Origin of the sequence: Yersinia frederiksenii ATCC 33641, assembly GCF_000754805.1 — a bacterium.
In the GTDB taxonomy this organism is placed as follows: Bacteria; Pseudomonadota; Gammaproteobacteria; order Enterobacterales; family Enterobacteriaceae; genus Yersinia; species Yersinia frederiksenii.
On record NZ_KN150731.1, the window covers coordinates 1,574,220 to 1,687,507 of the forward strand.

The following is a 113,288-nucleotide window of genomic DNA, read 5'->3' on the forward strand; positions in this document are numbered from 1 at the left end:
ACCAACTAAGGTATAAAAATCAATATTAGGTGAGAAAGCAAAATGGTAGCCCAGCCCAAGTACGGCTTCTGCTAAGCCACGGTCACTATTGGCAATACTATTTATACGGCCATCAATAAACAGGTCATTATCAAAACCATAACCACCGTTAAGATAAATTCCACCCATATCTCGTTTACCGACATGGCTGTAATTATTTTGGTCAAATTGCTTATCGAAACGAGCATTATTGCTGATGGAACCGTATTGTAAACCACCAGCAACATAGGTGTAATCAGCCGCCATGGTGGCATTACAAGTCCCAAGCAAGGCGAAGGTGAGTAGTGTTTGCTTTAACATAATGATAATAGCTCCTGCGGTTAGAAAGTCCTTTTGACATCAAGCGTATTATCAATGACAACGGCTAAACCGGGGCTAAACAGGGGGCGAGCACAAAGGAATAAGAAAAGAGAGAGGATATACAGGTGGCATTAATCCACCACCTGTATTGATGGTCATAACATTACTTCAATTCATCGACCATGGTGGTGGCGCGACCAATATAATTGGCTGGGGTCATGGCTTTCAACCGAATTTTTTCTGCTTCTGGCAACTCTAGGCTATCGATAAATGCCTGCATGCCCGCTGCATCAACACGTTTACCGCGCGTCAATTCTTTCAGTTTTTCATACGGTTTTTCAATGCCATAACGGCGCATCACCGTTTGGATAGGTTCCGCCAGAACTTCCCAGTTATGGTCAAGTTCTTCCAACAGGTGCGCTTCGTTGACTTCCAGTTTGCTAATGCCTTTCATGGTTGCCTGATAGGCAATCACGGCATAACCCAGACCGACGCCCAAGTTACGTAGCACCGTGGAGTCCGTTAGATCACGCTGCCAGCGTGAAACCGGTAATTTACTCGCCAGATGGCCGAGGACGGCGTTAGATAGCCCGAGGTTACCTTCGGAGTTTTCGAAGTCGATAGGATTGACTTTGTGTGGCATGGTGCTTGAACCAATTTCACCGGCAATGGTTTTTTGCTTGAAGTGATTCAGTGCAATATAACCCCAGATATCACGATCGAAATCGATCAAGATGGTATTGAAACGGGCCACACAGTCAAACAATTCGGCAATGTAATCGTGAGGCTCTATTTGTGTAGTGTATGGGTTCCAGTTGATCCCAAGCGATGTCACAAAACTTTCACTGAATTGGTGCCAGTCAACTTCAGGATAAGCAACGATGTGGGCATTATAGTTACCGACAGCGCCGTTGATTTTCCCTAAAATTTCCACTTGTGACAGTTGGCGGAACTGACGCTCCATGCGGTAAGCCACGTTCGCCAATTCTTTACCAATAGTGGATGGGGTTGCGGGCTGACCGTGGGTACGAGAAAGCAGCGGCAAGTCGCGATACTGGTGCGCCAATGCTTTAATCGAATCAATAATCTGACGCCACATCGGCAATACCACGTCCTGACGAGCAGTTTGTAGCATTAAGGCGTGGGACAAGTTATTGATATCTTCTGAGGTGCAGGCAAAGTGGATGAATTCAGATACCGCATGCAGCGCCGGAATACTTTCCACTTTCTCTTTCAGGAAGTATTCAACCGCTTTCACATCATGGTTAGTGGTGCGTTCAATGGTTTTGATGCGTTGTGCATCTTGCTCATTGAATTCTTGCACGATCTTATCAAGGTAAGCGTTTGCGTTAGTATCAAAAGCGGGAACTTCGTTGATTTCTGCACAGGCGGCCAGTTTTTGCAGCCAACGTACTTCGACCTGCACGCGGAATTTCAGCAAACCGAATTCGCTAAAGATTGGGCGCAGTGCGCTGACTTTGTCGCCGTAGCGTCCATCAATAGGGGAAACGGCGGTCAGTGAGGATAATTCCATTGGTGGCAACTCCTGAGGAAGGATTTCAATTATGAGAAAGAATACTCTGCGCCTGCTTAAACAGACGATTTCGCGAGAACATTAACTGCAAGCGGCTTCCGCCGACTTGTTGCCAAAGCACAGCTGAGCGGATTCCCGCCAGCAGGGCGGCACGAACTTTTGCCTGCACCAATGTGCTTTGTAAAATAGCAGGTGAGCCCGTCACTTGAATACGCGGGCCAAGCGGACTGATTACATCCGTATAAATCGCGGCCAGCGAACTCATCATGGTTTCGGATTCAAGATCGAAATGTGCCAGTTGACGATCAAGCTGGCTAATACGCGTGCCTAGGGTGTTCATGGCTGATTTATTGGCATTAAGTTTTCTTTCTAACACCATCAGGCTCAGGGTATAGCGGGTTAATTCAGCCGCAGGCCCCTGACGGTTGGCATTTAAGACACTTTGCAACGTTTCCAACCCCATTTTCAGTGACTGTTCGTTGCCGCCATATACTGCCAGAGTTGAGGGCGGGTTAGTTTGTAACAACCCGCCCAGCACGGTATTCAATGCATCATTATCGCATTGGCCCTCATGAGCCAATTGCTGAACCAAGCGAGCTGACTGGCAGATCCCTGCTAATGCCAACGTAATGTCGTAATAATTTTTCGCCACGGTTACTCCTGTAAGATTGCTGGCTGGGTTGATGACAGATTTAGCTTGCTACCGAACCAGTCAGTGGATAACGCTCTTCAATAATCCCGCCGCCGAGGCAGACTTCACCTTGATAGAAGACCGCAGATTGCCCAGGGGTTACCGCCGCGACTGGCTCATCAAAGCGAACTTCAACACGTTCGTCATCCAGTGGCGTCACGGTGCAAGGAATATCCTGCTGGCGATAACGGGTTTTCACCACACAGCGGAAAGCCTCTGTTACCGGCTCTCTGTCAACCCAGTGCAGCTGTTGAGCAATCAGGCCAACAGACATTAAACGCGGATGTTCATGCCCTTGAGCAACCACCAAGATGTTATTGGCGACATCTTTATCCGCAACATACCATGGGTCATCACCGCCATCTTTGGTGCCGCCGATGCCCAATCCTTTGCGCTGGCCCAGAGTGTGGTACATCAACCCCTGGTGCTCGCCCATAGGCTGACCATCGACCGTCATAATAGGGCCGGGTTGAGCAGGGAGGTAGCGCCCGAGGAAGTCACGGAATTTGCGCTCGCCAATAAAGCAGATCCCGGTAGAGTCTTTTTTCTTCGCAGTAACCAGCTCTAGCTGTTCGGCAATGCGACGAACTTCAGGCTTTTCCAGCTCACCGACCGGGAACAAACTTTGAGCGAGTTGTTCATGACTTAAGGTATAGAGGAAATAGCTTTGGTCTTTATTGCCATCCAAGCCCCGTAATAAGCGGCTTTTACCGTCAACATCCTGACGGCGAACATAATGACCGGTAGCGATGTAGTCCGCCCCCAAATCTTCGGCAGCGAACTCAAGGAAAGCTTTAAATTTGATCTCTTTATTGCACAGAATATCGGGGTTAGGTGTACGCCCGGCTTTATATTCTTCCAGGAACAATTCGAACACGTTATCCCAGTATTCTGCGGCAAAATTGACGGTGTGCAACTCCATGCCCAGCTTGTCACATACTGCTTGAGCATCGGCCAAATCGGTCGCTGCTGAGCAATATTCTTCGTCATCATCCTCTTCCCAGTTCTTCATGAACAAACCGGCAACTTGATAACCCTGTTGCTGGAGCAGGTAAGCGGAAACGGAAGAATCGACACCGCCGGACATACCGACGATTACTTTTTTCTGGCTGTTATCTGACATGGGAGTCTCACTAACGTAAATACCAAACTATTGGATGAAGGTTATGTGGATGCGTTACCCGAATAACTTCCCAACACCGGTTAGGCATTATAAAAACAAGCGCCGGATTTTATCACGTTGACCGCGTTGCTGCATGGTAGATTCGCAATTACCTGCATAAATCCAATCGACTTTTATAACGGCCAATTAAATGAGCCAACCAGATCAAGGGAATAACGTTCCGGTTGCTGATAGCAGCGGATACTTTCCGCCACCAAAGGGGAACGTAAATTAGACGATTGCAGTATCTCATCGGCAGTGAGCCACAGACAGCAATCAATATCACTGTCATGGGGTTCTGTTGGTAATTGTTGTTGTAATTCAATGACAAAAGCGAAGCGTAAGAATGGCGTTTTATCCGGAGCTAGCCATTGATGCATGCGCAGAAAAGTGTGCGGAGTAGCACGAATGCCGGTTTCTTCCCACAATTCTCTTTCTGCTGCTTGCAATAAGGTTTCATCAGCCTCCAAATGACCCGCTGGTTGATTCCATAATTTTTTGCCATTTATTGTCTCTTCGACAACTAAAAATTTGCCTTGCGCGTGAACGATACAAGCGACAGTCACATGGGGCTTAAACATGGTTTATCTCCTTCCATTCGCCTGGTTGTAAATTACCAAGGCTCAAATTTCCCATACTAAAACGAATCAGGCGCAGGGTAGGGAAGCCAACATGGGCTGTCATTCTACGAACTTGCCGGTTACGCCCTTCGAAAAGGGTGATTTTCACCCAACTTGTCGGAATGTTTTTACGTTCTCTGATGGGCGGATTTCGAGGCCATAGCCATTCAGGCTCATCAACCAACTCGGCTCCCGCGGGCAAGGTCGGGCCATCTTTTAAGCTAATACCCCGTCTTAATTGCATGAGTGCGTCATCTCCCGGCACTCCCTCTACTTGCACAAAATAGACTTTACCGGTTTTTTGGGCCGGCTGCGTAAGCTTGGCTTGTAACTTGCCATCATTAGTTAATACCAGCAAACCTTCACTATCACGATCAAGACGTCCTGCGGCATAAACATCATTAAAAGGGATAAATTCCTTCAAAGTGGCGCGTCCGGACTCATCGGTAAATTGAGGTAATACATCAAAAGGCTTGTTGAATAACAGGACTCGCCGTGGGGATAGGGGCTTCCCCAGCTTAGCGGGTGCATTGGTGCTGAATCGGTTAACTTTGTGATTTTTAACAGAGAATTTATTCATGATTATTGCGATTCCGAATGATGAGCGCATTATACCTCAATCCGTTTCGGATTGGCGCGGAGCGAATATTCAAGTAGTATTGACACGAATCTTACAAGGCATTAACAAAATTGCGCTGAAGGAGAGGTTGATGGAAAGCAAAGTCGTTGTTCCGGCAGAAGGTAAGAAAATTACTGTCGATGCTCAGGGTAAACTGGTTGTTCCGCATAATCCGATCATTCCATTTATTGAAGGTGACGGTATTGGTGTTGATGTGACCCCAGCCATGATTAACGTGGTAGATGCTGCGGTTAAGAAAGCCTATAACGGTGAGCGTAAAATCTCCTGGATGGAAATCTACACCGGTGAGAAATCTACCCATGTTTATGGCAAAGATGTTTGGCTGCCAGAAGAAACATTGGATCTGATCCGTGATTACCGTGTAGCAATTAAAGGCCCGTTGACCACGCCAGTGGGCGGCGGTATTCGTTCTCTGAACGTGGCTTTGCGCCAACAACTCGATTTGTATGTGTGCCTGCGCCCTGTGCGTTATTACGAAGGTACTCCAAGCCCGGTAAAACACCCTGAATTGACTAACATGGTAATTTTCCGCGAAAACGCTGAGGATATCTATGCGGGCATCGAATGGAAAGCCGGTTCACCAGAAGCTGAGAAAGTGATCAAGTTCCTGCGTGAAGAGATGGGCGTGAAGAAAATCCGTTTCCCTGAACAATGTGGTATCGGTGTAAAACCTTGTTCAGAAGAAGGGACCAAGCGTTTGGTTCGTGCTGCAATTGAGTATGCGATTACCAATGATCGTGAATCAGTCACTCTGGTTCATAAAGGCAACATTATGAAATTCACCGAAGGCGCATTTAAAGACTGGGGTTACCAGTTAGCGCGTGAGGAATTTGGTGGTGAGCTGATTGACGGCGGTCCTTGGGTTAAAATCAAGAACCCAAACAATGGCAAAGATATCATTGTTAAAGATGTCATTGCCGATGCTTTCTTACAGCAAATTCTGCTGCGCCCTGCTGAATATGATGTGATTGCCTGCATGAACTTGAACGGCGATTACATTTCTGACGCATTGGCTGCACAGGTTGGTGGTATTGGTATTGCCCCTGGTGCCAACATTGGTGATGAATGTGCTCTGTTTGAAGCCACACACGGTACTGCACCAAAATATGCCGGTCAGGACAAAGTCAACCCAGGCTCAATCATTCTGTCCGCAGAAATGATGCTGCGTCACATGGGCTGGTTCGAAGCGGCTGATTTAATTATCAAAGGCACTGAAGGCGCAATCCAGGCCAAGACAGTGACTTACGATTTCGAACGTCTGATGGACGGCGCTAAACTGTTGAAATGCAGTGAATTCGGCGACGCCATTATTAAACATATGTAATTCTGCTCTATCGATAAAACTTCACGGGGCTTAGGCTTCCGTGAGGTTTATCACCGGTCAATCATTCCTGCGCAAAACTCCTGCAAAATAATTTAACAATACTGATATGGGTTCGTTGCTCAACTTTCAGAGAAAAAAGCAAAAATGATCAACCACTTGTTATCCGCGCCCGGTCACCATTGACACAATAATATGAAGAAAATATTTGACTGATTATGGTAACTCTTTATCCTTTACCGCAAAGTTATTCGGCATACTGCTGCCCATTATTTTTACTGAGTTTATTAAATCATCAGTATTCAAGAAATTATAAAAATTTATTTTTATTTTCTCTCTTAAAACAGAGGCTTATATTGTGACTAAGGATGTAGAGATCGTTAAAGCACGGCATCCGTTAGATAAGCAGCACATCAAGTTGTCTTATGTAACTCATTTTTACTGTAATCAGGGAAATATGGATTCCGTTGAATCCTTGTTGAAGGAATATGAATCTTATCCTGACGATATTAAGGATGCCGTAGAATTTGTCATCGTTGATGATTGCTCACCATTAGAGTATGAAGTAAAAGATTATGATTTGAACTTCACGTGGTTAAGAATTACTACTGATATTCAATGGAATCAGGCAGGCTCCCGCAACCTTGGGGTGACTTATGCCAAATCGGACAAGATAATCATTACCGATTTAGATTGTCTGCTGCCTGAAGATACCATGCGTTATCTGGTTAATGCGCGTAATCCGGAGCGTTCACTGTACCGAATCTACCGTACAGATGAAGAAACGGGCAAAGCCTATCGTGGTCACCCTAACTTGTTCTTCATGTCCAGAGCACGATTCTTCAGACTTTATGGTTATGACGAAGAATTTGCCGGCCATTATGGTTCGGAAGATTACCGTTTTGTGAAGTTCCACAAAGACCATGGCACCACACCACGTTATCTGCCTAAACAATACAGATGTATTGAACGTAATGTTGATAGGAAGAAAAGCTACCATTCTCTGGATCGCGACTTGACGTATAACGCGCCGATTGATGACCGGAAGAAAAGTGAAATTGCACGATTTGGTGCGGAATATGGCCATAGCAGAATATTCCTTAACTTTAATTGGGAAATCAAGAAAGTGCATTCACGTCCAGCGACGGTGCCTCAACGTAAGGTCTGGTGGCGGCCATTATGGTGGTTCCGTTACTTGTTCCGATCACTTGCAGTCTAACGGCAGATAGCGTTAAAAAGTTTCATAGCCAACTATTACCCTATGGTTGGCTATGTTGTAAATAGGGCTGTGACACTCGGTGAATGAGTGCTAAACAGTTGTTACTGGTTATTAATTTGAAGTGAGTGACTTATGATTTCTCCTGCCTCTTTGCCCGGTTCACCCACCGCGCATCGGTATGTCGGCCACTTTTCTTGCGCCACAGCATTTCTGTTAGGTATTGGTCTACCCACTTCTAATTTTATAATGAATTTGTCGATGGTGTTGGCGGTTATCTGTTTACTGCTGAGCCGCGATACCCGCTATGTCAAAGTATTGGCCAAGAATCCACTGATTTGGTTGCCCGCATTGATGGTTGTGTTGCTGGCAATATCCTTGCTCTGGCACCACAATCTGTACGGTAAAGTGATGGTCAGTAAGTATTCTAAGTTACTGTATATCTTGCCGTTAGCAATGTTTTTTGTTCTTTCCCGTTCACTGGTAAGCTACTTTGCCAAAGGTTTTTTACTGGCGAATGCCGTTATCTTGGCCGCGAGTCTGTGGGTCGGTGTCTTACATATGCCCTTGGGCCATATTGACCCACTCAATCCGTCAGTCTTCAAATTACAAATTACACATAATTTCTTTATGGCCTTGGCGGCGGTGATATGGCTTTCTCTGGCATTTAGAAATCATGGGCTTAAGCGCTGGGGCTATGCGCTGTTGGTGTGTCTGGCTATCTATAACATCGTGTTTATGGTGCAGGGCAGAACTGGTTATGTGGCATTGGCGGCAACCTTTGGTGTGTGGGGACTATTGTCGTTATCAACTCGCCAACGTTTAGGGATGGTGGTTTGTGCATTGGTCGTCGGGGCTATTGTGGTGATGGTGCCGAATCGGGCGGTTGATCGGTTACATAAAGGCGTGACTGAGATCCAAACTTGCTTGGCAGTGAGTGAGGGAAATGCGGATGTATCTTGCGACTCTTCAATGGGGCTACGCACCGCGTTTGCGCTTGAGTCGATAAAGCTGATAGAAAACGCGCCTATTTTGGGGCATGGAGCTGGAGGCTTTTGGTACAAAAACAATGAAGCTGATTTTTATAGCATCAATCCACATAATGAATATCTGATGCAAACTGTTCAGTCGGGAATTGTTGGTTTGGCTTTATTCCTCGGATGGATGTGGTGCTTCTTCCTTTCGGCCTGGCGTTTACCTACCCCTATTCGAAATGTGCTGGTTGCTTTGCTCGGCGGTTATCTGGCTTGCCATCTGTTCAATTCCTTCTTACTGGACTCTTCGGAAGGGCATTTATTTATCATCCTCACGGCAATTGTTGCCAGTTATTCTGTGGCACCGCCCACCAAAGAGCCGCCAGCAACCGGGCAAACAGAATAAAGGATAACGAATTGGTTAAATCAGCAGGTGCACAAAGTGGCACCTGTTTTTTTATCTATCTAGTTTGCCGCTTCCGGTGATAAACCAAAACCTAAGCTGTTGTAGCCCTCTTTAAAACCAAACAACTCAAGAAACTCATAAGCTGTTGAATACATATGATACGGCGAGAAGAACATCCAGACAAAAAGTGATAATAAAACCATAATGGCGAGCAGTAGGATTTTATCCAGTAGCACCTTTCCCCCTTATAATATTTAGGCCAATCTTTAGTCGGTTGGCTTATGGCATCTACTACCTAATATGCAATGACGATAACGTAAAACCATAAAAATTTCAGGGATAGAGTGAGCAAATATGCATTTTTTGCCCGATGGTAACTCAATGCTATTCAACTCACTATTTGTCCGCCTCTTAATGATCTTGATATACCCAGTGATGCTTATCACATAAATAAATTGTTAACGTTAACATTGGTGATTAACATCACAAGAATCGATTGACTGATCTTCTCAAAGTGAAAAGTTAACGTTAACAATGGGCGTAAATCTCCAATAGGATATCGCCATGAAACATTCTGTCCGTAATCAATATCTGATCTTAAGTGGCTTATTGTTTACGTTTTTCTTTACTTGGTCATCGGCATTCTCTTTATTCTCCATATGGCTCAATCAATATGTAGGATTAAAAGGTACCGAAACAGGGGCGACTTTTTCCGCCATTGCCTTAACGGCACTTTGCGCTCAACCGCTTTATGGCGTGATACAAGATAAGTTGGGGCTAAAAAAACATCTTTTATGGGCCATTGGTATTTTGCTGCTGATCAGTGGCCCTTTTTTTATTTATGTTTATGCCCCTTTATTGCGTGTCAACATGCTGGTTGGTGCCGTTACCGGTGGCTTATATATGGGGATGACGTTCTTTGCCGGTATTGGTGCGCTTGAGTCTTATACCGAACGAGTGAGCCGTATTAGTGGGTTTGAGTTTGGTAAAGCCCGTATGTGGGGATCGCTGGGGTGGGCGGGTGCAACCTTTTTTGCTGGCATGTTGTTTAATATTAATCCCAACATTAATTTCTGGATGGCATCGGCATCGGCCGCGATATTTTTACTGTTGTTGTGGCACTTACATGAAGTTAAAACAGCGGCTATGGGGCAGTTGGAATACGGTAAGAATAGTGCCCTGACACTGAGTGATACATTGTCACTGTTTCGTATGCCGCGTTTCTGGGCGCTGGTGGTATTTGTCACCGGTGTGAGCGTTTATAACGTCTATGACCAGCAATTTCCGGTCTATTTCTCCTCTCTATTTACTGACCGACGCCACGGCAATGAAATGTACGGCTTTCTTAATTCACTACAGGTATTCCTAGAGGCTGGTGGTATGTTCCTCGCGCCTTTTCTGGTTAACCGTATTGGCGCGAAAAAGGGCTTACTGCTGAGCGGATTAATCATGGCAATGCGCATATTGGGTTCAGGGTTGGCACAAGATGCAGTCACCATCTCATTGATGAAGTTATTACATGCAGTGGAGTTGCCTATTTTGCTCATTGCGATGTTTAAGTATATCGCCGCCAATTTCGACCCGCGTTTGTCAGCCACGCTTTATCTGGTGGGATTTCAGTTTATTACCCAAGTCTATGCCAGCGTATTTTCGCCGTTGGCAGGTAAAGGCTATGACCTGATCGGGTTCGCTGATACCTATCTGATCATGGGAGGCATTGTCCTCGGATTAACAGCAATTTCTTGTTTTATGCTGCGCGGCGAGTCGCGTACGGATGATCCTTCCCTACAATTAACCACTAAGTGAGCCACGATGAATTCATTAATTGAGCAGGCAAATGATGCCCTGCAAACCTTGGCATCTCAGATAAACCCGCGTTTCTATCCACACTTTCATTTGGCTCCTCCGGCTGGCTGGATGAATGACCCGAATGGGCTGATTTTTTATCACGGGCTGTATCATGCATTTTATCAGCACCATCCTTATGATGAGAATTGGGGGCCGATGCATTGGGGGCATGCAACTAGCCAGGATATGCTTAGTTGGCAGCATCAACCTATTGCTCTGGCTCCAGGGGATTCATGGGATAAAGACGGCTGCTTTTCCGGCTGTGCGGTGGATGATAATGGTGTCCTAAGTCTGATCTACACCGGGCATGTTTGGCTGAAAGGTGAGGGTGATGACAGTGCAATTCGCGAGGTACAGTGCCTGGCCACCAGCCAGGATGGGATACATTTTACTAAGCAAGGTGTGGTGTTGACTCCTCCTGAGGGCATCATGCATTTTCGTGATCCCAAAGTATGGTTCGAGGATGGCTATTGGTGGATGGTGGTCGGTGCCCGCGACGCTCAGGATCATGGGCAGGTATTGTTATACCGCGCCAGTTCATTACGGCAGTGGCAATTTATACAGGTATTGGCACGGGCAGATGATGGCATGGGATATATGTGGGAGTGTCCCGATTTTTTCCCCATGGGGAATGAACGAATGTTGATGTTTTCGCCGCAGGGTTTGACGGCAAAAGGTTATCGCAATCGTAATCTGTTCCAGAGTGGGGTATTACGCGGCAAGTGGCAACCGGGGGCAGATTTTACGCCATCGCAACCTTTTACTGAGCTCGATCATGGCCATGACTTCTATGCACCACAATCGCTGCTCACTCCTGATGGTCGGCGAGTGATTATTGGCTGGATGGATATGTGGCAATCTCCCATGCCGACGAAAGCCGACAACTGGTGTGGTTGCCTGAGTTTGCCGCGAGAATTGAGTCTTGACCCGCAAGGGTTACTATTGATGCAACCCGTGCGCGAGGTTGAAACATTAAGACAAACCGCGCAGCCAATCGCACCGATGACAAAGGGGCAACCGCGGCAGTTTTTGGCTGAAAACTGTCGCAGCATGGAACTGCAACTGAAATGGGATTGTGCCACCAGTGACGCCGAAAGATATGGTTTTCAATTGGGGGATGGTCAAGGAAACGGCGGGCGAGTTTCTGTTTATGTGGATAATCAGGCCAATCGGCTGATATTGGAGCGACACTATCCGCAGCATGACTTGACGGGGTATCGCAGTGTGTCATTACCCGAGTCAGGATTATTATCATTACGAGTATTCATTGATAGTTCTTCGCTGGAGGTATTTATCAATGATGGGCAAGCTTGCATGAGTAGCCGTATCTATCCCGCGGAACATGAGCGCTGTTTATCTCTGTTTGCTGAGAATGGTCAGGCGCAATTGCTTGAAAGCAAATTCTGGCGTTTAGGGACTCACCTCCATCATGAAATCGCATTTTAAATCAAAGGGATGCCCGTTTCAGCAAGGGGCAAGGTAACCGGTGCGTTAAGCGCGATTCACGCCCTTCAATCAAGTGAAGGGCGGCTTCGCGCCCAATATCATAATGAGGAAGTTGGACAGTAGTGAGCGGAGGCAGAAACAGTTCACCAATGCCAACCATATTGTCATAACCCATTACGCCCACTTGTTGTGGAATGGCAATCCCTTTAGCCAACAACACTTGGTAAGCCAAAAAAGCGATGCGATCATTGCCGCAAATCAGCACATCGAAATCAGGTCGATTTTCCGGGCAGTAGCGGTCTAACAGGGAAATAACGTCCTGATAATGTTCATCTCCCCAGGCTAAATGGCATTGACGTAACTGCGCCATGGGCAACGTGGACTCTTGCCAAGCTTTTTCCGCACCCGCCCGCCGGGCCTTACCCGCCAGAGTACTCTCGGGGAGATATATACACAGTGGCCGCTGGTATCCCTGGCGTAACACGAATTTCATCGCTTGATATTGGCCATCAAAATCGTCAGGAATATAGCTAGGGATTGAGTGATTTTCACTGACACAATTTGCCAGCACAATATTTTTATCCCGTAGACGGTCAGGGATGGTGACTTGTCGTAGCCCCATTGACGTAAAAATAATGCCATCAGGGCGTTGGGCCAGCAGTTGATTAACCGCGCGTTCGCTATCTTCTTGCGAAGTCAAATTAACCAGAAAACTATTCCAGCCAAATTCTCGTGCGGTTAACTCAATGGAAAGTAATATCTCAACGGAAAAAGGGGTGGTGGCGGTATCCCAGGCGAGCACTGCCAGAGTGGAGGTTTTGGTGGTGTTGCCCCGCATTTTTCGCGCAGAGAAATCGGGCACATAATTGAGTGCCTCAATGGCCTGCATCACTCGCTGATAAGTTTCGGGGCGCAGTTGTTCCGGGTTATTGATTGCCCGGGAGACGGTCATTAATGAAACTGACGCCAGATGAGCCACTTCTTTCAGCGAAGCCATTACATTCCTTTATGGGTTATATTGCTGCAACTATTCATTGATTATCGTTTTCTTGCAGGTGTTGATCAACTGCTCAAAATGCTTAGGGGTGATCAGTAAAAAGCCCTCAGTGAAAGAGGGCTGGAGGCTAACGGTTGGCTTTGTCATCAGCCTCATCGAGTAGGCCGCTGGCTATCTTGTGGGCATCAAGATAACGCGAGGAGTTCAAGATCCCATTAAGCGTCTCTCGGACGCTGAACAGAAATTGATCGTTATCTGACTCATTAGCACACTCAACCATTAATGCGACAAGTAAAGCTTCATGGGCGATCAAATGATCTTCACCAGGTAAGTTTGCATCGGTTGCACCTTGCTGAGCGCGAACAGATGCTGGATTAATTGATGACATAAAACTCCTTATTTAATAATTGAATAACCACATACCCACTATAGCGGGGTTTCTGTTTATTGCTATGACAGATGAATACTCTGCCATAGTGGCCATAACAGATATGCGGGTGGTTGTGCTGGTCTCCTTGGTTTATTCAGGTTATCTCAACCCGATTTCATTTAAAAAAGATGTCATTAATGGTCTCATTTGACTGGCCGATAAATTCGAACCGCGGCAGTTAGGCGCAGAGTCCGATGGGCCAACTCTTCCGCCGCTCCGGCATATTGTTCAACCATTGCCGCATTCTGATGGGTCATTTGGTCCAACTGGCTAATTGATTGGCTAATTTGGCCCAGTGCTTGTGTTTGTTCATGGGTTGAGGTGCTAATTTCACTGATCAGAGTGGAGACCTGGCCTGCCTGCTTGACAATATTATCCATGGTCGCCCCAGCATTTTGGACCAAAGTGCTACCATCGCGCACTCGCTCTACACTGGTCTCGATCAAGTGCTTAATCTCTTTCGCCGCCGTGGAAGAACGTTGTGCCAAATGGCGTACTTCGCTGGCAACCACCGCAAAACCTCGGCCTTGTTCACCGGCTCTGGCAGCCTCAACTGCCGCGTTGAGCGCGAGAATATTGGTCTGGAAAGCAATACCCTCAATCACACTGATAATATCGACAATACGATGGCTGGAATCATTAATCGATCCCATAGTTTCAATGACCTGATGCATTAACTCGCTGCCTTGTTCGGCGGCATGACTGCTCATTTCTGCCAGTGAGGTGGTCTCGTTCGCGGTATTGGCACTGTTTTGTACAGTGGCGACCAGTTGTTCAGTCGCACTCACAATATGCTGTAAGTTAGCGGTAGCCTGCTCTGTTCGTGCTTTTAACTCACGATTTCCGGCGGCAATTTCACTGCTGGCGGTATTAATACCATCAACCTGACCACCGACGTCATCGGTCAAAGAGCGGAGATTCAATCCCAGCTGATTGACGCTACGCATCAAATAGCCAATTTCATCAATGCGATTTAGCTGCACATAATTACCGGCCTGCCCGGAAGAGACATCTTGCGCTTGCTGTAAGATAGCCGCTATTGGGCGGGCCACCTGACGCTCCAACCAAAACGAAGTGATTATGCTACTGGCAAGGGTCACGCCACCCATAACCAACAGTGGCATGGCCGTCATCCCCATCACGCCAGCGGCGACAGTTGGCAGCACTGCGGCCCCGAATAATGCACCGCGCAAACGCCAGCGCAGCGGCAGGGTTTGGAATATTGAGAATAAAGAGCGCCAGCCGGTGCGAACAATTAAGCCACGATATAGCGCGATATGGCGCTGTTTTGCCTTGCCAGAGTTAAAATCGGCATACAGTGCCTCGGCTTGTTTAATCTCCTCGCGGGTTGGTGCAATTCGCACCGAAATATACCCGGTTAATCGGCCATCATGGCGTAAGGGGGTCGCATTGGCGCGAACCCAATAATAGTCACCATTTTTACGGCGATTCTTTACCAATGAGGACCAGGAAAGCCCGTCGTGTAAGGTTTGCCACATATCAGCAAACGCGGCGGGTGGCATCTCTGGGTGCCGCACCACATTATGAGGTTGCCCCAGCAAGTCTTGATATTCAAAGCCACTGGCGCGAACAAAGGCGGCATTGGCATAGGCGATATTCCCATGAATATCAGTAGTTGATTGCAGAGTGGTATCGCTTCCAATGGGATACTCCTGCCGACTGACAGGCTTGTTGACTCTCATAATAACCTCAGTAAATGGGGGAGTTCCCTGATGACAGGTAAATATAATAACTATTAACGGTAATCGGCATCATTAGATAAAACTTTATACCTTTATTTATTAAATTATTAATTCACCATAATAGTGCTGATTATTAGTCTTGTTGCACTTTTTTGGGGCGACGGTCTTAATTTATTAATGATTAGATAAACCGAATTTATTATTTATATTTAACTATTGATGGGTGTTTTAAATAAAATGGAACTAATATAATCCTTTAATAACAATGGATTGAGTTTAGTTTCTCTCGGTGGATTAATGATTGATTGGTGAGGGCTGTAAATGGATGTTTATTTGCTGAACTATTTATCTACAACCTTGATGAAACATGTGTAAATTTTACTTAAAGGTTAAATAATATGGTGGTTACTGGAGGGTTAGTTCACTATGATGTTAATTATGAATTTTATAATAATTATTTGTTACAACCCTCTTAGAGAATAATCTAAACAATACTAATTAAGCATAAAGGAATCCCTGCAGTTGCAGGGATAAACAATGCTAATACAAGTCGTGGATACCGAAAAAATTTACGGCTAATCGAAGGTATGGTGACTTTTCTTCATTCCCTCGATTTTCATCAGGAAATTATAGATAGGTGAGAGGCGCTTAAAATCTTTGCTCAAAATATCAACCAATTGTGCAGAAAATAATGTATCCATATTTCTATGATGGCTAATTAATGCCCACGATTTTTTGTTGTACCAGGCCGCCAACTCTGGCGGTTGATCTTTAATCAATGGCCGTTTATAACTTTCGCCTTCAATAGAGAAGTTGGGATGAATACATTCAGCTATCTTGAGGAAGTCAGCTGGCGCGCGCGCCAACTGTTGCCGAAAAAGGTCCATTGTGGTTTTCGAGGCACTGTAATAACCCAGTCCATAGCGCCACCAGTCTGGGCCAAACTCAAAAAAGTAGGTTGGCGCGTCAGTCCAGTTTTTACGCGATCGTTTGAATGTCAGCCACAGATTATTGCGATAGAGAGATTTGTCATGAGAAAAACGAGTATCGCGGTTCATGCGGGAAATGGTCTTACCAATCGCTGGGCGAGTTTCAAACAATTCATCAATCATCAGCATATCAGAGCTTAAATCAGTCACCAGTTCTCGCATGGGTTGCAGCAGGTGCCTATCATAGATATCGCGATGCTCTTCGAACCACTCCTTGTTGTTGTTCTGACTAATCTGTTGTAAAAATGTCAGACCATCCTGAGTAAAACCGGTAAATTCACTCATAATATTCCTTTTCTATGCTCCAGTGAGATCAAGCCTCTGTTTATAGTTTGACGCTTTTCATCCACCAAAGGCTACACCCTGATACAAAGCCCTGTCATCTCATTGCGCTAACAAAAGGACAATGATGGGGATGGTGAGGGGGATTCTGCCCAGAGTTCCAAACTCTGCCGCGATGTTTAGATAAAAAGGCCTGCTACCCTATGGCATTCAGAAATCCGCCACTGCTGTGGTATAGGTGTACGGATTACTATTGATGTTTTCCTGGGCTGATTCACGCGCGCTGTTTAGGTCATCACTGATACGCTTGAGCAGCATGTCGATAATATTTGATTATAATTAATAGCTAAATAATTGTTTTTAGGCTGTAGGTGTCGTTCATTAATTCCACTATTGTTAAACGCGCTATTGAGAATCTATCTGTTACCTTTGTTGTCAGTCAATCTTCTGTCTAACCAGGGAGCCGCAGCAGGGTTTATCACGCCATAACTCTCGGTATTGTCATCTAAATAAAGGATAAAGAATGAAATTAGAAACATTATCTATTCATGCCGGTTATTCGCCAGACCCAACGACCAAAGCGGTTGCGGTGCCTATTTATCAAACCTCTTCTTTTGCCTTTGATGATACCCAACATGGGGCTGATTTATTTGATTTAAAAGTGGCGGGCAATATTTATTCCCGCATCATGAATCCGACCAATGATGTTTTAGAACAACGGGTTGCGGCACTGGAGGGTGGCGTTGCGGCGCTGGCGGTGGCATCAGGAATGGCGGCCATTACCTATGCTATTCAAACCATTGCTGAAGCTGGGGATAACATTGTCTCAGTAGCCAAGTTGTACGGCGGAACTTACAATTTACTGGCTCATACATTACCGCGTTATGGTGTAGAGACTCGTTTTGCCGATCATGATGATATTGAAGCATTGGAAGCTTTAATCGATGACCGGACAAAAGCGGTTTTTTGTGAATCTATTGGTAACCCCGCCGGTAATATTGTTGATTTGAAAAAATTGGCTGATGCTGCTCACCGCCACGGTGTCCCGCTGATTGTGGATAATACTGTCGCGACACCGATTCTTTGCCGACCTTTTGAGCATGGCGCCGATATTGTGGTTCATTCATTAACTAAATACATCGGCGGCCATGGTTCCAGCATTGGTGGTATCGTGGTGGACTCCGGCAAATTCCCTTGGGCACAATATCCTGAACGATTTGCACAGCTTAATACTCCGGATCCGTCATACCATGGCGTAACTTATACCGAGCAATTCGGTGCCGCCGCTTACATTGGTCGTTGCCGGGTTGTGCCACTGCGTAATACTGGCGCGGCGCTATCTCCGTTCAACGCATTCTTGATTTTGCAGGGACTGGAAACCTTGGCGTTGCGTATGGAACGCCATACTGAAAACGCGCTGAAAGTGGCCCATTACTTAAACAATCATCCGCAAGTCAGTTGGGTCAAATACGCCGGTTTACCCGACCATCCAGAACATGAATTGGCTCAGCGTTATTTTGGTGGTAAACCTGCGGCGATACTGTCATTTGGTATCCATGGTGGTCAGGAAGCGGGTGGGCGATTTATTGACGCGCTGAATTTAGTTGTGCGGCTGGTAAATATTGGTGATGCCAAATCACTAGCTTGCCATCCGGCGTCCACCACACATCGCCAACTTAATGATGAAGAACTGGTTAAGGCGGGCGTGCCGCGGGATATGGTGCGGTTATCAATTGGTATTGAGCATATCGACGATATTATCAATGACCTGGCTCAAGCACTGGATGCGGCGAAGCGTTAATATCATGGCTAAGTGTGACCGGTAGCCGATGGTTACCGGTCATCAGGATAGAGACAATATTTAGAGTGCGATCCGAGTGTTAAAGTGCAGCAAGAGTCGCGGCAATCACCTTGGCATAAGGTGTAGTAGGGCGACCAATAAGCTTGCTCAATGTATGGCTGTCATCAAATAACCCGCCTTTAGCCGCGCCAGCATCAGAATTTGCCAACATGCTGGCGAAGCCCTCAGGCAATCCGGCACTGATCAGCGCTTGCTTGAAGTCTGTTTCCGATAAATCTTTGTATACCACCGGCTTACCTGATTGACGGGCAATTTCAGCCGAGAACTCAGCCAATGTGTAGCTATCATCACCCGCTAATTCATACACCTTGCCAGCTTGGTCTTCTTGGGTCAGCACGGCGGCGGCGGCTTGGGCATAATCTTCACGCGCGGCAGAAGCGATACGGCCATTCCCTACCGCCCCAATAAAGGCACCATGAGCTACGGCGGGGGCGATACTGGCGGCGTAGTTCTCGGTGTACCAGCCATTACGCAACAACACCACCGGCAGACCTGATTTATGCAGCAATGCTTCGGTGGCACGGTGCTCTTCGCCTAATCCCAGAACGCTGGTGTCGGCATGTAATAAGCTGGTATAGGCCAGCAGTTTGACCCCAGCGTGCTTGGCGGCATTGATTACCGCAGTATGTTGGGTAACCCGTTGTCCGACTTCACTCGATGAGATTAACAGCAGTTTGTCCACCCCTTGGAAGGCGGCATCCAATGTGGCGGGTTGGCTATAATCGGCTTTACGTACCTGAAGCCCTAACGCGGCCAAATCACTGGCTTTCTCAGGATTACGGACGGCGGCAATGATTTCACTGGCAGGGACTTTTTTAAGTAATGCATCGATAACAAGGCGGCCTAGTTGGCCTGTGGCTCCGGTTACTGCGATCATAGTAAGGCTCCAAATTTTATATTATGGGAAAGGTGGCGCGCTGTTTTTAAGAATAAATACCCTATTATTCGTCAAAAAAGCTGCCCTTAAGATCATCATATGCAATATACTAACTTTAAGTAAGTACGCACCAAAAGGTTAGTGTGAAAATAATGAAGTCGCAAAATGTGGATGGCAATATTTCGTTTCCGGAACAGGTCCGGCGCGGTGAACTGCTTAATGTAGATTGTCCTTCAAGAGAGGTACTTAAGCGTGTCACTAGTCGTTGGGGGGTCTTAATACTGATTGCTTTGAGCAATGAAACCCTGCGCTTTAGTGCGTTAAGGCGCAAAATTGGTGGGGTTAGTGAAAAAATGCTGGCTCAGACGCTACAACACCTTGAAGAAGATGGTTTTATTGACCGTATTGCTTATCCGGTGGTACCACCCCATGTGGAATATAAGCTGACGCCACTTGGGAAAGAAGTTCAAGAGCAGGTTGAAGGGTTGACGCTGTGGCTAGAGGAAAATCTGCATCGTATTATGGAACAGCGGCAACAGCGGGTAGCTTCACCCTCTGTGGAGCGCAAATCTGCTGAGGCCTAATAACAGTAGGCCATGGCATCGACCATGGCCGTTATTATTGCTGGTCGGCACGGTCATTACAGTGTTTTTAATGCTGCAACTGACTCGATTGCCATCGAGGGAATAAACTCGACCACCTCGTAATGGGCCACCGCATTAAACGGATCTTCTGCCAATATTTTATCCAACTCTTCACGGGCAATACTTTTCGCCAAAATAATACCACCGGTACGCGGCACTTTACGGCCTGATGCAATAAAGGCCCCTTGCGCATAATACTTTTTTAGCCACTCTTTATGGCTCTCAGTGAGGGGTTCAACAACTTCGATAGGTTGGTGGTAAGTGAGGGTGACGACGAACATGAATTATTCCTCTAAGGTTTTACCCTTTATCCTTAGCGCCGCGGGTGTATTTTCTACCTACCTGCAACACTACTGACTTTGGGTTTCTATTTGGGTACCGTCAAGATAACGCCTTGAGCCATCACTGGCATCCTAAAAATACTAAATTCCTCGCCTCTATCCCAAGCCAAGATCGAAATAGTTAAATTTCGGGTATAAAAAGCAATAATGCTTATTTTATTTATTGCGCAGTTCGGCGTCTACTCGGCACGGGCCAGTGAGGTTTTAGGGACTTTCGGTACCTGGCAATCCTTAATCTTTTGAATGACGGCGGAGCCGAGGAGAGCGGTTTCTATATTTATCTTTTGAAAAAAAACGTGAAAAAAATAGCCACTGAGTATGATTAACCCAGTGGCTTTATCCCGATACAGTTAAATAATCAGAAGTTGTATTTTACCCCTAACATCACGGCGGTATCACTATAACCTTTACTGCCAACCTGCTGGCCTACATTGGCCCACACATTTACTTTTTTGCTCAACTGACCTTCTACCCCCAGCTTCAGTTCTGCAATATTCGCGGCGCCGTCTTGTTTCACGCTGATGCCATTCATAGTGGTGCCAAAGTCTTTAGTATTGTGGATCCAGTTGGTTTCAACAAAGGGCTGGAACATACGATCCTGGTCTTTATCCTGATCGGCATATCCGTTCATAAAGGCTTTTACCCCCAAACGAGTCTGGATATTGCCATTTCCTTCACCGGATACCTTTGTCCCATTAGCTTCTGTATGGTCGTTTGCTTTGACTCCCATTCTGGTGATCTGAGCTTTTGGTTGAATAAAGTAAGTGGCATTTTTTGCTGCATTTTCGCCGACTTTAAAGGTATAGCCGCTTTCTACAGATGCAGTTATGCCCTTGGATTTGTACTCTTCTGTGACCAGACCTTGGCCATTTACGGTGTTATTAAACCAGCTGTATTGTGCCCAGCTATCCACATACAAGCCGGTTTTGTCTGCATCGTTAGCATACCAAGTGCCATATATCCCGGTGCTATAACCGTCCACCGATGCACGGGCGCTATAACCGGATAACTGCGATTCTGTCCGGCTTTTACTATTACCGTAACCCGCCATCACACCCAAATGGAAACGATCTAATCCATTATTACTCCACTGTGCAATGTCCCCGCCTAACTGTACGACGTAACGATTGCTTTGGGTGCTGAGTTGGTCTTGCGTATCACGAGAGCGATTATGACCACCTTCGTTGCGTAACCATAAGCTGGTAACTTTCTGCTCCCCGGTCAGTGCATCGATATACTGAGTTTCCCCTAAGCGGTCATGTAACCGAGTCACGAACATATTGTTGGCGGCTGCCAGGTTGGCACTATAGCCGCTGGCTTCAGGACGTTCTACCATGGTGCCAGGTGTAGGGGTAGTTACAGTATCATCCGGTAAACCAGGGTCCACAGCGGCTGCAGCATACCCACTATTTAAATACCAATTGCCAGACTGACTTCCTTCTCCCCGGCCCAGATAATAGTCATAGGCTCCAGCGACAATACGCCCATCTTGAATGAACTCCCCACCAGAAGTACCTGCAACAGTAATTAGTTCAATTCCATTGAGGGTCTGTGCTCCACTGCCACCCGCATTATTGACTTTTACAAAAGTATTGCCTGAAGTATCACCCTCAACAATCAGTTTATCCGTCGCTGAGGTGTCATCTCCCAGAACCGTATTGAAAGAGAGATAACCACCGTCGCCATGATAATTACCGGTGACAGTGAGGTTTTTAAACATTGCACTGTTATTCACATAGTTAACAGTGGCCCCATCATATAAATTTAACGAGGTTACTGTGGAATCCCCCGTCATATTCCACAGACTATTTACCCCGGATATATTCAGGTTAGTTGTTCCTGGTGTGGTACCAAGCTCAGAGATTCCAGTAAACGTTGAACTATCGGCCATTGATAAATTCAACACCCCGCCAGAAGCGGATAACAGTGATCCGGTAATATCATATTGGGCGGCATTACCCGTGATGATACTGTCTTGTCCGGTGACATAAAATGCACGGGCATTTAGTGCATTTATCGTGCCGCCAGTGAGGGTTAATTCCCCTTTCTGGGAAGCCAAAATAGCTGAAGAAGTGGCGTTTCCTCCGGTCAGTGTCACGTTGGTAGGGCCTTGAAAATTAACGTTTCCGCCGTTAGCCCATGCTCCATAGAGGGTTGCAGTGCTATCTGCGGTGGTGTTATTTATCGTAACTTCTTTTGAACCTGTGATAGTGGAGCCTGATGCATTAGCCAGAATCCCGGTTGAGCCTGAACCCCCATTGACCAAATTGATCACCGACGTTCCGTTGAGGGCTATCGTTCCCCCTATCGGGGCCGACACAGTTCCACCTTGAGAACGAACACCATAAATTGACGCATTACTTTCAGTATTAACATTTACTGTTAATCCATCTTTAGTATTCACCTCTGTGCCCGCGATATAAGCGTAAATACCCGCTGAGTTTTTTCCGGCATTATTCAACGTGATAGTCGTATCTTCGTTGAGATAAGCTTTCATATCAGGAACGAGCATAGCACTGGTATATGGTCCGCCTTCAAGGTTAACACCATATAGCGTGAGAGCATCATTACCATTAAGTGTAATTGTGGAGCCTGCACCTAACTCTGCGGTAATTGTAGCGGCTAATTCGGGTGTTGCCGCACTGCCATTTTTTAGCCGTAGCCCGGTAACATAGCTGCCCGTCACGCCACTATCTATATTAACGACCACATCAGTTTTGCCAAAGTTTGCAATACTGTTAAAGATACTAATGGCGACTGGGGTAGAAGAAAAAGGTGCCGTAATATTTTGAATTACACTGATATCTCCCATATATGTGAAAGCATCATTGTCTAGTGCTGAAATACCAAATTGATTATTAACGTTAACAGCACCGCCATTAATTGTTAATGTGTTAATATCTTTGACAATTGTAGTGGCTGGCGCGGCACTAACGGTGCCTGCCAGAGCTAAATATATGCTGAGTGTAAGTGTTTTCTTATAAATCATTATCTTGCGATACCTTATTAAACAAATTACAAATGATCATCAACTCATGTGTTAACACATGCCTAAAGGGGGTTATTGAAAATGTTAATTACTTGCCTAACATTAAATTAATGTTTTTAATGAATGCTGAGTAATGTTGTAAATAATGCTTATGGTCGACAATAACAGATGAGGGATAAATGAAAATAAGAATGGAGGGTGTGTTTTGTAGGAATATTCTTTATTTTGATGATTTATTTTGTCTTATATATCAGGGTGTTATTTTTAAATTTTGCTGTTTATAACAAAATAAACCCTTAAGTGATTTTTTGTTCAGGAAAGCATTATCATTATATTAACATTGGTTGGCTGTATTTTTTTCTTTATGCTGTAAATGATGGTTTTTTATTTACAGTAAATCACAAATCCTACGGAAAGTTACATTAGATGATATGACGTAAAATATGAGTCAGTGATAACTGTTCAGCGTTTCATGAGGGTTTCGGTCAGTTGAGTCTTGATGAAAGGTGTTTATTAAAGTCACAAACACCTTCAGATAAAATTAGTCCGCCAACAAAAGGTGACTGACAAGATGAGATATTATCCCAGTGATGGCCGCTTAAACCAAGATTGCACCATGCCTGGTCGAGAGAACATCACCAGGTTGCCCAAGAGAATAAGGATCAAGCCGATAATGGCATTCAGGTGCCAGTGATAGTCTTCATAGAGGGTGGAAATGGTTAGCGCCACCAAAGGGAATAATAATGTGCTGTAAGCTGCACCACTGGCGCCGATGCGGCCAATTAAGCTGAAGTAGGCAGCAAAGGCAATAACTGAACCGAAAATTGCCAGATACAATAATGAACCAAGGTAACTTACGGTGAGTTCGAGAGTAAAAGATTGATGCTGAATCAGACTGAAAAACCCCATCAGTATTGCGCCATAAGTCATCGCATAGGCATTGGTTGAAAGAATATCTAATCCACGCCGTTGATGACGGCTGCTAATCATATTCCCCAGTGAAAAACCGTAGGTACCCAACAGACTTAGGCCAATGCCTTTAAGTAACTCTGGCGCGATGTGTGCTGCGGTTAAATCTTGCCAAAACAAAGCAACAATACCAATCATCCCAAGAATACTGGCTGGTAGAAGGTTAGGACTGAAGCGTTGGCGGAAGAAAATCATGCTATTGACGGCATTAAACAGAACTGCCATTGAGAAAATAACCGATTCCAGACCACTGCTGATAAAGGCCGCTGCATGATAGAAACAGTAAAAATTGAAAGCAAAAACGCAGAATCCCTGTGCTACGCAAAAAAGATGATCACGCATTGCGAGAGGGCGCAAACGGCGAGTGAGTAATAACACCAACATCATGGCACCGGCTGCCAAAGTAAACCGATAGAATATTGATACCGTAATGGCGACATCCCCTTGTTGCTGTAGGGTGATGGCAATCCACGTTGTGCCCCAAATCAATACAACTAAAAAATAAAGCAGCGCATTCATGGTGTTTCTCATGACTTCTGGAAAACCTCAGTATCAGATATCTAGCAGTGGGAGGCTTTCAGTGGCTTGCTCTGAATTGCAAAATCTTGCGCATTTTTGAGATAAATAATGGGAAAATATGGTTTGCCGCACAGCAAGTCATTAAACTGGTTTCATCCGCTTTACTACAGGAACTCAGTGCGATGTTGGAACGGTATCAAGCCTTTGAAACCCTAAGAGAACATAAAGCTCGCTTGCATGATTGTGTGCAACTCGGCTCGGGTATTCAATTGGCTGCCTGGTCAAATCGCGATGATTGCGTTACTCAAGAAAGCCCAGACCACCACACGCTAAGCCTCTATGTTGCGGATGGTTATGAGTGCTACCACAAAACGCCTGCAGGATGGAAAAACGGTGGTGGACCGGATCGTTTTTGTATTATGCCAAAGGGCAGTTTATCCAGTTGGGATGTGCGCGACGATTTATCATTCGTACATTTGTATTGTACCGATGAACATTTGCGCCAATTAGCGGAGCAAATCTGGGAACGGAGCCCTCAATCTATTCAGGTTGACGAACGGACTTTCGCTGAGGATCCACACATAACGTTACTGTATCGCCAGTTTTTGTTGAACTGTAACTGGCAAGAACAGGCAAACCATTTGGCGCTCAGTAGTGCTGCGACTTTGCTGATGACCCATCTACTGAAAAATTATACTCAGTTACAATGGGCGATGCCTGCCATTCGCGGTGGTTTAGCGCCAGTAGTATTAAAACGGGTAAAAGAGTATATCGACGCTCATCTGTCTCAGCCGTTGCTATTATCAGACTTGGCCGGGCAGGCCGGGTTGAGTGAGTTCCATTTTGCCCGGATGTTTAAACAAAGTACTGGGCTGACGCCACACCAGTTTGTGCTGAAGATTCGTTTAGGTCGTGCTGAACAATTATTGAGGCACAGTATGATGTCGCTTATTCATATTGCTTTGGAATGCGGTTTTAGCTCGGCCAGCCACTTCAGTAACTGCTTTAAAGCGGCTTATGGACTAACCCCTTCTCTCATGCGGCAAAGGCAGTTATAGCGAGTCTCTGCTGATGCGAATGTCTGTTGAAGGCTAGAGTGGGCAGCTTAAATCCCCTTCAGGGCAGTTAAGATAGGATTTTAGCTGTGCGATACGTTCTTCGGTTTTGCGGGTTAAACAAGCCGAGATAATCATGGGATGGACCGAACCTCCCTCAGTAGCTGATGCCTGAAAGGTGCAGTCGGCATCACGGAATTTTATCCAGGTCAGTTGGGCACTTTTCAGTAATGCTCGCTGAACCATTGGTGTTTTGGCAAGGACCTCTTTATAAGTTCGATTAAGCTCGGCATCGGCTTTTTTGTAATCTGCATTGGCACATTGATTCATATCCAGTTGAGTCATTGCATTTTTACAGTCAACCGCCAAAGCTTGGCTGACAGGAAATATTAGTAGTGAGACCAACATGATTTTTTTTAACATATCCTATCCCTAAAAATAATAGTTAAGAACACATAATAGCCCCACCTCATGAAGGTGACGCTAGTAATTATATGGCAATGGCTGTTTGGCTGCCGTTACAATCGTTTTTTTATCTCTAATACTTTTTTATCCGGCGATTTCTTACAGATATCAATTATTTTGGGTGTATATACGGTATCTACTTCCTGAAAATCAACACTATCCCCGTTCTTATACTGGGTATCTTGGTTGAGAATCCAGAAAGCAACGGGTGTCATGCTTTTGGGATTAAGATCAAGAAACTCTTTACAACTCATATCGTTCGGGGTTGTAGGAGACGATGCGGCAAATACCGCACTCATGGTGGTAACCAACGTTGCTGAAATAATAATATTAGCTAGTGACTTATAAAACATAATTATATCCTTATTTTTATATTACCTTGAACTTGATAGTCTTGATGTATAAATATTAGACTGTTTCCTTGTTTAGCATGGATTATAAAATCATATCTTGCCAGGTGGAATATTGAGTTAATGAGGTAAAACCAATTAAATTGAGTGCTGTATTTAAGTTTAAAGTGATTATATGTTTGTTTTTTACCATAAAAAATGAAAATGTTTTTTTATGTTTCTTCTAATTTACTTCTATTGGAATGGTTTGCTGTGAATAGTATTTGGTTTTTTATATATTATGCTGTTATTGATTTGATAATAAAAAGCAGATAAATAAAGTTATATTGGGTTGAATCTATCTGCGGTTATAAATCGCCCCCTATATTGATAGATAAATCATTTCACCATTAATATTTTTTCCCCGTGGGAAATGAAAAGAGGTGTTTGCCATCATGAGTGAGTTGCCACCTTTGGTGGATAAACATCTTGATGGTTCAGAGGGAAGTTAGCAGTTCTCACCAGATTGTATCTAAACTTGTTTATTCGCCAGTTGTTTATTAACAGGTTATTTGGCACCGTTGGTAACATTACTTAATAGTAATACTGCGAACATACAAATCAAAAGTGACGCCTTCATTTTTGCCCGGACTGTTAAATAAAAATTATATATTATCATGGCAAATTGCCGTCTCAGTTTTTTTGGTATTAATTTGTAATGACTTTATCAAGAGGGATGTCATTATTTATCAAATAAAATTCATCATTTTTGCAGATCTACACTGACTCATTGGTCTGTGTTATAATTTCAGTATTATCATTTATGAGGATAAGTGATTCTTTTCTATTTTTACTTTATATTTTAAATGATAGGTGATTTATCTGTATGTCTTTATTTTCTTTTTATCATAGCTGCCTGAGTTTTTTTATCAAAAAAGTATTTGGCAGGCACCTTAGAGGTGAGCCAATGAGGAGAGAGAATGAGAAGAATGAATTATCTAATCTACAACTGGATGTGCTACTGAATGCTGAGAAGCAGGTTGCAATCATCACAACTAACTTAGATAACTGCATCACGATATTTAATGTGGGAGCAGAGCGTATGTTTGGCTATTCTAAGGAGGAAGTCCTAGGACGTCCTATATCTGATATATTACATATCCCAGAAGATGGTGACACTCAAACTAAGCTGGACTATTTATTACTTAACCGACGTAATGCCAGTGAATGGTGTTATCAGCGTAAAAATGGTGAACGTTTCTGGGGAGCGCTCAGTGTTCATGAAATAATGTCAGATACTGGCGAAATTGTTGGTTATATCAGTGTCATTTCTGATGTTTCGGAAAGAAAATCCTTACTGATAGAATTGGAAGAAAGTAAGCAAATGATGGACCGGTTAACCAAAAACTTACCGGCGATGATTTATGCTTATTATTTGAATGATGACGGTGAGTCTTATTTTAAATATTGTAGTGAGGGTGTTCGTAAAATATTCGATCTTTCGCCTGCTGATGTTCTACATGTCCCCCGTGAAAAAAATCCCTTATTCAGCCGCGTTCATACTGATGATATGGATATGCTAAGACAGGCTGTTGCTATTTCGCAGCAGAATTTATCGGTTTGGCGCTGCGATTTTCGCGTTGTATTGCCGGGGATAGGGATACATTGGATCCACGGCGAGTCTTTCCCGACGCGGCAGGATGATGGGTCCGTCATCTGGTATGGTTCATTTTTTGATATCACAGAACTTAAACAGTCTGAATCGATCCTAAAAGCCCTGTCACAAACCGATGTATTGACTGGGGTGGCAAATCGCCGCCATTTCGATGAACTCTATCAACGAGCCTGGAAGAAGTATCGAATTGAAGGTGGGCCCATTTCTATTCTAATGATTGATTTTGACAACTTCAAAAGTTTTAACGACCTCTATGGCCATGCCATGGGGGATGTTTGCTTGCAGTCTATTGTCGAGACATTATCAAAATCGATCCGTAGTGGTTCAGATATTCTGGCGCGTTATGGGGGGGAAGAGTTTATTGTCTTGCTGGCACCGAGCACGTTGACAGATGCGAAGGCGATTGCTGAACGTATGCGTCATTCCATTGAGGAGTTGGATATTCCTCATGCGATGTCTCCCCCAGGGCGAGTGACGATAAGTGTGGGGGTGGCATCCGTTTCTGATCCGGGTGAACACCTATCGGCAAAAGATCTGTCAGATGCTGCGGATAAAGCATTATATCGAGCTAAAATAAGCGGGAAAAACCGAGTTGAGGCTGCTGCTTTGACTTGATCGTCCCATGCCGATATATGGAGCATGCTTAATAATCAATGGGGCAGGGAGAGCCCCATAGTGTTCGGCATATAACAAAAAATATAAATTTAAATAGAGTAAGTGAAACAGCAGTATGCCGAATTTCACTTACTCTTTTTATCATGACAAATGGGTATATTGGGCAGACTAATAAGGGTCTTGAGCTTCACGCAGACGTTCTTGCTCTTCCTCTATGACGGCCTGGATCTCTTCCAGCACGCCCTCAACATCAACAATTTTAGTACTTTCCGCAAATTCGCCAGTCAACACCGTTTCGGGATGTAGTTTGCCATCTTCATAAAGTGCCCACATCTCTTTGGCATACTTACGATTAAGCAATTCTGGGGCATATTGACCATAATAGTGCGTCATATTAGCGACATCCCGCTCCAGCATAGCTTTCGCATGGTTATTGGCAGCAGCATTGACGGCTTGTGGTAAGTCAATAATGACCGGGCCGTCTTTATCGATTAAGACATTAAACTCTGACAAATCACCATGGACCAAACCGGCGCACAGCATCCGAACGACATAACGGATCATGATTGCATGGTCAATCAGGGCTTGCTCTTTACTAAACGGGACGTCACTCAGGCGAGGGGCAGCTAGCCCATCCTCATCAGTCACCAGCTCCATAAGCAGAACACCGTCAAGGCAAGCATAAGGTTGTGGCACACGGACACCAGCATTTGCGAGCAGGTACAGCGCGTCTACCTCGGCGGTTTGCCAGGTTTCTTCTTGTTGCTTACGGCCAAATTTAGAGCCTTTCGCCATGGCGCGGGCATCACGACTATTGCGAACTTTACGGCCTTCCTGATATTGAACCGCTTGCTTGAAATTACGGTTCTCAGCTTCTTTGTAAACTTTAGCGCAGCGGATGTCCTGCCCACAACGGACAACATACACATCAGCTTCTTTGCCACTTTTTAAACGACGGATGACTTCGTCAACCAAGCCGTCATCAACCAGCGGTTGGATTCGTTTTGGAATTTTCATGGCGTCCTTGTACCCTATTTAAGCCCGCGATGGAATGGCTTTGGCTGAATTTTCCTCCAGTTTACCATTCGAGCCCATCTGCGGGTGGGTTTTTACCTGGCCTCAGGCGGCACTAAACTGGGCATTATGCAACTTAGCATAAGCCCCTTTACGGGCAAGTAGTTCGTGATGATCACCTTGTTCTACAATGCCTTCTTTATCAACCACAATGATGCGATCGGCATTTTGAATGGTGGCTAAGCGGTGTGCAATAACCAAGGTGGTTCGGCCCTGAGATAATTCAGTCAATGCCAACTGAATGGCCTGTTCTGTGGCGGTATCCAGGGCAGATGTGGCTTCGTCTAGAATCAAAATAGGCGGATTTTTCAGGAAAATACGTGCAATAGATAGCCGCTGTTTCTGACCACCGGATAATTTTACACCTCGCTCACCCACCACAGTATCAAGGCCATCTGGCAAGCTTTCAATCAGCTCATCCAATCGAGCTTGTTGTGCGGCAGCCATGATTTCGTCATCACTGGCATCCAGCTTGCCATAGGCAATATTCTCACGAATAGATCCGCCGAATAAGAAAACATCCTGCTGTACAATACCGATATTGTTGCGCAGTGATTCTTGTGTCATATCACGAATATTAATGCCATCAATTGTAATTATACCATCATCAAGTTCATAGAAACGGGGCAACAATGAGCATAATGTGGTTTTGCCCGCCCCTGATGGCCCAACGAAAGCGACTGTTTCACCGGCACGAATTTGCAAATTCAAATCAGTAAAAATCTTATGCTGCGCTGAATAACCAAAACTGACATTTTGATAGCAAATATCACCGTGCAGATGGCCGACGGGGCGCGCATTTGGCTTATCGACAATATCAGGCAATGTATCAATCAGTTGAGTAAATCGTTTGAAACCGGCGATCCCTTTCGGATAGCTTTCTAGCACCGAGGTTATTTTGGCCACTGGGCGGAAAAAGACCTCGACTAACAGTAGAAAACCGACAAAGCCGCCGTAACTTAATTGATCATTAACCACATACCAGGTTCCGACTACCATCACAATCAACTGCACCAGACGAGTACTCAGGTAGCTCATCGTCATACTGGTGGTCATGATGCGGTAAGCCCGTAGTTTAGTGGTGCGGTAGTCTTCGTTATCTTTGGCAAATAATTTCTTTTCGTGAGATTCGTTAGCGAAAGCTTTCACCACACGAATACCACCGATACTTTCTTCAATGCGGGCATTAAAGTTACCTACCTGACCAAATAGCCTGCGCCACGTTTCGGTCATTTGTGCACCGTAACGGCTGACCAGGTATGTCATAAACGGCACAATGAAGATTGTGAGCATGGCCAGTGGCAAATGGACTGAGGCCATCAGGATAAACGCGCCAATAAATGTCATGACAGCAATGAAAAGATCCTCTGGGCCGTGATGGGCAATTTCCCCAACTTCCTCAAGGTCCTTCGTGACATGAGTAATAATATGGCCGGTCTTCACATTATCGTAATAGCTAAATGATAGCTTTTGCAGATGACTGAATGCCTGACGGCGCATGTCGGTTTCGATACCGACACCGAGTGCATGGCCCCAATAGTTCACGACTGCCATCAATGCAGTATTGAGTAGGTAAATAAGTAGTAGCCCTGTTGCCGCCCAGACAATGAGTGCCCAATCTTGATTGGGCAGCAGTTTATCAATGAACAGTTTTACCGCCATCGGAAAGCTCAGTTCCAACAACCCAGCTAGAATCGCACAACCAAAATCCAGATAGAAAAGCCCTTTGTAGGGAGCGTAATAAGAGAAGAAACGGCGGAGCATTAAGGCATCCTTACAATCACAGAGAAAAAATCGATATTAAAAGTGAGTTTGCAGCATTATAAATGTAAATGGTTCTTAATAGCATTTATTTTGCCTGTTCTTTGTGATTAATAGAATTCCTATCTGCCGTAATAGGCATTGAAGCAAAGATAATATCGGGTATTGTTAATGGAATCATAGCAAGGAGAAATAACCATGAAATTGATGTTGACCGATACCCCGACTACTGAAGATGTTGCAGAAATCATTGCAGGATTAAAAGCCTTTAATCGTAATTTTGTTGGTGACAATGGCCGCAAACCATTAGCCGTATTTATTACTGGTGAGCAGGGTGAAAAGTTGGGTGGGATTACGGGCTATACCTTGGGTAATTGTCTGAGCATTGAATTTTTATGGGTATCGGACGCATTACGTCATTTAGGCTCGGGCAGTAAACTGATGCGTGCGGCCGAACAAGAAGCATTGCAACGAGGCTGTAAGTTTGCTCAAGTCGATACTTTCAGTTTTCAAGCTCGGCCTTTCTATGAAAAACACGGTTATCAATTGAAAATGACCTTAGAAAATGTTGTGGGTGAGTATCATCGTTATTACTTAACTAAAAGTCTGATTAGTTAGACGGCGCTACTATTGGCTCAAAAATGTAGATTTTGAGTGTATTCATTCTTTCCCTAATCGAGAGGTTTTCTGTTTAACTGTCTGGCGACAATGCACCGGATCGTTTCCGCCAGAACGGTGTACATAATTAATCTTGCTATACTCAAACTGTGAATATTCAGCTTTTGACGTAAACTCACATATTTCACTGAATATCACCATAGGACTTGGTCTTCTGTTAGGTTAATCTGTTTTATATGGAATTAACCAATGCAAATGGAAATGAATATGGCGGCCTCATCAAATAAGAAATTGTCACTGTGGTCATTAACTTCACTGGTTGTTGGCTCAATGGTCGGCGCGGGTATTTTCTCTTTACCTGCAACGTTTGGCCGCGCAACTGGCGGCTTTGGTGCTCTTATTGCCTGGATTATTGCCGGGGGTGGGATGTTGACTCTGGCCTTTGTATTTCAGACATTGGCGCAGCGCAAACCTGATCTTGATTCCGGCGTTTATATTTATGCTAAAACCGGGTTTGGTGATTATGCCGGTTTTGCTTCCGCAATCGGTTTTTGGGCTGGAGCTTGTATCGGTAGTGTCTCTTATTTTGTATTGATCAAGTCAACACTAGGGGCATTCTTTCCACTATTTGGTGACGGTAATACGTTATCGGCTGTTTTCATTGCATCACTAATTTTGTGGAGCTTCCATTTTATGGTGTTACGTGGCATCAAAGAAGCCGCAGCAATTAATACCATAGCGACTTTTGCCAAGGTCATACCGATATTTATATTTATCATCGTTTTGGCATTTGCATTTCACACTGATACCTTCGCATTAAACTTCTGGGGTACTCAATCGTTGTCTGCTGTCGGAGACCTCTCCCATTTGGATGATTATGGTTATACTGGCCATGCCGCCTTGGAAATAGCAGCAGGGTCCGACAGTTTATTCTCACAAGTTCGTAGTACGATGCTCGTCACGGTATTTGTTTTTGTTGGTATTGAAGGGGCGAGTGTTTATTCCCGCTACGCCAAAGAAAGAAAACATGTCGGTATCGCAACGGTTTTAGGTTTTATTGGTGTTTTATGTCTGTTGGTATTGGTCACTATGCTCTCTTATGGTGTGCTGCTTCGCCCAGACCTTGCGGCTTTACGCCAGCCATCCATGGCGGGTGTACTCGAACATATTGTGGGTCGCTGGGGAGCTATATTTATCAGCATCGGGCTGATTATTTCTGTTATGGGTGCCTATCTGTCATGGACGTTGTTAGCGGCTGAAGCGCTTTATAGTGCGGCTAGGAGTCACATCATGCCGCAGATATTCACGACCGAGAATAAGCACGGAGTCCCTTCAGCGGCCGTTTGGATGTCGAATATTTTTATCCAATTATTCTTAATTGTTACGCTTTTCACCGATTATGCTTTCCAGTTGGCACTGGAGTTAACCAGCTCACTAGTTTTGATTCCCTATCTTCTCGTCGCAGCCTATGGATTGAAATTGGCCTGGACGCGGGAAACATACCCTGTGGGTTCGATAGACCATAAGAAAGATTTGATTTTTGCTTTAATGGCCACGTTATATGCCATATTGATGGTCTATGCTGGAGGCTTGAAATACATATTATTATCAGCAGTGGTATATGGCCCAGGAACCTTATTGTTTATTATTGCTAAGCGTGAGCAGAAAAAAACGATATTCTCATCCATTGAAAAATGCCTTTTTGCTGTGGCGCTCATTGCTGCTGTTGTGGCGCTCTACAGTCTTGCGACAGGCATAATTACAGTGTGATAAGATTGCTATATTAAGTGAGGATAGTCAGGGGCTCAGAATCTGAATATTGCTTGCAATACATTATCGACATTAATGTGTTCGGGTAATTCCCCCATTTTTACAATGGGTGGGCTTGATCTATAACACAGACTACGACAGGATCGCGTTGGAATAACCAGCTATCAAGTTGGTGTTGGTATGGTGTTCGATAAACAATAGCCAATAAAAACGCGATTTTTCTTATGCAGAGTCATGGCTGGTGTATTTTGACCAGTAGGTATTGCTTTGAAAAAACAACAAAATATTACCCAGAATAGTGATTATTCAACGGGAATTGGCGATGCGCAATTTGCGCTCGTGGTTTTACTGACAACATCATGTTTGCTGATTGCAATAACGTTGATTGTGATCCTATGGTTAATCTGATACGCCATGGAAATTAGGGAGAATGTATGGATAAGGGTTTGTTTGATGACAATAAAATCATTGCACTGATCGGTTTACTATTCGCCGCACTTATTGTGGTTAGTACGATGTTTGTGATGACCTATATGGCGGATCGTCAACGCAATGAAGTACAAACCATCGATGTGCAAAACTGCTACAAAAAGACCTGAAAATTTTATTCGCCAGAGAGCGCTAAACCTGCATTCAGGCGAATAAAAGCATTGCGGAGTGTTAGGCTAATTTCTGATGGATAGCATGCAAGGGTAAGGCGATATTAAGGTCAATATTGGTATTTTGTCTGAAATCATACGGGGTTATGCCGTAACGTTTTCTGAACATATAAGTAAAGTGGGACTGTGAGCCAAAGCCAAAGTCCAAAGCAATGTCAAAAATAGTGCTATCACTGCACCTGAGTTGATAAACAGCACCTGCTAAGCGCCTTTCTCGAATGTACTTACCTAGCGATACACCGGTCACTTCTTTGAATATTTTTTGCATATGCCAAAGCGAATAGCCAGAGTACACGGCTAACTCTTCGAGATAGATGACTCGGCCCAGATGGGTTTCGACCCATTTACTGAGGGCGCAGACTAACGCGAGATGATTTTCTTGTGACATTATTTAGTCTGTTTTTTCTAGTTAGGAGTAGTGCAGTATACACAAGTTGAATCTAACAACACAAAACACCACATTGGCTTCGATCGTGTAACCGGGACTCTAAAGACTTTTCAGTGAATGCTTGCAAAAGAGCTTTCTGATGCCATAGTAAAAGGGTGGTGCTATCTGAATGGGAAATATCTCAAGGGTAAAGGGTTGAGTTTGGAAAAATAGAAATTAAAAATGATGAGGTGATCGCATGTTGATAACAGTGATTATGACTCTGATAGCGGTTGTCGGTGTAACCGTCTTTCTAAAGATGCCAGTAATGGTTCTACATAAAGGTAAAGGCGCAGGAGGTGATGAACTGTGAGGTTAGGAATATTGTGACCGACATATATAAAATGATTTTTTCTTCTAACCAGGTGATTGATAGCTATCATACCTGGTTTTTTTATGCCTGATTTTTACGCTACCTTGCTCGGTTTTTGCAGCAATAAACTTTTTTACCAACTGAAGCCATGCATTCAATGACCTTCCCTAGCTGGCTAATTAACTTGAGATAATTTCAGAAAGGTTTGGCAATAAAGGTGAGGGGATGACACTGTGGGCTAAAGAAATACTTCAGTGAGCGTGATATCCTTACTTGATATTATTGTTAAGGAATTATTCATGTCTGAGATGTTCACTAATGACCAAGAGCTGGTTTCTGATCTGGTTGCCTGCCAATTAGTTATCAAACAAATTCTGGATGTGATCGATATCATTGCACCTACAGAAGTGCGGGATAAGATGTCACATCAGCTTAAAGCCATCGATTTTTCTACCCATCCAGCTGGCGCAGATCCGGTGACGAAACGAGCTATTGAGAAAGCCATTGCGCTAATTGATATGAAGTTTACGCAAAAGTCATGAATTATCGAACGGAACAGTTGAAACAAGCCAACTGTTCCGGTGCATAGCCTTACCAAGAAACCTGTAGGATAAGTGGTGGGTTAATAACTAACTCGCCACTTATCATTCAAATATGTTATTGCCGATCTTTTTCACTAAGGGGCAATTGCTGACGCCAATAATGCCATTTTCACCGTTGATAAATTGAGCTGTGGCAACAGTCCTGGCCGTCAGATATTGACACTGTAAACCTATGCCTGCCGCGTTCTTTTCACTGCCGATAAGTACACCATAGCCAGAAAAGAGCAAGCCAAGGTAGATGATTGCCGCCACCAAGAAAAGTCTGAACAAACTCATATGGTCACTCCCTGTAATTAGTTTTACTTATTTTGTGGTGAGTAGATTTAGTAGTTTAACTTGTTATGATGAGTCAGTTAATAGTAAAAATCCTAAATCATTTTGATTTATAGAATAAACTATTAGTAAAATGCTCTTCCAAGAAGATAACAAATATTAGTAATTACATCTTGGCTATAACTGGTTGATGTTTAATACAGTATAATTTAAAAAAATGTTAAGTAAGGTGCTCGATTTGAACATAAAGAAACTTGTTGCAACGGTGGGGATCATTGCCGTTTGTTGCTTGTTTTATCTATTAGCCCTTGATAGCTACTGTGATCAAGGGGGGACTTTCTCTACCGGTATTTGTACTATTACTTCGATTATTCCTTGGTAAGAATAAGCACTAATTTCATTAATAATAACAGATAAAAACTATTACTATAAGTTATCGTTATTAGCTGCTAATTAACCACAGGGATTTACCGTTGTGGTGGGCAGAGTGTTAAGATAGTGTCTTCGCCACGCAGGTAACATGTAATAGGGTAGTCAATGTTAGATACAACTATGGGCGCACTTGGTGCCATCCCAATCGCTTTGTCACTATTTACTGTCATTTTTTTCTTGATAGTTTGGTTCTTTTTGAGCCGTGCTAGTGTACGAGCCAATGAACAGGTCCGCTTGTTACAGGACATTGTGGAACAGCAGAAACAGCAAACAGAATTGCTCAAAGCATTACTGGAAAATGCCACAGGCGTCAGTGATGGGCAAAGTGATAGTGATATTGTTTCCCCTCTCGATTTTAAAGGTTTTATTCCTGAGAGATAGTATTCATTGCAATTCTGGCGCTGCCAATGGGCAGTGTCAGAGTGATAATAAGCCAGAACCCCTTTTCCTAAAGCCCTTCTGTATGTTTTAGATTTTTCCGTTCGCAAGCCAAAATAAACCCTACTGACTGTCATAAATTTGTCTTAATTTCGCCGTAATGTAGCCAGAACTTTTCAGGAGAACGGTGATTCGGATGATTAAATGGTATGAAGAAAGTGACAGTGAAGTGAACAGAAGCATTGCGCTACTGACTGGTGAAGATCCAGATAAATGGTATCCCTATGGCGGTATCAAAGGTAAAGACTATTGTAAGAACCCTTCAGATGCATGGCCTATCATCTACGCCAATAAAATTGGTCTCTACTCGCCAGAAATTAATGATAATAATCAGTGGAATGCCAGAATTACCAATCTGCAAGGCGAATGGCAGGCCTATAGCCAAAGCCCATTACGCGCGGCAATGATCTGCTATCTACTCAGTCAGGAAGTTTGATCGGTAACCTAATGATTTTCAGCACAATATCCCGTAAATAGACAGTGGCGGGAATGACAAACGGTAAGAAGTTATTGACGACTTTCGTGGAGCTGATGATGAAACGTATCATTAAAGGGGATTCAAATTTATCACATCTGGTTATTGCTCATGCCGCGATTGACCACCATCAAAAATCCTACGGTGATCGGCGTCAGGGCTGGCCTTCAACTTATCTTATCCGCTATAAAAATAATCGTGTGGCGGTTGAGGTTGTCACTCGGCGTCAGTCATATGTGGCCACATTAATGATTGGCGCTCGAAATTTGAGTAAGCTATGTGGCATATCTGCGTTACATCCCTGAGTATTATCTCTAGACTCATCAATTCAATGCCCAGCTTATATAATGTAAGCTGATTGATTGCTGCTCAATTGTGCGTGAACCACCTTTATTCTTGATGCAATCAGCTTTAAGTGTTAAAAAACCGCCGCAGATTCATTTACGAAAGGCACTGTTATCACGCCAATGGGTAACAGATGCGGCAGAGGACAGGATGGAACAGCAGTTGCAGGATTCAACACTAAAACGCGGTTTAAAAAATCGACATATTCAACTGATTGCGCTGGGTGGGGCGATTGGTACCGGATTGTTTCTAGGAATAGCGCAAACCATTAAGATGGCTGGCCCTTCAGTGATACTGGGTTATGCCATCGGCGGCTTTATTGCATTCCTTATTATGCGCCAACTGGGCGAAATGGTTGTTGAGGAGCCTGTTGCTGGTTCATTCAGTCACTTTGCCTATAAATATTGGGGCGATTTTGCTGGATTCTTATCTGGCTGGAATTACTGGGCCATGTTTATTTTGGTCGGAATGGCTGAATTAACCGCCGTCGGTATCTATATTCAATATTGGTGGCCAGAGATCCCGACTTGGGTTTCAGCCGCCGTATTTTTTGTGCTGATCAATGCTATCAATCTAGTCAATGTCCGAATGTATGGTGAGACCGAGTTCTGGTTCGCTATCATCAAAGTTGCAGCGATCATTGGCATGATTGTATTTGGGGCTTATTTGCTGGCGTCGGGTAGCGGTGGCCCAAATGCCTCGGTCACTAACCTTTGGGCACAAGGGGGCTTTATGCCCCATGGCTTGAGTGGCTTGGTGATGGCAATGGCTGTCATTATGTTTTCTTTCGGCGGTCTAGAGATGGTCGGTATTACCGCTGCGGAAGCCGAAGACCCGCATCATAGTATTCCTAAAGCAACCAACCAGGTTGTTTACCGTATCCTTATTTTCTATATCGGCTCATTGGCAGTGCTACTTTCTCTTTACCCATGGGGTAAGGTCGTGGAAGGGGGTAGCCCTTTCGTCATGATTTTCCATGCATTGGACAGTAATCTGGTTGCAACAATTCTGAATGTGGTGGTTTTGACCGCTGCACTATCTGTCTACAACAGTGGTGTTTACTGTAATAGCCGCATGCTCTTTGGCCTGGCCTCTCAGGGCAATGCTCCTAAGGTGCTGACCAAGGTGAATAAGCGCGGAGTGCCTATTTTGTCAATCGCACTTTCCGCGTTGGCAACCTCGGCAGGGGTAGTTATTAACTATGTCATGCCAGGCAAGGCCTTTGAATTGCTCATGGCATTAGTGGTTTCAACTCTGGTTATCAACTGGGTCATGATTTGCCTAGCTCACTTAAAATTCCGTGCCGCTAAAGTGAAAGAGGGCGTTGAACCGCGCTTCAAAGCGTTATGGTACCCTTATGGAAATTATCTGTGTCTGGTCTTTCTGATGCTGATTTTGGTCATCATGTATCTGACTGACGGAATTCAAATCTCTGTACTGATGATGCCTGCATGGGTCGCACTATTATGGTGCGGCTTTAGGCTTACTCGTCGTAAATATAAGAATAGCCAGTCAGCAGTGAAGGATTCCAACGCAGTCTAATTTGATGACGATGTCATGGTAAAATAGCCGGGTGAATAGTTCAGCCGGCTATTTTTTTGCGTGAAGTTGCTCAAAATATTATCTATTGTTTAAATACTCAGCAATAAATAAAGTAAACAATTGAAAGGTTATAGCTATCGGCTATGTTGCAGCAATGCATACTAATTGAGATTAATTCTTAATAACAAAAATAACCACTTTAATATTATGGTTAAAGTGGTGCGTAATAAATTTAATTAGAACTGCCAGCGCATCCATGTAAACAAGACATTACCATTATTATAAGTACCGGGAATATAGGTGGTTTGTAGCGCAAACTTATTATATTCAATAGAGAGAAGCGGCAACGGCAGTGGTATTGGAATGTAATGATACTCATGACGAGCGGTAATACTGGCGGTAAAGCCGATACCAAAACGCCATCCATCCATTTCTCCCGGTATCCACATTTTTTGATAGCCATAACCTATAATGGGCTCAACTTCATTATGCGAATCCATAAACGCCATCGCATACACCGCATGCCAGTTGTTATCCTCATCATAGCGATATTTGCCATAGCCGATACCCCAGGGCCTTTCATTGTATGACTCTATCTTGTCATCATCATAGGTCCAGCGGTTATGCCAAGTATTGAGTGGGATATACAGCTCCTGGTTGGGTGAATCCCAAGTCAGTGAGATGTTGTTCAGCAGGCGCTGCCATAGGCTGTCATTGCCTGCTGAAGGTGTCATTTTGCTCTCTATAGAGGATTGAGCTGATGGAGTTTTGTCATCGGCAAGAGCTGTTGAGGTTTGGCTTAACCATAGACCACTGACAAATATGGCCTGAATAATATGTTTGTAATTCATGGTGTAACTCTCTGATGCTGATAAGGTGAAATAAGATTTCTTGGCATCAGATAATCTTTGTACCTATCAAAACTAATGACGAATAGTGCGTTATTTATAATGTAGTAAGGTTATAGCGCTAAACTTAAACGATTCTATAACGAGCAACTAATATAGAGTTTTAAACTGCGCGACAGAGTAATTAAAATTTAATCTCGGAACATCAAGAAATGTCTCAATCTGTTTTTTATAGCACAATTTGTTGGCATATTTAGCGGAATTTCACTGCATAAAACTGACTAGATCAGTATGGTTTTTAGTATATTTATATAGATTAAATAATGTGTAATTGCACTTCTCTGGTGCATTTTGTTCAATGTGACGACTTTATTGCACCCAAATGACACAATAAGGTGCTATTGGGATAATACATTTTTACTCTTCGAATATTATATTTTTATTTATTCTTTTTAATTAGAAATTTGGCCAGCTGTAGTTGACTGGTGAGGCCATTTTTTCGCCTCCAATGCAGGCCGATAAATAAGATATTCATGTATTTCTAGCCTGAATTATTTTGAGCGCATAACCTGAGACTAAGTAAGGAGTTAGCAGAGTGAAGTGAAAGGGGTAAGTCATCCGGTTGGAGTAGGGAGACTGGTGAAACAGAAGTGGCGATATATTCAATTATTATATATTTAATGCTAATAAATTTTATACCAAGGCAGTTTTCTGTCATCAGACTGAGATGGAAACCACGGAAAAATCACGTAAGAAGTATTATAAAAAGAGTTAGCTTAAATGTTAAAAACCAGTAAGAAAGCGGGACATGACAGTATAAAAAAATAGAGCAGAAAATACGATGACCTTCAACAAATTTTAGCATATTTACGCATTCTTAAGAGATAACCGTTTCAAATATGTGCGACAGGTTCACCCTTGATTAAAAATGGCTTGCCATCGAATACAGAGTATGTGATAACGCATATGGGTAAAACGAGGTACAGTTCTGTATATGTGTGGCATTTTCAGTAAAGAAGTTCTGAGTAAAGACGTTAGCGTTGAATACCGCTTCTCTGCCGATCCTTATCTTAGTGCCTCAAGCAGTAACGACTCTAGTTTGTCTATGTAAACGCCCACGGGCGAGTTAAACAATCCAAAGGAAATACTCAAGATGGCAAAGATCAAAGGTCAAGTTAAGTGGTTCAACGAGTCTAAAGGTTTCGGTTTCATCACTCCAGCTGACGGCAGCAAAGATGTGTTCGTTCACTTCTCTGCAATCCAGGGTAATGGCTTCAAAACCCTGGCTGAAGGCCAGAACGTAGAGTTCGAAATCCAAGACGGTCAGAAAGGTCCGTCTGCAGTTAACGTTACTGCAATCTAATCAGCTCTTTTGCTGTTAAAAACCCGCCTTTGTGCGGGTTTTTTCATTTCTGTTGCCTGACAAATCAGCAAGTTAAGGCAATATAACTAAGCCAGAATATTGATTGCGGCCTTTAATTCCGGGATGAGAGGGGTCTATCGATTGTTGTTGGCTAGTTCGACGAAAGCTGGTGTATTTGAACTGCGGCTTATCATTATCCTCATCCTCGCCATGTGGAACGGTCGAACAAATGGTACAACTGCCGACACGATCAATGTGATGAATTCCGCCATCACGCAGTTGGTGTTCAGCAATAGCTGCGAGGTTGAGGTGGCAAAAACGGGGTGAAATGATATTTTTCGCCAGTGGCAGTTCGTTAACAAACCTTTCCACCAACTCTTCATTGACTTCGTAACAGCATGAGCGGGCGGCTGGCCCTATTGCGGCAACCCAATTTGCAGGGTCATCATCGCGGGCAATCCGCTCAAGCATGTTTAAGATAATACCATCTAATAAGCCGCGCCAGCCAGCATGTACCACCGCAATGCCTTTTCCCTGTCGTTGACTGAAAATAACCGGTAGGCAATCAGCCGTCAGTACCGTCAATAGGATACCCGGCTGCGTGGTATAGAGGCCGTCGGCGTCGCCGCACTCTTGTCCTGGTGCTATGACATCAACAATCGTGGTGCCATGAACCTGTTTTTTATTGGCTTGAGAAGCCTGATAAGGCAGGAGAGCGTAGGGCAATAGGGCGGATTTATTGCCAAAGCCATGGCAGATAGTGGTGATTCGGCTGAGTTGTGGTGAAAAATCAGTCATAGGACTTACCTAATGAAGAAAAGTACGCCATTCAGTGTAAGCCGTTTTTTAACTTATTGACCAGTCACCTTTTCTTTTAAATCTCGGTTAGCGAATTGTTGTAAAATAACGCATCTCTTATCACCGTTTTGCCAGACAAATCGAGCCGGATGTGGCTGACTATATTTAGCGCCTGAAGTTGCCGGGTATTGCAATAAAAGAAGAATCACGGCGCTGTTACCCTTCAGGTGATGCAGTGGCCAATCTGCTGGGCTTTACCAATATTGATGATCAGGGAGTTGAGGGCATCGAAAAGAGTCTTAATTCGCTACTCTATGGGACTGCGGGCAGTCGGTTGGGGCGGTTTCGGCCCCGGTATTTAGCGATATTATGGGGCAAATCCTACGCACCATGAATATGGAACCCGATGCTATACCCGCAGGCGCGGTTCGGCATAGCTAATCGTCTATGAGTTCATTGTGTTAAACCGTGGCTTGCAACAGTTCAAGGGCTTCTTTAGACTAACGCCGCGTCTGCTGGTCATGCTGGCAGTTATTAATTTGTTATCTGGAACTCAACCATGTCTTATCAGTGCCCTCTTTGTCATCAGGCTATGCAGCAGAGCCTGCAACAGTGGCGTTGCAGTAATAACCACCAGTTTGATTGCGCCAAAGAGGGTTACGTCAATTTAATGCCGGTGCAGCATAAAGGGTCGAAACAGCCGGGTGACAGCCCGGAAATGATGCAGGCCCGGCGGGCATTTCTTGATGCAGGCTGTTATCAACCTTTGCAGCAGCGAGTGTGTGAGATCCTGGATAATGCGTTACCTCAGGATGCCGACATGTTGCTTGATATTGGCTGCGGTGAAGGTTATTACACTGCCGCCGTCGCGGACCGGCTAAATCGCCAGCGGCAAGTGTCAGTTTTCGGGCTGGACGTGGCTAAAGTCGCGGTAAGATATGGTGCGAAACGCTACTCACAAGTCCATTTTTGCGTGGCTTCCAGCCATCGATTACCTTTTGCTAATCAGTCCCTTGATGCAGTGTTACGCATTTATGCTCCTTGCAAAGCGGCTGAGCTGGCGCGTACTGTAAAACCCGGCGGGATAGTGCTTACCGTGGCACCCGGCCCACGTCATCTTTATCAGTTAAAAGCACTTATTTATGCTGAAGTGCAGCTTCATGACGATACTCCAGAGCATCTAGAGGGTTTTGAGTTAGTCAGCAGTGAAAAACTGGCTTATGAAATGAAGCTAACCGGTAAGTTGGGCTGTGATTTATTGCAGATGACACCTTTTGCCTGGCGCGCATCGATTGAAACAGGGCAAGAACTGGCCGCGCGGCAGACATTTGTCTGTGAAACTGATTTTGTTATCGCCTTACATCGCCGCCAAGAAAATCTTGTTGTGGCTGACCAACCGGTCGAGGACAACTAAAGCATATGTATGCCAAGGCTTGGCCTGATAAGTTTCGGGCCATATCTTATAGATGATTATTTTAAACTATGGTTAGAAAATCCCCTTTAGGGATATCGTATTATAATAAAGCTGCGTAATTATTCCCTGGTACAAAAATATCTTATTAACTTAAGTTAAATTTTCAGTGTGTTATTTTTTATTATGAGGCTATTATTTTAAATCTAAGTTTCGCCAGGTTCTTCCGCCAGATTCGGTAACTAAAATAGAGGGGATAAACCTTATCTGTTCGGCGACTTTTAGTGCTAAATCAGCTACTTCTTGTTTATTTAATGTACCACTTCCATAATTAAATTCTCCTTCAGGTAATTTATAAACCTTTTCTCGCCCGATAAGTCGGGTAAATCCTGCCTCAACCATTTTCTTATTTAAGGTATCGTAATCGCCTTCCACTGCATTATGCAAAACGACACTGACCGTAAAGTACGGCATATTTATTTTCCAATTTATTAAGTGATGATATTGATATATCACACTCGTGGAAACGATATTTTGACCGGAGTCTAATTGCGGAAAGTAGGGTGAAAATAACCTTGCTAAAATTGTGTCAATGTAGCACCAGATGAGAGTCTGATATTGAGTGAGTCATGACGTCAGGGAGTCGGTGGCAAAGGTTACCACCGACTAGGACGAGGAAATTAAAGCGCGAGTGATAAACGATTGCGGCCTGCGTGTTTTGCCGCGTAACAGGCGATATCGGCTTGACGCATCGCTTGTGCGGCATTTTCAGTTTGCGGGGTTAAAGAGACCGCGCCCAAGCTTGCAGTGAAGGTATAGGATTGACCGTGCCAATGGAACTGGAGAGAGGCTATATCCGCGACCACAGTTTCCAACAACTCGGTGGCTGACTTGCTGTGGCAATTAAACAGGACGATGGCAAATTCATCGCCACCTAACCGCGCCACCAAGTCATTCTCACGCACTGCTTGCTGCATGGTTTGTGCCACCATCCTCAGTACCATATCGCCCGCTTCGTGGCCGGCACTGTCATTCACATCCTTGAAATAGTCTAAATCGACATAGCAGAGAATATGCTGATCATCATTCCCTAATTGACTGATGGACTGATTTAGCCGTTCTTCCAAACGCCGGCGGTTAATCAACCCGGTCAGCATGTCATGGTTGGCCTGATATTGCAGTTCACGCTGCTCATGGCGGGCGCGGGTGACATCCTGGAACACCACCACCGCACCGGTGAGTAGGTTATCGCGATCACGAATAGGGGAGGCCGAACAGCGAATTTCCTGGCGCTCACCTTGGCTCGACAACAACTGACTCCCTTCTGGCAAGAGAGTATGGCGTCCTTCACTTAAACACTGCTGGATAGCCACTAATTGATTTTTATCCTGCAAGGGTGACCACAGAATAAAGATTTCTTCAATGGGTAAACCACAGGATTCATTCTGGCTGCGTCCGGTCATCTCTTCAGCTTTAGGGTTCATTAATTCCACGCGACCCTCACTATCAAGAGCGATAATTCCCTCTTGGATAGATGATAACACCCGGTGCAGTTGTTCACGCTCTTCATAACGCGCGACTTCGCTGGCGCGTAAAGCATCCTCGCGCTGTTTCCGCTCACTCATATCGCGGATTATTTTGGCATAACCGAGAAGTTTACCGTTATGGTCATGTACCACGGTAATGACAGTAACAGCCCAGTAGCGGGTCATATCTTTGCGTACTAACCAACCCTCACGTTCTACCCGGCTGGTTGATGCCGCCGTTTTCAGCAGTTTTTCCGGTAATCCCGCAGCGATGTCTTCAGGTAAGAAGAAACTGCCGAAATGTTGACCGATAATTTCATTGCTGGGATAACCAATATTACGTTCCGCGCCGTGGTTCCAGGTATTGACCCGGCCCCAAGGGTCCAGCATTAAAATGGCATAATCTTCAACGGTGTCCACCATCAGGCGAAAACGTTCCTCGCTAATGCGTAATGCTTCCTCACGCTGACGGCGTTCAGTTAAGTCACGGACAATTTTGGTAAAGCCCAATAGTTTGCCACTATCATCATGCATTGGATTGATCACTACATTGGCCCAGTAGCGGATACCATTTTTACGGACATGCCAGCCTTCAGTTTGGAAATTCCCTTCAGCTATGGCTTTAGCGAGCGATTTTTCTGGCATGCCGGCGGAGATATCCTCTGGTGTGAACAGCAGTGCAAAGTGCTCACCGATGATTTCATCACTGGTATAGCCTTCATTGCGTTCTCCACCTTTATTCCAGGTCAGAATGCGGCCATGAGTATCTATCATGTAGATAGCATAATCTTCGACTTCGCTGATCAGATGGCGAAACTGCTCTTCACTCTTACGCAGAGCCGTTTCCCGCTGCCATTTATCCGTTAAATCACGGGTAACATGCACAAAACCTTGTAAGTTTTGCTCTGAATCGTGCAATGCACTGAGAGTGAGATTGCCCCAAAAACGTTTACCGTTTTTACGAACTCGCCAACCCTGAGTTTCATAATGACCAAACTGATTGGCGTGAGTCAGGCCTTTTTGCGGGAGCTTACCGGCTAAATCTTCCGGGGTGTAAAATATCTCAAAAGAGTGACCGATGACTTCATCAGCGTTATAGCCGGTATTGCGTTCAGCACCACTGTTCCAAGTCAGTATGTGTCCTTGGGCATCAATGATATATATGGCGTAATCATCTACAGCTTCAATTAGTAGCCGAAAGATATGGTCGTCAAATGAGGCCGGATGCAAAGCCATTCCTGTGTTCCTTGAATTTTTTTCAGTAGCTTGTCGCTGCACAGAACTATACCCAGAACGTTTAGTCTGTTATCGCGATAGAAGTGATGTTCAGTTTATCGCTAACCTGGCAAAACTAGGTAATGGGATTTTTCTTATGAGCAATAAAAAATAAAGGAAAAAATCCTAGTGCCGGTATTCATATTATATAAGGCCACTGTTTACGGGGATGTTGGCGCTTCTTGATGGCGTTGCACCTGGGTAATAAATAATAATTTACCTTATTAACAATAAGGGTAAATCGGTATCGGAATGTATAAAAATAATGACTTAAGTAGGGAAGGTTAATTATTTTTAACTCAGACAAAATAAATTTACAGAATAATACCGCACTAATTTTATTTTTCTCATGCTTGCAATGATGTTACCGGCCGAGATCATGTTTATTACATAACTGGCATAATTTTTTTACGACCTCAAAAATAATCCCCCAGAAGTGCAGAAATGCTTGCATCGGCAAGTGTTATCCGGATAATTCCGAATCTTTATAATAAGCATTCTCATTAGTGGCAAGTTTGCAAAATTCAGGGGCATCAATATGATGAATAAAACTATCTCTATCCGCGCGGATCAGAAACGGCTGGCGCCGCGTCTTTTGTGCGTGATGATCGGTGCCGCTCTTGGCACGTTATCAGCCTCTTCATGGGCGGCAACCGCAACCAGTACTGCGGCCGACAGCGCAAAAAAAACCAGCACCACCGCGGATGCCGCTAAAGCGGATGAAACCAAAAAGACCGACACTATTACCGTGGTCGGGACGCAGGACACTTTCCGGGCGGGTGGCAATGATTTAATCCCCACCTATTTGGATGGTCAGGTGGCTAATGGTGGCCGTATCGGTTTCCTAGGGCAGCAAGATGCCCGTAACGTGCCATTTAACGTTATCAGCTATACCTCCAAAATGATTGAAGATCAGCAAGCTAACTCCATTGCTGATGTTGTCAAAAATGATGCTTCGGTGCAGAACGTACGTGGCTATGGCAACCCATCACAAAACTATCGTATCCGTGGTTATAACCTTGATGGCGATGATATCTCATTCGGTGGTTTGTTTGGTGTTTTACCACGCCAGATTGTTTCTACCAGCATGGTTGAGCGAGTAGAAGTCTTTAAAGGTGCCAATGCCTTTATTAACGGCATATCTCCGAGCGGCAGTGGTGTCGGTGGGATGATTAACCTGGAACCTAAACGTGCTGGTGATACTCCACTGACGCGTGTTTCAGTGGACTATGGTTCATCTTCACAAGTGGGCGGTGCACTGGATGTTGGCCGTCGCTATGGTGACAATGATCAGTTTGGTGTGCGTGTTAATGCATTGCATCGTGAAGGTGGCTCAGCCATTGACGATCAGAAAGAACGTACCACGGCGGTTTCTACTGGGCTGGATTATCGCGGCGACCGTGCCCGTACGTCATTGGATGTCGGCTACCAGAAGCAAACTATCCATCACATGCGTACTGATGTTGCTATCGGTGGTGCCACCGTCATTCCAGAACCACCATCAACCACGCTAAACTATGGTCAGTCGTGGGTGTATACCGATATGGAAACCACCTTCGGTATGCTGCGCAGTGAGTATGATGTTAGCCAGAACTGGACCGTTTATGGCTCCATCGGTGCTAGCCATAATGAAGAAACGGGTCAATATGGTTCCCCGACACTGACCAGTGCGAATAATGGCGATGCGACTATTTCTCGCCTATATGTTCCTTATGTTTCTGATTCTATTGCCGGGCTAGGGGGCATTCGTGGTCATTTTGATACTGGATTTATTACGCACAAAGTGAACTTGGGTTATGCCGCTAACTACCGTACGGCCAAGTCTGCCTGGAATATGTCGAACCCAGTTAATACCAATATTTATAATCCAGGTGTGATTGGCTTCCCAGAGACGGCTTTTAGCAGCACCAGCCAAGACCCACAACTGAGTAGCCAGGTGCGTGCTTCCGGTCTTTCATTGTCAGATACGTTATCGATGATGGATGACAAACTGATTGTGATGCTGGGTGTTCGCCGTCAGGAAGTTACTATTCGTAATTTTGACAGTGGGGTACCGAACAGTGCCGGCTCATTGGATGCGATGAAAGTCACGCCTATCTACGGCATCATGGTGAAGCCGTGGGAGAAAGTTTCTCTCTATGCTAACCACATTGAAGCTTTGGGCCCTGGTAAATCAGCACCCTTTACTTATAGCAATACCAGTGGTGTGACAACGCCAGTGGCCAATGCCGGTCAAATCCCAGGTATTGTTCATTCAAAACAGAATGAAATTGGGGTGAAATTTGATAATCAGCGCTACGGCGGTACATTGGCCTTGTTTGAAATCACTCGCCCAACCGGTACTGTTGATCCAAACACGAGCATTTATGGTTTCTATGGTGAACAACGTAACCGTGGTGTTGAGCTGAATGTCTTTGGTGAGCCAGTCTTCGGTACGCGTCTGTTAGCGAGCGCCACGTGGTTGGATCCTAAACTGACTAAAACTCAAAGTGGTGTTAATAATGGCAATGATGCCGTGGGTGTGGCCCGCTATCAGTTAGTCTTTGGCGGCGAGTATGATATTCCGGTGGTTGAAGGTCTGACCGCGACCGGCACTGTAGTACGTTCTGGTTCCCAATATGCCAATGAAGCCAACACCTTGAAATTGAAGCCATGGACTCGTCTGGATCTGGGTGTGCGCTACACCATGCCGATGAAAGATAGCACCCTGACTTGGCGGGCGAATGTGGAGAACGTGACTAACGAGCGTTACTGGGAATCTGTTGAAGATTCTGGTACTTACCTCTATCAGGGCGACCCTCGTGCGCTGAAGTTGTCAGTCTCAATGGACTTCTAATCCGCAGTCGATACCCTTCTAGTTGATGGGCTTCTCAGCAATAAAAAACCCCGCGATTCTTCAGAAATGCGGGGTTTATTTTTGGCTGCTAATAATACAGTGTCACTGACTTTATTTTACAACGAGAATAAAATGGCGCTGATTATGCAGCGACACGATAAATGTGTTCATAAAGAATATTAAAGCCGATGGCAATCAGCACGATACCGCCCGCGATTTCAGCACGCTTACCCAGCAGTGGGCCGATATAGCGACCAATCAACATACCGAGTGTTGCCATGATCATGGTAGCCAACCCAATAGCCATTGCGGTGTGAACAATATTGACTTGCAAGAACGCCAAGCCGACACCAATAGCCATGGCATCAAGGCTGGTGGCGATGGCGGTCATCACTAAAACCCAGAAGCTGTGGCTCCGCATTTTTTCAGTTTCTTCGACTTGCTGCTTAGCGCCTTCAAAAATCATGCGGCAACCCAAAATAAACAGCAGGCTAAACGCAATCCAGTGGTCCCATTCCAAAATATACTGACTGGCGAACAGGCCGATACACCACCCAATAAGTGGGGTAATAGCTTCTATCACACCAAAGATAAGACCGGTGCGCAGTGCTTCTCTAAAACGGGGTTTATGTAGACTGGCGCCTTTACCAATAGATGCAGCAAAAGCATCCATAGACATCGCAAAAGCAAGAACAAGAGTTGCAGATAGATTCATAGAAATAGTCTCGGCCGGGCGGCTCCATATACACGTAACCCACCCCCAACCTAACGACGGAGCTACGTGTCTATGGTCTCGCCAACCTTACCTGGCTGCCCGCACCACGTTCCAGAAACAGAACGAGTATGTTGATACGGGCGTTTCTATATATCGATATATCAATTCAATATAACGAACAGAAACCGGCTACTCCCCATGAACGGCGCAACCTTAACATATAAATTCTGATATCGACAACCCCAAATATAATATGGCAACTCAATGCTGTTGATAATGATTTTCATTATCGAAATTTTAGTGATAAATAGCACATATAAGCATCAATGATGGTGTGGAAATAAGCGGGATAGAGGGGAGGGATGATGTCGGGAAATTAATCAGTTAACTCAATGGTCAATAGATTAACTTCCCAAAAGAGGGGCTTTATGATTGATTTTCAATGAAAAAGTTATAAATCTTTTCTAAATCATCTAATTGGTTAACTTGGATTAGTAATCTGCGTTGTTCTAAATCAATTACTAAAATCCCATCTTCAGATAAATTCATACTTTTAATTCGGTTATATTCAATAAAAGCATTAGCGTAGAAGAACCCTGTATTTTTAAACAACAATTTTGGCCAGCGGATATAAGAGATATAAACCGCAACTAACGCTAAACCCACTAATAAATAAGTGGTTAAAGCTGCGCCATTCGCCATCACATTATTGTAAACAAGAATAGCGATCAGCCCGACAAAAATTGCGCAGTCGATTTTGTTTTTACGCTTTAGGTGGACTTGTAGCAGAGTTTTGCCTTTCATCATGTTCATGATGAATTCATCATAGATGGCATAAGCAAGCAGCAGGGCAATAAAAACTATCAAAACAAGATCAGTAACCGACATGCAATAACTCCTGTATACCCGTCATCGTCCAAATTGCAGGTGTGGTGGTCGCTTTAGTTTACGGCTTACTACGCGGTGTAAGATCATCGAAATGAACATCTTTGCCGCCTTTGTGCACTTTAAACCTATTAGGGTATCGGATGAAATTCTATCTGAAATAAATAACCGGGAGCATGCTCCCGGTTTTAGTGACATCTAATACTTGAGGGGATTACAGCCCTAATAAGCCAATCCAGTAACCGAAGATACCGATGGCGAAGAAGCCCATAATAATCCACAGTGCGTTAACTTTACGACGTAATAGCCACATACAGCCGAAGGTTAACAGCAACGGCACCAGACCTGGCATCAACTGATCCAAAATAGTCTGCACAGTGGTGACTGTGGTTTCGCCATTCTGGTTGGTTATCTTGGACACCACTACCGGTATGTTGACGTGCGTCCACTTGTTAACCAAAGCTCCCATCACAAACAGGCCGAGGATAGACGCCCCTTCCGTCAGTTTTTGCAGGAGACCACCGTCCATATCGCCAACGATATTGACACCTTTTTTATAGCCGTACGCCACACCGTAGTAACGAGTTAGCAAGCGCACCACGTTAAACAGTATGAAGAACAACAATGGCCCCAGTAAGCTACCGCTCATGGCGATACCCGCACCGAGGGCGGCAAGTACCGGACGTACAGTCCCCCAGAAGATCGGGTCACCCACACCGGCTAGCGGCCCCATCAGACCGACTTTGATACCGTTAATCGCAGCATCATCAATTTCGGCACCATTGGCTTTCTGCTCTTCCATCGCCAGTGTTACGCCCAGAATTGGGGCAGCAACGAACGGCTGGGTGTTGAAGAATTCCAGATGGCGTTTTATGGCTTGCTTACGTTCTTCCGAGTTCTCTGGGTACAGACGACGAATCGCTGGCACCATGGAGAAACAGAAGCCAAGCGCCTGCATACGTTCGAAGTTCCACGACCCTTGGAAGAGGTTAGAGCGGAGAAACACACCGCGAATATCTGCGGGCGTGAGTTTCTTTTCACCTGTAGTTGCCGTAGTAACAGTTGTTGTATCAACCATTTCTCTCACCTTTTCCTAGTCTAATTCGTTATCAAGATCGTTATTGGCCTGGCCAGACTGAACTACAACCTGAGACTTGTTGTATTTCGGGCTGAGCTGGATATAAAGAACGGCCATAACCACACCAATAACACCCAATGCCACCAGGTTGAAGTTAGTGAATGCGGCAGTAACGAAACCTAAATAGAAGAATGGCATCAGGTAGCCAGCACGCATCATGTTGATAACCATGGCGTAACCTACTACGACGATCATACCACCGGCGATATTCAGACCACTGGTAACCACTTCTGGAATTGAGCTGAGCAACATCTGAACTTCAGATGTACCCACGGACAGGGCAACAATCAATGCCGGAATGGCAATACGCATTGCTTGCAAGAACAGTGCGGAGATGTGAATCCAGGTAATCGCTCGCAGGCTGCCTCGTTCGGCAGCACCATCGGCGGCGTGCTGGAATGCCACAGTAATGGTACGTACGATGATGGTTAATACCTGACCTGCGGCTGCCAATGGAATCGCCAGTGCAATACCTGCACCGATGTCTTGGCCGCCCGCAATAACCAGGATGGTAGAAATAATCGAGGCCAGAGCCGCATCCGGTGCCACTGCGGCCCCGATGTTCATCCAACCAAGCGCGATCATTTCCAAGGTACCACCGATGATGATACCGGTTTTCATATCACCCAGAACCAGACCGATTAAGGTACAGGCCACGAGAGGGCGGTGAAATTGGAACTCATCCAGAATGGAACCCATCCCGGCGATACATGCAACTATGAAAATCAGCACAATCTGAAGAGTTGTGATCTCCATTGTACTTCTCCTATGACCAAAAAAGCTGAGTAAAAATAACCGAGTCCCAAAACAGAACAGGGCATAACCTTGCTACGTAGTTTGAGTAAAGCTATTTATTAAGTTTGCTAATTAAGTCCATCATTTTGAGCCGAGAATCCGAGGATACTTTCCGGACTTCCAGTTCAATACCGCGTGCATTCAATTTATTAAATGCTTCAATATCTTTTTCATCAACGGAGACCGCATTGTTCACCTGGGTTTTACCCTGACGGAATGCCATACCACCGATATTTACTGACTTAATATCCACGCCACCTTCAACCAAACGTACAACGTCGGTTGGGTTGGTGAACAGCAACATGACCCGGTCATTGGCATATTTCGGGTTGTTGTAAACGCGGATAGCTTTCTCAACATCAACAACGTGTGCAGTCACACCCGGAGGAGCAACTTGTGTCAGCAATGTTTTACGCATTTTATCGGCGGCAACTTCATCGCTGACGACAATAATGCGTTTTACGTTAGTTTCTTTGGTCCAACGAGTGGCGACCTGACCATGGATTAAGCGATCATCAATACGCGCCAGCCCGATCTTCATATGATCGTTCGGACCTAAAGCGACGGCTGGAGCCTTGGCTTTTGGCGCAGGAGCAGTTTGTTGCGTCTCGGGCTTATCACTCTTAACTTCAGGCGCTTTTAGTGCTTTCACGCCTTCACGACCGGTTTCTACCGCGACTGCAACCAATTCGGCAAATGATGGATTATCATCACGGGCCATAAAGGTTTCAGCCAGCATCGGAATGTTAACCCCGGTGACGACCTCATAGTTCTCTTTATCGATAGCAATACGACTGGCAGCGTTAAACGGGCTACCACCCCAGGTATCAACCAGGAATAGCACACCTTTACTGGTGTCCAGCCCGGTCAATTTACCGTTGTATTTCTCAATCAACGTTTCGGCATTCTCACCAGGGACGAAATCGATATAAGCGACGTTAGCTTGCTCGCCTAAAATCATTTCAGCTGTTTTCAGCAGTTGTTCTGCCGCAGCCCCATGTGTGCCAATGATAATAGCTATACTCACTCGCTACCCCCTCTGTTAACTCAGAATTGAGTTCTCGCACGTAACAGAAAAACCAGTATTCCCCAACAACACTTCAGTACACATTGAATCTATTATGATAGTCACAATGTCAGCTCAGTGCTGACGATTTATTCGCAACGGCAATGAATCGATTCAGGTGCATATCGTAATGTGCTGGATGTGATTTATTTTAGTCAGTGAAAAAATAAATTATGTGACGATGCTCATTTATTGGGACATGTTATGAATGATTTAGCGCATTTGGATAGTAAATCGCCACATAGATGAACAATATTGATGTGTTCACCTCCTAACTCATTCATCACAGTATGGTTATTGTGTTTACTATTTATACCATCTGTATGAATTTTGATAATTAGCCTGCTTTTTGAGCAAGGGAAATTTTAGTCATGAAAAAATAGCGTCATGGCAGATGGCGAGTCTTATCTGTCATCAGTCTATGGGTTTACCTGCTGGGGGTTATAAATCTGACTATGCGGGCAAAAAAATTCCTGATAAAGTTAACGGCTCTATTAATTGTCAGGAGTTAAGGGCCTCAGCTCTCCCTATGGACTGTCACCGAAGTTACTGTTTCTCTAGCGCTAATACCCAGCCAGTGGGTTTAAATCTGGTTATCCAATCACGCACATTTGCTGCGGCTAATATCACCCGATCTTTCTGCGTATCTATACTAACAACCGTACTACGGCGTTTTGCTGTTGCTGTTGTTGGTCGCACATCATCTGAATCGTGTTCTTATTCTCGGAGTCTGACATGGAATTTCTAATGGACCCCTCAATTTGGGCAGGGTTACTTACGTTGGTGGTACTGGAAATCGTTCTGGGTATCGATAACCTGGTATTCATTGCTATTCTTGCTGACAAACTACCGCCTAAACAAAGAGATAAAGCTCGAATCATCGGCCTGTCTCTGGCATTGATTATGCGGCTGGGCTTGTTGTCAGTCATCTCCTGGATGGTCACGCTAACAACACCGCTGTTTAGTGTTGGCAGTTTCAGTTTCTCTGGGCGAGATCTGATATTGCTGGTGGGGGGGCTATTCCTGCTATTTAAAGCCACCACCGAGCTACATGAACGGCTGGAGGGTAACCAGCACGATGACAGTGCGAATCGAGGTTATGCCAGCTTCTGGGCTGTTGTCGCACAGATTGTGGTGCTGGATGCGGTCTTCTCGCTGGATGCGGTCATTACTGCAGTAGGGATGGTTAACGACTTAGCTATCATGATGACTGCGGTTGTGATTGCGATGGGCGTGATGCTGCTGGCATCGAAAACCCTGACTAACTTTGTGAATGCCCACCCAACGGTGGTGGTGCTGTGCTTGAGCTTCTTGTTAATGATTGGTCTGAGCCTGATTGCGGAAGGCTTTGGTTTCCACATTCCAAAAGGCTACCTGTACGCTGCAATCGGATTCTCTATCCTGATTGAGCTATTTAACCAGATTGCGCGCCGCAACTTTATTAAACATGAGTCTCGTTTGCCAAGACGCCAACGCACGGCGGAAGCCATTATCCGTCTGATGGGCGGGCGTCAGCAGCAGGAACCGCAAAGCGGTGATTCGCAATTGGCCTTGCCGACAGAGGCTTTTGCTGAAGAAGAGCGCTATATGATCAGCGGCGTGCTGACATTGGCATCGCGCTCATTGCGCAGCGTGATGACTCCGCGCACTGAAATCTCTTGGGTGGATTGTCATCGTTCACAAGCGGAGATTCGTGAGCAGTTATTGGATACACCGCACAGCCTGTTCCCCGTTTGCCGCGACTCACTGGATCAGATAATTGGCGTGGTTCGAGCTAAAGACCTGCTAGTGGCGATTGAACGCGGGGACTCGATTTGTGAGTTTGCCGCGGCAACACCACCAATAGTGGTGCCTGATACCATGGACGTGATTAATCTGCTGGGCGTATTGCGTAAAGCGAAAGGTCGCCTGGTAGTGGTTAATGACGAATTTGGCGTGGTACAAGGGTTGGTGACACCGCTGGATGTGTTGGAAGCTATTGCTGGTGAATTCCCCGACGAAGATGAAACGCCTGATATTATTATCGATGGTGATGGTTGGTTGGTAAAAGGGGGGGCAGATCTGCACTCTCTGGAGCAGGCGCTGGATTGCCAGGAATTGGTGAGTCCCACGGCTGATTATGCTTCACTGGCCGGGATGCTGCTGTCGCATTCAGGCCATATGCCAACCGCGGGCGACGTGATTGAATTGCATAACCTGCGCTTTGAGGTCATGGAAGTTTCAGATTACCGCATTGAGCTGGTGCGCATTACGAAACTGAGTAATGAACTGGAAGAGTAAGAGCTCAGGCCAAGCCAAATGAAAAGGGGAGCTTCGGCTCCCCTTTTGCTGCGTGACGCTGTCAGTGAAAGAAATTAATTACACTGCACTTTGATTGCCAGGCCACCACGAGAAGTCTCGCGATATTTGGCATTCATATCTTTACCCGTTTCAAACATGGTTTCGATAACTTTATCCAGTGAGACCCGAGGTTCGCTGGTGCGGCGCATGGCCATACGCGCAGAGTTAATCGCTTTAACCGAAGCAATTGCATTACGTTCAATGCAAGGCACTTGAACCTGACCGGCAACCGGGTCACAGGTTAGGCCTAAATTGTGTTCCATACCAATTTCAGCGGCGATACACACTTGAACCGGGCTGGCACCCAGCAATTCGGCCAAACCGGCGGCAGCCATAGAACAGGCCACACCAACTTCACCCTGACAGCCCACTTCAGCACCTGAGATCGATGCATTCATCTTATACAAAATCCCGACAGCACCTGATGACAGGAAGTAGCGAATAAAGATTTCAGGGGTGACTGGTTCGATAAAGTGGTCGTAATAGGCCAATACTGCCGGGACAATACCACAGGCACCATTAGTGGGTGCAGTGACCACTCGGCCGCCAGCGGCATTCTCTTCGTTGACCGCCAGCGCGAACATATTGACCCAATCAATGACATTCATCGGGTCGCTAGACAGTTTATCCGAAGAAACCAGCAGGCGACGTAAGGCTGAAGCACGACGGGGAACCCGCAGCGGGCCGGGTAGCACACCCTCGGTATTCAGGCCACGATCAATACAAGCCCGCATAGTCTGCCAAATGGCGGTGAAGTAGGATTCGATCTCTTCTTTGCTGTGCATCGCCAGCTCATTTTGCATCACCATACCGGAGATGGACATGCCGGTTTGTTCGCAATTTGCCAGAATTTCCGCCGCAGAATTAAACGGGTAGGGCACACTGACCGCATTTACCGCCGCTTTGCCAAAATGCTCTTCATCAACGATAAAACCCCCGCCGATTGAGTAGTAGGTTTTACTGAGCACTTTCTCATCGCCAGCAAAGGCGTGGATCTGCATGCCATTTTCATGCAGCGGCAGATTATCACTGCGGAACACCATCCCGCCTTCACGAGGGAAATCAACCTCATGCAAGCCATTGGCCAGCATCAATTTCTGCCGTAACTCTACATCACGAATAAATGCCGGAATGCTATCGATATCAACGGTATCGGGCATGTTACCCGCCAACCCCATAATAATGGCGATGTCGGTGTGGTGACCTTTCCCTGTCAGTGACAGTGAGCCATAAACATCAACGGCTACCCGCGTGACAGATGGCATCAACCCTTGAGTGACCAGCAAATCAGCAAATTCTTTGCCGGCTTTCATTGGACCAACAGTATGAGAGCTGGAGGGGCCAATACCAATCTTGAACATGTCAAAAACACTAATCACGCTACAACTCCTTAACAAAACCTTTTGTGATCTCCGGCTCATCGGTATCGGGCTGAGGATCTTTGTATTAAGTATAAGAGCTCCGTGGATAGCAGCAGGTTACTTTGTGTGAAGTTATTGCTACCACAGGCCCTGTAAATTTGGGTCCTACTGGTGTTAGCGGTATCAATGGGATACCGCAACAGTGACATTTCGCTACCAACTTATCGTTATCACTATCCGCTTTTAACCTTACTTTTTTAGTGGTTTATAGTGATGAAAGATATTTTACAGATATTTCATAACGCTGACAGGCCAGTTTACAGTTTTTTTAAAATGATTGTGCAGAGAAAATAGAGTAAAAATCGATGTAATGAGGTGATGGGGATCGCTTTATGCTGTAATTCAGACTCTTTAGCCGTAATGCTGTGAAGTTTGTCACTCATTACCCATATTTGAAGTGCGGCTTTAGTGTCAAATACTGACTTGCTGTGCCAGGCGGCGAATGATTGCGGCAGTCAGCCCCCAAACAAATTGGCTTTCATACCATGAAAGATAGACCCGGTGATTGACTCCCCCGCGATGGATATCCAACGAATAGTAGCGAGACAGACTTAATGCCTCATATAAGGGGATCTCAAACAGTCCGGCGACTTCTTCTTCATTCCCCTGGAAGACGATATCGGCTGGGACTAAACCGACAATTGGCGTTACCTGATACCCACTGGAGCTGTCCAGTGGCGCCAATTGCCCCAACACATGTACCGATGAGGCCGGGATCGCGACCTCTTCCTCGGCTTCACGCAGTGCGGTGGCAATCAACGAGCCATCTTGTGGGTCCGCTTTACCACCGGGGAAAGCGACCTGACCGGCATGCTTACGTAAGTGGTCCGAGCGTCTTGTTAGCAGCAATGTGGGTTCAGGTCGGCAAATAATAGGGATTAGTACTGCGGCATGGCTGCCATGGGTGGAAAAACTACCCGGTTGTGGCTGTTGTAGCTGGAAACGGCTGATAAATTCAGACAATGAATTTCCAGCAACCGATTTATTCAGAAGTAATTTATTCATCACAGATTGATTCACCGACAAGTCACTCACGGAATGGCCCACTGATTCATTATATATTTTCCAACTGAGGTAATATGCGGGCGATTTTATCAAATGTTTCCTGATATTCAGCCTGTTCTTGGCTGTCAGCCACAATTCCCCCACCAGCAGAGCAATATATTCTGCCGTTTTCAGTTAACAGAGTGCGGATAGTAATATTAGTATCCATCGTGCCACAGCAACTAATATAGCCAATATTACCGCAATAGGCATTGCGACGTTGTGGTTCCAACTGCTCGATGATTTCCATGGCGCGAATTTTAGGCGCTCCGGTTATTGAGCCTCCAGGGAAGCAAGCACGAAGTAAATCTGTTGCGGTAGATTCAGCTGGCAGTGTCGCGGTAATGGTGCTGACCAAATGGTGTACTGCTGGGAAAGGCTCGACCACAAACAGTTCCGGAACCCGCACCGTACCTGGCTGTGCGACACGGCCAATATCATTGCGCAGCAAGTCAACAATCATCAGGTTCTCCGCGCGATCTTTAGGTGAGTTGGCGAGTCGCTCAGCTTGTAAACGATCCTGTGCCGGGTCGCTCAACCGTGGCAGAGTCCCTTTGATAGGGCGAGTCTGAATCTGATGCTCTTCCAGCCATAAAAAACGTTCTGGTGAGATACTCAATAGCGTGTTTTGCGCTAAGCGAATAAAAGCTGAAAAAGGTGCTCTATTACTGCGGCTCAATGACAAAAAGGCTTGCCATTCATCACCTTGATATTCTGCACTGAATCTCTGGGCTAAATTAATTTGGTAACAGTCGCCACTGTGCAAATATTCCTGAATTTGGCGGAATTTTTCACCATATTGCTCGCGCGACATATTGGCCTGCCATGGGCTAGTCAATTTGAATGGCGCGGCGGTGACCGGGGTTTTCTGTTGCTGTAGCCACAAAAGACGTTGTTCAGCATCTCCGTGACAAACCAGTGTTAGTTTCTGCAAATGATGGTCGGCAATTAATGCCCAGTCATACAAGCCGATAGCCATATCCGGCAACGAGATATCTTTCTCTGCCAGTGCCGGCAATTTCTCAACTCGCCGACCCAGGTCATAGCCCAATAACCCTAATGCGCCACCTAAAAATGGCAGGTCGGGGTGGGGAGATATCGGTGGGGAGAATTTATCCAACTGTTGCTGTAATAAAGAGAAGGGGTCGTCATGAGAGAACGCCTGTCCCTGCGCACTAATAATTTCTGTTTGCTCGCCTCGGGTGGTGAGGGTTACGCGCGGGTCGGCCACTAGAATATCAAAACGATTATGGGCATGTTCGGCAAACCCGGAATGCAGCAGCATAGCCCAAGCTTGATGGGCGAGGGGAGCAAATTGTTGTAGCAGGGCGTCGGGCTGATAAGGCAAGGTTTGGTAGGTCAGGGTTTTCACACTCATGAGTCACTGTTCTTTTCTTTCGGATTACTATATTAGGTGGCGTAATTGCATCTTCGCAACGTGCGGTGGGGAAGATTAGCATAAATCGCCCAAGTATTTGACGTCCGTTTACTTAGGGCAGTCAGTTCACCTGAAGTCAGAATAAACAGGTATACTTAATCAATTATATGCAGGAGATAAATCAATGTTAGCGGGTATGCCTTCACTTTCTCATGAGGAACAGCAAGAAGCTGTCGAACGTATTCACAAATTCATGTCGGAAGGAATGAGCAGTGGTGAGGCGATTGCCTTGGTTGCCGCCGAAATCCGCGAGCGGCACCAAAACGATCCGCAAGCCATGCCTATCTTTGAAGATACTGACTTTGATGATCACAATGAGTCTGATTATCGTCGTGATGATGAGCCGGATGCCGACGAAATAGAAGACCACTACGAGGGTTAAGCCCTTGCTGAATATCCATTTAAACCCGCCGCGTTGGCGGGTTTATTTATGGGGCTGATATTACTTCCCACTGACAACGACAGCTCCGGCGGCACGTTTCGCCACTTCAATAGCAGTGTCAACATCATCGGCGACAGCCAGCGCCACACCTAAACGCCGTTTCCCGTCAATCTCTGGCTTACCAAATAGGCGAATTTGCGTATCACCGACCAGAGCAGTCTCCAGCCCATGATAAGCAATATTTTGGCTGGTTAATTCAGGTAAAATAACGGCTGATGCCGCAGCGCCATACTGGCGAATAGTGCCAATCGGCAGACCAAGAAAGGCGCGCACATGCAAAGCAAACTCAGACATGTTTTGCGAAATCAGCGTTACCATTCCGGTATCATGTGGGCGCGGCGAGACTTCGCTGAAAATCACCTCATCACCACAAACAAACAATTCCACACCAAATAACCCGTAGCCGCCCAGTGCAGTTACCACGCGAGAGGCAATATCTTTTGCTCGCGCTAATGCGGTTTCACTCATTACCTGTGGCTGCCAGGACTCACGGTAATCGCCATCTTCCTGACGGTGACCAATAGGTGCACAGAAGTGAATGCCATCGACGGCACTGATGGTCAGCAAGGTAATTTCAAAATCAAAACGCACCAATCCTTCAACAATGACTCGGCCACCGCCCGCGCGGCCACCCTGTTGCGCATAATCCCATGCAGACTGAAGTTGGTCTTCATGACGGATTAGACTCTGGCCTTTACCTGAAGAGCTCATTACCGGTTTAACAATGCACGGATAACCTATCTCACTGACGGCTTGCCGGAAGGCATTCTCGCTATCCGCAAACTGGTAGCTGGACGTGGGTAATTGCAGTGTTTCTGCGGCCAGACGGCGAATACCTTCGCGGTTCATGGTCAGGCGAGTGGCTTGCGCACAAGGCACCACGTGCTGGCCCATATTCTCTAATTCGACCAGCATGTCAGTGGCGATAGCTTCAATTTCCGGCACGATATAGTGCGGTTTTTCCTGTTCGACTAACTGCTTCAGCGCTGCGCCATCCAACATATTAATCACATGGCTACGATGGGCGACATGCATCGCAGGGGCATCGGCATAGCGATCAACAGCAATCACTTCCAGCCCCAATCTCTGGCACTCAATAGCCACTTCTTTACCCAGCTCACCAGAGCCAAGTAACATAACGCGGGTGGCGTTGGGACGCAGAGCAGTTCCAATAGTCAGCATAGTTAGATACCTACATCAGTGGGAAAATTTTACCGCCGTAGTATAGGGTAAAACAGCCACGAAAACGATTGCGTATTCAGGTTGCAACAGTATAGTTCCGGCAATGGCCCCATCTCTGGTATTATCGCGCCAAAATCTTGCGCTTGCCTTCAGGCCATCGCTGCCATTCCATCCAGTTATAAGAGTTACTGCCGTGAGCACAACTTCCTTTTCTTCCCTGACACTGCCGGCTGAGCAGTTGTCCAATCTTAATGAACTTGGCTATACCGAGATGACACCGGTACAAGCCGCAGCGTTACCGGCAATCCTCAATGGGCAGGATGTCCGGGCAAAAGCTAAGACCGGCAGTGGGAAAACCGCGGCCTTCGGTATTGGTTTGCTAGACAAAATTGCGGTAGGCGAGTTTGTGACACAGGCATTGATATTGTGCCCAACCCGCGAACTGGCTGATCAGGTCAGTAAAGAGTTACGCCGCCTGGCTCGCTTTACCCAAAATATAAAAATCCTAACACTGTGCGGTGGCCAACCGATGGGCCATCAGTTGGATTCTCTGGTTCATGCACCCCATATCGTGGTAGGGACGCCGGGACGTATTCAGGAACATTTGCGTAAGAAAACACTGGTACTTGATGACCTTAAGATTTTGGTCTTGGATGAAGCTGATCGCATGCTGGATATGGGCTTTACCGACGCCATTGACGATGTGATTGCTTACACTCCACCACAGCGCCAAACTTTATTGTTCTCAGCCACTTATCCGGTGGGTATTGAACGAATCAGTGCGCGGGTGCAACGCCAACCAGTCAATGTTGAAGTTGAAGATGGTGATGAAGAACCCGCCATTGAGCAGGTCTTCTTCGAAACCACCCGTGAAAAACGTCTACCGCTGTTGATTGCTGTTCTCAGCCACTATCAGCCCGCGTCTTGTGTGGTGTTCTGTAACACCAAGAAAGATTGTCAAAGTGTGTTTGAAGCCTTGGAGTCGCGTGGTATCAGTGTGCTGGCTCTGCATGGTGATTTAGAGCAACGCGACCGTGACCAGGTGTTGGTGCGCTTCTCTAACCGTAGCTGCCGGGTTTTGGTGGCAACAGATGTCGCGGCTCGCGGTCTGGATATTAAAGACTTGGCGCTGGTGGTTAACTTCGAGCTGGCATTTGATCCTGAAGTTCACGTGCACCGCATTGGCCGTACCGGGCGTGCAGGGATGAGCGGCCTGGCCGTGAGTCTGTGTACACCACAAGAGATGGCTCGTGCCCATGCCATTGAAGATTACCTGCAAATCAAACTGAAATGGACGCCAGCAGAGCAGGTGAGTCGCAGTACTAACGCTATGCTCGAACCTGAAATGGTGACGTTATGTATTGATGGCGGGCGTAAAGCTAAGATTCGGCCAGGGGATATTCTGGGTGCATTAACCGGGGATGCCGGCCTGACTGCGGCGGATGTGGGTAAAATCGATATGTTCCCGGTCCATGCTTATGTGGCGATCCGCAAGGCTTGCGCCAAAAGGGCTCTGGCACAGTTGCAGCAAGGCAAGATCAAAGGCAAAAACTGCAAAGCCCGTTTATTAAAATAAGCACAGTGGGGCGATGGCGGTTGCATCGCCCCAATAAATCACATTATACTGTGTTTATGTACAGTTATCTGTAAGTGAAAAGGACGCATATCAATGGCCGTTGAAATAAAATTCGTCGTGGTAAGACAGGGTGAGGAAAAAATGACTTTCACAACCAAAAAAGAAGCCGATGCCTACGATAAAATGTTGGATTTGGCTGATAATTTGTCTGAATGGTTGTCACAAGCGCCATTAACACTTGAAGAAGAACAACGTGAGTCTCTGAGTTTCTTCCTGGCAGAGAACAAAGACGCACTGGGGCAAATTCTACGTGGTGCCAGCCCGACAGCCCCTACAGACGTGCAGCCAAAAGCCAAAGCGGAAAAGCACGAACCAGAGAAAAAATCTAAATCTGAAGAAAATCAAGCCGCTTAATCTGCCAACTTTCGGCAGAAAGTGCAAAAGGGATCTAAAATGAATCGTGAAATCACCTTCTTTCGCCGGTTTGAGGCGGATATTCTGGCCGATCGCAAAACGATTACTATCCGGGATAGCAGTGAAGCCGATTTCCGCCCAGGTGAAACCCTGCGCGTATGTCGTAATGAAGACGGCGTATTCTTCTGCAACATCGTGGTCAAGTCTGTCACTCCGGTTACCTTGGGTGCACTGTCTGAACGCCATGCTGAGCAAGAAAATATGTCGTTGGATGAACTGAAAAAAGTAATTAAGGATATCTATCCGGGCTTGGAACAGTTTTACGTGATTGAATTTACTCGGTGTTAATTTAGCTGCAGTCATCCTGCTCGTTGGCAATGCGGCCCACTCTGTAACCTACCTTTCAATCATTGTTCCTGCCATAGGATAGAAATAATAATATGTGGAGGAATGATGAGAAAGACAGGAATCGCCTTGATATTGGTCACTGCATTGGCAGGGATTACCCACAGTGTACAAGCCCAAGAGCCGCGGGTAGCCAAAGTACCGGCTTGTACCGGTTTAAATCAATCTCAGGTCGCAACGCAAGTTAAACGGGATTTTCTGCAAAACCGAATAACGCGTTGGGAAGCCGATAAAAAACAATTGGGTACAGATAGCCCAGTGGTTTGGATTAGCACGGTAGACATTACCGGCAAGGATGATGTCTGGCAGGTGCCAGTAACCGTTCGTGGCAATAAGGGCGATAAAACCTATCAAGTAGTGCTCGACTGCCAAGCGGGTTCGATTACTTATAATGGACCTAAATAATTTCTATTGAGTAAAATGAATTTCTACTAAACAGGCGCAGGGATTCACTCTCCTGCGCCTGTTTATTTTTCAATCCCAATGTGGTCAGACACTTTTTAAACATGTTATTTATCATTTGATTAGCCTCACTTAATTAAATTATACACATCGATTGATACTTGGCATTAATAGGTAATCGTGTCACTCTCGCGGTAACGAACACAGATGGATAACTCAACTAATGACCATACCTCCAAAGGCAGATAAACGCCCTTATCCAATGACAATACACGGTGATACCCGTACAGATGATTATTATTGGTTACGTGATGATGAGCGCACAGACGCTGATGTTCTGAACTACTTGCAAGCTGAGAATGATTTCACTGAGGCGGTTTTAAAGCCACAGCAGCCGCTGCGAGAAACTCTATATCAAGAGATGGTTTCGCGCATTCCGCCGCAGGAAGAATCCGTTCCCTATACTCGCAATGGCTACCGCTATCAAACACGTTTTGAGCCGGGCAATGAGTATGCCATTTATGTGCGCCAGCCAGTTTGGGCTGATAGCAGTTGGGAAACACTGTTGGATGGTAACCAGCGTGCAGCAGATAGCGAGTTTTATACCTTGGGTGGGTTGGATGTCAGCCCGGATAACCAACTGCTGGCGGTGGCAGAGGATTTCTTATCCCGACGTCAATATGATATCCGAGTCAAACATTTACAAAGTGATACTTGGCACGAAGAAGTCATCAGTAATACATCGGGCAATTTTGAGTGGGCGAATGATTCAAAAACCCTGTATTACGTGCGTAAGCATGAGAAAACATTGTTGCCCTATCAGGTCTATCGCCATGTTGTGGGAACCGACCCTGAGTTAGACCAACTGATTTATCAGGAAACTGACGATACCTTCTATGTTGGTTTGGAGAAAACCACTTCTGAGCGTTTTATTGTCATCCACCTGAGCAGTACCACAACGTCTGAAATTTTATTGCTGGATGCCGACCAATCAGAACCGGTACCGCAGATGTTTGCCCCTCGCCGTAAAGACCATGAATATGGCTTAGATCACTATAAGCAGCATTTCTATATTCGCTCAAACAAAGACGGCAAGAATTTCGGTCTGTACCAAATCGCCGAACAAGGGCATGTGCAATCTGATTTTGCTGATGAATCGCAATGGCTATCATTAATTGCGCCCAGAACTGATGTGATGTTGGAAGGGTTCAGTTTATTCCGTGATTGGTTGGTAGTGGAGGAGCGCAGTGAAGGGTTAACCCATCTGCGGCAAATTCATTGGGTCACCCGTGAAGATAAATCCATTACTTTTGATGACCCAACTTATGTCACCTGGTTGGCGTATAATCCTGAGCCGGAAACTGAGCTGCTACGTTATGGTTACTCTTCCATGACCACGCCGAGTTCCATGTATGAACTGAATATGGACACCGGTGCCCGTCAGTTGCTTAAGCAGCAAGAAGTAAAAAATTTCACCCCGGAAAAATATCGTAGCGAGCGAATTTGGGTTACGGCATCAGATGGCGTCAAAGTCCCGGTCTCTTTGGTTTATCACCGTGAGCACTTTGTCTCAGGCCATAATCCACTGTTGGTTTATGGCTATGGCTCCTATGGTAGCAGTATGGATCCGGCATTCAGTGGCAGCCGGTTAAGTTTATTGGATCGCGGTTTTGTCTTTGCTCTGGCACATATTCGCGGCGGCGGTGAATTGGGTCAGCAGTGGTATGAAGAGGGTAAATTGCTCAATAAGTTAAATACTTTTAGCGATTTTATTGATGTCACCAAAGCCTTGGTCGCGGAAGGTTATGGCGATGCTAACCGGGTCTTCGCCATGGGCGGTAGTGCAGGGGGGTTGCTGATGGGAACCGTCATCAATCAGGCTCCTGAATTATATAAAGGTATTGTCGCGCAGGTGCCATTTGTTGATGTGGTCACCACCATGCTGGATGAATCTATCCCTTTGACCACTGGCGAATATGACGAGTGGGGTAATCCGAACGATAAAACCTATTACGATTATATTAAGCAATATAGCCCATATGATCAGGTCAAAGCTCAGGACTACCCGCATATGCTGGTCACCACCGGTTTGCATGACTCCCAAGTTCAATATTGGGAGCCGGCGAAATGGGTCGCTAAGTTGCGTGAAATGAAAACCGATGACCATCAATTGCTGCTTTATACCGATATGGATTCAGGGCATGGCGGTAAATCAGGGCGCTTTAAAGCTTATGAAGATATCGCCTTAGAATATGCATTCATTCTGGCTTTGGCATAATCTCAGGTAGAACATTACGTTAGGTAATGCGTCAGCGTGTGGCGCATATCTGGCGTAAGGTCAGAGATAGACGCTAGCATCCAACGCAGATAGTCCGGATCTTGTTGGGCTATCTGTTCAATACTCTTCCCGCGATACTTCCCAAACTTAAAGGTAGACAATAACAGCGGTTGCTGTGTTATCTCCGCCATTTGATCGGCATTCCACCCAGAGTCTTGCATGATGCGCTGTAACAGCGCGGCGGTGACATAACAGTCATATAAAGCGCGGTGTGGGTAGAGGTTATCCGGTACTGAAACATTCAGGCGCAAAGCGTAACGCAGATATTGATTGCTGTGTTTAATATCAGGATAAAGCATACGTGCCAGCTTAAGAGTACAAATCCATTGGCCGCCCATCTCAGGTAACACGCCACGATCGAAGGGGGCATTATGGGCCACATAGTAAGGGCTACCTTGATATTTCCTGACCGCCACAGCAATCCGTGGTTTGCCCTCTACCATATCTTCGGTGATATGGTGAATCACCATAGCATCAATACTGATTGGTCTATCAGGGCTCACCAAGTCACTCATAGGGTTACTCAATACCCCATCAACCACATCAATAGATGCGATTTCGACAATACCGCCCTCTAAGCCGCAGGTTTCGGTATCAATGACACGAAAATACATGCTTACCCCCAGAATCCTTAAATATTAGCAACAAAAAACCCGCCTATCATGGCGGGTTGACTGACGAGACGAAAAAACCGTTATTCTGCGCTAGAAGAAGATGATTTTTTAGCACGTTTCTCAGCTTTTTTCTCAGCTGGCGTTTTTAGTGGTTTTTTCTTCGCGTTCTTTTTGCTGTCCATTCCCTTACTCATGGCTTGCCTCTCTTTACCTTCGGTTAGGTTGGTACGCACCCCTATTAACCACCTTATAGGCACGAGTTGCAAGGGAAGAAAGCATCACTATGATTAATGTATTGTTTAGCAAGAGTATTATTAAACCTTAAGCAATCTTATTGGTGCTTAATATTTGTTATTTTGCGACGTCACTTGTGAAAACTCACTGAGATATGGCGTAATTATCACCAGTTGGTGGAATTAATTGACTGATTGGCGTAAATGTAACGTTTTATCGTTGACCCTGTGTGCTGTATAGGCTTTGATAACTTTAATGTCTTAACAAACATGGAAACATAATGGAACAATTGCGTGGGCTTTATCCAGCGTATGAACCTTACGACAGTGGCTTGTTAGACACAGGCGACGGTCACCAGATTTATTGGGAACTCTGTGGCAACCCTGAGGGTAAACCGGCGGTATTTATCCATGGTGGCCCAGGTGGCGGAATTGCGCCGTATCACCGGCAGCTTTTTAACCCAACAAAATACAAAGTTTTGCTGTTTGATCAACGTGGATGCGGGCGCTCAACACCTCACGCCAGTCTGGATAACAACACCACCTGGCATTTGGTCGATGATATCGAGCGGCTACGTAAAATGGCCGCTGTGGATAAATGGCTGATATTTGGTGGTTCTTGGGGCTCAACACTTGCACTAGCGTATGGTGAAACACACCCCGACCGGGTCAGTGAGATGGTGTTACGTGGGATATTTACTCTGCGTAAAAAAGAGCTGTATTGGTATTATCAGGATGGCGCTTCACGTTTCTTCCCGGACAAATGGCAGCGTGTGCTCTCTATTTTATCGCCAGAAGAACAGGGTGATGTGATTGCTGCTTATCGCCAACGACTGACATCGCCGGACAAGGCCGTACAGCTGGAGGCGGCTAAAATTTGGAGCCTATGGGAAGGCGAGACTGTCACTCTATTACCCACCAAAAGCTCGGCTTCTTTCGGTGAAGATGACTTTGCTCTAGCTTTCGCCCGCATTGAGAATCACTATTTCACCCATATGGGTTTTTTGGATAGTGATAACCAGTTACTGGATGATGTGACACGTATTCGTCATATTCCTGCGGTTATTATCCATGGCCGCTATGATATGGCTTGTCAGCCACAAAATGCGTGGGATTTAGCCAAAGCCTGGCCGGAGGCTGAATTACATCTGGTTGAGGGGGCAGGTCACTCCTTCGACGAGCCGGGTATCTTGCATCAGTTGATTTTGGCAACGGATAAGTTTGCACGTAAATCCTAACGTTTCATCTGAATAACTCCCGCAGAGCCATCTTTGCGGGAGTATCTTGTTCATCACTTTATCTTCGGTTCATACGGCAAGCGAGAGAGTTTATTTGATTCACTACGATAATGCGCCAAACGCTGCAAAAAATAGTCGCGCAGCTCATCCGGCTGCTCCCTGGCAACCATTTCAGGGATCACCGGCATATTGTAACGCTCTTTAAATGCAACGCCTGAAGCCGCCAGGTCAACGTTCATTTTTGCTGTTTCTTCGTCAGAAAGCTCTACCAGATTATATCCCATTCTTTGCTCCTTCTTGGATGGTGGGAGGTTATGGCGCAAAAGGTAATGCAGACTGCAGCGCTTGGCAAGTGACAGGGATTATCAAACAATGGTTATTTCTAAACTTTCACATAGAAATAATATTCACCTTCAGGTGAAAAGCTTATTTTAAATTAAATAAACCCTCAAATAAGAATCATTCTTTTTAGTGTTTGGCCGGTAATGATAATGATTATTATAATAATCAAAGAAACACGATAATATTTGTTATCTTGTTTAAAATCATATGGTTAAATTATTTATTTGTTTTTGTAGAGTATTAATGTGAATAGGGTGTTCTTATTTTGTTTTTATCTTGGCATAATACGCCAAGTTAATCGTTGCTTCCCTGCATTATAAATATTAGGAAATTATTTATGTTGAAAACAGAAATGGCACAAAAGCTCAATGAGCAGCTGAATCTCGAATTTTACTCTGCCAATCTTTATCTGCAGATGAGTGCCTGGTGCAGCGATAAAGGGTTTGAAGGTGCAGCTGCATTTTTAAAAGAACATTCTCAAGAAGAGATGCAGCATATGCAGCGCCTGTTTGAGTATCTCAGTGGCACAGGTTCTATGCCGGTTTTGGGTACCATTACAGCGCCGCCAATCGATTTTGCATCATTGGCTGATGTATTCAAATTGACTTATGAGCATGAGCAACTGATCACCACTCAAATTAATGAGCTTGCCCATGTAGCAATGACAACTCACGACTACTCTACATTCAATTTCCTGCAATGGTATGTTGCTGAACAGCATGAAGAAGAAAAACTGTTCAAATCTATTCTGGATAAATTGGCGCTGGTGGGTAATAGCGGCAACTCATTGTTCTTTGTTGATAAAGACTTGAAGACAATGGCGGCTCAGAGCCACGTTCAGGCTTAATTCTTGGCTTAATGGGTACTGACAGACTATTTGCCGCAGCTTCTGATTCCCACTGGTGGAATCCGGAGCTGCGGTTTTTCGTTGTAACCTCATGATATTTATCTGCGCTTTCCCCCCCATTTTATGGTTTCGTGCTAATAACGAATTGTTTAGCTATGGTTTCTCGACTTGCCATATTCAAATCGTTATCATTTGCAATAACAACAAAAGCTCGTGAGCTTAATAGCTGTTCAAAAATTGGTGATATTTCAATCGCCACTCAGAGTTTGGTGTTTTATTTTGTGCCCTACCTCACAGGTAGTGCAATTCACTGGAAGTGATAGGGGTTCACGCTGCCAATATAGGATATGGTTGGTAGCAGATTGATTCTTTTCCCCATCGATTAAGGGATATTATGTTTATTCGCAAAGTACGTTCTTCTTGCCGCATGCTTTCGGCGCTTATTGTGTTGTTTGTTGGGTTATCCAGTCAACAAGCGCTGGCCCACGCACATTTAAAAATTGAGTCACCTGCCGCCGATACCACCATAGGTTCAGCACCAGAAGCCCTGACCTTGGGGTTCTCCGAAGGAATTGAGCTGAATTTCAGTGGCGTGAAAGTTACCGGTCCTGATAACGATGTGGTGAAAACCGGTGAGCTAAAATTAGACCCGGTCAATAATACGCAATTGATTTTACCAATTGATGATGCGTTAAAAGCGGGGAAATATAACGTTTCATGGCATGTGGTCTCTGTTGATGGTCATAAAACCAAAGGCACATACAGCTTCACAGTGAAATAATATGTCTCTGGCGACCCTATTCGTTCTGTGTCGCTTCCTGCATTTTTTGGCGGTGATGCTGATGTTTGGCATCAGTATCTTCACCGCCTTATTAGCACCAGACCGCTTTTCTTCGACCTTAAAACAGCGTTTATCACCTCTGCTTATCCTCAGTACCTTTCTGGGGCTAGTTTCTGCTGTCGGACTTTTGGCCATTCAAGCCGGTATGATGGGGGATGGCTGGTCTGATACTTATCGGCTGAATGTTTGGTGGGCAGTATTTGGCACTCGATTTGGTCAGATATGGCAATGGCATCTTGGTCTATCTATCTTGAGTATGTGGGTCGTATTACTGGGTTCAACTCGAGTTTACTACCCATTAATGGTGGGGTGTTCCACGGCATTACTGGCGAGCTTGGCGTTTACCGGGCATGCGGCGATGCACGATGGTGCTTTGGGATGGATTCATCAAATCAATCAAATGATACATTTACTCAGCACTGGCTACTGGTTGGGATGTCTACCACCTCTCTTAATTTGTCTTGCTTATACTCGCCATAGTGATGTGAAACGCGAAGCTATCACCACACTGATTCGCTTTTCCAGTTGGGGGCATTTAGCGGTAACCTTGGTCTTGGTGACTGGTGTTATTAACAGCATTATTATATTGAGAGAGACTTCTTTAACGTTAACATCCACTTATCAGATGTTATTGCTCAGCAAAGTGATATTAGTGCTATTTATGATTGTTGTTGCACTGATTAACCGCTATTGGATTGTCCCGATGCTGCGAAAATTACCGGTAAAGGGGCATTATTGGTTAGTCGTTAACAGCTGTACCGAGATAATCCTTGGGGTAGGGGTGCTGCTGTTAGTCAGTATTTTTGCCACAATGGCACCGGTATAGGGTGAGATTATCTCTAACAAACAGTGCCACCGAGCTTGCATCAACTCCTCACTATGAGAGAAAATCAAAGCAATCAGTTAATTAAGGGTAATTAAGATGAAGGGTTTTGTGCTGACGTTGTCGTTACTCATGTTATCAGCTAACGCTATGGCTGCCGGGAAGATTATCACGGTCAGTAAGTTTGAGTTTGGCAAACAATGGGCATTTAATCGCGAAGAAGTGATGCTGGAGTGCCGCTCAGGTGATGCTTTGTTTGTGATAAACCCAAGCACGTTAGCGCAATATCCGCTAAATGATGTCGCAATGGAACAGATGAAGTCGGGTCATGTTCTGGCGAAACCATTAGATGTGCTGCTATTAGATGACAGTGATAAACCCGGCCAAAAGATGAGTTTGGAGCCTTTTCAAAAACGCGCCATGACATTATGCCAACAGTAAATTTGAGTACAAAACCTAGGTGTTTATTAGTATTAATCGATGTTTAACAGACAATTGCCTTTCTTAGCATGAGCACTGATTTTTTAGCGCCTAAATTAGTTTGCACCCGTTATTAATTACTTCTGTTGCTAAGTTGGCGAAACACATGTACTCGACTACGCTTAAGGAGTACGGCTGAATAAGCCTACGTTAATGCCAACTTTTAGCGCACGGCTCTCTCCCAAGAGCCCTTTCCCTAGACCGAATATAGGAATCGTATTCGGTCTTTTTTTAACTTATTGATTTTAAAGGTGATTTTTGGGGTTTATCGAAATTTATCGAAATTTTATCGAAATCTGATATTCGGTCTTTTATAGCATCACGTATTCTTTCCCTCTCGTATCAAGGTACTTATTCGTCATTTTCTCCGATTTATGCCCCAGCAGTTTCATCGCAAATTCCTTACCTTTTTCCTTTTCATACAATCGTCCGGCTAGGCTTCTGATCTCATGAAAAGTTGGCGGACTTTCATCAAAACGAAAATCTGTTCCTGTTCTCGCCGTTACGAATTTCTTAGTCAGGCTGTCTGGATGTAGTGATCCATCAGGGCTATTTTTCCGGATACCGGTACTTATCATAAAATCTGTTTTACTGGCTAATCTGCATCTTTCAATCACGGAGCTAAGACGTAGGCCAACGGCTTTAAGCTCAAGATCTAAGGGCAGGGAGATCATGGCTCCGGTTTTTCCCTGATCTATCTGTAATCTGCCATCAACAATCTGGTCAAAGCGCATCAATGTTAAATCCTCACGCCGTTGGCCAGTCACCAGCGCCAGATCCATTGATAGCCCAAACCATGCCGGTAATGTGTTAGCAACATTGCGAATGGCAAGATACTGATCCAGTTCCAGTCGCTCACGTTTCACCACTGGTTTAGCTGAACGTGTCGGTGTCACCGGGTTGTTCTCTATATGACCTTCAACAATCGCTTCCCTAAATATATCTGACAGAACCGATCGCATGGTGGCAGCCATTGTCTTTTTATCTTGCGCTACCCAGAACTCCAAAAACTCAGCAACATGGCGCGTGCTGATTTTTGTTAATACATTGCTGCCCAATTTTTCGCTGATCATGGCTATTTGTCCCTTGCGAACTTTGTATGTGTTTTCCGCCAGCTCTCGGCGTTTATAGATGACGTCATATCGTTTTAGCCATGCTGCCAGTGTGTACTCCTGCGTGCCTTTGAGCTTTTCTAGTAGCGCGACAGGAGTGTAGTTTTGTTCAATGAAATTATTGGCTTCAATGGCTTGGGATATAGCATCTCGTCGGGCAATTTTACCGAGAGACAATTCCTTTCCAGTTAGCGGGTTGCGCCAATAGAAAGTTTGTTGAACACGCCTAAAGGTGAGATTTTTGGGCAAATTAGCGTCATACTTTCCCGGCCTTTTTGCCATAACCCATCTTCTCCAATATTGGCGGTATCGTAGAATGTGAAATATTCAGCGCTTTCGCCATTCTGTAGCTTTTGGGCTGTATATAAATGGCACCAGGCCGCACGCGATATTGTCTGCCGTGTTTTTCTGCTGCAGGGTAAAAGTTACCGTTTCTGGCCCAACGTTGGAGTGTTTGAATCGTCGGCTTGTCAGTCGTATACGTTTCATTACACCATTCGGTTAATGTCATTAATTTAGCCATTGGTCATACCTCGATATGACCGGTCAGCATAGTAACGCGCTGACCGGTTCAGTTTTGATTTTTAAAAATCAGTTAGCGGACGGCTAACGAACGTTCGCCAGTTTCAAACTTGGCACCGGCTATCGATAGGCCCTCATTTAAGGCAGCTTTGATTTCATCGGCTTTTGGGGTAGTGATAATTTGCACCTGAGAAACGGAGTCTACATATTCATCAGGCAACAAATTCACATCGGTGATGACGAGTTTTTTTGTCCCTTTTCGGGCAGTATAGGTATTGGATGCTGTTTTGATCGAGTCTTTACCAGCCTGAATCATGCATTCCAATATATATTTACGGTAGATCTCAGCCTGATTATCAAAACTTTTCTTGCGTGCACTCATCCGTTTGGCTTCGTTGGCACATATCTCTGCCTGACCCAGCGTGTTACGAACCAATGCCATCAATGCATCGAACTTATCCTCTAGCATGCCCTCAATGCCAGATAGGGTATCAGCGACCATTTCGGGTGTGAGTTCATCACCACTATCGGCCATTTCCTGTAGCTTTCGATAATCAGTGGCTAATGATATAGCGGTTGTACTCATGCCTTTTCTCCTTCAGTGACGAATTTTGCCAGACACTCATCTTTGATTTGGTTCAAACGGGTTAGACGGCCTGTCAGATATTTGACGTGCTCATCATCATGGGATGATTCTGCATTCTTGAGATGAACCCCGATGGTACGTGTTAGTGAAGTACTGATTTTTGTCACTTCATTCGCCGTGACTGCTGTTTTCATCGTTTCGGTATTGGCTTTGAATTTTTCATCTAACTCTTTACGTAGACGAACCACATCATCAGCTTTAGTGCTGGCATTTTTAATACCGAACTCAATATTATTGTCGGCGGTGTATTCAGCATCATCAAACAGCCCCATAAACACATCAGCGCTGAAACCAAGCTGTGCTAATGCTTTGGTCGTGGCGTCCGTTAGGCTTTTTTTACTGACTTCATCGTCACAAATGAAACCGTTTGTACTTTGATAAATATGTTTGGTATGACCAAAAGCAGGGAAGCGACCCCGACCTCCTGTGTGCTGGTACCACAGTTCAATCCGCATAGTGTGGTTGGATGTCCGTAGAATGGTTCCATCCCCATCACGCATTGGTTTACGCCCGATTTCTCGATTGTTGCTATCCAGAACCGACTCCATAAATGGGATGCCGGGTATAAATTCTTCACTGATAATATCCACGCCCCAGCCGCTACCAAAGGGGCCAAAAATCTCCGTGGCTCTCATTGTCTGATAGGTAGGATTGATGCTGGTCACAGAGCGAATGACTTTGCCATTTTTGGTAGTGTCTTTTCGCTTGGTACGCGCTGGATCGGTGCGCTGTACTGATTTCCAGATACTTAAATTATCCTGCGACTCTTTTGGTAACTTAGAGATATCCTGATCAATCTGTGATGCACGTTGCTGGAACTCATCTGCAGCAAGAAGCGGTGATTCAGGCTCTATCTGCTCGCTGGTATGTGTCTCGGCATTAATGCTCGCTGTTTCATCATTAATGGTGCTATTGGCAATGTTCGATGCATGATTTGGTTGTTCTGTTGCGCCTTTTGGCACTTTTGTATCAGTTTTTGGTTTTTCAATTGTGCTGGTATTCGCCGGTGAATCGTTGGCTGCACCGGTTAAGCCATCAACGCTAAATTTGCCATCGCCAAGGTTTGCTACTTTCACATCATCGGCTTTGATTACATCAAGCTGTAAACACTGATTGATATAGGTTTTCAGCTTGGCTGGGTCTTTATGAATATCCAATTCAGCACCGCGGATCATTGCAAATAAATCATCACGGGTAACATCCAGTATGGTTGGAATGACTCGTAAAGCAGTCGACCAGCGACGCCACGCTTCATCGCCTTTTGCTACTTTTTCTTTAGCACCACGATAAATAGAAGGGGGTACTTCCCAAACGTCATAATCTCCGGGGAACAAGGCACAGGCAACTTCAACATCTAGCGAAGCATAATCATGCTTATAGCCGCGCTCATGATTGCCTGTAGGGGAAGAATTGGTTGGTTCATTAGCTTGGCTGGTAGGGTGTTCACGCTCATCCGGACGGGACATAATCCACTTTTCAGCAAATTTATTGACGTCTGGCCATGACTTAAAGGGGGGCGTGTGGGCCTGAATATCATCAATCAACTGGGCCAATGAAGTAATCAACATGTGTTTAATTTGGGGTAGGCGCGGGAGACCATCAATTATTGCTCGATACAAAGGTTCCGATTCATCGTCATTAATTAAGTCATAAGCATTTGACAATAAATGGCTATCTACTGTTTCTGGTTCTACACCGTATAACAAGATATAAGCAACTCTCACTTCTATTGGTAAATTGAATATATCCTTTATGTTTTCAATTTCATCATTATTTTGAATAGGGATAGGTTCAAATTCTTTAGACTCATCGTTCCACTGATTATGCTCCATCCATTCAGTACTAAATATGGCATTATCATCAGAGTCATCATGAACTGGTGGGCGAGGGGAGCCGACACGATCAGCACAAACTTTAGGCGCAAAGAAATTACCACTTGAACCGGGGAATTCACCCTCTAATAACATGGTGGATTTCATTGTTGCCATTTTTTGATTTTTGGCATCAACAGTAATTGCCATGGCGACAGCACCATTTGCCATGGCAGATTTTTTGGGTAGAAACCCACATATAAATAAGCTCATTGGTCATTCCTCGCTAATTATTTTTAATCTGATAATAACAATCGGTAAATTCGATTAATTTATCGGTTGGTAATACGTGTCTTAAAGACTCAGAATCACACTTTTTAATTTGCTCTAAGGCGAGAGAAATTAAATCACGTACATCAACAGATCCTGTTTCAATAAGGTCCGTAACTGTTCCCATAATGGCATCAGAGCTTGCTCCAACCTCTACTAGTGCTGGAGATTTAGCCGTATTAACAATAGTAATAGAATCAGCCAGGATTCTTAATGTTGTCTTTTGCATAAAGATCCCTATATAATTTTGGCGTCCAGTGGTGGAAGCCATTGGTCATACCTCGCTGGAGTCGGTTTGGTCGCTGACTCCGCCGTCACCGGGACGTTAAGCCGGTAAGATAGCCCGCCTTGCGCGGGCTTTTTTACATCCCCAAAGCAGAATGACAAGAATGAGTTGCTGTCACTCACGCTATTTAGCAGCGTTTTACCCACTTTAATTAGCTGAGATTGATGGCTGTTTCACGGTGTTAGCTACTAAAGTTAATGTTTTTCCTGAGGTGCTAAATCATTTACAAAATTTGATAGCAAAGCGATTAATAACAAATCACGGACTTGTTTCTTACCGAGACTAAAATTGGCTTCAATTGCTTCATCTTCACCAATGCCAATATAATTTTTGGCGGCAGCTTTAATAGCGCATCCCATACAATGGTAATCACCCAACGTTTCACCATTAGGTAATACAATAGATGCGGCAGGTGATTTTGAATCTGTATTTTTAACTGCATACCCGATGATTTCATTATCTGTTGATAATTGAGCAACAGCATCATGAAGTGGTTTAATAGATAATTTAATTTCTTTAAATTTCATTGGTCATACCTCGTTATTTTTGATGAATAATGGCATCGACTGGATAACAGTTGCCATTGAATAACCTATTTTCGAAAATTACTTTTTCACATTCTTGTTGGGTGTCATAAACTTCATAGACAATATCTCTACAAATTTCATGAGCAGGGCATACCGATACAACTAAAGCGAATAGTAGTTGCTCCATAAATTTCCTGAATATTAAGGGTTAAATTATCTCGGCAGTTGCTTTCCCACCATCAGTAATTTTTAGATAAATCGATTCGCAATAAGGGCAAGTCGCCAGTGAATCCCAAACTGTGTTATCTATTCCTCTGCGTGTTTCAATTTCTTTATTACATATTGGGTAGCTAAGAGTGATGAAATTCACCCCCTTAGCTTTAGCTTGTGCAACGTATTTACTGTGGTCATCCAATAGTTTTCCCATCGTCTATCCCTTTTTATCTGCTTTCAGATTGTCAGAACTTGCTTACCTAAGCGGCTGTTGTGCCGTTGATGAGACAAACAATACTATAGCTATTATTATTTCGTCAATACCAATGTTATTAAAATATTCGATAGATATAAAAAAACCGGTATCGCTACCGGTTTAATAAGAAAAATTAAGGGAGTTATTGGCCTGAGTTTGAGCTTTTGCGTCTTAAAACGAGTAACTCTTCTAGAAGTTTATCGTAATTTTCAGTTGTAGTTTCTAGTTGTTGTAAGAGTTTGACTTTCTCACTTCCAGGTAACTTATTGAATAACCTTATTAATTCTTTGTGCTGGCTAGTTAGATGATTCCACCCGGGCTCTTCGTGCTCCGAAGGGGGAGGTGGTCCTTTACGGACATAGCTAAATAGTTCACTTAACTCTGGTCTTATCTCTTCAGGACTCACCATTAAAAGCGAAGCGAATTTAATCACCGCATCTGTGTTAAGTGGCGTTACCCCATTTAGATAATGGCTAACAGCACCTTGGGTATTGTATCCCATGATGTCTGCTGCTTTCTCTTGAGTTAGCCCCAACATCCCGCGCTTATAGTTCCAGATCTCTCTGAGCCTTTCTGCGGCTTGCAGGTCTTCTTCTGACAGTTGTCTCTTCATACCTCAATCATATTATTAAAGTTGTTATTAAAAAAATAACTACGGTATTGACGCAAAAAAATAACAACGTTAATATTCTGGTGAATTAAATGGAGAACACCATGAAACTTAGTGAATATCTGAATAGAAACGGTATTAGTCAAAAAATTTTTGCTACCAGTATTAATGCTTCACAGGGATATGTCAGCCACATCGTGGTTGGCCGCCATGCTCCAAGGGGAATTATGGCCTTAAATATCGCGGCTGCTACTCAATGGGCAGTTACACCGCATGAATTAAATGCGATTGACTATCCAAATCCAACTGATGGTCTGCCTCCAGAACTTCAATTTAACGCACCTGCAGCATAAAAACTGATTTTTAAAAATCAGATTCCACAAGGAGATAGCTGTGAAATTAAAACATGATGCCATCTGCGCGGAATTGCGTGGTTGGGCAGCGGAAACCAAACAGGAAATTGTAGCGGCAGAAATAGCACAGGCTTATTTCGTTTTGGGGGGAGGGGATCTTCCATTGACACCTGTTAACGATGAACACGCTACGCACAACAACAAGCAACGCCTATTCAGATGGATTGACAGTGACACGGACAGGTCAAAGACAAAAATCGCAGAGCTTACCCCGGCAATCCTCCGAGCATTGCCCGGAGAGCGTCGAGCCAGATTAGAGAATCCAAATTCAGTGAATTATCTAGCCGCACAAGCATTGCGAGATTTCTCGCTAGCCATGAGTGCAGTTTTTTTGGGCTGTTCTGATATGTCACAGAAGTTAATAAAAGCTACCGAGGCGATACATGCATTGATCCCAGTAACACAGCAGTTGATTGCATAACGAGGTATGACCAATGGCCAGATTTTCTAGAGAACAAGTTGAACAGCAATTACGAGATGAACTGCAGAGGGCAGGGTTTACGGAATCAGTATCCAGATCAGCAGCAATTCAAGGAGGCAAGCATTACACCGAAGTACCTAATTCCACATTCTCAAGTGCTTTAGCTTGGGCAAAAACATACGCCAAACCTTACAAACGTATTCGGGATAAACCGGCGAAGAAAGTGGTTAAACCTAATAAGTCATGGAGGACACCACATGTCTAAAAAACTCACTTGGTGCAATGGCTATCGCTACGGAAACATGCCTATTACATCGAATATGGCACGGGTGGTTTTACGGCAAGTTGTACGCGAGTCCATGCAATGCCAACGGAGAGCATTTCACGCTCTTTTTAATATTAGTAACGCCAAATGTAACGTGTTCAGCGTTACAGAAAAGCACTGAGTCGGGGTAGGTATGGCATCAAGTTGGATAAAAGTCGAAGTGATAACTCCAGATAAACCGGAGATCTTCCAACTGGCTGAAATCCTGAATATTGACCCGGATACCGTACTTGGAAAGTTAATCCGTGTCTGGGTCTGGGCTGATCAACAGACCATCGATGGTAACGCAGATGGTAACGCGGTCAGCGTTACAAGAATTGGCATTGACCGTATCACTTTTATGACTGGCTTTGCTGATGCACTGATAACAGTTGGATGGTTAAAACATGACGGCGGGAAAATATACTTTCCTGACTTTGATCGCCATAACGGAAAAGGCTCTAAAAAACGGGCAGTTACAAGCAGACGCGTTACAGAATTCAGAGATTCCAAGGCAAAAAGTAACGTCAAGGGTAACGCTGGCGGCGTTACACAACAGGATCAAAAAGCGTTACCAGAGGAAGAGTTAGAGGAAGAGAAAGAACTAAAAGATAAAACCCTATTGTCCTATGGCGAAAAAAACGCCACAGGACCGAGTGAAAATAATTTTTCTTCGAATCGTGAACCGGAGGGCCAAGAAGCCGAGGCAAAAAACAAGCGGCATGAGTACTCGCCAGAATTCGAGGCGGCTTGGTTGATATATCCCCGTCGACCGGGAAGCCCTGACAAACACGGTGCTTTCAAAGCTTGGAACGCCAGACTGCGAGACGGCGTAACGACTGATGCGATGTTGGAAGGGGTGAGGCGCTATGCGGAGTTCGTCAAGGCTACGGGGAAAGCTGGCACGGAATTTATCAAACAGGCAAAAACATTTTTTGGACCGTCGAAGCATTTCGACGATGAGTGGCAAGTAAGCACAGGAGAAAATCATGTGGAATTCAGATTTAACCAGAGCGACCCACGACCGTACTCTGAGCAATACCTCAGTTGGGAACAACAACAGGGGATCACAGGCATGGAACCTATGGGATCTCATGATCAAAATCTATGCGAACCGCTGGACTGCGAAGAATGGCAATCGCCCGTCTGAACTGTGGGAACGTCAGATTAGCACAATGACTGGTGACCAACTCCAGCGAGTTTGCACCGCATGCATGAAACGTTGTGAATCTGGTAACTCTTGGCCTCCAGATTTTGCCGAGTTTGTCACTCTCGTTGCTGAACATGCAGGCGGTCATCTGGGCTTAACCGTGACTGATGTTCTCGCCGAGCTTAAGCGCTACCGGAATGAATTTTATAAATACAGTTGTGCTGAGGAATTCAACTGGCGCCACCCGGTTTTATATCAAATCTGCGTAGACCTTAAGCGCCTTGGAATTGAAAAAAGGCTTACTGATACCGGACTAGAAACACAGGCAGGTATCGAGCTGGCCAAGTGGCAAAAGCGCGTTGCTAGTGGTGTACCAATCCCTCCCATTCGCCGCCAATTGAAAACACCTGACCGACCATCAGGATTAACCCCGGCACAGCAACTAGCCGCAGGAAACCGATACGTTAAATAAGCGAGGTATGACCAATGGAAATTAACAACTGCAATAGTTTTATCAATGACAGCCGGCCAGTCATTGACGACAAATGTGATCATTCCTTATGCATTATTGACTCATGGGACGCTGCTGCCCGGGCAAGGTGTCGAGCGCCTTATACACCACCTCTTAAGCCGCGGAAAGTTGTGATCCCCCCATCAAAGGTTACAAAAGTAAAAAGGCCTAAAGTAGTCAAAAAATCTGATACGTCATCAGCACTGCGTCTAAAGGCGAGTGAGTTGGTAGCAGTGATGATTGGCAAAAATTTGACATACACCGGTATTCTTACCGCCCTTGAAAAATCGTATCCGGGCCACGGTATTACGTTACGTATGCTTCAAATGCGTATGATTGGCCTGATGAAATCACCACATGTTGAAATCACTCGTCATGAAAAACCGGTACCGGAATTCACATTGCACAGTGTCAGTGATCGTTTTTATGTAGATTCGAAATTAAGGGCTAAGAAGCGTGCAAAAGGCGATTCTGATGAGAACTAAGCTAGTTCGAAACAAGTTTGTGTATAAAAAGATCGGCATGAAATATATGCATCGAACATTCCCAACCATGCCGCCAAATTCAAAGTTTTTGTTTTGGAACGCTGGAGATTATTACGGAAGGAAATACCGGAGGTATAGCTGAACCATTGATAAGAAATAGCTGATATTCATACTTTTTATGTGGTTATATCCGTTTTTTGGAATGTGAAACTTTACTTAACAGAAGTGTGCATGAAATCGGTTGAATCAGGTCCCCAGTATGGGGTTGCAATATCATAAGCATAAGGTGATAGCTTAATGATTAATATGAAAAACTTGATTCAATATTTACCACTGAATGGTGCTGTTTTGATTCATTGCAAAAACGGTAAGATAGTGAGTATTAAACAGATAAGAGCAGATCAGTTTGTGGCTAGCTTACCTGCATTTATCGAACTAGCAGAAAGAGCAGGGTACATCGTTACAAACCCTGATATTTAGCGGTATAATAGCAAAGCCAGCCTGAACAACTGGCAACCTAAGCAGTTGTTGTGTCATCACCCTTGGGGGCAAGATGGCACAACTTTCATTTATCAAATCTGGCAATGAGACACTGACACCGGCCACACCCGATGTTAGGGATTTTCTGCATTATAAAGTCAAGTTGGGGGCTATTCTCACCGCTGATTTTAAGCAGGTTCGCAATCCAAAGTTTCACCGTAAATACTTCTCTTTATTGAATCTGGGTTTTGATTACTGGATACCCTCCGGTGGCACCATATCGCCTGAAGAAAAGAAACTGGTGCGCGGCTATGTAAACTATTTGGCAGAATATGCCGGGCATAGCGATACGCTGGAAGAATTAGCCCGTCAGTACCTCGATACCCTGGCAGAACAGCGGGCCGACCGTGTAACCCTGCTTAAATCCTTTGATGCTTTTCGCCGCTGGACAACCATTCAAGCTGGTTATTACGCCATTATTCAAATGCCGGATGGCTCGCAATTTAAAGAGCCTAAATCGATCTCTTTTGCCTCGATGGACGATACCGAATTTGCCGAACTCTACAAAGCCACTCTTGATGTGCTTTGGCAATTTATCCTGAACAAAACCTTTAGTACGCCAGCTGCTGCCGAGAATGCCGCCAGCCAGCTATTAAGTTATGCGTAGGGGGATTTGTGGCTAATTTACGCAAAGAGGCAAGGGGCCGTGAGTGTCAAATAAGAATCCCCGGCATATGCAATGGCAATTCCGAAACTGTGGTTCTGGCTCATTACCGATTGGCGGGTACCTGTGGCACCGCCATTAAACCACCTGATGAGCAGGGGGCTTGGGGATGCGGTGCATGTCACGACGAGTGTGACCGGCGCACCCGTTTAATTGATAGTGACACCGCTCGCCTGTATCACGCCGAGGGCGTTATGCGCACACAGTATATTTTACTAAAGGAAGGGAAGTTATGAGAGCCGCACCGCAAAGCCTGCCGTCAGAGCAGGAAAAGCCAATGCTGGATATTCAATATCTATTGGAGCTTTGGGGAGCATGGGCCGCCAATGATAATAGCCAGGTAGATTGGCAACCTATTGCCGCAGGCTTTAAGGGGCTGCTCCCCTATACCAATAAATCACGGCCACAGTGCTGTGATGATGACGGCATTATGATTGATGGTTGTGTGGCTCGATTGAAAAAGTATAAACCGGAAGAGTATGAACTAGTGATTTTGCACTATGTATACGGTGTTTCGCTGCGAATGATAGCTAAAAGGCGTAAGTGCTCTGATGGGACAATTAGAAAAGAAATGCAGACGGCTCAGGGGTTTATATTTGGGGTGTTATGTATGTTGGATGCTCAGTTGTAACCGGTATAAATGTTAAGGATATTAACCTCATATGGAGGGGAGCGGGCCAGCTTACACAACACTTTTAGCAGTTGTGTGAATAGGACAAGACCTTCAGGCTGAACAGTTGCGGATTGTTTGCCTAAATTTAGTGATTTTGAATCCACTAATTGATGAACATTGCCAATAAAAGACGTTGTTTTGATTCGCTGCTGGTTTCCCATGAGTCTAAATACTGAGGAAATTATGACCTCATTAATAGACTCATCTGAAATTGCAATGTCGTCATAAAACTGAATATGAGAGCGCAATTCCTTTTGGGATACAGAGACATCGTGTAAACCTTCGGCAGCCCATTCAATAACTCGATGAATTTTATCGAGATTGATGCGCTCCCTGATTCCGTCTCTTTTAGTTACCAGTAGTGAATTGTTCATAGGTTCCTGGCCTAAAATACTACCCTAACTCATTTAGCGGCTGCTTCAGCGAAATGAGTCTAATTGGGAGGATGTGGCGCTTCCTCCAATGTCACAGCGATTAATGAGAGGTTAAGTCGTGTTTTTTCTTAGTAGTTGATTTCATTTTTTACTCCCAAGTTAAAAATATATAATAATATCAGTGCGTTATATTTTTATTTTTCCCGTTAAATACCTCCTTACATGCAGGTTGATGATGGATGCCGTATCACCACCAACTATGTCCAGTAATGAGTCGATACAAACGCAGGAGCCAGTATGTAAATCTAAAAAAATCGCCAGCTTTCTTGAAGAAGTGCGACTCTTGTTTATCTACTGTGTCCTTAGCTATTTTCTTGTCATTATTTGGACGTCTTGCACGTTTTCCTTTGAGTGAGCCAGAATTTTTTAGCGGCTTTTTCATATCCTTTATCCTTTTTCCTGAATGGGATATGAAGGAAGCCACATTAACCGTCTGTTGCTGCGGGTAGGCCAGCTTTACTTATATGGAGGTAAAACATCCGAATATCAAGGATATTTTTCATAATAAAATCACAAAGATAGGTGGTTATTTTTTGTTCGGTCAGATGTAGTGTGGTGTTAGTAAAACATAAGTCAATTTTATTGGTTTAATAGTGAATAAATTATTAACGCGTACGCAAAAATGTTTGTATTCTGATAAGAGTGGTTACTTAGTCACGCAACTTACACAATTCAAAAAACCTCGCTTTTTGCGGGGTTTTGTCGTTTTTGCGCTCAAATAATCTGCGATAAGCATATTTATCATGTGATTGTGGCGTATTTTCTTTTCGCTTCATACCCAACCCATCAGGGAGGGGGAGACTATGAAAATGAGCAATATAACAACAGCGGTCTCCTATACCGTGTCGGGTGGTAGTTTCATTTTTTGGGTTAAAGAGCTGATAGCTGGATTCACACCTGATGAGTGGACGGTTATTGGCGTACTTGGCTCTTTATTTTTTATGGCCCTGACATTTTTGCTTAATGCAGGCGTGAAAATTTGGGACCGGCGCCACGGCTATAAGCCGGACGGTGAATAATGGCGTCGATAAAAACCAAACTCAGCGCTGCGGTTCTTGGTCTGGTTATTGCGGGCGCACCCGCCTCAATTATTCTCAGTCAGTTTCTAGATGAAAAAGAGGGTAACCGGCTGGTAGCCTATCCCGATGGGAAGAATATCTGGACTATTTGCCGTGGTACCACGCGAGTTGATGGCAAACCGGTAGTGAAAGGGATGAAGTTAACTGCGGAGAAATGCGCTGTGGTGAATAAGTTAGAGGCAGATAAAGCCATTAGTTGGGTAAAGCAGAATGTCCATGTCCCGCTGACTGAGCCACAAATTGCCGGTATTGCTTCGTTTTGCCCCTACAACATCGGCCCTAGTAAATGCTTCACCTCCACCTTTTACCGAAAACTCAATGCTGGCGATCGCAAAGGTGCATGCACTGAAATTAAACGTTGGATTTATGACGGCGGTAAGGATTGCAATATCCGCTCCAATAACTGTTACGGACAGATAGAACGACGCACACAAGAAAGCGAACTGACGTGCTGGGGGCTGGATGAATAAGGCCATTGGAATAGTCATTGCTGTGCTGGTGGTCGTTGTGTCAGCTCTACTTTTTAACAGTTATCGCCTCTCAAATAAGGTTGAAAAAACGGAAGTGGAGCTGCGGGCCGAGCAAAACACAAACACGGTTCTGGGAAACATCATTGATGCATACCAGGTGAATGAAGCTGCTAACCGAGCAGCCACAACTCGCCAGCTAGATAACGAAAGGAAACTACGCAATGAAAGTGAAGGTCAACTTAAGCGGTTTCTGGCGGCGTCGTCAGATGATAATTGTGCCATTCAGCATATGCCTGATGCTAGCATTAACATCTTGCGCGAGTAATTCGGTACCGCGGCCGGCCGTTACCTGTCCTGCATTGCTACCGCCAGAATCATCATTAATTGAATGTGAAGTGCCGGAGTTCGTCGGTACCACTTGGCGCGATAGTGGGCTGTATGCACTGGCTTTGAAACGTGAGCTGCGTATCTGTAAGGGGCGGCTGGATGAGGTTATTGGCTGGCGACAGAGTGTCGAGAGAAAAAAGTAAAAAATGACGGTTAAATACCAATTCGGGTAATTATCATATTTGTATTGCATTAGTCTTTCTTTGAATTAAAAATTGAACCAAGTGGCTACGAATACTAATAAAAATGAGAGAAATGAAATTAGCTTCCGGATGTTCGGTCTGGTTTAAACGTTATTCGCAATGGTTTAATGAGAAGCTGGATAGATTTCAATAATCTGAATATCTTCCAGCATCGCTGGGTTAGCTGTGACTTCATACTCACCTAGATAGATACTATGCCAGTGAATCCCAGCTAGAATCGCACTTGCTGGTGCGTTAGCTTGTAACAGTAGCCCTCTAGCCTGACAAGCGTTTAGACCGCAACCAAACTTTTTGGCTACATCCTTGCTAGTCGTCCAGCAAAAGCCAATCATACCGTCATTGAATCGGGTTTCGTTCTCTCCTCGATATACAGTGATTGCTTCACCGTTGTATTTAGGTAGCATGACAGAAATTAGTTCTAACAGTTTTTCATCATTGCCAATCTTATTTCTAATAAAATGACCTCGTTCTATCCACATCAAGTGAAAGGCTTCCTGCAATTCAAGTGAAATGCTGTCTTGCGCTTTTACAAATTTGATGAACTGAATCCAGTTTCCTTGATCATGGATTTCTTCTAAGAAAATTTTTTCTTCTGAAGGTTTTGTTCTTTCTCGTAAGTAACCAGACAAATTTTCCACTGTAGTTATTCTCATTAGAAGTGCTATGGCTCTCATCGACAAACAAGAAATATTCTGTCGCGAATACCTAACCGATTGGATACACATAATCGGATAACCGGCTGTCCTAAAACTAGTATTTTCTCAAATCATATACATTAAATGTATATGCCGACATCAGGTCACCATAAGTTTCAATGCATACACTTTTTTTCTCAAAACTCTTTGGAAATGAATGTTCTTGTTCTAGGGCATCAACATAAAAGTTAACATCGGCAGCATTTCTTTCTAAGTACTTAACAGAACCGAATATAGGGGGACGGATCATGGTTCTTTGTTGGATGATATGAATGAAATGCGTAGTTGGAGATACTATCTTTCTTGAAATATCGAAAATGATGTCTTTTTGCACTTGTTCAATTAACAAATCTTTTGGGTAATGATGCTTTAGCTCTATAGTTGCTACATTATTGCCGTGATGTCCGCAAGTCATCATTGAATGATCATAAAGTGATAAGTCCACAGCACCAAAACCAAGTTTAGGATACTCGCTAATTGCAGTTAATTGACTGATTTCATTGAGTATAATAACTAGCTCATCACGTATTTGTGTTTCATGCTTACGGTTATAAAAAAAACGATTGAGGTCATTTAATTTTTGATACATCCTCTCATGGCTAATCGCAGTCATTAGTAAATCGTGAATCATCCCATTACCTAAATTATTAAAGCAGTAAACAAGGATTATACATGACTAACTATGATTGAGAGCCTTTTTAGGTATACCAAGCAAGTTTGATTTTCATCTGAAAAACTTAACATATTATTAGCTGGGACTAGAGAGTACGAGATGTATGTGGCTATAATAGCTTTCATCTAAAACTCAATTATTTGATAACGGTGCACGGTGAATAAATTTTTCCCAATGCTTTCGCGGATATTTAAGAATAATGATCATAGAGAAATGTTCCTCGATGGCAAACTTTATATGAATCCGCTCGGATTTTTTAGAAAATTTGAGGAAAATGAGCAATACAACATTGCTGATAGACACGAGGGAGCCTATAGGATAATCGATCCTTATGATGTGACAATCTCATCAAATGGTAATGTTATTGACCCTAAGAATATTATTGGCCGTATTGTGTTTAACCATAAATGGACCGATTGTATCAATGTATTTTGTATGACGTTGATACCACCAATTCGAATTAGAATGAATAATTCCTCCTCAGATATGAACATTGTTGAAACTAAGTGTTACTACGGTGTCTTGGAGGGATCAGAATCACTAGGTTCTAGCGCCGTTATTATCAATGATGTGCATGAATTCGTTACGAGAATAAAAAAAAAGTTAGATCTGATGATTTCGTCTGAAACTATCAATGAATATAGGGCCGCGCCAATAGAGTATTATTCTGAGAATGGCGAATCTATAAGACTTGATACGTTTGACTTCAGATCTGTTTTTCTTAAAAACAGCAAATATTCTCATCAACAGGAATATAGGATCGCCATTGATAGACTAATGACTGATGAGGAAATATACGTGCTTGAGATAGGAGACCTTCGGGATATATCTTGGACTCTGGATTCTTCAGATCGAAGACAGTTTGAGAAAGTTTTCTAAATAATAGGTTGGTTAGGTCAAATTTTCATGAAATTAATATGATTAACAACCAGTTAATAAAAAATCACTTATCGACGAAGTCGGATCAAACACTACTCTAAAGATTGATTCAAGGTGATAAAGCTAATTTTGAACGTAATTTACAAACGTTGAAGCCAACATCGCTTTTCGTAGTAAGCATTCGATAGTGAACATGGAAATCGAATAGCAATGGCATTACAGATGGTACTCATTGAGCATCATCGATAATGCGCAAACAAAGCCATCAGTAACACCTTCCGCTCACCCTGAGCATGGTTGCTGGTGGTTTTTTTATTTAGGAAGGTGGGCGACCGCGAGTAGTTGGAGCTACTAACGGTCATTCATACCCACAGGATCGGTCATGAGTACGAACCAAGGCCCACTTGCTCTCGAGAGCAGGGTCATAATAGTTGGAACTTGCAAAATGACCATAGAGAAAAATCAGAAAAGATTGGAGATAGTCTACAAGCCTCTCAATTCGTTGATTGTTTATGTAAAAAACGCGAGAACGCACTCAACAGATCAGGTAAATGCGATTACTGCGAGTATTAAACAATACGGTTGGACTAATCCGGTATTGATTGATGAGAAGGGGGAGGTGATTGCTGGCCATGGACGTTTATTGGCTGCAGAACAATTAAATGCGAAAGAAGTACCAACTATCACTTTGGTTGGATTAACTGAAACAGAGAAAAAAGCCTATCGTCTTGCTGACAATAAATTGCCGCTTAATGCCGGATGGGATCAGGAACTATTAACACTAGAGCTAGGTGATTTATTGGCAGACAATTTTGATCTTTCTCTCACTGGATTTTCATCAGAAGAGATAGATCAAATGTTGAATGTCGATTTTTTGCCTGGTAACGAAAATGATCAGGGAAAGCTCGACCATCTAGATACCAAGCTTTGCCCACATTGTGGGGGTGTTCTATGACATCACTCACAGTGGATTGGGCCACTCATCAGGCAGCCAGCTTTGCATGCCTTAACTGGCATTATGCTAAAGCGGTACCAGTGGGAAAATTGGTAAAAGTGGGAGCATGGGAGGATGGGAGATTTATTGGTGCCGTTATTTTTAGCCGCGGTGCCAATAACCATATCGGGCAGCCTTACAGCTTGCAGCAGGATCAAGTGTGTGAACTGACCCGCGTAGCATTACGGCAACACATATCGCCAGTTAGTCAGATATTGGCAAAAGCGATTAAATTTCTCGCTGATGTTTGTCCCGGTCTGCGGCTAATCGTTTCCTATGCAGATAAAGACCAAAATCATCATGGCGGAATTTATCAGGCTACCAACTGGATATATGAAGGACTATTTGGTGTAGGCACCTTAGGTGCTTTCATTATCAACGGTAAGAAAACCCACCCGCGCAGTGTTGCTGCTAAAGGGGTAAAGCAAAGCCTTGAATCTGTCAGACAGCATTTAGACCCCAATGCTCAAGAGTTCAAAACATCAGGCAAGCATAAATATCTGATGCCTCTCGACAAGCAAATGAAAAAAATCCTGCTTTCACGTCATAAACCCTATCCCAAGAGGGCATGACGATGGATAAGCCGACGCTCGATAAAGTCGAGGCATTGGCAGGGCGTGGATTAACGGAACAGCAGATAGCCGACACATTGGAAATCGACATTGATATTTTAAGGAAAGATAAATCAGCAATCTCGCTTTACCGGTTGACTGTTCGCCGGGGAAAAGCTAAAGGGATTGCGGATATATCCAATTCTCTCTTTATCAAAGCCAAGAAAGGCGACACGCGAGCCATGATTTTCTTGCTGGAGCATTTAAAACCAAAATGTGAGTAAAAAATGAAAAAGCCGGATTGGGAGGCGATAAAGTGCGAATACTGTGCCGGACAACTTTCAATTCGGTCATTAGCTGAAAAATACGGTGTTAGCCATACAGCAATAGGTAAAAAGGCAAAACTTGAAAGTTGGGCAAAAGTTTCCAAAGATGAGGTTTCCACTAGCAAAAAAGTTTCCACTAAAAGCAAGAATGGAAACCTGCGAACCAAGACTAAAAAATCAATTTCTTCAATTGAAAATCAAATCGATCCAAATTACTCACCAATTGAAAATCAAATTGAAGAAAGCTGCTCTATCGCCAGTAGATATGGGCTAAACGATATGCAGGCAAAATTTGTCAGTGAGTATTTAATTGATTTGGATAAGACAGCTGCTTATAAACGGGCCGGATATAAATGTGAGGGATTAACCGGTGCTGCCGCTGCCCGTCGGTTGTATCGCCATGTATCGGTAAACAAAGCCATACGTGACTCAATGGAAGCCAGAGAGAAACGGATGCACATCACGCAGGACGCTGTTTTAAATTGGTGGTGGGATATTGCCACAGCCAACGCCAACGAAATTTCAGAGTTTCGCCGTTTATGTTGCCGTCACTGCTGGGGGATTGAGAATAAATACCAGTGGATTAACGAGCAGGAATATCAGGAAGAGTCAGAGAAAAGAACCGATAACGGAAAACCTGTACCGTTGGATGATGGTGGATATGGTTTTGACAGCACGCTTGACCCATATCCTTATTGCCCACGTTGTAATGGTGAGGGGCAAGGCAGGGCGCATTTTCATGATTCGCGGGATTTATCAGTTTCGGCACGCCGCCTTTATGCAGGTGTTAAGCAGGGCAAGTTTGGCTTGGAAGTGATCACACGTAATCAGGATGATGCGCTAAAAATGGTCGGTCAACATTTGGGTATGCTGAAAAATAAAACCGAAATTAGCGGCCCTGATGGTGGTTCCATTAACCAGGTGAATTACACGCCAGAAGATTATGCGAAAGCACAGCAGATTTTAGGAGAGAGATTATCTGATTTGGATTGAATGCAATCAGTAAAACTAGTTACTTATAAGTGATGTTCTGTTTATTGAGTATTGCATGTGAAAATAGTTTAAAGAATTATGCTATTTCTAATAAAAACATTTTATTAGATTAATTTCATCTGTAGTTATGAGACCGCGTAAATTTTTTAGCTGAAATTCGCTAAAAATTTAAACTGAGTCTACATTTGAAATGTATGCATTCGCTATTTTTATATAGGTAATTAGCTAGTTCATCAATACAGAGGAGAAAGCTATGGCTGAACGAGTATTAAATTTTATTAATGCTGGAGAACAGGATGTTTCAGAGGTCATAATAAGTACTGGAGTGCATTTGGCATCTCCTGCTGATCCGTTAGCAAAGGTTACATATACAATTTCATATCCTTCTCAAAGTGCAACTAACCCTTTATCTCTAAAGGAAGAGTTTGCCAAAGCTGCAGAGGAAATCACCTCAGATGCAAATAATCGTGGTGTACCACCTGGGCAAGTATGAATAATTATTTATCCTTAAGGGGGTTGTTTGAATCCGGTGAATTGCCGACTGTGGTTAGTGATTCTTCATCTCTATTAAATGGTTTTTCATCTGTCGGATTTAAGACGCTGAATATAGATGATTTATGCTCAGACCCAAGTTTAGGGCCTAAAGAGGTGATATTGGTTGCTGCTGCACCTGCAAGTCATCCAAATGAAAGATTGCGAGATGCATTGCGAAACTCAGCAACACTTTTTATACCTTTATTGGCATTTGCATATGATCAACGGTCAATTTCTTATTTAATCAATAGATTGTTATTTTTGGATTTTTTTGAGGCGTGTGAACGTAGTCGACGGATAGTAGAGTTTATCCAACATATAGATGAACCCATTTATGTATCTTCCAATGGGTGCAATCTGACTATTGAACTTGGAGATAATGTTGATGTTTTTGCCCCAAAACTTGTACCAAAAATTACCATTGGAGAGAGTATAAGTATTATACAATTCCTAGAAGTTGGCCTTGTTCCAAACAAAGAACTCACATCGTTTAATGTCAATGGAACATTTTTGTGTGATGGCGTTTCAATCGCTCACCATCTGCATACTCATTTGCAATCTGGGCCTATTGCTGAAGAGGCATGGAGGATATTGGATGATGTACGAGAGCAAGGGGGTTTTCCCCTCACATTACATATTAATAACTCGGCAGTCTCTGCCATAAAAACCATCAATGACCTGGATCTGCTCCCTATACTGATGCCATTAACTGATGAAATGCTACGTGGACAACTTACTGAAGTTGCCTTTGGTTCGTTAACTCCGTCAGATGAGACTGATTGGTCCATCAATTCCCAGCTCAACGAGCCTGCAGGCGGTGTTCACATTGCACTTGGAGCTGGCGAATTAGGCGCACATATTGACTTTGTGTCACCTTATGCGGAAATTCTGAACATTGGACATTTAAAGCTGTAAAGGACACCTTAACTTAGCTCAAAAAGGACATTAGAGTCAGATTATTGTATCAATGATACAAAGAATGCTCTTCGACCAAAAAACATATAACGCGAGCAAATAAATCGCACCAACTCGCAGGATCACCACATGAGCGATATTCTCGAATGGGAAAATCTGGATTTCCCGTCGCGTGTCGCCCTGAAATCCCGATCGGAAAAGTCATTTCTTAATTTCACCCGCATTTGGTTTGAGCTGTTGCAGAGTGACCGATTATTGGTGAACTGGCATCATAAAATGATGGCTTCCAAGCTGGATGATTTGGTCAATAACCGGTTGCAACCGCGCAACCTGATTGTGAATGTGCCGCCGGGTGGGACTAAAACCGAGTTTATTTCGGTACATCTGCCAGCCTATATCAATATGTTAGTGCAGACCGGCCAATTACGGCGCTTTCGAAATCTCAATGTGTCGTTTGCTGACACACTGGTAAAACGCAATAGCCGCCGCACCCGCGATATTATCGCCAGCCCTGAGTATCAATCACTGTGGCCTTGCCGCTTTGGTATTAATCAGGCGGAAGAGTGGGAAATCGTTAATAGTCGGGGCCGAATGGTGGGGCAGACGGTTTCCCGCTCCAGTGGCGGGCAATTAACTGGCGGTCGTGCGGGTTTCCCCGGCCCTGATTTTTCCGGTTTTGTCGGGCTTGATGATTACAACAAACCCGAAGATATGTTTTCGGCCACCAAACGGGCCAGCGCTAACCGTATCTTGGTGAACACTATCCGCTCACGGCGCGGTGATAAGAGCAAAGAGCATCCAACCCCGTTTGTTTCTATCCAGCAACGGCTTCATACCGATGACGCTACCGGATTTATGCTGTCCGGTAAGATGGGGGTGGATTTTCATCACATCACCATTCCGGCGTTGGTCAGTGAAGAATATATCGATGCATTGCCGGAACCGTGGCGTTCCCAATGCTGGTTCTCGATTAAAAATAGTGAAAGTGTGGTGGTCGGCGGGGTGCGTTATTGGTCTTACTGGCCGGTAAACGAATATGTCGGTGATTTGCTGCGGTTGTGGGAAAGCGACGAATACACTTTCATGTCGCAATATATGCAGCGCCCACGGGCACTGACCGGCGGGTTAATTGATACCGACTGGTTTAAACGCTACACCCATTTACCCCCACTGACTCATCGCGCCGTTTATGTCGATACCAACTCCGGCAAAATCGAAGATTACAACGACTACACCGTTTTTACCCTTGTGGGGATTGGCGTAGATGGCAATCTCTACATTATCGATAGCGTACGTGGACGATGGGACCCAGAAGACCTACTGACCACTGCCCAAGACTTATGGGAAAAGTGGCGGCCGTATAATCCAAAACGCCCCGCGCCATTACGCCATATGGGCATCGAGGATAAGCAAGCTGGGCAAGGTCTGATTACCACGCTGGTAAAACGTAAAAGCATTCCCATCCTAACCATCCCGCGCGGCTCAGGCCAAAACAAGCTGATCCGCTGCCTGAATACTATTCCGCAAATGAAAACTGGCTGCGTCTATATTCCGGCACTGATGACCGACGACGGTCAAAAAATCCCGCAGGTGTATTACTGGGATGGCGCGGTTGCCGCCTCGACTGATTGGGTTGTGCCTACACTGACCGAATGCGCTGACTTCTCGGCTGATGATAGCCATAAAAACGACGATATTCTCGACACAATCATGGATTCGATAGAGATCGAATTAATTGCTGGTGGCAGCATCAGTTATGACAAGTGGGTTTAACGATGAGTGAAAAACTGGATTTTGGCGGTAAACCCCGGATTCGCCTGACTGCTGATGGTTTATCGAATGTCATGACGGGGATGGGAACAGACCGCGACAGGCGTATGTATAGCCGCTTTATGTATGGTGCGATGCAAGATTTTGCCGAGCTGGAGGCGGCTTATACCGAAAACTGGATTGCCCGGTCAATTATTGATATCCCGGTTGATGATGCAACGCGTGAATGGCGGTCATTTCCTTCGGATGATGCCACGGCTCTGCGCAATGCTGAGAACCATTTTAATATTCAAGGGATAACTCAAGAGTCCTTTAAATGGGCTGGGTTGTATGGTGGGGCGGGAGTATTGATGCTGACCGATCAGGACTTGTCTCATGAGTTGGAATTGAAGAATATCAAGAAAGACTCACTTAAACGCTTATTGGTTCTGGATCGCATGTTGGTCAACGGGCAGGAATACAACGTTTCTAACCCGTTGGCTGAGAACTTTATGCAGCCGGAATACTATTTAGTTAATGGTGGTCAGCAAAAAATTCATTTCAGCCATTTTGTGCGCGCACCGGGCGCTGCTTTGCCCATGCGCTTACGCATGATTAACGGCGGTTGGGATGATAGCCGCTTGAGGCGCTGCCTTGAGGATGTGAAAGATGCGGTCGCTGCCAAAGGGGGGATTTCCTCACTGATCCTGGAAGCGAATATCGACACCATCAGCAAAGAAAATTTAGCCACTGATTTAGCTTCTGGCGATATGGATGAAGCCATAGCCAAACGCTATAACACTTTTGGCATGATGAAATCGCTATTTCGACTGGCGTTGCTGGATTCCAAAGAGACCCTTGATCGCAAGCAAATCTCTTTCGGCGGTTTGGGCGAAGTGTTGGCGGTGCTAATGGAGTGGACGGCTGGCGCATCTGGTATTCCGATGACACGCATATTTGGTGTGCAAGCCAAAGGAATGGGGGATTCGGGACAGGGTGACCAGAACAATTATTTCAATACCATCAAAGGGGATCAGGAAGCTAAATACCGTCCATTTCTGAAAAAATTGGATGAGGTATTGGTGCGTTCAACATTAGGCACCATGCCCGATGGTCTGGACTTTACCTTTGCGCCACTGTCGCAACCGACTGATACCGAGATATCTGCCCAGCGACTGGCTGATGCACAGGCTGATGATATTCGCCTGAATCAAAAGGTGGTATTGCCATCACAGGTGGCCCGTAAGCTGATGGAGCAAGGCGTTTATGGTATTCAAGAAGATGACATCACCCGACTTGAAGACGACGAATCCGCCGAACGGCAAGGTGATTATCAATTCAGGCTTGGCGACACTCCAGGCGATGATAAAAAACCAGCCACCACGCAGGAAGGCACAACTCAGGCCAGTTAAACAGACGGATGAAACCGAGCGCTACTATCGTGCTCAGTTGCGCGAGATGGTGCGATTGATGGCTCAGTCCGTCGATGAGGTATTAACACCAGTTCTGCGACGTAATTACACGGCTGATAGTTATCTGGTCGATATCATTAAAGAGTCAATCAGACAGGCTGCCGACAAATTTAATAGTTCAGTGATGGGCCGTCAGGCCGACCGACTAGCCCAGCGAGTGGTTAGTCGTGCGGAGTCCGAAAGTTCAGCGGCGTTTGTTGAGCAAATCAATCGCGCTATCGGTATTGATATGACCTCACTTATGGTTAATGAGTCATTAGTGGATTATTTCGATGCCTCGGTCGAAAGCAATGTTGCCCTGATTAAATCGCTGTCCTCTGATTATTTCGATGATATTCAGCGGGAAGTGATGGATAGCATCATGCGAGGTGACTCGCTCACGACGATGGTCAGAAATATCCAGCAAGTGACCGGAGCCAGCTATCAGCGTGCGCATCTTATTTCCCGCGATCAAACCGCCAAAATCCGCAGTGATATTACTCACACTCGGCAGGTATGCGCGGGAATTAACCGTTTTCGTTGGTCTACCTCGCAAGATGTTCGGGTATCCGGTAACCCAGCAGGTAAATACCCGCGGGCTAAAATCAAATGCTTTGAGATTTCTCGCGTCAATGTGGGTTATGGAGCGGGCATTTATCTTTGGTCACGAGGGGCGGCTTATAACGGTGAAACAGGACTACTCCCCGGCAGAGCCCATATCGGTTGCCGCTGTCATGCTATACCCCAAATAAAGGGGCTTGATTACTAACAGGATTTATTATGCGGATCACCGTTCGTGACCGCGTGTCCTTTCCGATTAACTCCCAACGAGAAATCACCCCTGAGGGCTATTTAAAAGTCCCTGGGCGGGTTGCGCGCGTCGGTGTGCAGCAATATCTCGCCTCTGAACTGGGATTAACCGACAGGCCACCCGGTCAAATCGTCAATGTTTACCGACCACCTGCGGAGGTGTTTGATCCGAACAGTCTGGCCAGTTATGACAATAAAGATGTCACCATTGATCATCCTGATGACTTGGTGAATGCCCAAACGTTTAAACAGGTCACCGCCGGGCATGCGATTTCGCCGGGACGACAGGATACCGATGACCCGGACTATGTGGTGGTTGATCTTCTGATAAAAGATCAATACGCCATTGATGCCATCAACCAAGATAAAGAGGAATTATCCGCCGGCTACACCTCCGAATATCGCTATGCACCCGGTATCGCCCCCTGTGGTACTGCCTACGAATTTATTCAATGCACCATCACCATCAACCATATCGCACTGTGTGATCAGGCCAGAGCCGGACACATGGCGCGGTTATTTGACCGTAAACCCAAGGGAGTAAACCCCATGTATAAAGTTGTGCTGGATTCCGGCGTGCGCATCGAGGTGGCTGATGAGGCTACCCAGCAGCTGATCCAATCTTCTATGGATTCGTTAAACAAGCGTGTGACGGATGCGGAACAAGGGCAGGAAAAAGCCGAAGCTGCCAAAGATGAAGCAGAACAGAAGCTGCAAGAAGCAGAAGCAAAGACCGATGCAAAAGATGAAGAAATTGAACAGCTAAAAGAAAAATCTTCTGAGGATTCGATTGCTAAACAATTGGCTGATGTTGTCGCGGCTCGTGATTCCGCTATCAAAATTGCAGGTACAGATTTTACCTGTGACTCCGTAGTCCCTCTGAAAATCAAACGTGCCGCGCTGGATAGCGCTGGTATCAAATGCCGCAAATATACCTCATGGGATAAAGCGCCAGATACTTACGTATCAGCTTATTTCGATGCGGAAGAAGAGCGTCGGGAAAATGAGGATGACGATGATCCTGACGATAAAAATGACGTGAATGACTCCATCATCAATTTGGGCCGCGATATGAAGAAAGTTAAAACGGGTGATGCGCAAAACACCCGTGACAGCGTTCGTCAGAGCTGGTTAGACAAGCGCTATGGCAAACAACCGGAGAATAAATAATGGCTATTGCTCAGAGTGAATTTACTAAGTGGCGCGGCAAGGCTTACGAGGGGCAAATTTCAACTACTGATGTTTGTGAAGTGGTATCCCGCCGGGTGGAAGCAAAAATACTGCCTTTTGGTCGAGCCGCTATCCGTGGTGTTGGGGCGCGCTCTTGTGCCCCAGTAACACCAGATACCACCGCCGCACAAATCATCGGATTCAGCGTCCGTTCAATGGCGGTATTTAGTAACAGTGTACCTACCAATCCACCAGATTATGAAGTGGGCTATGACGTTGATCATGTGGCGTCGTTACTGCGGCGTGGGCCGATGTTCGCTTTGTGTGTCGATGGTGCCAACGCAGGTGACTCAGTCACAGTAATTACGGCATTAGGGGTAAATCAGGGCCGATTAACTACCGGTGGTTCTGGAGTTGAATTGGATTTTGTCCGCTGGATTGATGATGTTGTCGCAGGTGAAGTGGGCGAAATTCGCGTTGATGGCATTTTAGCGTCAACGCCGGCTGCTGGCGGCGAATAAAATTTAAAGGAAAATATTCATGAAACAAAGTGTATTTGACGTCAGCCCGGTATCGGCGCTCTCTTTTTTGGTGCAACAAGCCGCGCATATTGAATCAGAAATTTACCGTCTGGAGTATCCGCAGTTTAAATACAGCACAATATTACCGCTGGATAACAGTGCACCTGACTGGGTAAAAGTGGTGGCGTTTCGCTCGATTGATGCTCGTGGTGAGTTGCAAGTATTTGGTCCGAACTCGACCGATGTACCAACCGTGGATATCGCCATGAATCAGGGCTTCCATGAAATTAAAACTGCAGCATTGGGTTACACCTACTCCATTGAGGAAATTGGTTTTGCCATGCTCAATAACGTCAATCTGGATGCTGAACGTGGTCAGGCAGTACGTGATGTCGTTGAACAAGGTCTGAATAAGATCTACTTGTTAGGCCACAATGACATTGGTGAAGGGCTATATACCAGCTCCAATGTGGGCATTGAGGCTGCTCCAGCAACCTTGGCCGAGTTGGTCGCGGATATTCCTACCAAGGGTACTCAGCCGATCATCGATTTCTTTGGTGCTGCTTATAATCAGGTGTACTTGAAAAACACCGTAACAGTTCATCGGCCAAATGGTTTTATTCTGCCCTCGGAACAACATCAGTTACTGATGCGTACCTTGCTCTCTACCCATAACGCTTCAAACGTCACGTTGTTGGAATTCCTACGTACCAACTTCAAAGATATGGACTTCGACGATGATATCTTGCTGGCCGGTGCCGGGGCAGCGGGGAAAGATCGCCTGATGGTGTACAAAAAAGATATGCGGGTAGTGAAAGGCCATGACGTGATGCCGTTGCGTTTTCTGGCACCAGCCACACCAGATAACGTCAATTTCAAAGTGCCAGCTATTTTGCGTACCGGTGGTACGGAATGGCGTATTCCTAAAGCAGCTCACTATGTGGATGGGGTTTAATCATGTTTGAATTAACTAACTTGCATACTTCGCCGTTGACGGTCACTGATGATAAAACCGACCAACGCATCACGATTGCTGTCGGCCATTCTGCGGTGGTGAATGGCGATTTTACCCGTCACTTATTTACTCAGGCGGGCATGATGCGTGCCGAGCGATTCGATGAGCCACTTAATGAGCATGCTGATGATAGTGAGCTGGATATCACTGCGGTGCGTGATGAATATGAAGACTTATTCGGTAAAAAAGCCCCCTCGGCGGCTAAAGCGATAACCTTGCAAAAGGCGATTGATAGCAAAAAAAACGAGTTAGCGCACAACGATACCACCGAGCCGGCAAACCCAGCGGATGATACCGATAACATTGATAACCCGTCCGCGTGACGGGTTTTTGCTTTAGGGGGCTATGTGGATATTAGTGCGCAAATTGTGGCTGACTTTCGCGAGTATTACCCCGAATTCAGCGATACCACCTTGTGGCCTGAGCGAGAAGTGACTCAGGCATTGGAGGAAGGCGACTCGGAAACCGGCAAACGTTGGCTGAAATATAATGCTCGTCCGGCATCAATCAAAAAGCGCGGCTTGTTTGCTTTTGCTGCTCATCGGCTGGTGATGCGCAAAAGGGCCATCAGTGGTGATGTCGGGGCTGCTTATGCTATCTCATCGAAATCAGTGGGGGATGAGTCGACCTCTTTTGCCGTTCCTGCAGTGACAGCAGACGATCTCAATATCAACGGTGACTTGCCACTGACCACCTACGGAGTGGAGTTTCTGCGATTGCGTCGCCGGGCCGGTACCGGAGGCATGATGGTATGAAATTGCGAGCTGAAGTTCGGGGTGGGAATAAACTGGCGCAGAAATTGCGTCAGATTCATGACCGAGTCACGGCAAAACGTCGAGTGCTGGTGGGGCTGCCGGAAGGTGCGGGTATTTATGAAGATGGTGTGCCTATTGTGGTTATTGGGGCGGTACAGGAATTTGGTTCCGCTGACGGGCGTATTCCCGAGCGTTCATTCCTTCGTGTACCACTTCGCCAAAATCAGGACAACATTAAAAAAGGTTTTCGTGTACTTACTGCTCAGGTCACGCGTGGTGAAATTACTGCTTTCCAAATGCTGGATCAAATTGGTGCGCGTGCGGTGGGTTATTGCCAAGAAGCGATCGAAGCCGGTATTCAGCCCAAAAATGCTGACGCCACCGTTGCAGCTAAAGGCTCGGCAACACCGCTTATCAGGCATGGTGATTTAAAAGGCGCACTGACTCATATCGTGGAGGATTAATCATGTTCGGTAATGGTCTGGATATGCACGGACATATTGATGCCACCTTTAATTCTCCCATTGAGGGTGGCATTCGGCTGATTCGACCGGCTGTGGGTGACTATAGCGGCCCTGGCGGTATTTGGCAGCAAGGGGAACCGCAGGTCACTGAATTGCAGAAGGTGAATGTCCAGTCAGCAAAATGGAAAGATATTCAAATGCTGATCGGCATGGGCGGCACGGCTAGCCCGCAGGACCTACGAATCGTGCACATCAACGATGGTGTGCATTATCTCTGGCCCGATGACGAAGGGAAATTTAGCGATTTACTCGAATTCAGCGATGGATTAGCAATGCGACAATGGCGGGTGGCTTCCTGTGATAACCGGCCTTGGCGAAGTTTTTGCCGCGCCGTAGTTGAACGCTATCGAGGAGCAGGTTAATGAAGACCATTGAAGAGATGTATCCGGTATTTCAGCAATTAATTTCTCTGGCCACCTTCATCCCCCTCGACCGTGTTGTATTAGCCGACCAAGGCCGTAATCCACCGATAAGTAATGATTTATATGCCACTTATAGCCCTGTTCCGGTTCGGGCCTATGGGCAAACACGGCGTAAGCGCGAATTTATTCCGGCGATTGCTGAAACTGACCCGGCACTAGGTGAGGATTGGCAAGATCTACAAGAAATAGCTTGTACCTCAATGGAGTTTTTACTGTCGATTAATTTGCTGAATACCGGCGCAGCGACTGCTGCCATGCAGTTAGCTAATGCTAATTTTATTACGCCAGTCAGCGACTATCTGTTCCGCCATAAAATCGCCTGGCGGTTCTCCAGCAACTTTCGAAATCTCACTGGCTTATTGCAAGCTGGGCTGCAGCCACGCTATCAGGCTGACATCCATATATTCATTGAGAAAACCGTATCCTACGCCCTGTTAAGGGCGGCAGGGTTTGACATTCAAATTAGAGAAAGAGACTGCTCTTATGGCTTATCCGGTTGATAACATTATCCCCGTCAATCTTATTCTAACGGCAGCAGGGTTGGGGTACGGTGATTTTTCCAGCGCACTGGTTTTTGCTGATCTGTCTGATTTAGTCGAGGGAAGTGAGTTTGATGCAGATTCATTCCGTGACTATGCATCATTGCCAGAACTCAGTGCCGATTTCAAAACTGACAGCCCAATTTATTACATTGCCACCCGCTACTTTTCACAAATTCCCAAGCCGCCACAAATGACCGTTTGGATGAAAAACGATGAGCATTCACTGCTGGAAATAGTCAATAGCGCCACTGATCGAATCTGGCGCTATCACTACTTTTTCAAAATTGAAGATATGATTTCCAATGAGATTATTATTCAGTTAGCTGATTGGTCAGATGCTAATAGCCACCCGATTTGGTGGACATTCAGTGATGGCGAAATTATCGATCAAAATAAAACTGATGATGTGATATCCGTACTGAAAAGCAAAGGTAACCGTCATGTGTTTGCCGGATATAAAACTACCGAGTCAGTCACTACCGACCCCACACAAGCCTATTCGATGGTGCAGTTAGCCGCAGCATTCCATAAATTCAGACCAACAGGTTTAAATACCGCTATTACCGGTGAGTATCAGGTGTTACCCGGTGTTATTGGCGATGATATGGCGACCAGTGCTTATAATGCCTTAAAAGCCAAGAACGCCGTGTTTTTTACCAAAATAGAATTGGCCGGTCAGATTGATAACAGCAGGGTGATTAATAGCAAATCTATGTCATCTTACGGCGAATTTATTGATGATGTGATTAATCTGGATGTACTGAAAAACCACATTCAGGTAGATGGCTACAACTATATTGCTAACGTTGGCACTAAGCGTGCGTTGACACCACGAGACTATGACGGGTTGCTATCGACGGTGGCTGCGACTTGTAAGCGTTTTTTCAATAATGGTGTGCTCGGTACCGGCTCTTATGTTGATCCCGATGATGGCGTTACAAAAGTGGCTGATTTTGGCTTTGTTATCCGTTCGCGCCCAGAAGATGTGCTTTCTTTGACCTCAGACCAACGCAAAAAACGTGTTTACCCGTTAACTACTCTTTTAGTGATTTTAGGCCGTGCTGGCCATATTGCTGAAATTAATGCCACTGTGGAGTAATCCCTTATGACCATGCACAGATATGGTGCTGACGGCTCAAATTTAACCGTCTTTGGTATTCCTATTGATGATTTTGGCGATACGGACCCACCTATCACCATTGAAGATTTAGAGCCGCGAGCCGTTTTAAAACGAGGTATCGGGGCAACTTCCGTTCGCCTGGACAATAAAACTCGCGCCAAGCGATTAACTATTAATTTGATACCCGGCTCAATTCAGGCTCGTCAGTTATTGGCGGTGGAAAAATCAGGTATTGATGCCACCTTTACCTTTTCACAGACCGGTACCGACGAACGCTTTGCCGGTTTCGACGGCATCATGACTAACCGCGGCTCGGCAACGCGTGCCGGTAAAAGCGGTGTGTCAGATGAACAATTTATTTTTGAATTTGCAGACTCTGAGGAAACCTAATTATGGGGCGTCAAATTGAAGTCGCGATTGGTGACACCATTTTTCAGGGAGCAACATCATCAGCCAGGGATCAGGTTGAAATGCTGCAAATTACCGCCCGATGTGGGTTGTTACCGGCCATGAATCCTAATGTGGGTATTATGGGGCTGGCAGCCAGTCTCGCATCGGTGGACAGCATGAGCCTTAATCGTCTGCGGGATTTATGCTTGAAAAACGGCAATATTACTCGTCAGTCGGATAATGTACCGGTTGCCGAAAACCTGTTTCAGGATGAGGCACATAATTATCTGGTGCTGCTGGGGCTGGTATTGAGGGAGAACATCGGCCCTTTTTGGCAACTCAGCTGCGGGGAGGAAAGCGAGAAAAGCAAAGCTCAGGACGTTCCCGTATAGATTGGTTCTTATGGCGACCTTGTACCGGTGCCGGACAACTCTGCCCGCCGCTGGCAAGGTGGTCAGATATGCTGGATGGCACTTACACCATTGATGATGTGCAGCAAATGCATGATGTGCTGGATGAGATTGTGGCGGTGGTGGAGAAGGCAAGAAATGATTAGTCAATTCTGTTGATTTTTAGCTTAGTAGTAACCAATGAATTATTGGATATATTTTGATACAATTTTTATATCTTTTAGTTTATGGAATGAATCTGATGATTTTGGGACTGGTTACTGCTTGCGTCGTTTTATCGATTGCTGTTTTGATACTTTTGTATGTTAGAAGCAAGGAAAAAAAGCAATATGCAGTAAATATCGAAAGATATAGCAAAATAGTCGATATAGAAAAAGAGGCTGAGAAATTACGAAACGAACTTGATAGTGAAGAAAAACAACGTAGGAAAACGCTGGAACTAGAAGAAAAAGCCGCGAAAAAATCTATCCATGATGAAGTAGAAGAAAAACGTATTTCTATAGATAGAGAAGTCAAAAATAAACTAACTGAAATTGAAATAAAGGAAAAAGAATCGGAGCAGCAGTTATCTGAGCAAAAAAATGAGCTTCTTTTGCTAAAAGAAGAATATAGAGAAAAAAGAGCGCGGCTAATAGAGTTAACAGAGAAGCTTTCTCAAGTTACTGATGATGCCAATATGGTTGAATTTGGTATTTACAAACCTCGATTTGATTATCATGATTCGATTGCATTCCAAGAGGCAATAAAACGAAATAAAGAGCGCCAGAAGTCACTTATACGTCAAGACGCAGCTTGTGACTCTGATACTAATTGGGAGGTAAACGGAAGTAAGGCTGAAGGCGGAAGAATGATTAAACGCTATGTTAAATTGCTAACAAGGGCGTTTAACAGTGAGTGTGATGCCGCAATAGCTAAAGTGAAATCTGGGAATGTTGATCAGTTACATAAGAGAATTGAAACTGCTTTCGATGCACTGAATAAATTTGGGCATTCTATGAATATCCGTATAACTCATGACTATCTTAATCTGCGATTAGAAGAGTTAGTTCTGTGTCATGAAAAAGAGCTTAAGCTACAAAATGAAAGAGATATATTGAGGGAAGAGCGAGAGCTTCAAAGAGAAGAAGAAAAAGCTCAGCGGGAATATGACAAAGCGATAAAAGAAGAACTGAAAGCTGAACGGGACTTCGAAAAAGCAATGGAGCGTGCACGTAAAGAACTGGATAAGGCTAATCAAGAACAAAAAGAACAAATAGAAGCTAGGATTTCTGAGTTAGAGTCCCAACTTGAAGAAGCTAGGGCTTTGTCTGAACGCGCGAAATCACAGGCACAATTAACTAGAAGTGGACACGTATATGTGATTTCAAATATTGGCGCTTTTGGCGAGGATATCTATAAAATTGGCCTAACACGCAGATTAGAGCCAGAAGATCGAGTAAATGAACTTGGTTCGGCTTCAGTTCCATTCAAATATGACATCCATGCTCTCATTTATTCTGATGATGCTCCAACGCTTGAGACGAGCCTTCATCAACAGTTTTCGAAGCGTCGCATTAACTTAGTCAATAATCGAAAAGAGTTCTTCCGTGTTCCTCTATCTGATATCGAAAGCAAGGTTCGTGAACTTGGTTACGATGCATCATTTGATGAGTTCGCTAGGGCTCCAGAGTACAGAGAATCTCAAGCTATTATTGCAGCTAGAGCTAACGAAAAGGTAAAACCAACAACAGTTACATCTAGAATTGAAGAAGAATTTCCAGAGATGATCTAGTGCGGTTTACATAGACAATAACTAAATAGGTAAAATGGCTGGGCACACTAGCTGTTTCCAGTGAGTCATCAAATAGTCCATCAAACCCGCCACTGTGCGGGTTTTTTTATACCTAAAATATGAGGTTTCCATGTCAGAGACAATTGATTCTCTATTGGTTTCCCTTGGCCTGGAAACAGATGCAAAGAGCTTTCAAACAGCCAATGACGCAGTTAAAGGGATTAAAGATGGCATATTGCAACTGGCCGCTGCAGCCGGCACCGGTGTTGGGTTAAAAGCTCTGACCGCTGATTTATCTGCCTCAGTATTAGAAATGGATCGGCTGAGTAAAATCACCAACTTTACCGTTAAGCAGATCGACGGCCTACGTTATGCGATGCGCAGTCTTGGCCTTAGTCCGGATGCGGCTAATCAGATTGTGCAGAAAATACCTGACCTGCAACAGCGTGCCAGACAAGGGGAGTTAGGCGATAAAGCCTATTGGAATGGTGCATTTAACCCGACGGAATTTGCTAATAAAACCGGCATGGACTCGCTCAAGTATCTTATTGATGCTTACAGCAAAATGGATAATGACCAGCGGCGAAATCTACGCAGCGGAATTGGTAGTGGTGATAATGATCCCTTCACCCGTCTATTGGAGGGGGGCAGTAAAGGGCTTAATGCTTCACTGAAAAATTTTGACGAGTTATATAAACCGCTCGATCCCAAACTTATTGATTCAGCTAACGAGTTTAATAAAGAGATGGCGGATTTGGCGACTAACTTTGACAATCTGGCCCGTTCAATGGGTGGCGACTTACTGCCAATCATCAATGCGTTATTAGAAAGTATTAATCAGTTTATTAAAGAAAATCCCGAAGTCTCAAAAGCGATTCTGACTGCTGCCGGTCTGGCCGGTACTGCTGGCGCATTAAAATTTGTGGGTGGCATATTACCCGGAGGCGGAAAACCATCAGTCGGAGCTGGTGGACGTGGTTGGTTGTCTCGCTTACTGGTTAATCCGGTCACTATTGGCGCGACGGCTGCATTGACGCCCGGTAACATTTTCACTAGTGCCGAAGATGCCAAAGCAATGAGTAATCCTGAAGCGATAGGGCGCCAGAACTGGGCTAAAAATAACCCTGGAGTGCCTTACCCCAATGATACTCGTGACCTTAATAATCTGGTTGATGATCCTAACGTTCGCCAGTATCTGGATGTGTTATCTAAAGCTGAGGGAACTGCTGGTTATGCCAATTCTGGCTATAACACAATGTTTGGCGGCGACCAGTTCTATGACAGTAGTGACCACCCACGGCAATTAAAAGAGTTCACGCAAACCGACGGCGCTAAAAATAAAACTTCGGCAGCCGGACGTTATCAGTTCACCAGCGATTCTTGGGACGATGCTGCTAAAGCGCTTAATCTGACGGACTTCTCCCCGCGTAGTCAGGATCTTGCCGCACTGTTTCTGATCCAACGCGCCGGCCAGTTAGAAAATGTTGCGAGTGGTAATTTTGCTGATGCTACTGGTGGGTTGGGCGGAGTGTGGGCTTCGTTGCCCTCATCAAATTATGCGCAACCGAAACGCTCATGGGAAGAGATTCAGGGCTACAGTGACCGCCAGATGACCCCCACACAATCAGTTACGGCGTCCATGTCTCGTGGTGATATCAGATTGGAGCAACACAATATTATCCATGTGGGGACGGTAGGCGGTGATAGCGAATCAATTCGCAACGGGGTGTTACAGGCAACAACTCAATTAGCCCAGCAAGCGCGCGATATGATGCATACGGAGCACTACTAATGGCTATTACCGGATTATTTACCCGTAACCGCCCTAAAATCGGCAACCTCTATTTTGATGCGCTATTAGAAGAGTCGAGTGAGTTACGCACTGATGTCAGTGAGTTCCCGTTGGAAGATGCGAATACCGCCCACGATAACGTCGTGACACGAGCGTTGGCCCTAACCATGATCATTGGTGTGTCTGATAACTGGTTTCGTGAACTGCTGGCCCAGCAAGATAGCAGTATTGCCGGGTTACTAGGGGCGGGGGCCAGTATTACTACCGGTATGGCAGCCAGTTTACTTTCTGGCAGAGCGGCGGCATTGGCTGGGGTTGCTGCATCGGTCGGCACCAGTATTTACTCCGGCACATTGGGCTCACAATCACGCTCAACCCGCTCACAAAATTTACTTGAGCAATTACGTGAATTACAACGCTCACATACACCGTTCGAATTAGTGGCCAGTCGGGGAGCCGCGTATAAAAATTGCCTGATCACCAACACTCGTACCCAATTGAAAAAAGAGAATGAGGGTGGGCTGGAGATTGTGGTTGAACTGTTGCAGCTCAATATTATTTACGACACGGTCACTGAAACCAATGACAATTTGCCCTATGGCGATAGTGCTGCCACTCAGGGGCAGCGCGAATATTCATTTGGTGAAGTTTTCGTCGAGGCCACGTAATGAAAGTTATCCCATTGAACAATGGGTACGCCGTGCAGCGTTTCCGGGTGCAATTAAACAATCACTATCTGGTATTTCGTTTGCATTGGCTCACCCGCTTTAATTATTTTTGCGTCGATATTTATGAGCAGGGTGAACCGGTAGTTTTGGGGCGTGCTTTGCATGTCGGCGTTAATTTATTGGCTGGACTGAATACCGATATTGGCCCGCTGATATTAGCCGGGGAGACACCGACTATCGCCAATCTTGGCATTAATAATCGCCTGACATGGTACCCCGATAATGAGTAGCTATTTTGGCCGTAATTACTTACTGACCATTACCCCGGTGAGTGGTGATGAACTTACCTATCAGCCGCCATTAGAGATCCGTTTTGCTGTCGATAATACCCCGCAGAATGTCGATGCTACTGCCAGAATCACCCTATACGGTATTTCAGCGCGCACCCGCGCATTGATCCAGCGCTATGACGACAAAGAAAAACGTTATGGCAACCTGGTATTAAAAGCCGGTTATGGCGATAACATCGGCACGATATTTAGCGGGCAGATTCACAATGTCGAAGTAGTCAAAGAGGGGGTAAATACCTGCCTGCGGTTATATTGCCGCACTATTGGGCTGGCATGGAATACCACGATATTTAAAACTTGGGGCGCGAATACTCCTGCCATTGAAATGCTCAAAGATGTCGCAGCGGCTTTTGGGCTTGATGTTGAAGTGATTGGTGACTTTTCCGACTTACCGCGTTTTGCCACTTCCTATAATTCCGGTGGCCGCTTGTGTCGCGATATTCTCGATAGCGTAAAAGATGACTGGAAATATTACTGGATGATCACGCCATCACGGGTGCTATTAACCAGAGAGGGTGCCGCCAGAAAATGGGCTACCCACGAGATCACCGCTAAAAATGGTATGGAAAGTGTCCCGCGCTGGTATCTCAGCACCATGGAAATTGATGTCAAAATGAATTATCAGATCCAGCTGGCCGATGTGATTAATGTAACTTCAAGTTTTTGGACGATTAATTTTAGCGGCATGTATAACACCGACCTCAATAATCTGGCGAATGTTCAACAACAGACTGGACAGTTTAATGTGTTGCGTACCTATCACGAAGGAACTCTATGGGGTGACACGTGGAAAACCACTCTGATCAGTCAATGGCGTATGCCCTGAGGTCATCATGATTGAGAGCAATCCGCTGTATACCACCATGATGCTGCTCAAGCGCGACATGGTGCGTGACCTGATGATCGGCATGCCCGGCAAAGTCATTAGTTATAATGCCGATCTGCAACGTGCAGTGGTGGAGTGCGGCATTCAACGTCATATCGGTGACGGTCAATTTAAGACACTACCCGTTATCGAACATGTGCCAGTGCAATTCTCTGGCAGTGCCGATTGGACGGTTTTTCATGAATTACCCGCGGGTACCGAGGGCTATGTTCATTTCAGCCAACGTTCTATCGACAATTGGCTCAGTCAGGGTGGGCCAGTAGCACCACTGGATGCACGGATGTTTAATCCGTCTGATGCTTTCTTTGCTCCGGGTTACCGCTCACAGCAAACCGCGATTGCGGGCTTGCCGACGGAAGGGATTGGTTTAAGTAACCAAAGTGGCGGGGTTCGTATTCATCTCACTGACGCAGGAATTACTTTGGAGGCAGGAGGCACCTCGTTGGTGCTTACCGAATCCGGCATGAGCTATAGCGGCCCTGAGTTTACCAATAATGGGCAAACTACCCTGAATGGTCGCACTGAGGTAACCCAAGGCGGTTTGGCGGTTGAAGCATTGGAAGTTGGTGACCACGATCACGGCGGTGTGCAGCATGGAAATGATCGCACGGATGGGCCGCAATAAACCATTACCCAGAATTAATCCTAACTATTATCGCCCTGGCTTATGCTGGGGCTTTTTATTTCTGGAGGCACTGTGATCCGCAATTTTCAAAATGGCGACATTGTTACCCACGGCAGCCAATTCGCCAGCGGCAAAGAAGAAACCCGGCAAGCCATGATCTGCTGTCTGCGGTTATTTCTTGGTGAGTATTTTCTCAATGCCACCGAGGGAACCCCGTGGTTCCAAAGCATATTGGGCAAAACCTCACGCGATATTGCCGAAGCCAATATTAAACAGCGCTTATTGGCGGCCAAAGGCGTGCTGACTATTAACCGCTTTGAAATGGATCTCGATATGAAGAATCGCAAAATTACGATATTTGCCGCCGTGATTGATATTAATAACGATGCATTTGATTTTTTGTTCACTGAGGACCTTGTCTGATGGCAACTATTAATCGTGACGGAGCCACTGGCACCACGCTGAGTGAATATCTGGATACTATGCGCCAGCAATATCTCGCTATTGATGATGGCTGGAATATTAATCCAGAATCACCTGATGGTTTGGCAATTGCCATTTGGTGTGAAGCATTAGCCAATTTGGACGAGGCCGTGATTAATGCCTACCACGCCGCAGATCCCAATTCAGCTATTGACCAACAATTAGACCGTATTGCCGCATTTGCCGGGATCAAACGTAAAAGCGCGACCTATTCCACTGCGACCGTCAATTTTCATGGTATCGCTTTTACCCCAATCAATGCCGGAACATTAATCAGAAATAGGGTAACCAATACCTTATGGGTGACCGATGGCGATGTTGTTACCGACATAACAGGGAATGCGGCAGTGAATGTCACTTGTACGCAGGCAGGTGCGCAGGGGGCCAATAGTAATAATCTGACCATTATTGCCACACCTATCGGCGGTATTACGGCGGTGACAAATAACACTGCAGCATCAATGGGGTTGGATAAAGAAACCAATAATGCGTTTCGCATCCGGCGCAATGAGTCAGTAGCACTTCCTGGCTCGAACCAGATTGATAATATTTATGCGGCACTGGTCAATATTGAGGATGTTAAACGGGCGCGTATCTATGAAAATTTTGAGAATGAAGCAGACGAAAATGGGGTGCTTGGTCACTCAATGGCGATATTTGTTGATGGTGGTAGCATCGAAGATGTTATTAACAGCATCGCCACTAATAAAAGCCCCGGCTGTGGGTTAAACCGCTACAACATTTTTCCCAATAAAATCTCGTTGGATACTGTTACACCAAAAGGTAACCCGATCACCGTAACCTTTTTTCGCCCCCAGCTGATACCGGTTTATGTCCGGGTAGAGATCGCCAGTAATAGCGAGTTTATTGACGATGAGATAAAACAGGCGATTGTTGATTACAGCGTCACTGGTTTTGATCAAACCAATGGTTTTTCTAAGCTGGGTTTCAAAATTGGAGAGAGCATCGGTGCGGGGCGTTTATTTACCCCGGTCAATTATCTGGTGGCCGGTAATGGTTTTGTGAATGCTATTACCGTAGGAGCGGCAGCGGAACAGGTCAATATCAGTGCAGTGAGCATTGCCTTTAACCAGTTAGGCGTGTTCAGTGCTGAGAATATCGAGGTGGTCTATGTATAACCATCGTCAAAAGGCCCTGTCACGGATTTACCTGCAATACAAAAATGCGCCCAAATTAGTTGAATGGATAAGCCTCTTGCCGGATATCTGCCAATCCTTACTTGAGGACCAGATAACCAAAATTAATAACTTACTGGATATTGATAATGCCGAGGGTGATCAACTGGATATTTGTGGCCATATTGCCGGGTTTATTGAGCGTCCATTAATCCGCAGTGATTACTTATCGATATTTGCCTACAACGGCACTGGTGGTGCACAACCTTATAATGTTGCGCCTTATAAAGCGCCACATGAGCAAATCGGCAAAGTCCCGGTATCAGATTATCTCTATCGGGTATTAATCAAAGCTAAAATTCAGAAGAACAATACCAATGCGACATTGGATGAAATTAAAACCGCCGTTGATTACATTCTGGATGTTAATTCCGCCATCATCGATGGGCAGGATATGACGATGAAAACTATCTGGGTAGATAAACCGATCCCGGCCAATATCTTAGTGCTTATTCAGTTATTCGACTTAATTCCCCGACCGCAAGGCGTCAAAGCCAGCTTGATCCGTTTTAACCACCATCCTTTTGCCTATAAAGGCACATTCGACGCACAGCCTTATGGCATGGGCGCTTATATCTAATTGGAGCCACTCTATGGCAAGAAATGACAGCTTTAATCAGCCGTGGGCCAGTGTGCCTGCACAATTTGAACGTCCCGGCGATGCTCTGATTGCCCGAGGTTGGGCAGGGGGAGCATCAGAAGATCCGCCAGAAGCTAAATGGGAAAACTGGTGGCATAACCGGGTGGATTTAGCCTTACAGGAATTACAAAACCTCGGTCAGTTGATTTGGTTTACTGATGCTCCTTATCAGGCAGGGGCGAGGGTTAATCATGGTGGTAATAGCTATATCGCATTGTCAGAAAATACGGGGGTAGAACCGACGGGAGTATTAGATATTGGAGTGTGGCGTAAAGAGGAACCAGATACCTATTTGCAGACCGCTAATAACCTCGCTGAAATAGCCACTGCAGGGCCAGAGGCAATAGCTGAGACACTCGACAATCTTGGGTTAACTGAGGCTGCCAGCATTGCTGCAAATGCATTACAAAAAAATCAAAACCTGAATGATGTAGCAAATAAAACTACAGCACGAACAAATTTAGGGCTTAAAGGGGCGGCAGTGCTGGATGTAGGTACCACTGAAGGTACTGTGGCAGCAGGGAATGATAACCGGATAATAAATGCGGTGCAGTCTACCAACACTGCAATTAGCCTGCCTGGCAGCCTGACTACCACAGGTACTTTAAAGGGCGCGACTGTCACTGCTACGGGGAATGTGACTGCTGGG

At 45.1% G+C, this 113,288-nt stretch carries 128 protein-coding genes, 2 pseudogenes and 1 riboswitch (2 of these 131 cut by a window edge); of the genes and pseudogenes, 80 read left to right on the forward strand and 50 right to left on the reverse strand.

Features of this window, described 5'->3' with window-relative positions; translation table 11 throughout:
* The 6 genes from DJ58_RS14730 to rluE form a co-directional block, all read right to left on the reverse strand.
* Positions 1-339 carry the 5' portion of a YPO1635 family putative outer membrane beta-barrel protein gene (locus tag DJ58_RS14730; protein ID WP_004709578.1) on the reverse strand. Its footprint begins 285 nt before the window's first position, so 339 of the gene's 624 nt are visible here — the first part of the coding sequence; the start codon lies at positions 337-339; its stop codon lies off the left edge, out of view.
* A 163-nt stretch (positions 340-502) separates the two neighbouring features.
* Entirely contained in the window at positions 503-1,873 is a 1,371-nt protein-coding gene (gene purB, locus DJ58_RS14725) for an adenylosuccinate lyase (protein WP_004709576.1), read from the reverse strand.
* 25 nt (positions 1,874-1,898) lie between these two features.
* Entirely contained in the window at positions 1,899-2,525 is a 627-nt protein-coding gene (hflD, locus tag DJ58_RS14720; RefSeq protein WP_004709575.1) for a high frequency lysogenization protein HflD, read from the reverse strand.
* A 40-nt stretch (positions 2,526-2,565) separates the two neighbouring features.
* Entirely contained in the window at positions 2,566-3,687 is a 1,122-nt protein-coding gene (gene mnmA, locus DJ58_RS14715) for a tRNA 2-thiouridine(34) synthase MnmA (RefSeq protein ID WP_004709573.1), read from the reverse strand.
* Positions 3,688-3,860: 173 nt separating this feature from the next.
* Positions 3,861-4,307 carry an NUDIX hydrolase gene (locus DJ58_RS14710; protein ID WP_032911157.1) on the reverse strand — a complete coding sequence of 149 codons (447 nt, stop codon included), beginning with the start codon at positions 4,305-4,307 and terminating at the stop codon, positions 3,861-3,863.
* Positions 4,300-4,926: a 23S rRNA pseudouridine(2457) synthase RluE gene (rluE, locus tag DJ58_RS14705; protein ID WP_004709567.1), complete on the reverse strand. Its 627-nt coding sequence runs from the start codon at positions 4,924-4,926 to the stop codon at positions 4,300-4,302. Before rluE ends, DJ58_RS14710 begins: the two co-directional genes overlap by 8 nt.
* 130 nt (positions 4,927-5,056) lie before the next feature.
* On the opposite strand from rluE, the gene icd reads away from it, so the two are divergent.
* From icd to DJ58_RS14690, 3 genes are all read left to right on the forward strand, one after another.
* A complete protein-coding gene (gene icd, locus DJ58_RS14700) occupies positions 5,057-6,310 on the forward strand; it encodes an NADP-dependent isocitrate dehydrogenase (protein ID WP_032911205.1) in 1,254 nt (417 codons plus the stop codon).
* 355 nt (positions 6,311-6,665) lie between these two features.
* Positions 6,666-7,526 (forward strand): glycosyltransferase family A protein, encoded by an 861-nt coding sequence (locus DJ58_RS14695; RefSeq protein WP_032911156.1) that lies wholly within the window; start codon positions 6,666-6,668, stop codon positions 7,524-7,526.
* Between the two features lie 150 nt (positions 7,527-7,676).
* On the forward strand, positions 7,677-8,903 hold the full coding sequence (locus tag DJ58_RS14690; RefSeq protein ID WP_072088113.1) for an O-antigen ligase family protein: 1,227 nt from the start codon (positions 7,677-7,679) through the stop codon (positions 8,901-8,903).
* A gap of 59 nt (positions 8,904-8,962) precedes the next feature.
* On the opposite strand, the gene DJ58_RS23630 is transcribed toward DJ58_RS14690, so the two are convergent.
* Entirely contained in the window at positions 8,963-9,139 is a 177-nt protein-coding gene (locus DJ58_RS23630) for a hypothetical protein (RefSeq protein WP_004709562.1), read from the reverse strand.
* Between the two features lie 328 nt (positions 9,140-9,467).
* Between DJ58_RS23630 and DJ58_RS14685 the strand changes: the two genes are divergently transcribed.
* Both DJ58_RS14685 and DJ58_RS14680 read left to right on the forward strand, forming a co-directional pair.
* Entirely contained in the window at positions 9,468-10,709 is a 1,242-nt protein-coding gene (locus DJ58_RS14685; protein WP_004709561.1) for an MFS transporter, read from the forward strand.
* A gap of 6 nt (positions 10,710-10,715) precedes the next feature.
* Positions 10,716-12,197, forward strand: a complete 1,482-nt coding sequence (locus DJ58_RS14680; protein WP_004709559.1) for a glycoside hydrolase family 32 protein — start codon at positions 10,716-10,718, stop codon at positions 12,195-12,197.
* A 1-nt stretch (position 12,198) separates the two neighbouring features.
* Here the strand turns inward: DJ58_RS14680 and DJ58_RS14675 are convergent, their stop codons facing one another.
* The 4 genes from DJ58_RS14675 to DJ58_RS14660 form a co-directional block, all read right to left on the reverse strand.
* Positions 12,199-13,194, reverse strand: a complete 996-nt coding sequence (locus tag DJ58_RS14675; protein WP_004709558.1) for a LacI family DNA-binding transcriptional regulator — start codon at positions 13,192-13,194, stop codon at positions 12,199-12,201.
* A gap of 127 nt (positions 13,195-13,321) precedes the next feature.
* On the reverse strand, positions 13,322-13,582 hold the full coding sequence (locus DJ58_RS14670; RefSeq protein ID WP_004709556.1) for a hypothetical protein: 261 nt from the start codon (positions 13,580-13,582) through the stop codon (positions 13,322-13,324).
* 185 nt (positions 13,583-13,767) lie between these two features.
* Positions 13,768-15,327: a methyl-accepting chemotaxis protein gene (locus DJ58_RS14665; protein ID WP_004709555.1), complete on the reverse strand. Its 1,560-nt coding sequence runs from the start codon at positions 15,325-15,327 to the stop codon at positions 13,768-13,770.
* 575 nt (positions 15,328-15,902) lie between these two features.
* Entirely contained in the window at positions 15,903-16,601 is a 699-nt protein-coding gene (locus DJ58_RS14660) for a DUF2461 domain-containing protein (protein ID WP_004709553.1), read from the reverse strand.
* A 520-nt stretch (positions 16,602-17,121) separates the two neighbouring features.
* Between DJ58_RS14660 and DJ58_RS14655 the strand changes: the two genes are divergently transcribed.
* Positions 17,122-18,399 (forward strand): bifunctional O-acetylhomoserine aminocarboxypropyltransferase/cysteine synthase, encoded by a 1,278-nt coding sequence (locus DJ58_RS14655; protein WP_004709552.1) that lies wholly within the window; start codon positions 17,122-17,124, stop codon positions 18,397-18,399.
* Positions 18,400-18,478: 79 nt separating this feature from the next.
* Here DJ58_RS14655 and DJ58_RS14650 read toward each other — a convergent pair whose 3' ends face one another.
* Positions 18,479-19,336, reverse strand: coding sequence for an SDR family oxidoreductase (locus tag DJ58_RS14650; RefSeq protein ID WP_004709549.1), 858 nt, complete (start codon positions 19,334-19,336; stop codon positions 18,479-18,481).
* Between the two features lie 152 nt (positions 19,337-19,488).
* On the opposite strand from DJ58_RS14650, the gene DJ58_RS14645 reads away from it, so the two are divergent.
* Positions 19,489-19,920, forward strand: coding sequence for a winged helix-turn-helix transcriptional regulator (locus DJ58_RS14645; protein ID WP_370447123.1), 432 nt, complete (start codon positions 19,489-19,491; stop codon positions 19,918-19,920).
* A gap of 56 nt (positions 19,921-19,976) precedes the next feature.
* Here the strand turns inward: DJ58_RS14645 and DJ58_RS14640 are convergent, their stop codons facing one another.
* From DJ58_RS14640 to DJ58_RS14635, 3 genes are all read right to left on the reverse strand, one after another.
* Positions 19,977-20,261: a YciI family protein gene (locus tag DJ58_RS14640; RefSeq protein WP_004709547.1), complete on the reverse strand. Its 285-nt coding sequence runs from the start codon at positions 20,259-20,261 to the stop codon at positions 19,977-19,979.
* A gap of 418 nt (positions 20,262-20,679) precedes the next feature.
* Complete coding sequence (locus DJ58_RS0121670; protein ID WP_004709544.1) at positions 20,680-23,310, reverse strand: autotransporter outer membrane beta-barrel domain-containing protein; 2,631 nt, start codon at positions 23,308-23,310, stop codon at positions 20,680-20,682.
* A 579-nt stretch (positions 23,311-23,889) separates the two neighbouring features.
* Positions 23,890-24,798 (reverse strand): DMT family transporter, encoded by a 909-nt coding sequence (locus DJ58_RS14635; RefSeq protein ID WP_004709542.1) that lies wholly within the window; start codon positions 24,796-24,798, stop codon positions 23,890-23,892.
* A gap of 182 nt (positions 24,799-24,980) precedes the next feature.
* On the opposite strand from DJ58_RS14635, the gene DJ58_RS14630 reads away from it, so the two are divergent.
* Positions 24,981-25,856: a helix-turn-helix domain-containing protein gene (locus DJ58_RS14630; RefSeq protein WP_032911199.1), complete on the forward strand. Its 876-nt coding sequence runs from the start codon at positions 24,981-24,983 to the stop codon at positions 25,854-25,856.
* 33 nt (positions 25,857-25,889) lie between these two features.
* Here the strand turns inward: DJ58_RS14630 and DJ58_RS14625 are convergent, their stop codons facing one another.
* Both DJ58_RS14625 and hdeB read right to left on the reverse strand, forming a co-directional pair.
* Entirely contained in the window at positions 25,890-26,276 is a 387-nt protein-coding gene (locus DJ58_RS14625) for a lysozyme inhibitor LprI family protein (protein ID WP_004709538.1), read from the reverse strand.
* 95 nt (positions 26,277-26,371) lie between these two features.
* Positions 26,372-26,671 (reverse strand): acid-activated periplasmic chaperone HdeB, encoded by a 300-nt coding sequence (gene hdeB, locus DJ58_RS14620; RefSeq protein WP_004709536.1) that lies wholly within the window; start codon positions 26,669-26,671, stop codon positions 26,372-26,374.
* Positions 26,672-27,533: 862 nt separating this feature from the next.
* On the opposite strand from hdeB, the gene DJ58_RS14615 reads away from it, so the two are divergent.
* Complete coding sequence (locus DJ58_RS14615) at positions 27,534-28,937, forward strand: sensor domain-containing diguanylate cyclase (protein ID WP_004709535.1); 1,404 nt, start codon at positions 27,534-27,536, stop codon at positions 28,935-28,937.
* A 168-nt stretch (positions 28,938-29,105) separates the two neighbouring features.
* Here the strand turns inward: DJ58_RS14615 and DJ58_RS14610 are convergent, their stop codons facing one another.
* Both DJ58_RS14610 and DJ58_RS14605 read right to left on the reverse strand, forming a co-directional pair.
* A complete protein-coding gene (locus DJ58_RS14610) occupies positions 29,106-29,954 on the reverse strand; it encodes a PA4780 family RIO1-like protein kinase (RefSeq protein ID WP_004709532.1) in 849 nt (282 codons plus the stop codon).
* A 102-nt stretch (positions 29,955-30,056) separates the two neighbouring features.
* Positions 30,057-31,775 carry an ABC transporter ATP-binding protein gene (locus DJ58_RS14605; protein ID WP_004709531.1) on the reverse strand — a complete coding sequence of 573 codons (1,719 nt, stop codon included), beginning with the start codon at positions 31,773-31,775 and terminating at the stop codon, positions 30,057-30,059.
* Positions 31,776-31,970: 195 nt separating this feature from the next.
* Here DJ58_RS14605 and DJ58_RS14600 point away from each other — a divergent pair, with 195 nt between their 5' ends.
* The 3 genes from DJ58_RS14600 to DJ58_RS14590 all read left to right on the forward strand — a co-directional run bounded on the left by DJ58_RS14600 (position 31,971) and on the right by DJ58_RS14590 (position 34,759).
* The gene (locus tag DJ58_RS14600; RefSeq protein ID WP_004709529.1) at positions 31,971-32,390 is read left to right on the forward strand and encodes a GNAT family N-acetyltransferase; all 420 of its coding nucleotides are present in this window, start codon (positions 31,971-31,973) and stop codon (positions 32,388-32,390) included.
* Between the two features lie 267 nt (positions 32,391-32,657).
* Positions 32,658-34,160: a basic amino acid/polyamine antiporter gene (locus DJ58_RS14595; protein WP_032911197.1), complete on the forward strand. Its 1,503-nt coding sequence runs from the start codon at positions 32,658-32,660 to the stop codon at positions 34,158-34,160.
* Positions 34,161-34,594: 434 nt separating this feature from the next.
* Positions 34,595-34,759 carry a hypothetical protein gene (locus DJ58_RS14590; RefSeq protein ID WP_004709523.1) on the forward strand — a complete coding sequence of 55 codons (165 nt, stop codon included), beginning with the start codon at positions 34,595-34,597 and terminating at the stop codon, positions 34,757-34,759.
* Between the two features lie 61 nt (positions 34,760-34,820).
* On the opposite strand, the gene DJ58_RS14585 is transcribed toward DJ58_RS14590, so the two are convergent.
* A complete protein-coding gene (locus DJ58_RS14585; RefSeq protein WP_004709522.1) occupies positions 34,821-35,207 on the reverse strand; it encodes a helix-turn-helix domain-containing protein in 387 nt (128 codons plus the stop codon).
* Positions 35,208-35,858: 651 nt separating this feature from the next.
* On the opposite strand from DJ58_RS14585, the gene DJ58_RS14575 reads away from it, so the two are divergent.
* A complete protein-coding gene (locus DJ58_RS14575; RefSeq protein WP_032911150.1) occupies positions 35,859-36,101 on the forward strand; it encodes a DUF2766 family protein in 243 nt (80 codons plus the stop codon).
* A 102-nt stretch (positions 36,102-36,203) separates the two neighbouring features.
* Here the strand turns inward: DJ58_RS14575 and DJ58_RS14570 are convergent, their stop codons facing one another.
* Complete coding sequence (locus DJ58_RS14570; protein WP_032911149.1) at positions 36,204-36,437, reverse strand: YobH family protein; 234 nt, start codon at positions 36,435-36,437, stop codon at positions 36,204-36,206.
* A 235-nt stretch (positions 36,438-36,672) separates the two neighbouring features.
* Here DJ58_RS14570 and mgrB point away from each other — a divergent pair, with 235 nt between their 5' ends.
* From mgrB to DJ58_RS14550, 5 genes are all read left to right on the forward strand, one after another.
* Entirely contained in the window at positions 36,673-36,816 is a 144-nt protein-coding gene (mgrB, locus tag DJ58_RS22595) for a PhoP/PhoQ regulatory lipoprotein MgrB (RefSeq protein ID WP_005170546.1), read from the forward strand.
* Positions 36,817-36,971: 155 nt separating this feature from the next.
* Entirely contained in the window at positions 36,972-37,247 is a 276-nt protein-coding gene (locus DJ58_RS14565; protein ID WP_032911147.1) for a YebO family protein, read from the forward strand.
* Positions 37,248-37,440: 193 nt separating this feature from the next.
* Entirely contained in the window at positions 37,441-37,740 is a 300-nt protein-coding gene (locus tag DJ58_RS14560; protein WP_004709511.1) for a phage protein NinX family protein, read from the forward strand.
* Positions 37,741-37,838: 98 nt separating this feature from the next.
* Positions 37,839-38,084 carry a DUF4060 family protein gene (locus tag DJ58_RS14555; RefSeq protein WP_032911146.1) on the forward strand — a complete coding sequence of 82 codons (246 nt, stop codon included), beginning with the start codon at positions 37,839-37,841 and terminating at the stop codon, positions 38,082-38,084.
* Between the two features lie 190 nt (positions 38,085-38,274).
* Entirely contained in the window at positions 38,275-39,666 is a 1,392-nt protein-coding gene (locus DJ58_RS14550) for an amino acid permease (protein WP_032911195.1), read from the forward strand.
* Between the two features lie 236 nt (positions 39,667-39,902).
* Here the strand turns inward: DJ58_RS14550 and pagP are convergent, their stop codons facing one another.
* Positions 39,903-40,517 carry a lipid IV(A) palmitoyltransferase PagP gene (gene pagP / locus DJ58_RS14545; protein WP_004709505.1) on the reverse strand — a complete coding sequence of 205 codons (615 nt, stop codon included), beginning with the start codon at positions 40,515-40,517 and terminating at the stop codon, positions 39,903-39,905.
* A gap of 991 nt (positions 40,518-41,508) precedes the next feature.
* Between pagP and DJ58_RS14540 the strand changes: the two genes are divergently transcribed.
* Together DJ58_RS14540 and cspE are read left to right on the forward strand one after the other, a co-directional pair.
* On the forward strand, positions 41,509-41,625 hold the full coding sequence (locus DJ58_RS14540) for a DUF2627 domain-containing protein (RefSeq protein WP_002211058.1): 117 nt from the start codon (positions 41,509-41,511) through the stop codon (positions 41,623-41,625).
* Between the two features lie 42 nt (positions 41,626-41,667).
* Complete coding sequence (gene cspE / locus DJ58_RS14535) at positions 41,668-41,877, forward strand: transcription antiterminator/RNA stability regulator CspE (protein WP_002221949.1); 210 nt, start codon at positions 41,668-41,670, stop codon at positions 41,875-41,877.
* Between the two features lie 72 nt (positions 41,878-41,949).
* Here the strand turns inward: cspE and pgeF are convergent, their stop codons facing one another.
* Positions 41,950-42,675, reverse strand: coding sequence for a peptidoglycan editing factor PgeF (gene pgeF / locus DJ58_RS14530; protein ID WP_004709503.1), 726 nt, complete (start codon positions 42,673-42,675; stop codon positions 41,950-41,952).
* 130 nt (positions 42,676-42,805) lie between these two features.
* Here pgeF and DJ58_RS22600 point away from each other — a divergent pair.
* Positions 42,806-43,018 (forward strand): annotated as a pseudogene (locus DJ58_RS22600) (peptidoglycan glycosyltransferase FtsI); the annotation flags it as partial.
* Positions 43,019-43,234: 216 nt separating this feature from the next.
* Entirely contained in the window at positions 43,235-44,089 is an 855-nt protein-coding gene (rlmA, locus tag DJ58_RS14525) for a 23S rRNA (guanine(745)-N(1))-methyltransferase (RefSeq protein ID WP_032911144.1), read from the forward strand.
* 192 nt (positions 44,090-44,281) lie between these two features.
* Here rlmA and DJ58_RS14520 read toward each other — a convergent pair whose 3' ends face one another.
* Positions 44,282-44,560, reverse strand: a complete 279-nt coding sequence (locus DJ58_RS14520; RefSeq protein WP_032911141.1) for a hypothetical protein — start codon at positions 44,558-44,560, stop codon at positions 44,282-44,284.
* A gap of 206 nt (positions 44,561-44,766) precedes the next feature.
* Positions 44,767-46,848, reverse strand: coding sequence for a PAS domain S-box protein (locus DJ58_RS14515; protein WP_004709495.1), 2,082 nt, complete (start codon positions 46,846-46,848; stop codon positions 44,767-44,769).
* A 580-nt stretch (positions 46,849-47,428) separates the two neighbouring features.
* Between DJ58_RS14515 and DJ58_RS14510 the strand changes: the two genes are divergently transcribed.
* Positions 47,429-49,723, forward strand: coding sequence for a TonB-dependent receptor (locus tag DJ58_RS14510; RefSeq protein WP_032911193.1), 2,295 nt, complete (start codon positions 47,429-47,431; stop codon positions 49,721-49,723).
* 142 nt (positions 49,724-49,865) lie between these two features.
* On the opposite strand, the gene mntP is transcribed toward DJ58_RS14510, so the two are convergent.
* From mntP to manX, 5 genes are all read right to left on the reverse strand, one after another.
* Entirely contained in the window at positions 49,866-50,438 is a 573-nt protein-coding gene (gene mntP / locus DJ58_RS14505; protein WP_032911140.1) for a manganese efflux pump MntP, read from the reverse strand.
* Between the two features lie 10 nt (positions 50,439-50,448).
* A riboswitch (yybP-ykoY riboswitch) is annotated at positions 50,449-50,648 on the reverse strand.
* Between the two features lie 216 nt (positions 50,649-50,864).
* Complete coding sequence (locus DJ58_RS14500; RefSeq protein ID WP_004709489.1) at positions 50,865-51,326, reverse strand: DUF986 family protein; 462 nt, start codon at positions 51,324-51,326, stop codon at positions 50,865-50,867.
* A 211-nt stretch (positions 51,327-51,537) separates the two neighbouring features.
* A complete protein-coding gene (locus DJ58_RS14495) occupies positions 51,538-52,401 on the reverse strand; it encodes a PTS mannose transporter subunit IID (RefSeq protein ID WP_032911138.1) in 864 nt (287 codons plus the stop codon).
* Between the two features lie 15 nt (positions 52,402-52,416).
* A complete protein-coding gene (locus DJ58_RS14490; protein WP_032911136.1) occupies positions 52,417-53,217 on the reverse strand; it encodes a PTS mannose/fructose/sorbose transporter subunit IIC in 801 nt (266 codons plus the stop codon).
* Between the two features lie 91 nt (positions 53,218-53,308).
* A complete protein-coding gene (gene manX, locus DJ58_RS14485; RefSeq protein WP_004709483.1) occupies positions 53,309-54,283 on the reverse strand; it encodes a PTS mannose transporter subunit IIAB in 975 nt (324 codons plus the stop codon).
* 774 nt (positions 54,284-55,057) lie between these two features.
* Between manX and DJ58_RS14480 the strand changes: the two genes are divergently transcribed.
* Positions 55,058-56,602 (forward strand): TerC family protein, encoded by a 1,545-nt coding sequence (locus tag DJ58_RS14480; protein ID WP_032911134.1) that lies wholly within the window; start codon positions 55,058-55,060, stop codon positions 56,600-56,602.
* 74 nt (positions 56,603-56,676) lie between these two features.
* Here DJ58_RS14480 and DJ58_RS14475 read toward each other — a convergent pair whose 3' ends face one another.
* The 3 genes from DJ58_RS14475 to pabB all read right to left on the reverse strand — a co-directional run bounded on the left by DJ58_RS14475 (position 56,677) and on the right by pabB (position 60,505).
* Entirely contained in the window at positions 56,677-58,041 is a 1,365-nt protein-coding gene (locus tag DJ58_RS14475; protein ID WP_032911133.1) for an L-serine ammonia-lyase, read from the reverse strand.
* Positions 58,042-58,494: 453 nt separating this feature from the next.
* On the reverse strand, positions 58,495-59,088 hold the full coding sequence (locus DJ58_RS14470; RefSeq protein ID WP_032911191.1) for a CoA pyrophosphatase: 594 nt from the start codon (positions 59,086-59,088) through the stop codon (positions 58,495-58,497).
* A 49-nt stretch (positions 59,089-59,137) separates the two neighbouring features.
* Positions 59,138-60,505 carry an aminodeoxychorismate synthase component 1 gene (gene pabB, locus DJ58_RS14465; RefSeq protein WP_004709474.1) on the reverse strand — a complete coding sequence of 456 codons (1,368 nt, stop codon included), beginning with the start codon at positions 60,503-60,505 and terminating at the stop codon, positions 59,138-59,140.
* Positions 60,506-60,689: 184 nt separating this feature from the next.
* On the opposite strand from pabB, the gene DJ58_RS14460 reads away from it, so the two are divergent.
* The gene (locus DJ58_RS14460) at positions 60,690-60,947 is read left to right on the forward strand and encodes a YoaH family protein (RefSeq protein WP_004709472.1); all 258 of its coding nucleotides are present in this window, start codon (positions 60,690-60,692) and stop codon (positions 60,945-60,947) included.
* A gap of 60 nt (positions 60,948-61,007) precedes the next feature.
* Here DJ58_RS14460 and purT read toward each other — a convergent pair whose 3' ends face one another.
* A complete protein-coding gene (gene purT / locus DJ58_RS14455) occupies positions 61,008-62,189 on the reverse strand; it encodes a formate-dependent phosphoribosylglycinamide formyltransferase (protein ID WP_032911131.1) in 1,182 nt (393 codons plus the stop codon).
* 193 nt (positions 62,190-62,382) lie between these two features.
* Between purT and dbpA the strand changes: the two genes are divergently transcribed.
* The 5 genes from dbpA (at position 62,383) to DJ58_RS14430 (ending at position 67,264) form a co-directional block, all read left to right on the forward strand.
* Positions 62,383-63,765: an ATP-dependent RNA helicase DbpA gene (dbpA, locus tag DJ58_RS14450; RefSeq protein ID WP_004709467.1), complete on the forward strand. Its 1,383-nt coding sequence runs from the start codon at positions 62,383-62,385 to the stop codon at positions 63,763-63,765.
* A 93-nt stretch (positions 63,766-63,858) separates the two neighbouring features.
* Positions 63,859-64,179: a YebG family protein gene (locus DJ58_RS14445; RefSeq protein ID WP_004709464.1), complete on the forward strand. Its 321-nt coding sequence runs from the start codon at positions 63,859-63,861 to the stop codon at positions 64,177-64,179.
* 39 nt (positions 64,180-64,218) lie between these two features.
* Complete coding sequence (gene yqfB / locus DJ58_RS14440) at positions 64,219-64,527, forward strand: N(4)-acetylcytidine aminohydrolase (RefSeq protein WP_004709461.1); 309 nt, start codon at positions 64,219-64,221, stop codon at positions 64,525-64,527.
* A 105-nt stretch (positions 64,528-64,632) separates the two neighbouring features.
* On the forward strand, positions 64,633-64,989 hold the full coding sequence (gene yebF, locus DJ58_RS14435; protein ID WP_032911130.1) for a protein YebF: 357 nt from the start codon (positions 64,633-64,635) through the stop codon (positions 64,987-64,989).
* 220 nt (positions 64,990-65,209) lie between these two features.
* Positions 65,210-67,264 (forward strand): S9 family peptidase, encoded by a 2,055-nt coding sequence (locus tag DJ58_RS14430; RefSeq protein ID WP_004709457.1) that lies wholly within the window; start codon positions 65,210-65,212, stop codon positions 67,262-67,264.
* A 14-nt stretch (positions 67,265-67,278) separates the two neighbouring features.
* Here the strand turns inward: DJ58_RS14430 and exoX are convergent, their stop codons facing one another.
* Both exoX and DJ58_RS23365 read right to left on the reverse strand, forming a co-directional pair.
* Positions 67,279-67,938 (reverse strand): exodeoxyribonuclease X, encoded by a 660-nt coding sequence (gene exoX / locus DJ58_RS14425; protein ID WP_004709455.1) that lies wholly within the window; start codon positions 67,936-67,938, stop codon positions 67,279-67,281.
* Between the two features lie 80 nt (positions 67,939-68,018).
* Entirely contained in the window at positions 68,019-68,171 is a 153-nt protein-coding gene (locus DJ58_RS23365; RefSeq protein WP_004709453.1) for a hypothetical protein, read from the reverse strand.
* 281 nt (positions 68,172-68,452) lie between these two features.
* Between DJ58_RS23365 and pip the strand changes: the two genes are divergently transcribed.
* On the forward strand, positions 68,453-69,409 hold the full coding sequence (gene pip, locus DJ58_RS14420; protein WP_004709451.1) for a prolyl aminopeptidase: 957 nt from the start codon (positions 68,453-68,455) through the stop codon (positions 69,407-69,409).
* A gap of 53 nt (positions 69,410-69,462) precedes the next feature.
* Here pip and DJ58_RS14415 read toward each other — a convergent pair whose 3' ends face one another.
* Entirely contained in the window at positions 69,463-69,693 is a 231-nt protein-coding gene (locus DJ58_RS14415) for a DNA polymerase III subunit theta (RefSeq protein ID WP_004709448.1), read from the reverse strand.
* Between the two features lie 395 nt (positions 69,694-70,088).
* On the opposite strand from DJ58_RS14415, the gene ftnA reads away from it, so the two are divergent.
* The 4 genes from ftnA (at position 70,089) to DJ58_RS14395 (ending at position 72,703) form a co-directional block, all read left to right on the forward strand.
* Complete coding sequence (gene ftnA / locus DJ58_RS14410; protein ID WP_004709447.1) at positions 70,089-70,598, forward strand: non-heme ferritin; 510 nt, start codon at positions 70,089-70,091, stop codon at positions 70,596-70,598.
* A gap of 394 nt (positions 70,599-70,992) precedes the next feature.
* Positions 70,993-71,379 (forward strand): CopC domain-containing protein YobA, encoded by a 387-nt coding sequence (yobA, locus tag DJ58_RS14405; RefSeq protein ID WP_004709445.1) that lies wholly within the window; start codon positions 70,993-70,995, stop codon positions 71,377-71,379.
* A gap of 1 nt (position 71,380) precedes the next feature.
* Positions 71,381-72,265: a copper homeostasis membrane protein CopD gene (copD, locus tag DJ58_RS14400; RefSeq protein ID WP_004709444.1), complete on the forward strand. Its 885-nt coding sequence runs from the start codon at positions 71,381-71,383 to the stop codon at positions 72,263-72,265.
* Between the two features lie 96 nt (positions 72,266-72,361).
* Complete coding sequence (locus DJ58_RS14395) at positions 72,362-72,703, forward strand: YebY family protein (RefSeq protein ID WP_004709441.1); 342 nt, start codon at positions 72,362-72,364, stop codon at positions 72,701-72,703.
* 350 nt (positions 72,704-73,053) lie between these two features.
* On the opposite strand, the gene DJ58_RS14390 is transcribed toward DJ58_RS14395, so the two are convergent.
* The 9 genes from DJ58_RS14390 to DJ58_RS14355 all read right to left on the reverse strand — a co-directional run bounded on the left by DJ58_RS14390 (position 73,054) and on the right by DJ58_RS14355 (position 79,058).
* Positions 73,054-74,136: a tyrosine-type recombinase/integrase gene (locus tag DJ58_RS14390; protein ID WP_032913217.1), complete on the reverse strand. Its 1,083-nt coding sequence runs from the start codon at positions 74,134-74,136 to the stop codon at positions 73,054-73,056.
* A complete protein-coding gene (locus tag DJ58_RS14385) occupies positions 74,111-74,377 on the reverse strand; it encodes an excisionase (RefSeq protein ID WP_032912248.1) in 267 nt (88 codons plus the stop codon). The genes DJ58_RS14390 and DJ58_RS14385 overlap by 26 nt, the downstream gene beginning before the upstream one ends.
* Positions 74,378-74,449: 72 nt before the next feature.
* Positions 74,450-74,962, reverse strand: coding sequence for a siphovirus Gp157 family protein (locus DJ58_RS14380; RefSeq protein WP_032912247.1), 513 nt, complete (start codon positions 74,960-74,962; stop codon positions 74,450-74,452).
* Positions 74,959-77,106, reverse strand: coding sequence for an exonuclease family protein (locus tag DJ58_RS14375; RefSeq protein ID WP_032912246.1), 2,148 nt, complete (start codon positions 77,104-77,106; stop codon positions 74,959-74,961). Before DJ58_RS14375 ends, DJ58_RS14380 begins: the two co-directional genes overlap by 4 nt.
* A gap of 13 nt (positions 77,107-77,119) precedes the next feature.
* Positions 77,120-77,392, reverse strand: coding sequence for a hypothetical protein (locus DJ58_RS14370; RefSeq protein ID WP_004712689.1), 273 nt, complete (start codon positions 77,390-77,392; stop codon positions 77,120-77,122).
* A gap of 251 nt (positions 77,393-77,643) precedes the next feature.
* Positions 77,644-77,976: a hypothetical protein gene (locus DJ58_RS14365; protein ID WP_004712687.1), complete on the reverse strand. Its 333-nt coding sequence runs from the start codon at positions 77,974-77,976 to the stop codon at positions 77,644-77,646.
* A gap of 13 nt (positions 77,977-77,989) precedes the next feature.
* On the reverse strand, positions 77,990-78,163 hold the full coding sequence (locus DJ58_RS23370) for a DUF1482 family protein (protein ID WP_086019124.1): 174 nt from the start codon (positions 78,161-78,163) through the stop codon (positions 77,990-77,992).
* Positions 78,164-78,184: 21 nt separating this feature from the next.
* Entirely contained in the window at positions 78,185-78,403 is a 219-nt protein-coding gene (locus DJ58_RS14360; protein WP_004712686.1) for a hypothetical protein, read from the reverse strand.
* Positions 78,404-78,587: 184 nt separating this feature from the next.
* Positions 78,588-79,058: a helix-turn-helix domain-containing protein gene (locus tag DJ58_RS14355; RefSeq protein WP_032912244.1), complete on the reverse strand. Its 471-nt coding sequence runs from the start codon at positions 79,056-79,058 to the stop codon at positions 78,588-78,590.
* A gap of 101 nt (positions 79,059-79,159) precedes the next feature.
* On the opposite strand from DJ58_RS14355, the gene DJ58_RS14350 reads away from it, so the two are divergent.
* From DJ58_RS14350 to DJ58_RS14310, 10 genes are all read left to right on the forward strand, one after another.
* Positions 79,160-79,408, forward strand: a complete 249-nt coding sequence (locus tag DJ58_RS14350) for a transcriptional regulator (protein ID WP_032912243.1) — start codon at positions 79,160-79,162, stop codon at positions 79,406-79,408.
* Positions 79,409-79,448: 40 nt separating this feature from the next.
* The gene (locus DJ58_RS14345; protein ID WP_004712684.1) at positions 79,449-79,889 is read left to right on the forward strand and encodes a toxin YdaT family protein; all 441 of its coding nucleotides are present in this window, start codon (positions 79,449-79,451) and stop codon (positions 79,887-79,889) included.
* A gap of 13 nt (positions 79,890-79,902) precedes the next feature.
* Positions 79,903-80,154, forward strand: coding sequence for a hypothetical protein (locus DJ58_RS14340; RefSeq protein ID WP_032912242.1), 252 nt, complete (start codon positions 79,903-79,905; stop codon positions 80,152-80,154).
* 193 nt (positions 80,155-80,347) lie between these two features.
* A complete protein-coding gene (locus tag DJ58_RS23860; protein WP_004712683.1) occupies positions 80,348-81,343 on the forward strand; it encodes a hypothetical protein in 996 nt (331 codons plus the stop codon).
* Positions 81,344-81,368: 25 nt separating this feature from the next.
* On the forward strand, positions 81,369-81,815 hold the full coding sequence (locus tag DJ58_RS14330; protein WP_032912251.1) for a replication protein P: 447 nt from the start codon (positions 81,369-81,371) through the stop codon (positions 81,813-81,815).
* 14 nt (positions 81,816-81,829) lie between these two features.
* On the forward strand, positions 81,830-82,339 hold the full coding sequence (locus tag DJ58_RS22605; protein WP_071985066.1) for a hypothetical protein: 510 nt from the start codon (positions 81,830-81,832) through the stop codon (positions 82,337-82,339).
* Positions 82,340-82,636: 297 nt separating this feature from the next.
* Positions 82,637-82,819: a hypothetical protein gene (locus tag DJ58_RS14325; RefSeq protein WP_032912241.1), complete on the forward strand. Its 183-nt coding sequence runs from the start codon at positions 82,637-82,639 to the stop codon at positions 82,817-82,819.
* Between the two features lie 73 nt (positions 82,820-82,892).
* Positions 82,893-83,486, forward strand: coding sequence for a DUF1367 family protein (locus DJ58_RS14320; protein WP_004712680.1), 594 nt, complete (start codon positions 82,893-82,895; stop codon positions 83,484-83,486).
* 8 nt (positions 83,487-83,494) lie between these two features.
* Positions 83,495-83,779 carry a DUF1364 domain-containing protein gene (locus tag DJ58_RS14315; RefSeq protein WP_032912240.1) on the forward strand — a complete coding sequence of 95 codons (285 nt, stop codon included), beginning with the start codon at positions 83,495-83,497 and terminating at the stop codon, positions 83,777-83,779.
* Positions 83,780-83,820: 41 nt separating this feature from the next.
* On the forward strand, positions 83,821-84,174 hold the full coding sequence (locus tag DJ58_RS14310; RefSeq protein ID WP_032912249.1) for an antiterminator Q family protein: 354 nt from the start codon (positions 83,821-83,823) through the stop codon (positions 84,172-84,174).
* 200 nt (positions 84,175-84,374) lie between these two features.
* Here the strand turns inward: DJ58_RS14310 and DJ58_RS23865 are convergent.
* Positions 84,375-84,590, reverse strand: a pseudogene (locus DJ58_RS23865) (ATP cone domain-containing protein); the annotation flags it as partial.
* Between the two features lie 247 nt (positions 84,591-84,837).
* Positions 84,838-85,032 (reverse strand): hypothetical protein, encoded by a 195-nt coding sequence (locus DJ58_RS14300; RefSeq protein ID WP_032912238.1) that lies wholly within the window; start codon positions 85,030-85,032, stop codon positions 84,838-84,840.
* Between the two features lie 421 nt (positions 85,033-85,453).
* Between DJ58_RS14300 and DJ58_RS14295 the strand changes: the two genes are divergently transcribed.
* Genes DJ58_RS14295 through lysC form a run of 4 tightly spaced genes read left to right on the forward strand, consistent with a single transcriptional unit; the run spans position 85,454 to position 86,729 of the window.
* On the forward strand, positions 85,454-85,669 hold the full coding sequence (locus DJ58_RS14295; protein WP_019082932.1) for a phage holin: 216 nt from the start codon (positions 85,454-85,456) through the stop codon (positions 85,667-85,669).
* On the forward strand, positions 85,669-86,199 hold the full coding sequence (locus DJ58_RS14290; protein WP_004712366.1) for a lysozyme: 531 nt from the start codon (positions 85,669-85,671) through the stop codon (positions 86,197-86,199). The genes DJ58_RS14295 and DJ58_RS14290 overlap by 1 nt, the downstream gene beginning before the upstream one ends.
* On the forward strand, positions 86,192-86,524 hold the full coding sequence (locus DJ58_RS14285; protein WP_032912003.1) for a DUF2570 domain-containing protein: 333 nt from the start codon (positions 86,192-86,194) through the stop codon (positions 86,522-86,524). The genes DJ58_RS14290 and DJ58_RS14285 overlap by 8 nt, the downstream gene beginning before the upstream one ends.
* Positions 86,496-86,729, forward strand: coding sequence for an Rz1-like lysis system protein LysC (gene lysC / locus DJ58_RS14280; protein WP_032912001.1), 234 nt, complete (start codon positions 86,496-86,498; stop codon positions 86,727-86,729). Before DJ58_RS14285 ends, lysC begins: the two co-directional genes overlap by 29 nt.
* Before the next feature lie 164 nt (positions 86,730-86,893).
* On the opposite strand, the gene DJ58_RS14275 is transcribed toward lysC, so the two are convergent.
* Positions 86,894-87,427 carry a hypothetical protein gene (locus DJ58_RS14275; RefSeq protein ID WP_004712363.1) on the reverse strand — a complete coding sequence of 178 codons (534 nt, stop codon included), beginning with the start codon at positions 87,425-87,427 and terminating at the stop codon, positions 86,894-86,896.
* 112 nt (positions 87,428-87,539) lie between these two features.
* Positions 87,540-88,115 (reverse strand): hypothetical protein, encoded by a 576-nt coding sequence (locus tag DJ58_RS14270; protein WP_032912000.1) that lies wholly within the window; start codon positions 88,113-88,115, stop codon positions 87,540-87,542.
* Positions 88,116-88,313: 198 nt separating this feature from the next.
* Here DJ58_RS14270 and DJ58_RS14265 point away from each other — a divergent pair, with 198 nt between their 5' ends.
* From DJ58_RS14265 to DJ58_RS14120, 31 genes are all read left to right on the forward strand, one after another.
* On the forward strand, positions 88,314-89,036 hold the full coding sequence (locus tag DJ58_RS14265) for a hypothetical protein (protein WP_138070078.1): 723 nt from the start codon (positions 88,314-88,316) through the stop codon (positions 89,034-89,036).
* A gap of 382 nt (positions 89,037-89,418) precedes the next feature.
* Positions 89,419-89,991, forward strand: coding sequence for a ParB/Srx family N-terminal domain-containing protein (locus tag DJ58_RS14260; RefSeq protein ID WP_050413924.1), 573 nt, complete (start codon positions 89,419-89,421; stop codon positions 89,989-89,991).
* Complete coding sequence (locus DJ58_RS14255) at positions 89,988-90,602, forward strand: Mom family adenine methylcarbamoylation protein (RefSeq protein WP_032911997.1); 615 nt, start codon at positions 89,988-89,990, stop codon at positions 90,600-90,602. The genes DJ58_RS14260 and DJ58_RS14255 overlap by 4 nt, the downstream gene beginning before the upstream one ends.
* A 2-nt stretch (positions 90,603-90,604) precedes the next feature.
* A complete protein-coding gene (locus DJ58_RS14250; protein ID WP_004712358.1) occupies positions 90,605-90,865 on the forward strand; it encodes a hypothetical protein in 261 nt (86 codons plus the stop codon).
* A 3-nt stretch (positions 90,866-90,868) separates the two neighbouring features.
* On the forward strand, positions 90,869-91,900 hold the full coding sequence (locus DJ58_RS14245) for a terminase small subunit (RefSeq protein WP_004712357.1): 1,032 nt from the start codon (positions 90,869-90,871) through the stop codon (positions 91,898-91,900).
* Between the two features lie 253 nt (positions 91,901-92,153).
* Positions 92,154-92,393, forward strand: coding sequence for a hypothetical protein (locus DJ58_RS14240; protein WP_032911996.1), 240 nt, complete (start codon positions 92,154-92,156; stop codon positions 92,391-92,393).
* The gene (locus DJ58_RS14235; protein ID WP_004712356.1) at positions 92,390-93,349 is read left to right on the forward strand and encodes a CgnE/CgnB domain-containing protein; all 960 of its coding nucleotides are present in this window, start codon (positions 92,390-92,392) and stop codon (positions 93,347-93,349) included. Before DJ58_RS14240 ends, DJ58_RS14235 begins: the two co-directional genes overlap by 4 nt.
* Before the next feature lie 129 nt (positions 93,350-93,478).
* Positions 93,479-95,122 carry a phage terminase large subunit gene (gene terL, locus DJ58_RS14230; RefSeq protein ID WP_004712355.1) on the forward strand — a complete coding sequence of 548 codons (1,644 nt, stop codon included), beginning with the start codon at positions 93,479-93,481 and terminating at the stop codon, positions 95,120-95,122.
* 2 nt (positions 95,123-95,124) lie between these two features.
* A complete protein-coding gene (locus DJ58_RS14225) occupies positions 95,125-96,510 on the forward strand; it encodes a DUF1073 domain-containing protein (protein ID WP_004712354.1) in 1,386 nt (461 codons plus the stop codon).
* Positions 96,461-97,318, forward strand: a complete 858-nt coding sequence (locus DJ58_RS14220; protein WP_226977653.1) for a phage minor head protein — start codon at positions 96,461-96,463, stop codon at positions 97,316-97,318. The genes DJ58_RS14225 and DJ58_RS14220 overlap by 50 nt, the downstream gene beginning before the upstream one ends.
* 11 nt (positions 97,319-97,329) lie before the next feature.
* The gene (locus tag DJ58_RS14215; RefSeq protein WP_032911995.1) at positions 97,330-98,529 is read left to right on the forward strand and encodes a DUF2213 domain-containing protein; all 1,200 of its coding nucleotides are present in this window, start codon (positions 97,330-97,332) and stop codon (positions 98,527-98,529) included.
* Positions 98,529-99,050, forward strand: a complete 522-nt coding sequence (locus tag DJ58_RS14210) for a structural cement protein Gp24 (RefSeq protein WP_032911993.1) — start codon at positions 98,529-98,531, stop codon at positions 99,048-99,050. The genes DJ58_RS14215 and DJ58_RS14210 overlap by 1 nt, the downstream gene beginning before the upstream one ends.
* Positions 99,051-99,069: 19 nt before the next feature.
* Positions 99,070-100,005: a DUF2184 domain-containing protein gene (locus DJ58_RS14205; protein WP_004712351.1), complete on the forward strand. Its 936-nt coding sequence runs from the start codon at positions 99,070-99,072 to the stop codon at positions 100,003-100,005.
* A gap of 2 nt (positions 100,006-100,007) precedes the next feature.
* On the forward strand, positions 100,008-100,388 hold the full coding sequence (locus DJ58_RS0121680; RefSeq protein WP_004712350.1) for a hypothetical protein: 381 nt from the start codon (positions 100,008-100,010) through the stop codon (positions 100,386-100,388).
* Between the two features lie 24 nt (positions 100,389-100,412).
* Positions 100,413-100,820 carry a DUF4054 domain-containing protein gene (locus DJ58_RS14200; protein WP_004712349.1) on the forward strand — a complete coding sequence of 136 codons (408 nt, stop codon included), beginning with the start codon at positions 100,413-100,415 and terminating at the stop codon, positions 100,818-100,820.
* Positions 100,817-101,284, forward strand: coding sequence for a hypothetical protein (locus DJ58_RS14195; RefSeq protein WP_032911991.1), 468 nt, complete (start codon positions 100,817-100,819; stop codon positions 101,282-101,284). Before DJ58_RS14200 ends, DJ58_RS14195 begins: the two co-directional genes overlap by 4 nt.
* A gap of 2 nt (positions 101,285-101,286) precedes the next feature.
* Positions 101,287-101,706 (forward strand): hypothetical protein, encoded by a 420-nt coding sequence (locus DJ58_RS14190; RefSeq protein WP_032911989.1) that lies wholly within the window; start codon positions 101,287-101,289, stop codon positions 101,704-101,706.
* The gene (locus tag DJ58_RS14185) at positions 101,706-102,266 is read left to right on the forward strand and encodes a phage neck terminator protein (protein WP_004712347.1); all 561 of its coding nucleotides are present in this window, start codon (positions 101,706-101,708) and stop codon (positions 102,264-102,266) included. Before DJ58_RS14190 ends, DJ58_RS14185 begins: the two co-directional genes overlap by 1 nt.
* The gene (locus tag DJ58_RS14180; RefSeq protein WP_032911988.1) at positions 102,250-103,407 is read left to right on the forward strand and encodes a DUF3383 family protein; all 1,158 of its coding nucleotides are present in this window, start codon (positions 102,250-102,252) and stop codon (positions 103,405-103,407) included. The genes DJ58_RS14185 and DJ58_RS14180 overlap by 17 nt, the downstream gene beginning before the upstream one ends.
* 6 nt (positions 103,408-103,413) lie before the next feature.
* Positions 103,414-103,818: a hypothetical protein gene (locus tag DJ58_RS14175; RefSeq protein WP_004712345.1), complete on the forward strand. Its 405-nt coding sequence runs from the start codon at positions 103,414-103,416 to the stop codon at positions 103,816-103,818.
* Positions 103,819-103,820: 2 nt separating this feature from the next.
* Positions 103,821-104,210: a hypothetical protein gene (locus DJ58_RS14170; protein WP_004712344.1), complete on the forward strand. Its 390-nt coding sequence runs from the start codon at positions 103,821-103,823 to the stop codon at positions 104,208-104,210.
* A gap of 259 nt (positions 104,211-104,469) precedes the next feature.
* Positions 104,470-105,999: an SNIPE associated domain-containing protein gene (locus DJ58_RS14165; protein WP_032911985.1), complete on the forward strand. Its 1,530-nt coding sequence runs from the start codon at positions 104,470-104,472 to the stop codon at positions 105,997-105,999.
* Positions 106,000-106,129: 130 nt separating this feature from the next.
* A complete protein-coding gene (locus tag DJ58_RS14160) occupies positions 106,130-107,791 on the forward strand; it encodes a glycoside hydrolase family 24 protein (RefSeq protein ID WP_004712342.1) in 1,662 nt (553 codons plus the stop codon).
* Positions 107,791-108,459 carry a phage baseplate protein gene (locus tag DJ58_RS14155; RefSeq protein WP_032911984.1) on the forward strand — a complete coding sequence of 223 codons (669 nt, stop codon included), beginning with the start codon at positions 107,791-107,793 and terminating at the stop codon, positions 108,457-108,459. Before DJ58_RS14160 ends, DJ58_RS14155 begins: the two co-directional genes overlap by 1 nt.
* Positions 108,459-108,749, forward strand: a complete 291-nt coding sequence (locus tag DJ58_RS14150) for a phage baseplate plug family protein (protein ID WP_032911983.1) — start codon at positions 108,459-108,461, stop codon at positions 108,747-108,749. Before DJ58_RS14155 ends, DJ58_RS14150 begins: the two co-directional genes overlap by 1 nt.
* Positions 108,742-109,635 (forward strand): baseplate hub protein, encoded by an 894-nt coding sequence (locus DJ58_RS14145; RefSeq protein WP_032911981.1) that lies wholly within the window; start codon positions 108,742-108,744, stop codon positions 109,633-109,635. The genes DJ58_RS14150 and DJ58_RS14145 overlap by 8 nt, the downstream gene beginning before the upstream one ends.
* Positions 109,636-109,642: 7 nt before the next feature.
* The gene (locus DJ58_RS14140) at positions 109,643-110,320 is read left to right on the forward strand and encodes a Gp138 family membrane-puncturing spike protein (RefSeq protein ID WP_004712339.1); all 678 of its coding nucleotides are present in this window, start codon (positions 109,643-109,645) and stop codon (positions 110,318-110,320) included.
* Between the two features lie 72 nt (positions 110,321-110,392).
* Positions 110,393-110,743, forward strand: coding sequence for a contractile injection system sheath initiator (locus DJ58_RS14135; protein WP_032911979.1), 351 nt, complete (start codon positions 110,393-110,395; stop codon positions 110,741-110,743).
* Positions 110,743-111,942, forward strand: a complete 1,200-nt coding sequence (locus DJ58_RS14130; RefSeq protein WP_032913218.1) for a baseplate J/gp47 family protein — start codon at positions 110,743-110,745, stop codon at positions 111,940-111,942. The genes DJ58_RS14135 and DJ58_RS14130 overlap by 1 nt, the downstream gene beginning before the upstream one ends.
* The gene (locus DJ58_RS14125) at positions 111,935-112,579 is read left to right on the forward strand and encodes a baseplate wedge 1 family protein (protein ID WP_004712337.1); all 645 of its coding nucleotides are present in this window, start codon (positions 111,935-111,937) and stop codon (positions 112,577-112,579) included. Before DJ58_RS14130 ends, DJ58_RS14125 begins: the two co-directional genes overlap by 8 nt.
* 13 nt (positions 112,580-112,592) lie before the next feature.
* Positions 112,593-113,288 carry the 5' portion of a hypothetical protein gene (locus tag DJ58_RS14120; RefSeq protein WP_004712336.1) on the forward strand. It continues 273 nt past the right edge of the window, so 696 of the gene's 969 nt are visible here — the first part of the coding sequence; it begins with the start codon at positions 112,593-112,595; the stop codon falls past the right edge of the window.

Coding starts and splice junctions, on each gene's coding strand:
- purB (WP_004709576.1), bottom strand. CDS start 1,873: ATGGAATTATCCTCACTGACCGCCGTTTCCCCTATTGATGGACGCTAC.
- mnmA (WP_004709573.1), bottom strand. CDS start 3,687: ATGTCAGATAACAGCCAGAAAAAAGTAATCGTCGGTATGTCCGGCGGT.
- DJ58_RS14710 (WP_032911157.1), bottom strand. CDS start 4,307: ATGTTTAAGCCCCATGTGACTGTCGCTTGTATCGTTCACGCGCAAGGC.
- rluE (WP_004709567.1), bottom strand. CDS start 4,926: ATGAATAAATTCTCTGTTAAAAATCACAAAGTTAACCGATTCAGCACC.
- icd (WP_032911205.1), top strand. CDS start 5,057: ATGGAAAGCAAAGTCGTTGTTCCGGCAGAAGGTAAGAAAATTACTGTC.
- DJ58_RS14685 (WP_004709561.1), top strand. CDS start 9,468: ATGAAACATTCTGTCCGTAATCAATATCTGATCTTAAGTGGCTTATTG.
- DJ58_RS14680 (WP_004709559.1), top strand. CDS start 10,716: ATGAATTCATTAATTGAGCAGGCAAATGATGCCCTGCAAACCTTGGCA.
- DJ58_RS14675 (WP_004709558.1), bottom strand. CDS start 13,194: ATGGCTTCGCTGAAAGAAGTGGCTCATCTGGCGTCAGTTTCATTAATG.
- DJ58_RS14670 (WP_004709556.1), bottom strand. CDS start 13,582: ATGTCATCAATTAATCCAGCATCTGTTCGCGCTCAGCAAGGTGCAACC.
- DJ58_RS14665 (WP_004709555.1), bottom strand. CDS start 15,327: ATGAGAGTCAACAAGCCTGTCAGTCGGCAGGAGTATCCCATTGGAAGC.
- DJ58_RS14660 (WP_004709553.1), bottom strand. CDS start 16,601: ATGAGTGAATTTACCGGTTTTACTCAGGATGGTCTGACATTTTTACAA.
- DJ58_RS14655 (WP_004709552.1), top strand. CDS start 17,122: ATGAAATTAGAAACATTATCTATTCATGCCGGTTATTCGCCAGACCCA.
- DJ58_RS14650 (WP_004709549.1), bottom strand. CDS start 19,336: ATGATCGCAGTAACCGGAGCCACAGGCCAACTAGGCCGCCTTGTTATC.
- DJ58_RS14645 (WP_370447123.1), top strand. CDS start 19,489: ATGAAGTCGCAAAATGTGGATGGCAATATTTCGTTTCCGGAACAGGTC.
- DJ58_RS14640 (WP_004709547.1), bottom strand. CDS start 20,261: ATGTTCGTCGTCACCCTCACTTACCACCAACCTATCGAAGTTGTTGAA.
- DJ58_RS0121670 (WP_004709544.1), bottom strand. CDS start 23,310: ATGATTTATAAGAAAACACTTACACTCAGCATATATTTAGCTCTGGCA.
- DJ58_RS14635 (WP_004709542.1), bottom strand. CDS start 24,798: ATGAATGCGCTGCTTTATTTTTTAGTTGTATTGATTTGGGGCACAACG.
- DJ58_RS14630 (WP_032911199.1), top strand. CDS start 24,981: ATGTTGGAACGGTATCAAGCCTTTGAAACCCTAAGAGAACATAAAGCT.
- DJ58_RS14625 (WP_004709538.1), bottom strand. CDS start 26,276: ATGTTAAAAAAAATCATGTTGGTCTCACTACTAATATTTCCTGTCAGC.
- hdeB (WP_004709536.1), bottom strand. CDS start 26,671: ATGTTTTATAAGTCACTAGCTAATATTATTATTTCAGCAACGTTGGTT.
- DJ58_RS14615 (WP_004709535.1), top strand. CDS start 27,534: ATGTCTTTATTTTCTTTTTATCATAGCTGCCTGAGTTTTTTTATCAAA.
- DJ58_RS14610 (WP_004709532.1), bottom strand. CDS start 29,954: ATGAAAATTCCAAAACGAATCCAACCGCTGGTTGATGACGGCTTGGTT.
- DJ58_RS14605 (WP_004709531.1), bottom strand. CDS start 31,775: ATGCTCCGCCGTTTCTTCTCTTATTACGCTCCCTACAAAGGGCTTTTC.
- DJ58_RS14600 (WP_004709529.1), top strand. CDS start 31,971: ATGAAATTGATGTTGACCGATACCCCGACTACTGAAGATGTTGCAGAA.
- DJ58_RS14595 (WP_032911197.1), top strand. CDS start 32,658: ATGGCGGCCTCATCAAATAAGAAATTGTCACTGTGGTCATTAACTTCA.
- DJ58_RS14590 (WP_004709523.1), top strand. CDS start 34,595: ATGGATAAGGGTTTGTTTGATGACAATAAAATCATTGCACTGATCGGT.
- DJ58_RS14585 (WP_004709522.1), bottom strand. CDS start 35,207: ATGTCACAAGAAAATCATCTCGCGTTAGTCTGCGCCCTCAGTAAATGG.
- DJ58_RS14575 (WP_032911150.1), top strand. CDS start 35,859: ATGTCTGAGATGTTCACTAATGACCAAGAGCTGGTTTCTGATCTGGTT.
- DJ58_RS14570 (WP_032911149.1), bottom strand. CDS start 36,437: ATGAGTTTGTTCAGACTTTTCTTGGTGGCGGCAATCATCTACCTTGGC.
- DJ58_RS14565 (WP_032911147.1), top strand. CDS start 36,972: ATGTTAGATACAACTATGGGCGCACTTGGTGCCATCCCAATCGCTTTG.
- DJ58_RS14560 (WP_004709511.1), top strand. CDS start 37,441: ATGATTAAATGGTATGAAGAAAGTGACAGTGAAGTGAACAGAAGCATT.
- DJ58_RS14555 (WP_032911146.1), top strand. CDS start 37,839: ATGAAACGTATCATTAAAGGGGATTCAAATTTATCACATCTGGTTATT.
- DJ58_RS14550 (WP_032911195.1), top strand. CDS start 38,275: ATGGAACAGCAGTTGCAGGATTCAACACTAAAACGCGGTTTAAAAAAT.
- pagP (WP_004709505.1), bottom strand. CDS start 40,517: ATGAATTACAAACATATTATTCAGGCCATATTTGTCAGTGGTCTATGG.
- DJ58_RS14540 (WP_002211058.1), top strand. CDS start 41,509: ATGTGTGGCATTTTCAGTAAAGAAGTTCTGAGTAAAGACGTTAGCGTT.
- cspE (WP_002221949.1), top strand. CDS start 41,668: ATGGCAAAGATCAAAGGTCAAGTTAAGTGGTTCAACGAGTCTAAAGGT.
- pgeF (WP_004709503.1), bottom strand. CDS start 42,675: ATGACTGATTTTTCACCACAACTCAGCCGAATCACCACTATCTGCCAT.
- rlmA (WP_032911144.1), top strand. CDS start 43,235: ATGTCTTATCAGTGCCCTCTTTGTCATCAGGCTATGCAGCAGAGCCTG.
- DJ58_RS14520 (WP_032911141.1), bottom strand. CDS start 44,560: ATGCCGTACTTTACGGTCAGTGTCGTTTTGCATAATGCAGTGGAAGGC.
- DJ58_RS14515 (WP_004709495.1), bottom strand. CDS start 46,848: ATGGCTTTGCATCCGGCCTCATTTGACGACCATATCTTTCGGCTACTA.
- DJ58_RS14510 (WP_032911193.1), top strand. CDS start 47,429: ATGAATAAAACTATCTCTATCCGCGCGGATCAGAAACGGCTGGCGCCG.
- mntP (WP_032911140.1), bottom strand. CDS start 50,438: ATGAATCTATCTGCAACTCTTGTTCTTGCTTTTGCGATGTCTATGGAT.
- DJ58_RS14500 (WP_004709489.1), bottom strand. CDS start 51,326: ATGTCGGTTACTGATCTTGTTTTGATAGTTTTTATTGCCCTGCTGCTT.
- DJ58_RS14495 (WP_032911138.1), bottom strand. CDS start 52,401: ATGGTTGATACAACAACTGTTACTACGGCAACTACAGGTGAAAAGAAA.
- DJ58_RS14490 (WP_032911136.1), bottom strand. CDS start 53,217: ATGGAGATCACAACTCTTCAGATTGTGCTGATTTTCATAGTTGCATGT.
- DJ58_RS14480 (WP_032911134.1), top strand. CDS start 55,058: ATGGAATTTCTAATGGACCCCTCAATTTGGGCAGGGTTACTTACGTTG.
- DJ58_RS14470 (WP_032911191.1), bottom strand. CDS start 59,088: ATGAATAAATTACTTCTGAATAAATCGGTTGCTGGAAATTCATTGTCT.
- pabB (WP_004709474.1), bottom strand. CDS start 60,505: ATGAGTGTGAAAACCCTGACCTACCAAACCTTGCCTTATCAGCCCGAC.
- DJ58_RS14460 (WP_004709472.1), top strand. CDS start 60,690: ATGTTAGCGGGTATGCCTTCACTTTCTCATGAGGAACAGCAAGAAGCT.
- purT (WP_032911131.1), bottom strand. CDS start 62,189: ATGCTGACTATTGGAACTGCTCTGCGTCCCAACGCCACCCGCGTTATG.
- DJ58_RS14445 (WP_004709464.1), top strand. CDS start 63,859: ATGGCCGTTGAAATAAAATTCGTCGTGGTAAGACAGGGTGAGGAAAAA.
- yqfB (WP_004709461.1), top strand. CDS start 64,219: ATGAATCGTGAAATCACCTTCTTTCGCCGGTTTGAGGCGGATATTCTG.
- yebF (WP_032911130.1), top strand. CDS start 64,633: ATGAGAAAGACAGGAATCGCCTTGATATTGGTCACTGCATTGGCAGGG.
- DJ58_RS14430 (WP_004709457.1), top strand. CDS start 65,210: ATGACCATACCTCCAAAGGCAGATAAACGCCCTTATCCAATGACAATA.
- exoX (WP_004709455.1), bottom strand. CDS start 67,938: ATGTATTTTCGTGTCATTGATACCGAAACCTGCGGCTTAGAGGGCGGT.
- pip (WP_004709451.1), top strand. CDS start 68,453: ATGGAACAATTGCGTGGGCTTTATCCAGCGTATGAACCTTACGACAGT.
- DJ58_RS14415 (WP_004709448.1), bottom strand. CDS start 69,693: ATGGGATATAATCTGGTAGAGCTTTCTGACGAAGAAACAGCAAAAATG.
- ftnA (WP_004709447.1), top strand. CDS start 70,089: ATGTTGAAAACAGAAATGGCACAAAAGCTCAATGAGCAGCTGAATCTC.
- yobA (WP_004709445.1), top strand. CDS start 70,993: ATGTTTATTCGCAAAGTACGTTCTTCTTGCCGCATGCTTTCGGCGCTT.
- copD (WP_004709444.1), top strand. CDS start 71,381: ATGTCTCTGGCGACCCTATTCGTTCTGTGTCGCTTCCTGCATTTTTTG.
- DJ58_RS14395 (WP_004709441.1), top strand. CDS start 72,362: ATGAAGGGTTTTGTGCTGACGTTGTCGTTACTCATGTTATCAGCTAAC.
- DJ58_RS14390 (WP_032913217.1), bottom strand. CDS start 74,136: ATGGCAAAAAGGCCGGGAAAGTATGACGCTAATTTGCCCAAAAATCTC.
- DJ58_RS14385 (WP_032912248.1), bottom strand. CDS start 74,377: ATGGCTAAATTAATGACATTAACCGAATGGTGTAATGAAACGTATACG.
- DJ58_RS14380 (WP_032912247.1), bottom strand. CDS start 74,962: ATGAGTACAACCGCTATATCATTAGCCACTGATTATCGAAAGCTACAG.
- DJ58_RS14375 (WP_032912246.1), bottom strand. CDS start 77,106: ATGAGCTTATTTATATGTGGGTTTCTACCCAAAAAATCTGCCATGGCA.
- DJ58_RS14370 (WP_004712689.1), bottom strand. CDS start 77,392: ATGCAAAAGACAACATTAAGAATCCTGGCTGATTCTATTACTATTGTT.
- DJ58_RS14365 (WP_004712687.1), bottom strand. CDS start 77,976: ATGAAATTTAAAGAAATTAAATTATCTATTAAACCACTTCATGATGCT.
- DJ58_RS23370 (WP_086019124.1), bottom strand. CDS start 78,163: ATGGAGCAACTACTATTCGCTTTAGTTGTATCGGTATGCCCTGCTCAT.
- DJ58_RS14360 (WP_004712686.1), bottom strand. CDS start 78,403: ATGGGAAAACTATTGGATGACCACAGTAAATACGTTGCACAAGCTAAA.
- DJ58_RS14355 (WP_032912244.1), bottom strand. CDS start 79,058: ATGAAGAGACAACTGTCAGAAGAAGACCTGCAAGCCGCAGAAAGGCTC.
- DJ58_RS14350 (WP_032912243.1), top strand. CDS start 79,160: ATGAAACTTAGTGAATATCTGAATAGAAACGGTATTAGTCAAAAAATT.
- DJ58_RS14340 (WP_032912242.1), top strand. CDS start 79,903: ATGGCCAGATTTTCTAGAGAACAAGTTGAACAGCAATTACGAGATGAA.
- DJ58_RS23860 (WP_004712683.1), top strand. CDS start 80,348: ATGGCATCAAGTTGGATAAAAGTCGAAGTGATAACTCCAGATAAACCG.
- DJ58_RS14330 (WP_032912251.1), top strand. CDS start 81,369: ATGACTGGTGACCAACTCCAGCGAGTTTGCACCGCATGCATGAAACGT.
- DJ58_RS22605 (WP_071985066.1), top strand. CDS start 81,830: ATGGAAATTAACAACTGCAATAGTTTTATCAATGACAGCCGGCCAGTC.
- DJ58_RS14325 (WP_032912241.1), top strand. CDS start 82,637: ATGATTAATATGAAAAACTTGATTCAATATTTACCACTGAATGGTGCT.
- DJ58_RS14320 (WP_004712680.1), top strand. CDS start 82,893: ATGGCACAACTTTCATTTATCAAATCTGGCAATGAGACACTGACACCG.
- DJ58_RS14310 (WP_032912249.1), top strand. CDS start 83,821: ATGCTGGATATTCAATATCTATTGGAGCTTTGGGGAGCATGGGCCGCC.
- DJ58_RS14300 (WP_032912238.1), bottom strand. CDS start 85,032: ATGAAAAAGCCGCTAAAAAATTCTGGCTCACTCAAAGGAAAACGTGCA.
- DJ58_RS14295 (WP_019082932.1), top strand. CDS start 85,454: ATGAAAATGAGCAATATAACAACAGCGGTCTCCTATACCGTGTCGGGT.
- DJ58_RS14290 (WP_004712366.1), top strand. CDS start 85,669: ATGGCGTCGATAAAAACCAAACTCAGCGCTGCGGTTCTTGGTCTGGTT.
- DJ58_RS14285 (WP_032912003.1), top strand. CDS start 86,192: ATGAATAAGGCCATTGGAATAGTCATTGCTGTGCTGGTGGTCGTTGTG.
- lysC (WP_032912001.1), top strand. CDS start 86,496: ATGCTAGCATTAACATCTTGCGCGAGTAATTCGGTACCGCGGCCGGCC.
- DJ58_RS14270 (WP_032912000.1), bottom strand. CDS start 88,115: ATGATTCACGATTTACTAATGACTGCGATTAGCCATGAGAGGATGTAT.
- DJ58_RS14260 (WP_050413924.1), top strand. CDS start 89,419: ATGAGTACGAACCAAGGCCCACTTGCTCTCGAGAGCAGGGTCATAATA.
- DJ58_RS14255 (WP_032911997.1), top strand. CDS start 89,988: ATGACATCACTCACAGTGGATTGGGCCACTCATCAGGCAGCCAGCTTT.
- DJ58_RS14250 (WP_004712358.1), top strand. CDS start 90,605: ATGGATAAGCCGACGCTCGATAAAGTCGAGGCATTGGCAGGGCGTGGA.
- DJ58_RS14245 (WP_004712357.1), top strand. CDS start 90,869: ATGAAAAAGCCGGATTGGGAGGCGATAAAGTGCGAATACTGTGCCGGA.
- DJ58_RS14240 (WP_032911996.1), top strand. CDS start 92,154: ATGGCTGAACGAGTATTAAATTTTATTAATGCTGGAGAACAGGATGTT.
- DJ58_RS14235 (WP_004712356.1), top strand. CDS start 92,390: ATGAATAATTATTTATCCTTAAGGGGGTTGTTTGAATCCGGTGAATTG.
- terL (WP_004712355.1), top strand. CDS start 93,479: ATGAGCGATATTCTCGAATGGGAAAATCTGGATTTCCCGTCGCGTGTC.
- DJ58_RS14225 (WP_004712354.1), top strand. CDS start 95,125: ATGAGTGAAAAACTGGATTTTGGCGGTAAACCCCGGATTCGCCTGACT.
- DJ58_RS14220 (WP_226977653.1), top strand. CDS start 96,461: ATGATAAAAAACCAGCCACCACGCAGGAAGGCACAACTCAGGCCAGTT.
- DJ58_RS14215 (WP_032911995.1), top strand. CDS start 97,330: ATGCGGATCACCGTTCGTGACCGCGTGTCCTTTCCGATTAACTCCCAA.
- DJ58_RS14210 (WP_032911993.1), top strand. CDS start 98,529: ATGGCTATTGCTCAGAGTGAATTTACTAAGTGGCGCGGCAAGGCTTAC.
- DJ58_RS14205 (WP_004712351.1), top strand. CDS start 99,070: ATGAAACAAAGTGTATTTGACGTCAGCCCGGTATCGGCGCTCTCTTTT.
- DJ58_RS0121680 (WP_004712350.1), top strand. CDS start 100,008: ATGTTTGAATTAACTAACTTGCATACTTCGCCGTTGACGGTCACTGAT.
- DJ58_RS14195 (WP_032911991.1), top strand. CDS start 100,817: ATGAAATTGCGAGCTGAAGTTCGGGGTGGGAATAAACTGGCGCAGAAA.
- DJ58_RS14190 (WP_032911989.1), top strand. CDS start 101,287: ATGTTCGGTAATGGTCTGGATATGCACGGACATATTGATGCCACCTTT.
- DJ58_RS14185 (WP_004712347.1), top strand. CDS start 101,706: ATGAAGACCATTGAAGAGATGTATCCGGTATTTCAGCAATTAATTTCT.
- DJ58_RS14180 (WP_032911988.1), top strand. CDS start 102,250: ATGGCTTATCCGGTTGATAACATTATCCCCGTCAATCTTATTCTAACG.
- DJ58_RS14175 (WP_004712345.1), top strand. CDS start 103,414: ATGACCATGCACAGATATGGTGCTGACGGCTCAAATTTAACCGTCTTT.
- DJ58_RS14170 (WP_004712344.1), top strand. CDS start 103,821: ATGGGGCGTCAAATTGAAGTCGCGATTGGTGACACCATTTTTCAGGGA.
- DJ58_RS14165 (WP_032911985.1), top strand. CDS start 104,470: ATGATTTTGGGACTGGTTACTGCTTGCGTCGTTTTATCGATTGCTGTT.
- DJ58_RS14160 (WP_004712342.1), top strand. CDS start 106,130: ATGTCAGAGACAATTGATTCTCTATTGGTTTCCCTTGGCCTGGAAACA.
- DJ58_RS14155 (WP_032911984.1), top strand. CDS start 107,791: ATGGCTATTACCGGATTATTTACCCGTAACCGCCCTAAAATCGGCAAC.
- DJ58_RS14150 (WP_032911983.1), top strand. CDS start 108,459: ATGAAAGTTATCCCATTGAACAATGGGTACGCCGTGCAGCGTTTCCGG.
- DJ58_RS14145 (WP_032911981.1), top strand. CDS start 108,742: ATGAGTAGCTATTTTGGCCGTAATTACTTACTGACCATTACCCCGGTG.
- DJ58_RS14140 (WP_004712339.1), top strand. CDS start 109,643: ATGATTGAGAGCAATCCGCTGTATACCACCATGATGCTGCTCAAGCGC.
- DJ58_RS14130 (WP_032913218.1), top strand. CDS start 110,743: ATGGCAACTATTAATCGTGACGGAGCCACTGGCACCACGCTGAGTGAA.
- DJ58_RS14125 (WP_004712337.1), top strand. CDS start 111,935: ATGTATAACCATCGTCAAAAGGCCCTGTCACGGATTTACCTGCAATAC.